Origin of the sequence: Kitasatospora sp. DSM 101779, from assembly GCF_025655475.1 — a bacterium.
Classification (GTDB): domain Bacteria; phylum Actinomycetota; class Actinomycetes; order Streptomycetales; family Streptomycetaceae; genus Kitasatospora.
Genome location: NZ_JAHTIK010000001.1, coordinates 7,300,315 through 7,413,379, shown reverse-complemented (window position 1 = coordinate 7,413,379; position 113,065 = coordinate 7,300,315). Strand labels below are relative to the sequence as shown.

The 113,065-nt window shown below is 74.2% G+C and carries 103 protein-coding genes and 4 pseudogenes (1 of these 107 cut by a window edge); 43 read left to right on the top strand and 64 right to left on the bottom strand.

The genetic code is table 11. The annotated features are described in order from the left end of the window. The 11 genes from acsA to KSNIM_RS33590 all read right to left on the bottom strand — a co-directional run. Positions 1–973: the 5' portion of an acetate--CoA ligase gene (gene acsA / locus KSNIM_RS33640; protein ID WP_263106942.1), read on the bottom strand. The gene continues 806 nt to the left of window position 1, outside the view; only the first 973 of its 1,779 coding nucleotides appear in the window; the start codon lies at positions 971–973; the stop codon falls past the left edge of the window. A 139-nt stretch (positions 974–1,112) separates the two neighbouring features. Then, entirely contained in the window at positions 1,113–2,327 is a 1,215-nt protein-coding gene (locus tag KSNIM_RS33635) for a PP2C family protein-serine/threonine phosphatase (protein WP_263106941.1), read from the bottom strand. Continuing rightward, positions 2,324–2,797, bottom strand: coding sequence for a universal stress protein (locus KSNIM_RS33630; protein ID WP_263106940.1), 474 nt, complete (start codon positions 2,795–2,797; stop codon positions 2,324–2,326). Before KSNIM_RS33630 ends, KSNIM_RS33635 begins: the two co-directional genes overlap by 4 nt. 273 nt (positions 2,798–3,070) lie before the next feature. Then, positions 3,071–4,330, bottom strand: coding sequence for a DnaJ C-terminal domain-containing protein (locus tag KSNIM_RS33625; protein ID WP_263106939.1), 1,260 nt, complete (start codon positions 4,328–4,330; stop codon positions 3,071–3,073). A gap of 101 nt (positions 4,331–4,431) precedes the next feature. Continuing rightward, positions 4,432–6,966, bottom strand: coding sequence for a cation-translocating P-type ATPase (locus KSNIM_RS33620; RefSeq protein ID WP_263106938.1), 2,535 nt, complete (start codon positions 6,964–6,966; stop codon positions 4,432–4,434). 876 nt (positions 6,967–7,842) lie between these two features. Then, complete coding sequence (locus tag KSNIM_RS33615; protein ID WP_263106937.1) at positions 7,843–8,340, bottom strand: Hsp20/alpha crystallin family protein; 498 nt, start codon at positions 8,338–8,340, stop codon at positions 7,843–7,845. Positions 8,341–8,401: 61 nt separating this feature from the next. Next, a complete protein-coding gene (locus KSNIM_RS33610; protein WP_263106936.1) occupies positions 8,402–10,570 on the bottom strand; it encodes an MMPL family transporter in 2,169 nt (722 codons plus the stop codon). 106 nt (positions 10,571–10,676) lie between these two features. After that, positions 10,677–11,066 carry a DUF302 domain-containing protein gene (locus KSNIM_RS33605; RefSeq protein ID WP_263106934.1) on the bottom strand — a complete coding sequence of 130 codons (390 nt, stop codon included), beginning with the start codon at positions 11,064–11,066 and terminating at the stop codon, positions 10,677–10,679. A gap of 25 nt (positions 11,067–11,091) precedes the next feature. After that, complete coding sequence (locus tag KSNIM_RS33600) at positions 11,092–11,406, bottom strand: rhodanese-like domain-containing protein (RefSeq protein ID WP_263106933.1); 315 nt, start codon at positions 11,404–11,406, stop codon at positions 11,092–11,094. 146 nt (positions 11,407–11,552) lie between these two features. Next, positions 11,553–11,819: a metal-sensitive transcriptional regulator gene (locus KSNIM_RS33595; RefSeq protein ID WP_263106932.1), complete on the bottom strand. Its 267-nt coding sequence runs from the start codon at positions 11,817–11,819 to the stop codon at positions 11,553–11,555. 33 nt (positions 11,820–11,852) lie between these two features. Further along, positions 11,853–12,191, bottom strand: coding sequence for a hypothetical protein (locus tag KSNIM_RS33590; RefSeq protein ID WP_263106931.1), 339 nt, complete (start codon positions 12,189–12,191; stop codon positions 11,853–11,855). A gap of 729 nt (positions 12,192–12,920) precedes the next feature. Here KSNIM_RS33590 and KSNIM_RS33585 point away from each other — a divergent pair. Continuing rightward, positions 12,921–13,451, top strand: coding sequence for a DUF4383 domain-containing protein (locus KSNIM_RS33585; RefSeq protein WP_263106930.1), 531 nt, complete (start codon positions 12,921–12,923; stop codon positions 13,449–13,451). Between the two features lie 165 nt (positions 13,452–13,616). On the opposite strand, the gene KSNIM_RS33580 is transcribed toward KSNIM_RS33585, so the two are convergent. Next, complete coding sequence (locus KSNIM_RS33580) at positions 13,617–14,951, bottom strand: nucleotide disphospho-sugar-binding domain-containing protein (protein WP_263106928.1); 1,335 nt, start codon at positions 14,949–14,951, stop codon at positions 13,617–13,619. Between the two features lie 431 nt (positions 14,952–15,382). On the opposite strand from KSNIM_RS33580, the gene KSNIM_RS33575 reads away from it, so the two are divergent. Beyond that, complete coding sequence (locus KSNIM_RS33575) at positions 15,383–17,137, top strand: glycosyltransferase (protein ID WP_263106927.1); 1,755 nt, start codon at positions 15,383–15,385, stop codon at positions 17,135–17,137. Positions 17,138–17,321: 184 nt separating this feature from the next. Then, positions 17,322–17,561: a hypothetical protein gene (locus KSNIM_RS33570; RefSeq protein WP_263106926.1), complete on the top strand. Its 240-nt coding sequence runs from the start codon at positions 17,322–17,324 to the stop codon at positions 17,559–17,561. Between the two features lie 575 nt (positions 17,562–18,136). Here KSNIM_RS33570 and KSNIM_RS33565 read toward each other — a convergent pair. The 6 genes from KSNIM_RS33565 to KSNIM_RS33540 form a co-directional block, all read right to left on the bottom strand. Then, positions 18,137–18,811 carry a CBS domain-containing protein gene (locus KSNIM_RS33565; protein WP_263106925.1) on the bottom strand — a complete coding sequence of 225 codons (675 nt, stop codon included), beginning with the start codon at positions 18,809–18,811 and terminating at the stop codon, positions 18,137–18,139. A 63-nt stretch (positions 18,812–18,874) separates the two neighbouring features. Then, complete coding sequence (locus KSNIM_RS33560) at positions 18,875–19,321, bottom strand: universal stress protein (RefSeq protein ID WP_263106924.1); 447 nt, start codon at positions 19,319–19,321, stop codon at positions 18,875–18,877. Between the two features lie 132 nt (positions 19,322–19,453). Next, on the bottom strand, positions 19,454–20,173 hold the full coding sequence (gene pflA, locus KSNIM_RS33555) for a pyruvate formate-lyase-activating protein (protein WP_263108222.1): 720 nt from the start codon (positions 20,171–20,173) through the stop codon (positions 19,454–19,456). Positions 20,174–20,299: 126 nt separating this feature from the next. After that, positions 20,300–22,567: a formate C-acetyltransferase gene (pflB, locus tag KSNIM_RS33550; RefSeq protein WP_263106923.1), complete on the bottom strand. Its 2,268-nt coding sequence runs from the start codon at positions 22,565–22,567 to the stop codon at positions 20,300–20,302. 97 nt (positions 22,568–22,664) lie between these two features. Continuing rightward, positions 22,665–25,301, bottom strand: coding sequence for a bifunctional acetaldehyde-CoA/alcohol dehydrogenase (adhE, locus tag KSNIM_RS33545; RefSeq protein ID WP_263106922.1), 2,637 nt, complete (start codon positions 25,299–25,301; stop codon positions 22,665–22,667). Positions 25,302–25,572: 271 nt separating this feature from the next. Continuing rightward, positions 25,573–26,373: a universal stress protein gene (locus tag KSNIM_RS33540; protein ID WP_263106921.1), complete on the bottom strand. Its 801-nt coding sequence runs from the start codon at positions 26,371–26,373 to the stop codon at positions 25,573–25,575. Between the two features lie 269 nt (positions 26,374–26,642). On the opposite strand from KSNIM_RS33540, the gene KSNIM_RS33535 reads away from it, so the two are divergent. The 4 genes from KSNIM_RS33535 to KSNIM_RS33520 all read left to right on the top strand — a co-directional run bounded on the left by KSNIM_RS33535 (position 26,643) and on the right by KSNIM_RS33520 (position 30,446). Further along, entirely contained in the window at positions 26,643–28,232 is a 1,590-nt protein-coding gene (locus tag KSNIM_RS33535) for an oleate hydratase (protein ID WP_263106920.1), read from the top strand. A 411-nt stretch (positions 28,233–28,643) separates the two neighbouring features. Next, a complete protein-coding gene (locus KSNIM_RS33530; protein WP_263106918.1) occupies positions 28,644–29,078 on the top strand; it encodes a MarR family winged helix-turn-helix transcriptional regulator in 435 nt (144 codons plus the stop codon). After that, positions 29,075–29,506, top strand: a complete 432-nt coding sequence (locus tag KSNIM_RS33525; protein WP_263106916.1) for a hypothetical protein — start codon at positions 29,075–29,077, stop codon at positions 29,504–29,506. Before KSNIM_RS33530 ends, KSNIM_RS33525 begins: the two co-directional genes overlap by 4 nt. A gap of 241 nt (positions 29,507–29,747) precedes the next feature. Further along, positions 29,748–30,446, top strand: coding sequence for a response regulator (locus tag KSNIM_RS33520; protein WP_263106915.1), 699 nt, complete (start codon positions 29,748–29,750; stop codon positions 30,444–30,446). Positions 30,447–30,734: 288 nt separating this feature from the next. On the opposite strand, the gene KSNIM_RS33515 is transcribed toward KSNIM_RS33520, so the two are convergent. From KSNIM_RS33515 to KSNIM_RS33485, 7 genes are all read right to left on the bottom strand, one after another. Next, complete coding sequence (locus KSNIM_RS33515; RefSeq protein ID WP_263106914.1) at positions 30,735–32,450, bottom strand: GAF domain-containing protein; 1,716 nt, start codon at positions 32,448–32,450, stop codon at positions 30,735–30,737. A 316-nt stretch (positions 32,451–32,766) separates the two neighbouring features. Continuing rightward, entirely contained in the window at positions 32,767–33,465 is a 699-nt protein-coding gene (locus KSNIM_RS33510; protein ID WP_317634086.1) for a nucleotidyltransferase, read from the bottom strand. A 58-nt stretch (positions 33,466–33,523) separates the two neighbouring features. After that, complete coding sequence (locus KSNIM_RS33505) at positions 33,524–33,973, bottom strand: hypothetical protein (RefSeq protein ID WP_263106913.1); 450 nt, start codon at positions 33,971–33,973, stop codon at positions 33,524–33,526. 110 nt (positions 33,974–34,083) lie between these two features. Continuing rightward, positions 34,084–34,269 carry a hypothetical protein gene (locus KSNIM_RS33500; protein ID WP_263106912.1) on the bottom strand — a complete coding sequence of 62 codons (186 nt, stop codon included), beginning with the start codon at positions 34,267–34,269 and terminating at the stop codon, positions 34,084–34,086. A 161-nt stretch (positions 34,270–34,430) separates the two neighbouring features. Next, positions 34,431–35,399, bottom strand: coding sequence for an endonuclease/exonuclease/phosphatase family protein (locus KSNIM_RS33495; protein WP_263106911.1), 969 nt, complete (start codon positions 35,397–35,399; stop codon positions 34,431–34,433). A 40-nt stretch (positions 35,400–35,439) separates the two neighbouring features. Continuing rightward, positions 35,440–36,690 carry a hypothetical protein gene (locus KSNIM_RS33490; RefSeq protein ID WP_263106909.1) on the bottom strand — a complete coding sequence of 417 codons (1,251 nt, stop codon included), beginning with the start codon at positions 36,688–36,690 and terminating at the stop codon, positions 35,440–35,442. 910 nt (positions 36,691–37,600) lie between these two features. Further along, on the bottom strand, positions 37,601–37,906 hold the full coding sequence (locus tag KSNIM_RS33485; protein WP_263106908.1) for a DUF3040 domain-containing protein: 306 nt from the start codon (positions 37,904–37,906) through the stop codon (positions 37,601–37,603). Positions 37,907–38,097: 191 nt separating this feature from the next. On the opposite strand from KSNIM_RS33485, the gene KSNIM_RS33480 reads away from it, so the two are divergent. Continuing rightward, positions 38,098–38,823 (top strand): class I SAM-dependent methyltransferase, encoded by a 726-nt coding sequence (locus tag KSNIM_RS33480; protein ID WP_263106907.1) that lies wholly within the window; start codon positions 38,098–38,100, stop codon positions 38,821–38,823. A 202-nt stretch (positions 38,824–39,025) separates the two neighbouring features. Here KSNIM_RS33480 and KSNIM_RS33475 read toward each other — a convergent pair whose 3' ends face one another. After that, positions 39,026–40,819, bottom strand: a complete 1,794-nt coding sequence (locus tag KSNIM_RS33475; RefSeq protein ID WP_263106906.1) for a protein kinase domain-containing protein — start codon at positions 40,817–40,819, stop codon at positions 39,026–39,028. 187 nt (positions 40,820–41,006) lie between these two features. Here KSNIM_RS33475 and KSNIM_RS33470 point away from each other — a divergent pair, with 187 nt between their 5' ends. The 6 genes from KSNIM_RS33470 to KSNIM_RS33445 all read left to right on the top strand — a co-directional run bounded on the left by KSNIM_RS33470 (position 41,007) and on the right by KSNIM_RS33445 (position 50,238). Then, positions 41,007–45,254: a hypothetical protein gene (locus tag KSNIM_RS33470; protein ID WP_263106905.1), complete on the top strand. Its 4,248-nt coding sequence runs from the start codon at positions 41,007–41,009 to the stop codon at positions 45,252–45,254. 133 nt (positions 45,255–45,387) lie between these two features. Continuing rightward, the gene (locus tag KSNIM_RS33465; protein WP_263106904.1) at positions 45,388–45,810 is read left to right on the top strand and encodes a J domain-containing protein; all 423 of its coding nucleotides are present in this window, start codon (positions 45,388–45,390) and stop codon (positions 45,808–45,810) included. A 5-nt stretch (positions 45,811–45,815) separates the two neighbouring features. Then, positions 45,816–46,580: a nucleotide exchange factor GrpE gene (locus KSNIM_RS33460; RefSeq protein ID WP_263106903.1), complete on the top strand. Its 765-nt coding sequence runs from the start codon at positions 45,816–45,818 to the stop codon at positions 46,578–46,580. 27 nt (positions 46,581–46,607) lie between these two features. Next, complete coding sequence (locus tag KSNIM_RS33455) at positions 46,608–49,151, top strand: Hsp70 family protein (protein WP_263106902.1); 2,544 nt, start codon at positions 46,608–46,610, stop codon at positions 49,149–49,151. Next, positions 49,148–49,432: a hypothetical protein gene (locus KSNIM_RS33450; RefSeq protein WP_263106901.1), complete on the top strand. Its 285-nt coding sequence runs from the start codon at positions 49,148–49,150 to the stop codon at positions 49,430–49,432. The genes KSNIM_RS33455 and KSNIM_RS33450 overlap by 4 nt, the downstream gene beginning before the upstream one ends. 308 nt (positions 49,433–49,740) lie before the next feature. After that, positions 49,741–50,238, top strand: a complete 498-nt coding sequence (locus tag KSNIM_RS33445) for an isochorismatase family protein (RefSeq protein ID WP_411543902.1) — start codon at positions 49,741–49,743, stop codon at positions 50,236–50,238. A gap of 18 nt (positions 50,239–50,256) precedes the next feature. On the opposite strand, the gene KSNIM_RS33440 is transcribed toward KSNIM_RS33445, so the two are convergent. Both KSNIM_RS33440 and KSNIM_RS33435 read right to left on the bottom strand, forming a co-directional pair. Then, the gene (locus tag KSNIM_RS33440; RefSeq protein WP_263106899.1) at positions 50,257–51,000 is read right to left on the bottom strand and encodes a DUF6215 domain-containing protein; all 744 of its coding nucleotides are present in this window, start codon (positions 50,998–51,000) and stop codon (positions 50,257–50,259) included. A 223-nt stretch (positions 51,001–51,223) separates the two neighbouring features. Next, a complete protein-coding gene (locus KSNIM_RS33435; protein WP_263106898.1) occupies positions 51,224–51,805 on the bottom strand; it encodes a hypothetical protein in 582 nt (193 codons plus the stop codon). A 236-nt stretch (positions 51,806–52,041) separates the two neighbouring features. On the opposite strand from KSNIM_RS33435, the pseudogene KSNIM_RS33425 reads away from it, so the two are divergent. Further along, positions 52,042–52,244 (top strand): annotated as a pseudogene (locus KSNIM_RS33425) (cytochrome P450); the annotation flags it as partial. 60 nt (positions 52,245–52,304) lie between these two features. Here KSNIM_RS33425 and KSNIM_RS33420 read toward each other — a convergent pair. The 7 genes from KSNIM_RS33420 to KSNIM_RS33390 form a co-directional block, all read right to left on the bottom strand. Continuing rightward, a complete protein-coding gene (locus tag KSNIM_RS33420; protein WP_263108221.1) occupies positions 52,305–54,005 on the bottom strand; it encodes a putative Ig domain-containing protein in 1,701 nt (566 codons plus the stop codon). Positions 54,006–54,253: 248 nt separating this feature from the next. Then, positions 54,254–54,523, bottom strand: a complete 270-nt coding sequence (locus KSNIM_RS33415; protein ID WP_263106897.1) for a hypothetical protein — start codon at positions 54,521–54,523, stop codon at positions 54,254–54,256. A gap of 139 nt (positions 54,524–54,662) precedes the next feature. Continuing rightward, positions 54,663–55,121 (bottom strand): SRPBCC family protein, encoded by a 459-nt coding sequence (locus KSNIM_RS33410; protein ID WP_263106895.1) that lies wholly within the window; start codon positions 55,119–55,121, stop codon positions 54,663–54,665. A gap of 130 nt (positions 55,122–55,251) precedes the next feature. Then, entirely contained in the window at positions 55,252–56,085 is an 834-nt protein-coding gene (locus tag KSNIM_RS33405; RefSeq protein ID WP_263106894.1) for an SDR family NAD(P)-dependent oxidoreductase, read from the bottom strand. Between the two features lie 296 nt (positions 56,086–56,381). Continuing rightward, the gene (locus KSNIM_RS33400) at positions 56,382–57,218 is read right to left on the bottom strand and encodes an enoyl-CoA hydratase/isomerase family protein (RefSeq protein WP_263106893.1); all 837 of its coding nucleotides are present in this window, start codon (positions 57,216–57,218) and stop codon (positions 56,382–56,384) included. 49 nt (positions 57,219–57,267) lie between these two features. Beyond that, a complete protein-coding gene (locus tag KSNIM_RS33395; protein WP_263106892.1) occupies positions 57,268–58,197 on the bottom strand; it encodes an MBL fold metallo-hydrolase in 930 nt (309 codons plus the stop codon). Between the two features lie 55 nt (positions 58,198–58,252). Further along, positions 58,253–59,095: an alpha/beta fold hydrolase gene (locus tag KSNIM_RS33390; protein ID WP_263106891.1), complete on the bottom strand. Its 843-nt coding sequence runs from the start codon at positions 59,093–59,095 to the stop codon at positions 58,253–58,255. A 260-nt stretch (positions 59,096–59,355) separates the two neighbouring features. Here KSNIM_RS33390 and KSNIM_RS33385 point away from each other — a divergent pair. The 8 genes and pseudogenes from KSNIM_RS33385 to KSNIM_RS33350 form a co-directional block, all read left to right on the top strand. Beyond that, a pseudogene (locus KSNIM_RS33385) lies at positions 59,356–59,886 on the top strand (TetR/AcrR family transcriptional regulator); the annotation flags it as partial. Positions 59,887–60,265: 379 nt separating this feature from the next. Further along, the gene (locus KSNIM_RS33380) at positions 60,266–60,790 is read left to right on the top strand and encodes a PadR family transcriptional regulator (RefSeq protein ID WP_263106890.1); all 525 of its coding nucleotides are present in this window, start codon (positions 60,266–60,268) and stop codon (positions 60,788–60,790) included. Next, the gene (locus KSNIM_RS33375) at positions 60,787–61,476 is read left to right on the top strand and encodes an ABC transporter ATP-binding protein (RefSeq protein WP_263106889.1); all 690 of its coding nucleotides are present in this window, start codon (positions 60,787–60,789) and stop codon (positions 61,474–61,476) included. Before KSNIM_RS33380 ends, KSNIM_RS33375 begins: the two co-directional genes overlap by 4 nt. Beyond that, a complete protein-coding gene (locus KSNIM_RS33370; protein ID WP_263106888.1) occupies positions 61,473–63,710 on the top strand; it encodes an FtsX-like permease family protein in 2,238 nt (745 codons plus the stop codon). The genes KSNIM_RS33375 and KSNIM_RS33370 overlap by 4 nt, the downstream gene beginning before the upstream one ends. 331 nt (positions 63,711–64,041) lie before the next feature. Then, positions 64,042–64,827: an HAD family acid phosphatase gene (locus KSNIM_RS33365; protein WP_263106886.1), complete on the top strand. Its 786-nt coding sequence runs from the start codon at positions 64,042–64,044 to the stop codon at positions 64,825–64,827. 272 nt (positions 64,828–65,099) lie between these two features. Next, the gene (locus KSNIM_RS33360; protein ID WP_263106885.1) at positions 65,100–66,599 is read left to right on the top strand and encodes a multicopper oxidase family protein; all 1,500 of its coding nucleotides are present in this window, start codon (positions 65,100–65,102) and stop codon (positions 66,597–66,599) included. A gap of 202 nt (positions 66,600–66,801) precedes the next feature. Continuing rightward, a complete protein-coding gene (locus KSNIM_RS33355; protein WP_263106884.1) occupies positions 66,802–67,959 on the top strand; it encodes a DUF3068 domain-containing protein in 1,158 nt (385 codons plus the stop codon). 64 nt (positions 67,960–68,023) lie between these two features. Next, positions 68,024–68,710 (top strand): alpha/beta fold hydrolase, encoded by a 687-nt coding sequence (locus KSNIM_RS33350; RefSeq protein ID WP_263106883.1) that lies wholly within the window; start codon positions 68,024–68,026, stop codon positions 68,708–68,710. Positions 68,711–68,832: 122 nt separating this feature from the next. Here KSNIM_RS33350 and KSNIM_RS33345 read toward each other — a convergent pair whose 3' ends face one another. Next, positions 68,833–69,669 carry a helix-turn-helix transcriptional regulator gene (locus KSNIM_RS33345; RefSeq protein ID WP_263106882.1) on the bottom strand — a complete coding sequence of 279 codons (837 nt, stop codon included), beginning with the start codon at positions 69,667–69,669 and terminating at the stop codon, positions 68,833–68,835. Positions 69,670–69,807: 138 nt separating this feature from the next. On the opposite strand from KSNIM_RS33345, the gene KSNIM_RS33340 reads away from it, so the two are divergent. Next, on the top strand, positions 69,808–70,590 hold the full coding sequence (locus tag KSNIM_RS33340; protein WP_263106881.1) for an NAD(P)H-dependent oxidoreductase: 783 nt from the start codon (positions 69,808–69,810) through the stop codon (positions 70,588–70,590). Positions 70,591–70,793: 203 nt separating this feature from the next. Further along, a complete protein-coding gene (locus KSNIM_RS33335) occupies positions 70,794–71,210 on the top strand; it encodes a hypothetical protein (RefSeq protein ID WP_263106880.1) in 417 nt (138 codons plus the stop codon). A 55-nt stretch (positions 71,211–71,265) separates the two neighbouring features. Here KSNIM_RS33335 and KSNIM_RS33330 read toward each other — a convergent pair whose 3' ends face one another. Further along, positions 71,266–71,682 (bottom strand): TIGR03618 family F420-dependent PPOX class oxidoreductase, encoded by a 417-nt coding sequence (locus KSNIM_RS33330; protein ID WP_263106879.1) that lies wholly within the window; start codon positions 71,680–71,682, stop codon positions 71,266–71,268. 269 nt (positions 71,683–71,951) lie between these two features. On the opposite strand from KSNIM_RS33330, the gene KSNIM_RS33325 reads away from it, so the two are divergent. Together KSNIM_RS33325 and KSNIM_RS33320 are read left to right on the top strand one after the other, a co-directional pair. Continuing rightward, entirely contained in the window at positions 71,952–73,199 is a 1,248-nt protein-coding gene (locus KSNIM_RS33325; protein WP_263106878.1) for a glycosyltransferase, read from the top strand. 71 nt (positions 73,200–73,270) lie between these two features. Then, positions 73,271–73,561 carry a hypothetical protein gene (locus KSNIM_RS33320; RefSeq protein WP_263106876.1) on the top strand — a complete coding sequence of 97 codons (291 nt, stop codon included), beginning with the start codon at positions 73,271–73,273 and terminating at the stop codon, positions 73,559–73,561. Positions 73,562–73,625: 64 nt separating this feature from the next. On the opposite strand, the gene KSNIM_RS33315 is transcribed toward KSNIM_RS33320, so the two are convergent. The 3 genes from KSNIM_RS33315 to KSNIM_RS33305 all read right to left on the bottom strand — a co-directional run bounded on the left by KSNIM_RS33315 (position 73,626) and on the right by KSNIM_RS33305 (position 79,112). Then, positions 73,626–76,799: a TIM-barrel domain-containing protein gene (locus KSNIM_RS33315; RefSeq protein ID WP_263106875.1), complete on the bottom strand. Its 3,174-nt coding sequence runs from the start codon at positions 76,797–76,799 to the stop codon at positions 73,626–73,628. Between the two features lie 315 nt (positions 76,800–77,114). After that, entirely contained in the window at positions 77,115–78,269 is a 1,155-nt protein-coding gene (locus tag KSNIM_RS33310; RefSeq protein WP_263108220.1) for a cytochrome P450 family protein, read from the bottom strand. 198 nt (positions 78,270–78,467) lie between these two features. Then, a complete protein-coding gene (locus tag KSNIM_RS33305) occupies positions 78,468–79,112 on the bottom strand; it encodes a dihydrofolate reductase family protein (RefSeq protein ID WP_263106874.1) in 645 nt (214 codons plus the stop codon). Positions 79,113–79,286: 174 nt separating this feature from the next. Here KSNIM_RS33305 and KSNIM_RS33300 point away from each other — a divergent pair, with 174 nt between their 5' ends. Beyond that, on the top strand, positions 79,287–79,562 hold the full coding sequence (locus KSNIM_RS33300) for a hypothetical protein (RefSeq protein ID WP_263106873.1): 276 nt from the start codon (positions 79,287–79,289) through the stop codon (positions 79,560–79,562). Positions 79,563–79,627: 65 nt separating this feature from the next. Beyond that, a complete protein-coding gene (locus KSNIM_RS33295; protein ID WP_263106872.1) occupies positions 79,628–80,095 on the top strand; it encodes a hypothetical protein in 468 nt (155 codons plus the stop codon). Positions 80,096–80,105: 10 nt separating this feature from the next. On the opposite strand, the gene KSNIM_RS33290 is transcribed toward KSNIM_RS33295, so the two are convergent. The 4 genes from KSNIM_RS33290 to KSNIM_RS33275 all read right to left on the bottom strand — a co-directional run bounded on the left by KSNIM_RS33290 (position 80,106) and on the right by KSNIM_RS33275 (position 83,482). Beyond that, positions 80,106–81,023: an arginase family protein gene (locus KSNIM_RS33290; RefSeq protein ID WP_263106871.1), complete on the bottom strand. Its 918-nt coding sequence runs from the start codon at positions 81,021–81,023 to the stop codon at positions 80,106–80,108. 111 nt (positions 81,024–81,134) lie between these two features. Then, positions 81,135–81,398, bottom strand: coding sequence for a hypothetical protein (locus tag KSNIM_RS33285; protein WP_263106870.1), 264 nt, complete (start codon positions 81,396–81,398; stop codon positions 81,135–81,137). A 19-nt stretch (positions 81,399–81,417) separates the two neighbouring features. Then, positions 81,418–81,975 carry a HutD family protein gene (locus KSNIM_RS33280; protein WP_263106869.1) on the bottom strand — a complete coding sequence of 186 codons (558 nt, stop codon included), beginning with the start codon at positions 81,973–81,975 and terminating at the stop codon, positions 81,418–81,420. Positions 81,976–82,867: 892 nt separating this feature from the next. Next, positions 82,868–83,482 carry a hypothetical protein gene (locus KSNIM_RS33275; RefSeq protein WP_263106868.1) on the bottom strand — a complete coding sequence of 205 codons (615 nt, stop codon included), beginning with the start codon at positions 83,480–83,482 and terminating at the stop codon, positions 82,868–82,870. Between the two features lie 94 nt (positions 83,483–83,576). Here KSNIM_RS33275 and KSNIM_RS33270 point away from each other — a divergent pair, with 94 nt between their 5' ends. Continuing rightward, positions 83,577–83,834: a hypothetical protein gene (locus KSNIM_RS33270; RefSeq protein ID WP_263106867.1), complete on the top strand. Its 258-nt coding sequence runs from the start codon at positions 83,577–83,579 to the stop codon at positions 83,832–83,834. A gap of 6 nt (positions 83,835–83,840) precedes the next feature. Here KSNIM_RS33270 and KSNIM_RS33265 read toward each other — a convergent pair whose 3' ends face one another. From KSNIM_RS33265 to KSNIM_RS33250, 5 genes and pseudogenes are all read right to left on the bottom strand, one after another. Next, the gene (locus tag KSNIM_RS33265; protein WP_263106866.1) at positions 83,841–84,551 is read right to left on the bottom strand and encodes an RICIN domain-containing protein; all 711 of its coding nucleotides are present in this window, start codon (positions 84,549–84,551) and stop codon (positions 83,841–83,843) included. A 221-nt stretch (positions 84,552–84,772) separates the two neighbouring features. Further along, positions 84,773–84,880: an STAS/SEC14 domain-containing protein gene (locus KSNIM_RS33260; protein ID WP_263106865.1), complete on the bottom strand. Its 108-nt coding sequence runs from the start codon at positions 84,878–84,880 to the stop codon at positions 84,773–84,775. Then, positions 84,877–85,008: pseudogene (locus tag KSNIM_RS39515) on the bottom strand (STAS/SEC14 domain-containing protein); the annotation flags it as partial. The pseudogene KSNIM_RS39515 and the gene KSNIM_RS33260, both read right to left, overlap by 4 nt. A 333-nt stretch (positions 85,009–85,341) precedes the next feature. Next, on the bottom strand, positions 85,342–85,917 hold the full coding sequence (locus KSNIM_RS33255; protein WP_263106864.1) for a GNAT family N-acetyltransferase: 576 nt from the start codon (positions 85,915–85,917) through the stop codon (positions 85,342–85,344). 54 nt (positions 85,918–85,971) lie between these two features. Further along, complete coding sequence (locus KSNIM_RS33250) at positions 85,972–86,388, bottom strand: hypothetical protein (protein WP_263106863.1); 417 nt, start codon at positions 86,386–86,388, stop codon at positions 85,972–85,974. Between the two features lie 267 nt (positions 86,389–86,655). Between KSNIM_RS33250 and KSNIM_RS33245 the strand changes: the two genes are divergently transcribed. The 4 genes from KSNIM_RS33245 to KSNIM_RS33230 all read left to right on the top strand — a co-directional run bounded on the left by KSNIM_RS33245 (position 86,656) and on the right by KSNIM_RS33230 (position 90,114). Next, the gene (locus tag KSNIM_RS33245) at positions 86,656–88,083 is read left to right on the top strand and encodes an NAD(P)/FAD-dependent oxidoreductase (protein WP_263106862.1); all 1,428 of its coding nucleotides are present in this window, start codon (positions 86,656–86,658) and stop codon (positions 88,081–88,083) included. Positions 88,084–88,134: 51 nt separating this feature from the next. Further along, positions 88,135–88,953: a maleylpyruvate isomerase family mycothiol-dependent enzyme gene (locus tag KSNIM_RS33240; protein WP_263106861.1), complete on the top strand. Its 819-nt coding sequence runs from the start codon at positions 88,135–88,137 to the stop codon at positions 88,951–88,953. 95 nt (positions 88,954–89,048) lie between these two features. Beyond that, positions 89,049–89,315, top strand: a complete 267-nt coding sequence (locus KSNIM_RS33235) for a hypothetical protein (RefSeq protein WP_263106859.1) — start codon at positions 89,049–89,051, stop codon at positions 89,313–89,315. Positions 89,316–89,433: 118 nt separating this feature from the next. Then, positions 89,434–90,114 carry a lysophospholipid acyltransferase family protein gene (locus KSNIM_RS33230; protein WP_263106858.1) on the top strand — a complete coding sequence of 227 codons (681 nt, stop codon included), beginning with the start codon at positions 89,434–89,436 and terminating at the stop codon, positions 90,112–90,114. Here the strand turns inward: KSNIM_RS33230 and KSNIM_RS33225 are convergent. The 3 genes from KSNIM_RS33225 to KSNIM_RS33215 form a co-directional block, all read right to left on the bottom strand. Beyond that, the gene (locus KSNIM_RS33225) at positions 90,101–90,514 is read right to left on the bottom strand and encodes a hypothetical protein (RefSeq protein WP_263106857.1); all 414 of its coding nucleotides are present in this window, start codon (positions 90,512–90,514) and stop codon (positions 90,101–90,103) included. The two genes, KSNIM_RS33230 and KSNIM_RS33225, sit on opposite strands and share 14 nt — an antisense overlap. Before the next feature lie 72 nt (positions 90,515–90,586). After that, positions 90,587–91,129: a GNAT family N-acetyltransferase gene (locus tag KSNIM_RS33220; protein ID WP_411543901.1), complete on the bottom strand. Its 543-nt coding sequence runs from the start codon at positions 91,127–91,129 to the stop codon at positions 90,587–90,589. A gap of 65 nt (positions 91,130–91,194) precedes the next feature. Then, positions 91,195–91,899, bottom strand: coding sequence for a TetR/AcrR family transcriptional regulator (locus tag KSNIM_RS33215; protein WP_263106855.1), 705 nt, complete (start codon positions 91,897–91,899; stop codon positions 91,195–91,197). A 118-nt stretch (positions 91,900–92,017) separates the two neighbouring features. Here KSNIM_RS33215 and KSNIM_RS33210 point away from each other — a divergent pair, with 118 nt between their 5' ends. Then, on the top strand, positions 92,018–93,238 hold the full coding sequence (locus KSNIM_RS33210) for a saccharopine dehydrogenase family protein (RefSeq protein ID WP_263106854.1): 1,221 nt from the start codon (positions 92,018–92,020) through the stop codon (positions 93,236–93,238). Positions 93,239–93,284: 46 nt separating this feature from the next. Here the strand turns inward: KSNIM_RS33210 and KSNIM_RS33205 are convergent, their stop codons facing one another. The 4 genes from KSNIM_RS33205 to KSNIM_RS33190 form a co-directional block, all read right to left on the bottom strand. Continuing rightward, the gene (locus KSNIM_RS33205) at positions 93,285–95,297 is read right to left on the bottom strand and encodes an ATP-binding cassette domain-containing protein (RefSeq protein WP_263106853.1); all 2,013 of its coding nucleotides are present in this window, start codon (positions 95,295–95,297) and stop codon (positions 93,285–93,287) included. A gap of 458 nt (positions 95,298–95,755) precedes the next feature. Further along, positions 95,756–96,187: a hypothetical protein gene (locus KSNIM_RS33200; RefSeq protein ID WP_263106852.1), complete on the bottom strand. Its 432-nt coding sequence runs from the start codon at positions 96,185–96,187 to the stop codon at positions 95,756–95,758. Then, a complete protein-coding gene (locus KSNIM_RS33195) occupies positions 96,184–96,306 on the bottom strand; it encodes a hypothetical protein (RefSeq protein ID WP_263106851.1) in 123 nt (40 codons plus the stop codon). Before KSNIM_RS33195 ends, KSNIM_RS33200 begins: the two co-directional genes overlap by 4 nt. 134 nt (positions 96,307–96,440) lie before the next feature. Next, on the bottom strand, positions 96,441–96,965 hold the full coding sequence (locus tag KSNIM_RS33190; RefSeq protein ID WP_263106850.1) for a MarR family winged helix-turn-helix transcriptional regulator: 525 nt from the start codon (positions 96,963–96,965) through the stop codon (positions 96,441–96,443). A gap of 39 nt (positions 96,966–97,004) precedes the next feature. Between KSNIM_RS33190 and KSNIM_RS33185 the strand changes: the two genes are divergently transcribed. Beyond that, on the top strand, positions 97,005–97,973 hold the full coding sequence (locus KSNIM_RS33185) for a DMT family transporter (RefSeq protein WP_263106849.1): 969 nt from the start codon (positions 97,005–97,007) through the stop codon (positions 97,971–97,973). On the opposite strand, the gene KSNIM_RS33180 is transcribed toward KSNIM_RS33185, so the two are convergent. The 4 genes and pseudogenes from KSNIM_RS33180 to KSNIM_RS33165 all read right to left on the bottom strand — a co-directional run. Then, positions 97,870–98,475, bottom strand: coding sequence for a hypothetical protein (locus KSNIM_RS33180; RefSeq protein WP_263106848.1), 606 nt, complete (start codon positions 98,473–98,475; stop codon positions 97,870–97,872). The two genes, KSNIM_RS33185 and KSNIM_RS33180, sit on opposite strands and share 104 nt — an antisense overlap. 117 nt (positions 98,476–98,592) lie before the next feature. Continuing rightward, complete coding sequence (locus tag KSNIM_RS33175; RefSeq protein WP_263106847.1) at positions 98,593–99,810, bottom strand: cation:proton antiporter; 1,218 nt, start codon at positions 99,808–99,810, stop codon at positions 98,593–98,595. Between the two features lie 124 nt (positions 99,811–99,934). Further along, complete coding sequence (locus tag KSNIM_RS33170; RefSeq protein WP_263106846.1) at positions 99,935–100,300, bottom strand: hypothetical protein; 366 nt, start codon at positions 100,298–100,300, stop codon at positions 99,935–99,937. Between the two features lie 190 nt (positions 100,301–100,490). Further along, a pseudogene (locus KSNIM_RS33165) lies at positions 100,491–102,425 on the bottom strand (glycoside hydrolase family 3 protein); the annotation flags it as partial. A 285-nt stretch (positions 102,426–102,710) separates the two neighbouring features. On the opposite strand from KSNIM_RS33165, the gene KSNIM_RS33160 reads away from it, so the two are divergent. Beyond that, positions 102,711–103,391: a TetR family transcriptional regulator gene (locus KSNIM_RS33160; RefSeq protein WP_411543816.1), complete on the top strand. Its 681-nt coding sequence runs from the start codon at positions 102,711–102,713 to the stop codon at positions 103,389–103,391. Between the two features lie 135 nt (positions 103,392–103,526). Here KSNIM_RS33160 and KSNIM_RS33155 read toward each other — a convergent pair whose 3' ends face one another. After that, the gene (locus KSNIM_RS33155) at positions 103,527–104,642 is read right to left on the bottom strand and encodes an ROK family protein (protein WP_263106845.1); all 1,116 of its coding nucleotides are present in this window, start codon (positions 104,640–104,642) and stop codon (positions 103,527–103,529) included. Positions 104,643–104,779: 137 nt separating this feature from the next. Here KSNIM_RS33155 and KSNIM_RS33150 point away from each other — a divergent pair, with 137 nt between their 5' ends. Beyond that, positions 104,780–105,874, top strand: coding sequence for a Gfo/Idh/MocA family oxidoreductase (locus KSNIM_RS33150; RefSeq protein WP_263106844.1), 1,095 nt, complete (start codon positions 104,780–104,782; stop codon positions 105,872–105,874). Further along, a complete protein-coding gene (locus KSNIM_RS33145) occupies positions 105,871–106,386 on the top strand; it encodes a heme-degrading domain-containing protein (protein WP_263106843.1) in 516 nt (171 codons plus the stop codon). Before KSNIM_RS33150 ends, KSNIM_RS33145 begins: the two co-directional genes overlap by 4 nt. Positions 106,387–106,427: 41 nt before the next feature. Here the strand turns inward: KSNIM_RS33145 and KSNIM_RS33140 are convergent, their stop codons facing one another. The 3 genes from KSNIM_RS33140 to KSNIM_RS33130 form a co-directional block, all read right to left on the bottom strand. After that, positions 106,428–106,985 (bottom strand): TetR/AcrR family transcriptional regulator, encoded by a 558-nt coding sequence (locus KSNIM_RS33140; protein WP_263106842.1) that lies wholly within the window; start codon positions 106,983–106,985, stop codon positions 106,428–106,430. A gap of 25 nt (positions 106,986–107,010) precedes the next feature. Then, on the bottom strand, positions 107,011–107,970 hold the full coding sequence (locus tag KSNIM_RS33135; protein ID WP_263106841.1) for an MBL fold metallo-hydrolase: 960 nt from the start codon (positions 107,968–107,970) through the stop codon (positions 107,011–107,013). A 126-nt stretch (positions 107,971–108,096) separates the two neighbouring features. Further along, complete coding sequence (locus tag KSNIM_RS33130; RefSeq protein WP_263106840.1) at positions 108,097–108,807, bottom strand: TetR/AcrR family transcriptional regulator; 711 nt, start codon at positions 108,805–108,807, stop codon at positions 108,097–108,099. Between the two features lie 187 nt (positions 108,808–108,994). Between KSNIM_RS33130 and KSNIM_RS33125 the strand changes: the two genes are divergently transcribed. The 4 genes from KSNIM_RS33125 to KSNIM_RS33110 form a co-directional block, all read left to right on the top strand. Continuing rightward, positions 108,995–110,461, top strand: coding sequence for an MFS transporter (locus tag KSNIM_RS33125; protein WP_263106839.1), 1,467 nt, complete (start codon positions 108,995–108,997; stop codon positions 110,459–110,461). 192 nt (positions 110,462–110,653) lie between these two features. Further along, positions 110,654–111,205, top strand: a complete 552-nt coding sequence (locus KSNIM_RS33120; protein WP_263106838.1) for a YceI family protein — start codon at positions 110,654–110,656, stop codon at positions 111,203–111,205. Between the two features lie 70 nt (positions 111,206–111,275). After that, complete coding sequence (locus KSNIM_RS33115) at positions 111,276–112,787, top strand: CYTH and CHAD domain-containing protein (RefSeq protein ID WP_263106837.1); 1,512 nt, start codon at positions 111,276–111,278, stop codon at positions 112,785–112,787. A gap of 67 nt (positions 112,788–112,854) precedes the next feature. Continuing rightward, the coding region (locus KSNIM_RS33110) for a hypothetical protein (protein ID WP_263106836.1) at positions 112,855–113,065 on the top strand (211 nt) is incomplete at its 3' end.

Below are 113,065 nucleotides of genomic sequence, written 5' to 3'. Positions count from 1 at the left end.
GCAGTTCGGGCGGGGCTCCGCGGGGCGAGACCCGCATCAGCATCCGGATGGCCGTGGGCGCGGTGTACCAGACGTTCACCCGTTCCCGGGCGAGGATGCCGTACCAGCGCCGGGCCTCGTACTCCCCGGCGTCGACGACTGCGGTGACCCCGTGGGTGAGCGGGGCGATGATCCCGTAGGACATGCCGGTGACCCACCCCGGGTCGGCCGTGCACCAGAACACGTCGTCCGGGCGGAGGTCGAGGGCGATCGCGGCCGTGGCGTGGTGGGCGACCATCGCCTCGTGGACGTGGACCGCGCCCTTGGGGGTGCCGGTGGTGCCACTGGTGAAGTGCAGCAGCGCCATGTCCTGCGGGTCGGTGTCCGGGATCGTGAAGTCGTCGGACGCGCCGGCCGTCAGCATGTCGAACGGAAGCGTCCCGGGGGAGGCCCCGGAGGCCGGACCGACGATCAGGACGTGTTCGAGGCCGGGCAGGTGCTCGCGGCGCCCGGCCACCTTGCGTCGGTAGAGGCCCTCGGTGGTGACCAGCACCCGCACGTCACCCAGCCGTAGCCGCTCCTCGACCGGAACCGGTCCGAAGGCGGGGAAGAGCGGGCAGAACACCGAGGTGTTCTTCAGCGTGCCGAGAACCGACACGTACAGCTCGGGACAGCGGTGCACCAGCGAGGCCACCCGGTCGCCGGGACGGACGCCGAGGGCCTGCAGACCGCCGGCGAAACGGTTGCTGAGCCGGGCGAGTTCACCGTAGGTGATCTCGGTGACGGTGCCGTCGGCGGCGATGCAGCGGAGGGCGGCCTTGTCCCCCAGGCCGCCGGCCACGTGGCGGTCGACGGCCTCGTACGCGATGTTCAGTCCGCGCCCGCCGGGCAGACCGTCGAGCCGTTCCCGGGCACGCTCCCAGTGGTCCGCTCGTACCTCCCGACTGCCGGCAGCGGCGATGTCCGAAGCCCGTTGCGGGCCGTCCAGGTGCACGTCCGCTCCTCCCGGCCGAAGCCCTCCCGCATTCGGTCCGGACGGCGGTTCCGCACACTGTCCGGACCTGCACCTCCATCCTGCGATGAACGGGAGGCCGTCGCGCGACGGAGCGCGGCATCCGCAGGTGCCGGCCGGATCACAGCCGGACGACCACGAGCACCGTGTCGTCGGTGGCGCCGCCGGGCGGCAGCAGATCCACCAGCACACTGTCCGCCAGGGCCTCGGGCGGGTCGGACGCTCCGGCCGACAGGGCGTGCGCGAGGCGGTCGAGGCCGATGTCGATGTCCTCGCGGCGCCGCTCGACCAGGCCGTCGGTGTAGAGGACGAGGGTGTCGCCCTCCTCGAAGGCGACGGTGGCCTGGGGGCGCGAGACGTGTTCCAGTCGCGCGCCGAGCGGGGGGTCGGTGGCCCGGTCGAGGAAGTCGAAGGAGCCGTCGGAGCGCACCAGCACCGGCGGCGGGTGGCCGGCGCAGCTGTAGGTGATCGTTCCGACGGCGTGGTCGATGAAGGCGGTCGCGGCCGTCGTGTTCTCCGCGCCGTCGACGGAGCGCGAGTACAGGCCGAGCACCTCCAGGGACTGGGCCGGGCCCTCCGTGACCCGTGAGGCGGCGCTGAGGGCACTGCGGAGCTGGCCCATGACGCCCGCCGCGGCGAGCCCGTGCCCGACGACGTCGCCGACGGCGACCGCCGTGCGGTGCCGGGGCAGGGCGACGAGGTCGTACCAGTCGCCGCACACGTTGAGCGTGCCGACCGCGGGCCGGTACCGGACCGCCGCACGGACCTGGTCGAGCGGTGCGGGGGCCGGCAGCATGGCCGCCTGCAGCGCGAGGGCGACCTCGCGCTCGCGGGCGTGGGCCTCGCGCAGGCGCTCGTTCAGCTCCTGGAGTTCGCGGGCCCTGGTGTAGAGCTCGGCCTCCAGGACGCGGGCACGGTTGCCTTCGGGCAGGCCGTGCGCCTTGATGAGCTCCGTGATCTCCTCGACCCGGTGCACCAGGAGCTCCACCCTGCCGTCGGGCCCGAGCACGGGCGCGTTGACGGGGCTCCAGTAGCGCTCCTGCCACTCACCGGGCCGATCGAGGCTCTCGACGTCGTACCGCTGGAGCGCCATGCTGTCGCGCTCGCCCGTCTCCAGGACCCGGTGGAGGGAGGCCGCCAGGTTGCGGGCCCCGGTGGCCTCCGGGTCGTTCGGGTTGTCGGGGAACACGTCGAACAGGTACCGGCCGACGAGCTGATCGCGCCGCCGCCCCGACAACTGCAGGAACTCGTCGTTGGCGTCCGCGTAGACCAGGTCCGGGGTGAGCAGGGCGACCATGCCCGGCAGAGCCCGGAAGACCGACCCGTAGTCGATCATCGCTCCTTCACGGCCTCTTCGTTCCGGGCCGCGCGGACAACGACCACCGGGCAGCGGCCGTGGTGGACGCAGTGCTGGCCGACCGACCCCAGCAGTGCCTCGGTGAAACCGCCGTGGCCGCGGTTGCCGACGACCAGGACGTCGGCCTCCTCGGAGGCGTCCAGCAGGGCGGCGGCGGGGTGGCCCTGCACGACCAGCTGCCGGATCGGCGCGTCGCCGTCGGGTGTGCCGCCGGTCACCGCGGTGACGGCCCCGGCGAGGCAGCGGCGGGCGTTGTCCTCGAAGTCGAAGCCTTCCAGAATCGGTGCCGGCCACCCGTAGCTCGCGGGGTACTCCCAGGCGATCACCGCGTCCACCGTGCCGCCGACCAGGGCGGCGTGCCGGACGGCCCAGCGCAGGGCCTCCTCCGACGCCGGCGAGCCGTCCACGCCGACCACGATCCGCGGCACCCGGCCGGTTCCTCCGTCCACTGCGCACCTCCGAGGACGCCTCGTGCTGGCGGCCGCTGTCCGCGAGCCGCATCCGGTTGCCGTTCGGGCTCTGCCGACGGCGGAGCGGTCCGGCGCGCACCGGTCCCGGCCGCGCCACCACCGCCCGTGTGCCGGTCCGACGGTGCAGGCCGACTTCCACGCTACGCACACCGGCGGGTCGGCTCCGCGCCGAAGGCTCCGCCGTCCGGCCCACGCGGCCCGGCAGCACCACCCGCGCGGGCGGTCGGGGCGGCGGGCGGGTTCGAGAATCCGTCACGCCTCGCGTCGTGCGGCTCCTCCCCGCCTCCACCACCGCGACCACCGGTGCTGCCCGCGGCCGGCCGGGTCCGTGCCGGGCGACTCGGGCTCCTCCGTACCGGTGTCCGCCGGCGGAGGCCCGCCGCGGGTGGCCGGCGGGTGCGGGGCGTGCAGGGCGGCCAGGCTGCGGTAGAGCGCCCGCTCCTCCTCGGCGGGGTGCTCCGGGACACGGACGGTCACCGCCACCCGGAGGCTGCCGCGGCCCCGGCCGTCGGGGCGGGGCAGGCCGAGGCCGGGAACGTCGAGCACCGCCCCGGGCTGGGTACCGGCGGGCACGGTCAGGGGGACGGGGCCGTCCGGCCCGGGGACGGTCGTCGTCAGCCCGAGCACGGCCCGGTGCACGGGGATCTCCAGCCCGTGCCACAGGTCCGCACCCTGGCGGGTGAAGCGCGGATCGGCGGCCGTTCGCACGGTGACGTACACGTCCCCCGGCCGCCCCCGCGGGTCCGGCGACGGCATGCCCCGGCCGGGCAGCCGGAAAACCGTTCCCTCCGCGGTGCCGGCCGGGACCCGGAAGCTGACCGGGTCGCTCACGGCCGCCCTGCCGGAACCGGCGCAGGTGTTGCACGGGTCCCGGACCACGGTGCCCCGCCCACCGCAGGTCCGACAGGTCGTCACCTGCTGCACGACGGTGCTGCCGCGGCGGCGCTCGCCGACCTGCCGCCCGCTGCCGCGGCAGCGGGGGCACGTCTGCCGGGTACCGTGTGCGGCGCCCGTCCCGCCGCAGTCGGGGCAGGCGGCGGGACGGCGGACGGTCACCGTCTCGGTGGAGCCGGTCATCACGGCCGAGAGCGGCACGGTCAGGTCGAGTTCGACGTCCGCCCCGCGTGCGGGGGTGCGCCCGGCACCGCCGTCGAACGAGGTCGCGAACGGATCGTCGAACGGGCGGCCGAAGATGCCGCCGCCCCGGCCGAACACGGTCCCGCCGGAGCCGCCGAACAGGTCGCCGAGGTCCAGCCCCGCCAGCAGGTCCTCGACGGACACCGCCGCCGGCCGGGCGCCCCGCTCGTCGTACTCGGCCCGCCGCTCCGGGTCCGACAGCACGCCGTAGGCCTCCGCGACCTCCTTGAACCGGTCCTGCGCGCCGGGCTCGGTGCTGAGGTCGGGGTGGTACCGGCGGGCCAGCTCCCGGAAGGCCCGCTTCAGCGTCTGCGAGTCCGCGTCGCGGGGCACGCCGAGGACGTCGTAGTAGTCCCTGCCACCACTCGTCGCCATGGCTCCAGCCTCGCTCCCCCGGCGGGCCGCCGTGAGGGCCGACCGGCCCATCCCGTCCGGCGGACGGACCTCCCTGCGGGCGCGGGTGGCCGGGCGCCCGGCTACCCGCGCCGCGCGGCGGGATCGAACCGGGCGGCGGCGAACGCCACCAGGCCCGCGGCGACGGCCGCGCCGGCACCGGCCCATGACACGGGCGCCGTCCCCAGCACGTTCTGAAGGGCCGGCAGGTACAGCGCTGCCAGGCCGAGCACCGCGGAGGCGGCGACGGCCACCGGCAGGAAGGGATTGGCCCGGGTGAACAGCCGCTCGCGCAGGCCGAGGACGACGCCGAGCTGTGCGGCGAGCAGGGTCAGGAACAGGACGCTCTGCCAGGGCCCGCCGCGGTCCTCCGACCACGTGCCGGCGGCGAGGGCGAGGGCCGTCAGCAGGATTCCGAGCCGCAGCACGCCCTGCCACAGCCCCGCACCCAGGACGTGCTCGTGCGGGGGCCTCGGGGGCCGGCTCATGGTCCGCGCCGCGGCCGGCTCGGCGCCCACCGCCACGCCGGTCAGGCCGTGGGTCAGCAGGTTGATCCAGAGGATCTGGCCGGCCCGCAGCGGCAGCGCCAGTCCCACCGCGGGGCCGAGCAGCATGACGAGGATCTCGGCCGCACCGCCCGACATCGCGTACAGCAGGAAGCGGCGGATGTTGGCGTAGACCCGCCGGCCCTCCTCGATCGCGGGGACGACCGTGGCGAGTTCGTCGTCCGCCAGCACCAGGTCGGCGGCCTGCCGTGCGACCTCGCTGCCGCGGCGGCCCATGGCGACACCGATGTCCGCCTGTTGCAGGGCGGGGCCGTCGTTGACGCCGTCGCCGGTCATCGCCGTGACGGCACCGTGGTCGCGCCAGGCGTCGACGATGTCGAGCTTCTGCTGGGGGTCGGTGCGCGCGAAGACGCGGACCGAGGTGAGGTCGGGGTGGACGCCGGCGGCCAGGTCGGCGCCGGTGACGACGTCGACCGCACCGCCCGGGTCGGGGGAGGTCAGTCCGACGCGGACGGCGAGTGCCCGCGCGGTGGCCGGATGGTCTCCGGTGACGAGCACGGGGGTGATACCGGCCCGGCGGCAGGCCCGGATCGTGGCGGCGGCAGCCGGCTTGGGCGGGTCGCTGAGCGCGGCGAGTCCCAGCAGGTGCAGGCCCGTCTCGGTGGCGGACGCCGTACCCTCACGCGTGTCGGCGGCCACGGCGAGCACCCGGTAGCCGTCGGCGGCCAGTCGGGCGGCGGCCTCTCGGGCCTCGTCGATGCGGTCCGGGCCGTCCACGAGGACGTCGGGGCGCAGGACGGCCTCCGGTGCGCCCTTCAGGTAGACCTCCACCCGGCCGTCCCTCGCCCGGTGGACGGTGCTCATCCGTTTGCGGACGCTGTCGAACGGGAGTTCGTCGATCCTGGGGCGCTCCACGGCGAGAGCCGCGGGGTCGAGGCCGGCCTTGGCCGCCGCAGCCAGCAGGGCGGCCTCGGTCGGGTCGCCGAGGGCGGTCCACTCGTCGGCACCGGCGGCCGGTGCCTGCAGGGACGCGTCATTGCACAGTGCGGCGGCTCGCAGCAGCGCGACGGCCCGCTCGTGGCTCCGGGTGCCGGTTGCCCGGAGCTCGCCCGTGGGCCCGTAGCCGGTCCCGCTGATCGTCGCGTCCCACCCCGGGCCGCACAACCGCTCAACCACCATGCGGCCCTCCGTCAGGGTGCCGGTCTTGTCCGTCGCGAGGACGGTGACCGAGCCGAGGGTCTCCACGGCGGGGAGCCTGCGGACGACGGCGTGCCGCGCGGCCATCCGGCGCGCGCCGATGGCCAGGGCGAGGGTGACGACGGCCGGCAGCGACTCGGGGACGGCGGCGACCGCCAGGCTGATCGCCGTGACGGCCATCGTCTCCAGGCCCTGACCGCGCGCCAGGCCCACCGCGAACACCACGGAGCAGAGGACCAGGGTCACGACGGCGAGCACCCGGCCCAGCCCGGCCAGCCGGCGCTGCAGCGGGGTGCGCTGCGGACGCGGATGCAGTGAGGCGGCGATCCGGCCCAGCGTGCTGTCCGCACCGGTGGCGGTGACGGTGGCGATGGCCCGGCCGCGGACCACCACCGTGCCGGCGCTGAGGGCGGAGTCGTGTGCGGTGTCCTTGTCCACCGGCACGGACTCGCCGGTCAGGACGGACTCGTCCACCAGCAGTGCGGACGCCTCCGCCACGGCGGCGTCCGCGGGGACGACGTCACCCTCCCCCAGCAGGACGACGTCCCCCGGCACGATCCCGGTCGCGGCGACCTCGCACTCGACGCCGTCCCGGACCACGCGCGTTCTCGGCGTGCAGAGCGCCGACAGGGCGGCGACCGCGCGGTCGGCGCGTACCTCCTGGGCCACGCCGACCGCCGTGTTGACGACCACGACCAGCCCGATCACCACCGAATCCGCATGATCGCCCGTGGCCAGCGTCAGCGACGCCGCGGCCAGCAGGACCAGGATGAGCGGATCGCGCAGTTGCGCGGCGATCCGGAACCACAGCGGGGTGCCGGCCGAGGGCGCCACCTCGTTCGGGCCGTGCCGGGCCAGCAGCGCGTCGGCCTGGCTCCGGGTCAGGCCGCGGCGATGTTCGACGGCCGCTGTCACTGGCTTACCTCCCGCCCGGTCGCATCGGCGCGCCGGCGGCCGCGGACAGGCCCGGCACGTCCGCGCGGCACCCGGCGCGACCGGCCGCGGCCGCGGCTGTCCGCCGTGGTGCGGGCTGCCAGGAGGGATTCCACCGGCCCGCACCCGGTCGGCGGTTCCCATCGTGATATCGGCGGCCGCCACCCGACAGGGCCGGGCGGCCCTGTCTCGACGGCAACCGCCCCCGCCCCCGTGCTGTCCCCGACCACCACCGGCTTCCACGCGGGCAGCCGCCGGCCCCGCGCCGCAACCGACGTCGGGCATGCGGAGCGGCCCGGAGACCAAGTCCCCCGGCTCGCCGCGGGCGTCCGGGGCGGCCCGCCCGCCGCCGGGTCACGGTCCCGTGCCGCCCGGTCGCGGTCCCGGCACCACCACCGCGATCCGCAGGACCTCGGGTGCGGCAGGTCGCGGCCGACGTCACCGGTGGAACCCTCTCTGCGGACCTCCGTTCGCCGCTCGGTGCCCTACGTCTTCGGGGTGAGGATGAGCAACCGGTCCAGGAGGAGTGACGAGAGGGCGGGACAAGTGAGCGTCTCGGGTTGCCTGCAGGCGCGGGCCACCGCGCGGAGCGTGCCCGTGTCGACGGGTCGGTCGGTGCCGTACTGCGAGCAGAAGTTGGCCCCGGCGGACGGCAGTGCGGTCACCTGCGGCCCGCCAGGGCCGCAGTCGCCGGCGCGGCCGGAGTGGTGGACGAGACGGCTCAGCCCTACAGGCCGACGGGTGTCCGCGCGATGCACTCGACCCGGACCACCACCCCGACGTGCGCATGCAGGTGCAGAGCCGTGCACCGCGCGTCGGTGCCTGACTCTGCACCGAGATCCGCACAGCGGTACCGGTTCAGCCGCCCTTGGCGATCTCGATCTTGCGGGGGTGCCGTTCGACCTGCCCCATCGGAGCCTTCACCGTCAGGATCCCGCTGTCGTACCTTGCGGTGATCTCCTCCTCATCGGCACCCTCCGGCAGCCGCACACTGCGGGTGAAGGACCCGTACCGGAACTCGGTACGCTGCTTGTCCCGCTTCTCCTCCCGGCGCTCCGCGTGGACGGTGAGCACGCCGCCCTCCACCGTGATCTCGACATCCTTGTCGGGGTCGATCCCGGGCAGTTCCGCCCTGATCACGTACGCGCCGTCCTCCTCGCACTCCTCCACGCGGATCACATGCGGGTCCATGCCCGTCCGCATCTCCATCGGGAAGTCCTCGAACCACTCCGAGAACGCCGGCCACCACGACGGCCGCCGGTGCAACAGTTCACCCGCCATCACCATCACCTCGCTCAGACGGCCCTGCTCCACCCCCACGTCCATCGTGGGCTCGAACGGAACCACCGCCGGCATGACGGAACCGCCGGCGGCGGGAGCGCTGGACCGCGTCCCCGCCACCGGCGGTCGGTGAGGGTCAGCCGTGGGAGAAGGTCACCTTCGGCAGGATGCGGTCGAGCCAGGCCGGGGTGTGCCAGGCGGCGCGGCCGGTCAGCCGGAGGACGACCGGGAGGAGGACGAGGCGGACGAGGGCGGCGTCGAGCAGGACGGCGACGCCCAGGACGATGCCCATCTCCTTGGGCGGCAGCGGACCGGAGATCGCGAAGGTGAAGAACACCGCGACCATGACGCCGGCCGCGGCGAAGATCACCCGTCCGGAGTGGGCGAGCGCGCCGACCATGGCCTCGCGCGGGTCCCCGCTCCGCTCGTAGTGCTCCTTGGCGGAGGCGAGCAGGAAGACGGTGTAGTCCATCGCGATCGCGAAGATCATCGCGAAGAAGAACACCGGCGCCCAGCCGTCCAGGAAGCCCTGTGGCTTGAAGCCGAGCAGCCCGGAGCCGTGGCCGTCCTGGAACACCAGCCGGGCGACGCCGAACGCGGCCCCGGTGGACAGCAGGCTGGCTGCGGTGCCGAGGGCGGAGATCAGTGGCGCGCGCAGGGCGACGAGCAGCAGCAGGAATCCCAGGCCCATCACCACCCCGATGACCAGCGGGGTCTTCTGGGTGAGCAGGTGCTGCAGGTCGAGGTTCTCGACCGCCGCGCCGCCGACCAGGGTGTCCTGGGGCAGGTCGGCCCGCAGGGTGTGGACGGTGGAGGCGAGCTGCGGGCTGGACGGGTCGACGGTGGGGACGGCCTGGATCATCGACCAGCCGGAGCCGTCGCCGGCGCTCTGCGGGGGCATCACCCCGGCGATGCCGGGCGTGTGGGCGACCTGCGCGCCGACCGCAGCGGCCTGGCCGCCGGGGGTGACGATCTGCAGGGTGCCCGGGGCGCCGGGGCCGAAGGCGTGCTGGACGGCGGTGTAGCCGGCGCGGGCGCTGGCGTCGCCCGGGACGACGGTGATGGAGGGCATCGCGGTGCGCAGCCCGATCACGGGTGCGGCGAGGGCGATCAGCGCGGCCAGCGCCAGGGCGCCGTACCGCAGCGGGTGCCTCCACAGCCGCTCGCCCCAGGCGGCGAAGCGCGGGGAGCGGTGTTCGCCGGACTTCACCCAGGGCAGGGCCAGGGCGTCGACGCGGTGGCCGAGCCTCCCGAGGACGGCGGGCAGCAGGGTGAGGGTGGCGGCGAGGACGAACAGGACGGCCAGCATGATGCCGCCCGCCATCGAGCGGAACGCCGGGGACGGCACCAGCATCACGGCGGAGAGACTGACCAGGACGGTCGCCCCGGACAGCAGGACCGCCTTGCCTGCGGTGTCCATGGTCTCCGCCACCGCCCCGGTGCTGCTGAGCGACCTGCCCATGCGGGCGCTGCGGAAGCGGACGACCAGGAAGAGCGCGTAGTCGATGCCGAGCGCGAGGGCGAACATCATGGCGAAGTTCATGGCCCAGATGGAGACCGGGAACAGGTGGCTGATCAGGACGAGGGAGCCGGCGGAGGCGGCGAGTCCGGCCATGGTGAGCAGCAGCGGCAGTCCGGCGGCGACCAGGGAGCCGAAGGCGAGAACCAGGATGGCCAGGGTGACCGGCCAGGACATGATCTCGGACTTCATCATGGCGTCGTGGTTGGCCTTGTTGAAGTCGCTCCACAGCACGGAGGCGCCGGTGGCGTGGACGCTGATGCCGTCGGTGGACAGGGCGTTGAGCGGGCCCTTGAGGTCGTCGGCGGCACGGACCATCTCGTCGGGGGAGGCGTTGGCGCCGGCGAGCAGGATCGCGGTGCGGCCGTCCTTGCTGATGGTGGCGCCGGGCTGGGGCGGGACGACGGCGGAGATCCGCGGGTCGGCGGCGGCGATCTCGCCCGCCTTGGTGACGACCTGCTGGACGGCCGGGTCGGTGACCGGCCGGTCGGCGGCGACCACGATCTGCAGCGCGGTGGAGGCATTGCCGGCGAAGTGCTGTTCGGCGACCTGACGGACCTTCACGGATTCGGAGCCGTCGGCCTGCCAGCCGGCGCCGGACAGCGCCGAGGTCACCCGGGGTGCGAACGCGCCGAGGACGAGCACGACCAGCAGCCATCCGGCCAGGACGGCCTTGAAGTGCCGGACCGACCAGGCTCCGAGTCGGCCGAGCAGGCCTGGGGGGCCGGGCGGTTCCGCAGGAGGCGCGGTGGACGGCCGGGCGGGGGCGGTGTCCGGGTGATTCACGTACTGCTCCGTTCCTGGGGCTGCCCGACGGGACCGCAAAATACGGGTGGGGGTATATGGAAGGCCCGAGAAAAGGGCCCGCACAGGGCGGGCCCGGAGGCGCCGGTCAGCGGGCGAGGGCGTCCAGTGCCGCGCGCAGGCGGACGGTCGCCTCATCGGCCACCGACTCCAGAGCAGGCCGCTCGGTCACCCGGACCATCAGTCGGGGGTCCATCACCTCGACCACGGTGTGCCCGTCGGTCGCGCGCACCACGACGTTGCACGGCAGCAGCAGCCCGATGCGGCGGTCGGCCCGGAGGGCACGATGGGCGAGCGCCGGGTTGCAGGCTCCGAGGATCAGGTAGTCCTCCATCTCCTCCCCGAGCTTGGCCTCCATCGTGGCGCGGACGTCGATCTCGGTGAGGACGCCGAAGCCCTGCTCGGCGAGTGCGTCGCGCACCCGCTCGACGGCGGAGGCGAAAGGCAGGTCGAGGGTGACGGGAATCCCGTAGTCCATGCTGAGCTCCGTTCCTGAGGGAAGGTCACGCGGTTCCGGCGGCCAGGTCACGGCCGGAGAGCGACCAGCCTGCGACGCCGCCCTGCACGGAGGCCGCGTCGAAGCCGGCCCGAACGAGCAGTTCGGCCCCGACCCGACTCCGATTGCCGGAAGCGCAGATCACCATGAGGGCACGATCGCGAGGCAGCCCGGCGAGGCCGCCCGCGAGCATGCCCAACGGGATCCAACGGGCCCCCCGCACATGGCCTGCGGCGAATTCGAACGCCTCGCGCACGTCGAGCACCAACGCGCCCTCCGCCCGCGCGACGGCGAACGTCTCGATGTCGACTTCCTGAACCATGGCCCACCTTCCAATACCCTGGGGGGTATATACGAAAATACACAACACCCTCCGCGAGGAGTGCATTCCACCGCCTGCACATCAGCCGTGCCGCGCCGGCGCGCGACCGGCGGGCGAGCGCCGCTGTCGGGCCAGGGCGAGGGCTGTCAGGCCAGGGCGAGGAAGAGCCTTTCGAGCTCGACCTCACTCATCGGCGGCGCATCACCGTCCGCGACGGCCATGCACTGGCGCATGCCGCTGGCCACGATCTTGAAACCGGCCCGGTCGAGGGCGCGGGACACGGCCGCCAACTGGGTCACGATGTCCTTGCAGTCCCGCCCCGCCTCGATCATCGCGATGACGCCGCCGAGCTGACCCTGAGCCCGGCGAAGGCGGTTCAGCACCGCTCCGACCGTGTCGTCGCCCACCTGCATGTGCACACCTCCCGAAGTCACTCTTCCACCAGCTTACCCCCTGGGGTATATCGGACGGCGGTCCGGCACCCGGGTCCCGGCACGCCCGCGAGAGCCGGACGGCGCGACCTCGATCGCGCCCCGCTCACTCGCCGATGATGCCGCGCTCTCGGCGCGATCCGCCTGATCGAGCAGACGCCGGGCGAGTTCCCGCGCCTCGGCCGGGGTGAGTCCGGCCCAGATCCGCGACGTGCCGTCCCGTTCCGGCCCGACGTCGAGAGTGACGCGGCTGATCCGGTCGGAGAGCCCGTCAACCACCAGTCTTCCTACGCCGATCCGCCGTCCGCACGCGGTGACGAGCGGCTCTGCTGTCTGAACGACCTCGTTCGCCATGGCTCCCACAACCTTCCTCCACTGCGCACCGGGATATCCAGGAGAGCGGTCGGGGAGCGGCCGGCATTCCCTCCTGAACGGGGCCCGGCTCCGTACGGGACTGCGTCCTCTGCACGCTCGCGGCCCGGCCGTCGCGGTCCTCGTCCTCACCGGCGCCTACCTGATGGACAGCCTCCGCGGGCGCTCCCCACCGCGTGGAGCACCGTGGTCGCCAACGCCTTCTCCCATGCGGGACTCGCCCTGCTCACCCGCCTGCTCGCGGGATACCTGCGACGGCCGGCGGACGCCGCCGAGCAGGCCCGGCGGGCCGCGGCAGACTCCGCGACCGAGGCCGCCCGGCTCGCGGAGGTCGACCGCCAGCGGACACTGCTGCCCGAGCAGAGAGGACACCACGGACGGGACTCTTCCGATCGTCCCGGGCACGGATGGATCGTCCAGATCCACATCACAGGGCCAGGGCCCTCGCCGTCCTCGAGCAACTGCGCACCGCGGACCCCGCACTGCACTCCGTCTGAACCTCCGTGCCCCGCCCGAGGTGCGCCGCCCGGGCCACTCCCGGCTCCGGCCGCGGGGGCCGCCCGGGCCGGCCCGGCCGGTGGGCCCGGGTCTCGGACCCGGCCGCCGACCCGCTCCGGGCATCGATGCGGGAACGGTGCGACAGGGGCAGGCGGGCGTCCCCGGACAGGGTGGACCCAACGGTCCCCCTCGAACACCGACTGGAGTGTGGTCATGGACCTCCGCGACGAACTTCCCGTCGACCACCGGCTCGCCCAGGTCTACCGGATCGGCGCCGGCCTCTGCGGGGCTGCGCTGCTCGCCTTCGGCTGCCTGGGCCTCGCCGACGGTCTCGACCTCTTCAGCACCCAAGGCCGGAGCATCGCCGGACTGTCCAGCAACGGCCTGCTGAGCCTCGTCTCGATCGTCACGGCGGTCGTCCTGATCCTCGGCGCGGCCGTCGGCGGCAACACCGCCTCGACGATCAACATAACGGTCGGCGCCCTGTTCGTGCTCAGCGGATTCGCCAACCTGGCACTGCTGGACTCGGACGCCAACATCCTGGCCTTCCGCATGCCCAACGTGCTCTTCAGCTTCGTGATGGGACTGGTCGTCGCCACCTTCGGCATGTACGGCCGGGTCAGCGGCAAACTGCCGCTGGACAACCCCTACTACCGGCACCGCCACCCCGGGGCGGCCCACCCGGCCCGCCCCGCTGCCCTGACCGCCGCGCCCAGGAACGGAATCAGCGGCCCGACGGCCTGAGACGGACCGGCGGCCCGGGCTCCGTGTGCGGGGCCCGGGCCTTGACCGGCTGCGGTGTGCGGCACCCGGCAGACGGACGGCTCTCGCCAGTGCCGGTGGATGCTGCGATCGCCCGCCGCGGTTCACCGGTCGGCGGTGGTGACCCGCTGCCCGGACCGTCCCGGGTCAGCGCATGAGGCGGAGCAGTTGCCCGGCCGCCCAGTCGGGTCCGCGGCGGAGGACTGCCGCGCGTACGGCGTCGTTGGCGCTCCGGTCGCGGGTGAGGAGACGTTCGACGGCGCGGCCTGCGGTGTCCGCGGTCAGGGCGTTCGGGTCGAGGCTGAGGCCGACGTCTGCACGTTCGAGGTCGTGGGCGATGGCGAACTGGTCGCTGGAGAACGGGAGCGCGAGGACGGGCACGCCTGCGGCAAGGCATTCGGTGAACGAGTTGTTGCCGGCGTGGTGGACCATCGCGGACGCCCGTGTCAGCAGGGCCTGCTGCGGGATCCGGTCTGCGACGTGGAACCGTTCGGCCGGTGCACCGGATGCGGCCAGTGCCGAGGAGACCTCGCCCACCCTGTCGCCCGCCGCGACGACCAGGCCGGCGGAGGTGTGGCGCAGCACCCCGTCCGCGACGGTTGCCAGGACGTCGTGACGGGCCGACAGGAAGGTGCCGAGGGCCAGGAGGACGAGCGGTCGGCCGCCGGCGGTGAGGCCGTCGGCGACACCGGTCCACGGCTCGGCCAGGGGCGCCGGCGGCTGGGTGCAGTGTCCGCACCGCAGGGCGGCGGCCCCGGTCGAGGGAGCCGGCAGCCAGGGGAGTTCGGGGTAGTTGTGCACGACGGCGCGCGGGGAGCTGAGGGCGAAGGCACGGTCGGGCCGGGGCCGGTGCGGGGCGTTGCGGTCGATGACCCGGTGGAAGGCGGCGGTGAAGGCTCGGTCGTTGTCCGCGGCGGCGCGGGTCAGCCTCACCAGGGCCTCGGCGGTGGGGCGGACGGTGTCCGGCCACGCGTAGGGCACGCCGAAGTAGGCGTCCGGCCCGGCCGGGATGTAGCTGGGGTGCCCGGGACAGAACGAGGCGTACGGCAGCCCGAGGCAGTGCAGGGCCAGGGTCGCCGGGTAGGCGAGTTGGTCGACGAGGTACCAGTCGGGCTGCAGCCGCCGGTGCAGGGCGCGGATGTCCGCGAGCACCCGGTCCGGCTCTGCGAGGAGGTCGGCCCTACGGTGGGCTGCCTGGGTGAGCAGGGTCTCCACCGCTCCCCGGGAGGTGGCGGTCAGGAACTCCCGCAGCCGTGCCGCCTCGGCCGGGTCCTGGCGGGTCCGTTCGGCGACACCGTGGTTGGCGTTGCGGGCCACGGCGAGTTCGGTGAAGCCGATGCCGGCCCCGGCGGCGAGCGGGGCGAAGGCGGCGGTGGACGCCAGGTCGACGCGGGCACCGGCGTCCCGCAGCGCGGCGCCCAGTGCTGCCAGCGGTGCCGCGTGCGAGGCGAACGGCGGGCTGATGACGACGACATGCACCACGTGTCCCTCCTCGGTCACCGCCGGGTGCCTCCGATGATGCCAGGCCGCGGTGGCGGGACACGGCCAATCCGATGCGCGGAGCGCGCCGAACCGGTCCCTGGCTCGCCCCCATCCACGAGAGGCACGGGTGCATGCGACAGCGAACCGATTTTCTGCGGTCTTCCGGCACCGGCGTGCGGACGCCGGGCCGGGACGACCGGCTGCAGGCGTGGCGTCACCACTTCTGGGCGGGGGGACCGCCGCCCGGTGCCGTCCGGGATCTGCTGGACGCGCTGGCTGCGGCCGAATACGGCCGAGCCGCTCGGTCGGGCGGAGATCCGACGGGCCCGGCGGCCGCCGACCTGGCGGCGGCCGCCGCACGGAAGTCGGCGAGGCGGCCCGGCGGGGCGGCCCTGCCGCTCCCCCCGTCCGCGGCCCGCCACGGGACGGACGTGCGGACGGCCCTCGCCGAGGCATGGGCGGCGCACCCCCGGGCTGACGCCCGGGCGGCGACCTCGGAGTTGCGGACGCGTCTGCTCGCACGGCCGCCGTACGAGGAGGCGGCCTTCCTCCTCGACCTGGCGGACGCGCACGGGCTGCAGCCCCTGCGGGCCGGGGAGGTCGCCCGGTGGACGGCCGGTGACCGGCCGGTTCGGCATGCCGCGCTGCGCTACCTGTCGGGCGTTCCGCACGGCAGGGCCCTCCTCGACGCCGTCCCGCCCCGTACCGGGGACGTCTACGAGAACCTGCTGTGGGCGGCGGCCTGGTACCGGCAGGACCCTTCGGCCCCGCAGGCCGCCGCGTTCCGCGACGCGGTCCGCCGGCTTCCGGCCGCTCCCCCGGGCGGCCCTGTGGTGGCCCAGTCGATGCTGCTCGGCAGTCTGGGCGAGCCGGGTGTGGGGATGAGCGGCGGGATGAGCGTCCTGCTCTCGGCTCTGGGTGATGCGCTCACGGCCACCGGCCGCATCGCGCGGGTACTGACCCTGGTCACCGCCGACCGGGCCGAGCTGCGCGACCGGGCCTCCGGTCTGGTGTCGTCCCTGGGCGCCGAACACTGGCAGGTCGGGATCCCGGTGGACGGTGACGGGCCTCCCGACCCGGCCGCCATGGCGGAGCACCGGTCCGCGGTCTCGTGGTGGGCGGCGCGCCTGCTCGCACTGCCGGGCGCGACGCCGCGGATCGTTCACGTGCGATTCGCGGACGACGGGTCGCTGGCCGTGGCCGACGCGGCCCGCCGCTGCGGCGCCCGTCTGGCGTTCACGGTGACCCCCGATCCGCACCGCACGATGGCCGAACGCCACGCCGGGCTACCACTGCACGCGGAGACCGGGGCGGCCCGGGCGCTCCGCGCCGACCTCCACCGCGTCTTCGTCGCGGACCGGCTGGTCGCCCGCGCCGGTCTTCTCGTGGCCATCCCCTCACGGCCCGGCACCGGCGACCTCGACACGCACTTCCCGCAGCTCTCCCGCCTCACGGAGGCCCGCCGCATCGAAGTCCCGGAGGGGATCCCGCCTTTCGTCCCCCGGCCCGGCGAGGCCGGGCTCGCGGATGCGATGACCGCCCGGCTGTTCGGCGGCGGCGGACGGCCGGACGGACTCGACCCGGAGGACCGGGACCTGCGGCTGCTGCTGTGCGTGGGGCGCCTGCACCCCGTCAAACAGCAGGACCGGCTCGTCGAGGCGTGGCTGGACACCGGACTGTACCGGTCGACGACGCTCCTGCTCGTCGGCGGATCACCGGGCCGTGCCACGGCCGTGGAGGCCGGTGTGCGCGACGCCATCGCCGAGCTCCTCGCCGGGCAGCCCCTCGGCCGGCGGCGGATCGCGCTCTGGCCCGCCCTGCCCAATCGGCAGGTGCGCATCCTGGAGCGGGCGCTCGCGGACAGGCGGGCCGGCTCGGCCGTGTACGTGTGCCCGAGCGCCAAGGAGGAGTTCGGCCTCGCGGTACTGGAGGCCATGGACGCCGGGCTCGCCGCGGCGGGGCCGGAACGCGGCGGGGTGTCGCACTACATCAGGGCCGGGGTCAACGGCTTCCTCCTGGACACCGGCTCGGGTACGGCCCTGGGGGCCGGGCTGCTGGCGGTGTGCGCCACGCCGCGGTCGGAACTGGACGCCCTGGCCGCGCGCGCCCGGCGGACCGTTCGCCGCGGCTACTCCGTCGAGGCCATGGCGGAGTCGCTGGCCCTGGCCTACACGGCGGTTCCCTGACGCCCGGTCGGCGTGCCACTGCCGCGGCCCGCCGCGCCGGGACGTCGTACCGCACGTCCGGGGCCCACGGGACCGCCGGGCCGGGAGGTGCGCCGCCACGACTCGGTGCAGGACCGCTGCGAGTGCGGGCCGGCGGGCGAACCGCCGATGGTGGGGGCAAGAACCTCGCGACAAGGAGCAGATCATGTCTGTCGTTCGGAAGCTTCACGAGGCCGGCCTGACGAGCGAGCACGCCTACACGGCCGCGTTCGCGTCGATCGGTCTGTCGCTGCTCAGCTGGGGCATCTCGATGAAGGCGGAACAGGCCGGTGTCGAACGGGCCGACCGCTGGGGCATCTTCGTCGGCGAGTGGGCGCCGACGTTCTTCGCCCTGGGCCTCGCCCTGGCGAACCACGAGAAGCCTGCGGCCGATGACTTCAGGTAGGCCTGCCGGGCAGCCACGCCGCCCGCCACCGCCCGGGCACGCCCCGCCCCACAGGCGCCCGCCCGGAACGGTGCGCCCGCCCGCATCGTCGGGCGCTGTGGGTTCGGCGGTGACCGGCGGTCTCGGACCGGCGCACCACCCGCCCCTCGGCGGACACGGGACGGCGGACGGCCCGCCTTCGGCTCCCGTGGCACGGCGCCGGACTGCCGGCGTCGAGGCTCACTCGTCGGCACGGAAGGCGCGTGGCGGATCCCGACGGCGGCGCGGCCGTCCGGGCGACCGTGGGTGGGCGGTGTTCGCCCTGTCGTGGCACTCCGTCGTGGCCCCGCATCCGCGGGGCCGAGCCGCGGTGCCCACGTGCTGACCGGAACCTGTGCCGTGCGGTTTCGCCGGACGCACCGTCAGTTCGGGGCTTGCGGGGTCTCGCCGAGCGCGTGCCGTTCCGTGCCTTCGCGGCAGGCCGTTCGGCCACCGGGTCGGCTTCCGGCCCGGCGACTCGGTCGGCGACCGGTCGGATGCCGGAGGCCGTGAGCCGTTCACCGACGGGCGGTCATCACCTCGTGCCGCGGGGCGGGTCAGCGGGTTTGGTCGAGGACAGCCGTTCCCGCCCGCCTGTGGTCGAGGCGACCGGTCACGCCGACGACGCCGTCCACGCTCCGGCACAACCGCTCCACCACGGGGACCTGGCCCGGGTGGTCGACGGTGCCGGCCAGGGTGACGAACCCGTCGTGCACCCGGACGTCGAGGGTGTCCGGGTCGATGTCCAGGGTGCTGCGCAGGACGTCGCGCCGGATCTCCTCCCGGATCGCGCGGTCCTGGCGGAGGAAGACCCGCAGCAGGTCGCTGCGGCTGACGATGCCGACGAGCCGTCCCGCCTCGTCGACGACCGGCAGCCGCTTCAGCCGCTTGCCCTGCATCAGCCGGGCGGCCTCGACGACGGTCCACTCGGGCCGGGCGCACACCACCGGCGAGGTCATCAGGCCCGCGGCGGTGGTCGCCCGGCTGCGGGTGCGTTCCCGGGACTCCAGCCTCGGGGTGAGCATCAGGCCGGAGGGGTCCTCCTGTGCGGCTTCGTTGAGCAGCAGGTCGGCCTCGGAGACCAGGCCGACCGGCCGGTCCTCCTGGTCGAGCACGGGCACGGAGGTGATGTCGTGCTCGGCCAGCAGCCGGACGATGTCCTTGAAGCCGGTCTCGGGCCGCACGTGGACGACGGCGGAGGTCATCAGCTCGCCTACGAGGCGGTGGCGCATGGGGGTCTTCCCTTCTGGTTCCGGCGGCCCGGTACGGCCGCCGCGTCGGTACGGTCGGGACGATCAGTTCTCGCGGTGGCGGACCACGACGACCGGGCAGGGCGCATGCTGGACGCAGTGCTGGCTCACCGATCCCAGCAGCGCGCCGGTGAAGCCGCCGCGCCCCCGGCTGCCGACCACCAGGAGGTCGGCACCGCGCGCGGCGTCCAGCAGAACCGGCGCGGCGCCGCCCTCCACGACCCGGGCTCCGATCCAGACGGGGCGGTCCGGGTCGCTCACCTCGGCGATGGCCACGTCGAGGATCTTGCGCGCAATGCCGGCGGCGAACCCTTCGGCGTCGGCGGCTCCGGTCCACCCGGGGGACACGGAATCCTGCCAGGCGATCACTGCCTCGACGACGGCGCCGACCGCGTGGGCCTGGCCGACGGCCCAGCGCAGTGCGTCGACCGAGGACGGCGATCCGTCGACCCCGGCCACGATCCTGCGCCGCGTCGCATCCTGCTCGGTCACGGTGGTGTTCCTCTCTCTTCCGGTGGTTGTCTCCACTCTCCGCCGACCTGGCCAGGCGGGCGAAGAGCCGGAGGGGCCCGGGCCGGCAGGACCTTCAGCCCGATTCACCGCGGGCCCCTTCCCGCGGGTGGCTCAGACGGCGTGCAGGCCGTGGGCGGCGAAGACCGCGCGGGCGGCCGCCGTCCGGTCGGCGGTGGGCACGGGCGTGTCGGCGAGCGTGAACTCGAGGCCGAGCGCGCGCCACTTCTCCGCGCCGAGGCGGTGGAACGGCAGCACGTCGACCCGCGAGACGTTGCCCAGCGAGGCGGCGAACGCCGCGACGCCCTCGACGTTCTCCGGGCCGTCGGTCAGCCCGGGGACGAGGACGAACCGCACCCACACCTCCTTGCCGAGCTCGGCCAGACGGCGGGCGAAGGCCAGGGTCGGGCTCAGCTCGCGGGCGGTCAGCCGGCGGTAGAGCGACCGGTCCCACGACTTGATGTCCAGCAGGACGAGGTCGGTGTCGGCGAGCAGCGCGTCGGTGGCCCGGGAGCCGAGGTAGCCGGAGGTGTCCAGTGCGGTGTGCAGGCCGAGTTCGTGTTTGAACCGGTGCAGGAGCTCCCCGGTGAAGACCGGCTGCAGCAGCGGCTCGCCGCCGCTGACGGTGGCGCCGCCGCCGGAGACCCGGATGAACTCGACGTACTTGCCGGCCTCCCGGACGATCTCGTCCGCCAGGACGCGCCGGCCGTCGCGCAGGTACCGGGTGTCGGGGTTGTGGCAGTACTGGCAGCGCAGCGGGCATCCGGCGAGGAAGGCGACGAACCGGGTGCCGGGCCCGTCGACACCGGTGGACAGGTCCCAGGAGTGCAGCATCCCGCCCGGCTCGCGGCGGGTCACGGCGGCGGACGGTGTGGCGGCGGACCCGGGTCGATACGGGGTCTCTGCGGGAACGGGGGTTTCGGACAAGAAGGGCTCCCGGGGAAATGCGGCGGATCGCTGCTACAGCGAGCCGTGGAAGGTGCGGCTGACCACGTCCAGCTGCTGCTCGCGGGTCAGCCGGACGAAGTTGACCGCGTAGCCGCTGACCCGGATGGTCAGCTGCGGGTACTTCTCCGGGTGTGCCATCGCATCCAGCAGGGTGTCGCGGTCCAGCACGTTGACGTTCATGTGGAAGCCGCCGCAGGCCGTGTAGCCGTCCAGCACGCCGACCAGGTTGCGCACCCGCTCCTGCTCGGTGCGGCCGAGCGCGTCGGGGGTGACGGTGTTGGTCAGCGAGATGCCGTCCTCGGCCTGCCCGTACGGCAGTTTGGCCACCGACAGGGCGCTGGCGACGTACCCATGGCGGTCCCGCCCGTTCATCGGGTTGGCACCCGGGGAGAAGGGCTCGCCGGCCCGTCGGCCGTCCGGGGTGGCCCCGGTCTTCCTGCCGTACACCACGTTGGAGGTGATCGTCAGCACCGACTGGGTGTGCTCCGCCTTCCGGTACGTGGGGTGCTTGCGCACCTTGCGCATGAACTCCTCGACCAGCCACACCGCGATGGAGTCCGCCCGGTCGTCGTTGTTGCCGTACGCCGGGTACTCGCCGTCGACGACGTAGTCCACCGCGAGCCCCGTCCCGTCGCGGACCGGCCGCACGGTCGCGTACTTGATGGCGGAGAGCGAGTCCGCGGCGACCGCGAGGCCGGCGATGCCGCAGGCCATGGTGCGCCGCACGGCCCGGTCGTGCAGGGCCATCTCGAGGCGCTCGTAGGCGTACTTGTCGTGCATGTAGTGGATGACGTCGAGCGCGTGCACGTACGTCTCGGCGAGCCACTCCATCTGTTCGTCGAAGCGGGCCAGCACCTCCTCGTGGTCGAGGACGTCGGAGGTGACGGCCGCCGTCTCCGGGCCGACCTGGGCTCCGGACCGCTCGTCCCGCCCTCCGTTGATCGCGTAGAGGAGGGTCTTGGCGAGGTTCACCCGGGCGCCGAAGAACTGCATCTGCCTGCCGACCGCCATCGCCGAGACGCAGCAGGCGATCGCGGTGTCGTCGCCGAAGCGCGGCCGCACCAGGGCGTCCGACTCGTACTGCACGCTGGAGGTGTCGACCGACACCTTGGCGCAGAACTCCTTGAAGCCCCGGGGCAGTTCGGTCGACCAGAGGACGGTCATGTTCGGCTCCGGCGCGGGGCCCAGGTTGTACAGGGTCTGCAGGTACCGGAAGGAGGTCCGGGTCACCAGCGGCCGGCCGTCCTCGCCGATGCCGCCGATCGACTCGGTGACCCAGGTCGGGTCGCCGGAGAACAGCTCGTCGTACTCGGGGGTGCGCAGGAAGCGGACGATCCGCAGCTTGACGACGAAGTCGTCGACCAGTTCCTGGGCCTGCACCTCGGTGAGGAGGCCGGCCGTGAGGTCGCGCTCCAGGTAGACGTCGAGGAAGGTGGAGGTCCGGCCGAGCGACATCGCGGCGCCGTTCTGCTCCTTCACCGCCGCGAGGTAGGCGAAGTACAGCCACTGGACGGCCTCGCGGGCGGTGGTGGCCGGGCCGGAGACGTCGAAGCCGTAGGACGCCGCCATCTGCTTGAGCTCGCCCAGCGCCCTGATCTGCTCGGCGAGTTCCTCGCGCTCCCGGATGGTCTCCTCGAGTTCGGCGGCGTCGCGGGGCGCCGCGTCGAGCCCTGCCTTCTCGGCCCGCTTGGCCTCGATCAGCCGGTCCACTCCGTACAGCGCGACCCGGCGGTAGTCGCCGATGATCCGGCCGCGGCCGTAGGCGTCCGGCAGGCCGGTGATGACGCCGGCCTTGCGGGCGGCCAGGATCTCGGGGGTGTACGCGTCGAAGACGCCGTCGTTGTGGGTCTTGCGGTGGACGGTGAAGACCTTCTCCAGCTCCGGCGACACCGGGTAGCCGTAGGTGCGCAGGGCACCCGCCACCATCCGCCAGCCGCCGTACGGCATGATGGCCCGCTTCAGCGGGGCGTCGGTCTGCAGGCCGACGATCAACTCCCGCTCCCGGTCGATGTATCCGGGCGCGTGCGCGGTGATCCCGGCCGGGACGTCGTACGCGACGTCGTACACGCCCTTGGCCCGCTCCTCCGGGAAGCGGTCGGTGATCTGCCTCCACACCGCCAGGGTCCGCTCCGTCGGGCCGGCCAGGAAGGCGGCGTCGCCCTCGTAGGGGGTGTAGTTGTGCTGGATGAAGTCGCGGACGTCGATCGCGTCACGCCACAGGCCGCCCCGGAAGCCGTCCCAGGCTCCGCGGGTGGTGGGCTCCGTCTGCCGGACAGTCATGGTCGCCGCTCCCGTCGTGATGTCGTCAGAACCATCGTGGTGTCCCTCCGGGGGCCCGGCCCGGGCCCGTCGGGCACCGGTGCCGGGCCGTCGGTCCTCAGTCGCGGGTGCCGTAGTAGGCCCGGGTCATCAGCTGCTGCATGTCGGCGAGCATCGGCAGCCGGGGGTTGGCCGGGGCGCACTGGTCCTCGTAGGCGTTCATCGCCTGTCGTGGCAGCGCCGCCAGGAACGCCGCCTCGTCCACGCCCGCCTCCTTGAAGGACCCCGGGATGCCGACCCGGTCGCGCAGGTCCTCGACCGCGGCGGCGAGCGACTCCACGCCCTGCTCGGGGGTGGCGGCGGGCAGGCCGAGCGCCTTCGCGACGGCCTGGTAGCGCTCCGGTGCCGTGTAGTTGCGGTACTTGGGCCAGCTGGTCACCTTGCCGGGCGCCGCGCCGTTGTACCGGATGACGTGCGGCAGGAGCAGGGCGTTGGTCCGCCCGTGGGCGATGTGGAAGGTCGCGCCCAGGGTGTGCGCCATGGCGTGCACGACGCCGAGGAAGGCGGAGCCGAAGGCCATGCCGGCGATGGTGCCGGCGTTGTGCATCTTCTCCCGCGCCACCGGGTCGTTCCGTCCGTCGGCGACCGCCCGCTCCAGGTGGTCGAAGATCAGCCGGATGCCCTGCAGGGCCAGGCCGTCGGTGAAGTCGTTGGCGTAGACCGACACATAGGTCTCGATGCAGTGGGTGAGGGCGTCGAAGCCGGAGTCCGCGGTGACGTCCTTCGGCAGCCGGGTGGTCAGCGCCGGGTCGACGATGGCGACGCTCGGGGTGAGCGCGTAGTCCGCCAGCGGGTACTTCTGGCCGGTGGCGGTGTCGGTGATCACGGCGAAGGGGGTGACCTCCGACCCGGTGCCCGAGGTGGTCGGGATGCAGACCAGCTTCGCCTTCTCCCCCAGGTCCGGGAAGGTGAAGGCGCGCTTGCGGATGTCGAAGAACTTCTCCTTCAGGTCGGCGAACTCGACCTCCGGGTGCTCGTACATCAGCCACATCACCTTGGCGGCGTCCATCGGCGACCCGCCGCCGAGCGCGACGATGGTGTCGGGCCGGAACTCCCGCATCAGCTCGGCGCCCCTGCGGACGGTGTCGATGCTGGGGTTGGGCTCGACGAAGTCGACCACCCGCACCTCGACCGGCTCGCGGCGGCGGTCCAGCACGCCGCGGATCCGCTCCAGGTGGCCGATCTCGACCATCGTCCGGTCGGTGACGACGACGATCCGGCGGGCGTTCGGCATGCTCGCCAGGTACGTGATCGAGTTGCGCTCGAAGTAGATCTTCGGCGGGACCTTGAACCACTGCATGTTGGTGTTCCGCCGGCCGATCCGCTTGATGTTGACGAGGTTCGGCGCCGACACGTTGCCGGACACCGAGTTGTGCCCGTAGCTGCCGCAGCCGAGCGTCAGCGAGGGGGTGAAGGCGTTGTAGACGTCGCCGATGCCGCCCTGGGAGCTGGGCGCGTTCCAGATGATCCGGCAGGCCTTCACCGCGTGCCCGAACTCCTCGACGAAGGCCTCGTCCTCGGTGTGCACCGCCGCCGAGTGCCCGAGCCCGTTGAACTCCACCATGGCGGCGGCGAGTTCGACGCCCTCGCGGCGCGATCCCGCGGTCAGCACCGCCAGCACGGGGCACAGCTTCTCCCGGGTCAGCGGCTCGGACGGCCCCACCCGCTCGACGTCCACCAGGATCACCGAGGTGTCCACCGGAACCTCGAAGCCCGCCGCCTCGGCGATCTGCGCCGCCGAGCGGCCCACCACCTCGGGGTTCAGCCGGTCCCCGGCGCAGGAGGTGCCGTCCGCGGAGCCGAACAGGTGGCGCTCCAGCAGGGTCTTCTCCTCGGCGCTCGCGTGGTGCGCCTTCAGTGTGCGGAACTCGGCGAGTGCGGCGTCGCGGATCTCCGCGTCGAGGACGACGGCCTGCTCCGAGGCGCAGATCATGCCGTTGTCGAAGGTCTTGGACAGGACGATGTCGTTGACCGCCCGCTTCAGGTCGGCGCTCTTCTCCACGTAGGCGGGGACATTGCCCGCGCCGACGCCGAGCGCCGGCTTGCCGCACGAGTAGGCGGCGCGGACCATCGCGTTGCCGCCGGTGGCCAGGACGGTGGCGACGTCCGGGTGGTTCATCAGCGCGTGGGTGGCCGCCATCGACGGCTCCTCGATCCACTGGATGCAGTGCTCGGGCGCCCCGGCCGCCACCGCCGCGTCGCGCACGATCCGCGCGGCCTCCGCGGAGCAGCGCTGAGCGGCGGGGTGGAAGGCGAAGACGATCGGGTTGCGGGTCTTCAGGGCCAGCAGACCCTTGAAGATCGTGGTCGAGGTGGGGTTGGTCACCGGGGTGACGCCGGCGACGACGCCGACCGGTTCGGCGATCTCCACGATGCCGTCGATGTCGTCTCGGCGCACCACCCCGACCGTCCTGGTCCGGGCCATCACGTGGGTGACGTTCTCGCAGGCGAAGACGTTCTTGACCGCCTTGTCCTCGAACAGCCCGCGCCCGGTCTCCTCCACGGCCAGCATCGCGAGCCCGGTGTGCTGGGCCAGGGCGGCCAGGGACGCCTTCTTGACGATGTGGTCGATCTGCTCCTGGGTGAAGTCCGCGTACTCCTGGAGGGCCGTCAGGGCGCCTGCCACGAGCGCGTCGACGGCCGGCGCGGTGTCGCCCGGAGCGGGCGGCTGCACGGGGTGCGGGCGGCGGGTCATGGCTGACCACCTTTCAGTGGGATCGTCCGGGGCTCGTCCGGGAGGCGCCGGCCGGCGGGGCCCGCCGGCTCTCGACCGGTAGCTTCCTCCGCGCGGTACGGACCGCGGATGCGCCGATGGGGGCCGGGCCTGCGGGCCGAAGGTCCCTTCTCCGCGACCGGCCCGAGGGCCGTTGGTCCGCCACTGCGCCGCCGGCCGGAGCCGGCTCGGGGCCGTCCAAGGCGGTCCGGCCCTGACGCGGCAATGGTCGTTCGTGGCCGCATGGTTCCGCTCACGGCCCCGGCACGACGGCCACGGGGCAGGCGGCGTGGTGCAGTACGGCATGGACGACCGGGCCGAGCGGGACGGCAGCCCCGACGGGCCGGCGCCCCAGCACCAGCAGCCGCGCCTTGGCGGACACGTCCACCAGCACCCCGGCCGGCCCGCCGCGTTCGACGTCCTCCAGCACCTCGACCTCCGGACGGGCCGCCTTCCACGGCTCCAGGGCGGCGGCCAGCAGGCCGGCTTCACCGCCGGGGCCGACCGGCCGTGCGGCTCCGGCGTGGACGGCCCGCAACGGCAGGCCGTACCGGTGGGCGGCCGCGAAGGCGAAGCCCAGTGCGGCCTCCGCGGGTCGGCGCGCGTCCACGCCGACCGCCACGAACTCGCGCGGATGCGCACCGGGAGCCTCCACCGGGAGGACCACCGTGGGGCAGCCCGTCCGGGTGACGAGCTGCAGGGCGGTCGAACCGACCCGCAGGTCCGGGAAGCCGCCGCTGCCCCGCGCCCCGAGCACCAGGAGGTCCGCGTCCTCGCCCGCCGCGAGGAGCGCCGGGGCGGCGGTGTCGTGGGCCTGCTCGGTGCGCATCCGCAAGCCCGGGTGACGCATCGCCAGGACGTGCTCCACCTCGTGCAGCAGGTCGCCGCCCGGTCGGGCGGCCCCGGTGCCGGCAGGGAGCAGGTGGGGCATCAGCGGGAGGGCGTGCAGGACGCGCAGGGGCCGGTCGCGCAGCAGCGCCTCGCGCGCGGCCCAGTCGGCGGCCGCCAGTCCGGCCTCGGATCCGTCGACGCCGACGGTGACGGGAAGGTCCACGGTGATCGTCTCCTCTCGGCCCCCCTGTGTTCCGGGGCGGGCCTGCCGGGCCCGGGGGCGGCCCCGGTGAGCGGGCGGCCCACGCGCCCATCATCACCCTGTGCCACCGTTCGGTCACAGGGCCGACCGGGCCGGACTTCCTGCACCCGGGCGGGACCTGCGGCCCCGCGGGAGGGACTTCAGGTCCCTGCCGGGGCGACCCGGAAGCCACCAGGCTGGGCGGCGTCTGCCGACGGGGCAGGCGCACCCCACGACGACCGGGACGAGGCATGATCGACAGCGGACGCACCACCAAGGCGTATCTGGTCGGCGGCGGGATGGCCGCCCTGGCAGCCGCGGCCTTCCTGATCCGGGACGGCGGCGTCCCCGGTGAGAACATCCACATCCTCGAGCAACTGCCCCTCGCCGGCGGCTCGCTCGACGGGCGGCGCGCTCCGGACGGGGCGTACGTGACCCGCGGCGGGCGGATGCTGGAGGACGAGGCGTACACCTGCCTGTGGAACCTCCTGGACTCGATCCCGACCCTGGACGACCCGAACGTCTCCGTCCGCCAGGAGGTCGCCGAGTTCAACCGGGCGGTGCCGACGGAGGCCAGGGCGAGACTGATCGACCGCGAGCACCGGATCGTCGACGCGTCCCGGCTCGGCCTCGACGCCCGCGACCGGCTGGAGCTGGCCCGGCTGCTGGTCACACCCGAGTCGGCGATCGGCGCCCGGCGGATCGACGACTACTTCTCCGCACACTTCTTCGACACCAACTTCTGGGCGATGTGGCGAACCACCTTCGCCTTCCAGAACTGGCACAGCGCGATCGAGCTCAAGCGCTACTTCCTGCGCTTCCTCCAGGAGTTCCCGCGCATCCACACCCTGGCGGGCGTCCGCCGCACCCGCTTCAACCAGTACGACTCCGTCGTCCGGCCGCTGCTGAGATGGCTGCTGGACCGCGGTGTGCGGATCGAGCAGGGCGTGACCGTCACCGACGTGGACTTCACCGAGCACGACGGCATCCGCCGGGTCCGGCGTCTCCACCTGCGGCGGGCGGGCGGCCCGGAGACCGTCGAACTCGACGATGCGGACCTGGCGTTCATCACGCTCGGTTCGATGACCGCCGACGCCTCGTACGGCGGCGACGACACCGTCCCCGAGCTCGTCCGCGACAAGCGCGACGGCAGTTGGACGCTGTGGGAGACGCTGGCCCTGAAGGCACCCGACTTCGGCCGGCCGGCGGTCTTCAACGGCAGTATCGCCGAGGCCGCCTGGGAGTCCTTCACCCTCACCATGCGCGGTCCCGCCCTGCTCAAGCGGATCGAGGAGTTCAGCGGCAACGCACCGGGCACCGGCGCGCTGATGACCTTCAAGGACTCGCCGTGGCTGATGTCGATCGTGGTCCCCCGCCAGCCGCACTTCGACGGCCAGCCCGAGGGCGTGTTCACCCTGTGGGGGTACGGCCTGTTCATGGACGCTCCGGGTGACTTCACCGGTAAACCGATGGCCGGGTGCACCGGGCGGGAGGTCCTCACCGAACTCCTCGGCCAGCTGGGCTTCGACGACATCGCGGAGGAGGTGGCCGCCACCACCGCCGTCACCACGGTGATGATGCCCTACATCACCAGCCAGTTCGCCCGCCGCTCGGCGCACGACCGGCCGCGGGTGATCCCGCACGGGGCACGGAACTTCGCTTTCCTCGGCCAGTACGTCGAGATCCCGCAGGACGTCGTGTTCACCGTGGAGTACTCGGTCCGCGGTGCCATGCACGCCGTCCACCAATTGCTCGGACTCGACCTGCCCGTGCCGCCGGTGCACCATGCCCTGGCCGACCCGGCGACCGTCCTCGCATCCCTGCGAACCGCGCTCGGCTGATCCATGCCGCCGCACCGTCGGCCGCACCGCGGGGCGCGGCCGACGGCGGGAGCCGCCGCGGGCGTCAGGCGCGGTACCGGTCGTGGTCGAGCGGCCGGAGCCGGTGAGGACGGCCGCGCCCAGGAGCGCGGCCAGGGACGCCAGGCGCATGTGGTGGTGTGCGACGAGTTGTCCCCCGTGTTCACCGCTGCCCCGCTGTCCGTCATGGCTGGTACTTGCCCAGTCTCCGTGATTCGCGGCGAGGGTTCCAGAGCCGAGATCACGACGGAGGGACGGCCGGGGCGGGCGGGCCGCGGATCGGGGCGGTGCAGCCGGCGCGCACCACCGGACACGCCGCACCGCCGGTGCGACCGGCAGGCGGGCTCGTACCGACCTTGCGACAGATAGTCCGATTCCGTAATATCCGAATCCGTGAAGTCCGAATCCGTTCCATCCGGGCGTTCGGCGCTGCTGGCCCTGCAGCGCGCGACCCACGCCACCCTGCAACTGATCGCTGCCGAACTCGTCGATCTGGACCTGACCGCCTCCGAGATCAACGCCCTGGCGAACCTCGCCGACGGCCGGGGCAGGACCGTGTCCCAGCTGGGCGCCGCCGTCGGCACTCGCCCCACGACGCTGACCGGCGTGCTCGACCGGCTGGAGCGGCGCGGTCACATCACCCGCGGCACACGGGCCGGCGACCGCCGCTCGGTCCTCATCGAGCTCACCGAGTCCGGGCAGGCGGCGGCCGCCCTGATCCGGCAGACGCTGGCCGATCTCGAAAGCCGCGCCCTGGGCGGGCTGCCGGCCCAGTCGATCGCCGGTTTCCATGCCGTGCTGGATGCGTTGACCGAGGAGGGGTCGTGACCGGCACCGCACCGGGCAGGGGTGAGGAGACCTCCCCGTTCACGCAGTTGATGGAGGAGGTGATGGCCACCGCCGACCGGTTCGGGCACCGCCAGCACGTCCACCTGACCTGGCTGGCCGTCCGGCGTCACGGAACCGCCGCAGCGGTGGACCTGATCGGCGACGGGATCCGGCGCACCGCCCGCTACGCGGGTGTCCCCCAGAAGTACAACGCCACCGTCAGCCGGGCCTGGGTCGAACTGGTGGGTCACCACGCCGGCGGGTCGGACACCGCGGACTTCGACGCCTTCGCCGACGAGCACCCCGCGCTGCTCGACAAGAAGTTGCTGACGCGCTTCTACCGGCCCTCGACACTGGCGAGCGCCCCCGCCAGGACCGGCTGGGTCGAACCCGACCTCGCACCCTTCCCCCGCCACACCGACGGCTGACACGGAACCGATCGACCACCACGGCGCCGGTGCGGGAGAAGACCGCCCGGCCGGCGGAGCGCCCGGCGACAGCGGGGGCCGGACCGTCGAATCCGGACGTGCCGTCACCGGGGCGCATAATGGGGTCCGTTGCCGGGACTCCGAGGCCGTCCGGTCCTGGGTGTCCTGCGGGAGCCCCGGCGCACGGCCGACAGTCCGACCCGCTGCCCCCGGCGGCGGGTCCGAGAGTTACGGAGAAGCGATGGCGGGCAGCACGGAGTCCAAGGCCGGCACCCCGATCACGGTGTTCCTCCTCGACGACCACGAGGTCGTCCGGCGCGGCGTGCACGACCTGCTGGACTCCGAGCCCGACCTCACGGTCATCGGCGAGGCCGCCACCGTCGAGCAGGCCCTGGCCCGCGTGCCGGCGCTGCGCCCCGACGTCGCGGTGCTGGACATGCGGCTGCCCGACGGCGACGGCGTGACCGTCTGCCGCGAACTGCGCTCGAACATGCCGGACCTGGCGTGCCTCATCCTGACCTCCTTCGACGACGAGGAGGCGCTGCTCGACGCCATCATGGCCGGCGCCTCCGGCTACGTCCTCAAGCAGATCACCGGCACCGACCTGGTCTCCGCCGTCCGCACGGTCGCCTCCGGCCAGTCCATGCTCGACCCGGGCGCCACCACCCGCCTGATGGCACGGCTGCGCGGCGACACCGCCCCGCCGGCCTCCGACCTGCCCGCGCTCACGGACCGGGAGCGGGAGATCCTCGCGCTGATCGGCGAGGGCCTCACCAACCGCCAGATCGGCCAGCGCCTCTACCTGGCGGAGAAGACCGTGAAGAACCACATCTCCCGGCTGCTGGCCAAGCTCGGCGTCGAGCGCCGCGTCCAGGCCGCCGTCATCGCCACCCAGGCCCTGGCCGCCCACGACCGGGCGGCCGGCCGAACCGCCCGCTGACGCCCGGGCCCCGCGCGCCGGGCCGCCCGGCCGTCCGACAGCGTCACCGCCCTCGGCAGGGCCGCGGCGACCAGCGGAGGTGACCGGGCGAGGTGACCGGGCGAGGTGACCGGCCGAGGTGACCGGCCGAGGAACCGTGGGCGGGGCGCACCCGTGGCCCGCCGACCGGGTCACCGCCCGCATCCACGCGGAACCGGTGACCGGGCACCGCCCCGCCGCCGTGCCGTCCCGCCGCTGTGACGCGTCACCGGCCGGCGCTTGCGCCCTCGGAGCGCCGGGCCGGCGTGCTCAGCGCGCCAGCGGGGCCGACCAGACGAGCCGGGTCCCGCCGTCGGCCGGACTCGACAGTTCGAGCAGTCCGCCGAGTCCCTCCGCGCGTTCGGCCATGTTCCGCAGTCCGCTGCGCCGCCCCTGCTCGGGGATGCCGACGCCGTCGTCCAGCACGGCGAGCACCACCTGGGTGCCGGTGGCCCGGAGCGAGACCTCCACGCGGCCGGCGCGGGCGTGCCGCGCGGCGTTGCTGAGGGCCTCGGCCAGCACCGCCACCACGTGGTCCGCGACCTCCCCCGGGACGTCGGTGTCGAGCAGTCCCTCCATGCTCAGCCGGGGCGCGAACCCGAGGGTGGCCTGTGCCTCCTCGACCGCCCGGACCACCCTGGCGCGCAGCCCCCGCCCGGCCTCGTCCTCGCGGGCGCGCAGGCCGAAGATGGTCGAGCGGATGATCTTGATGGTCTCGTCCAGGTCCCCGACCGCTCGGAGCACCCGGTCGGACGCCCCGGAGTGGTCGATGAACCGGGCGGCGCTCTGCAGCGTCATGCCGGTGGCGAACAGACGCTGGATGGCCAGGTCGTGCAGGTCCCGGGCGATCCGGTCGCGGTCCTCCAGCATCGCCAGCTGCTCGGCGTCGCGGCGCCGCTCCCCCAGCTCCAGTGCCAGCGCGGCCTGGTCGGCGAAGCCCAGCAGCGGGCCGATCTCCCGTTCGGTGAAGGGCGGCTGACCGGGCCGACGGGCGAGCAGCAGCACGCCCTCGCTCTCGCTGCTGCCGGCCCGACCGAGCGGAACCGCCACCGCTGCGCCGAGTCCGTCGAAGCGCCGCGGTCCGGCGGACAGTCGCGGGTCGTCGGCGAGGTCGAGCGTGGTCACCGGCTCCGCCCTCGCGACGGCCTCGCCCGAGAGCGTGCCCTCCGCCGGGACGACCAGGCCCAGCCGCGCGGCCGCGTCGCCGCCCAGTGCCAGCTCGACCCGCAGCGAGCCGGTGCCGGCCACCGGCACCGAGACGTCCGCCAGCTCGGCCCCGGTGATCTCCCGCGCGCGCTGCGCGATCAGCCCGACCACCTCGGACCTGGAGCTGCCGGAGAGCAGCGTCCGGGTGATCTCCGCGCTCGCGCTCAGCCAGCGCTGCTGGCGCTGGGCCTCCTCGTACAGCCGGGCGTTGTCGATCGCCACCCCCGCCGCCACGGCGAGGGTCGCGATCACCGACTCGTCGTCGGCGTCGAACTCCTCCCCGCCGCGCTTGTCCGTGAGGTAGAGGTTGCCGAACACCTCGTCGCGCACCCGCACCGGCACACCGAGGAAGGTCCGCATCACCGGGTGGTGCACCGGACAGCCGAAGGACGCCGGGTGCTCCGACAGGTCACCGAGACGCAGCGGCTCGGGGCGGCGGATCAGCTCGCCGAGGATGCCCTTGCCGGTCGGGTAGGGGCCGATCCGCGCGATCTCCTCGTCCGACAGGCCCACCGTGAGGAACTGCGACAGCGTCCTGCCGTCCGGGCCGATCACGCCGAGCGCCGCGTACCGGGCGTCCACCAGCACCGCGGCGGCCTCCACGATCCGGCGCAGCACCTGGGTGAGGTCCAGCTCCCGGCCCACCGAGAGCACGGCCTCCAGCAGGCTGTGCACGCGGTCCCGGGTGCCGCGGGCGGCGTCGATCCGGGCCTGCAGTTCCTCCAGCAGCTCGTCCAGCCGCAGCTGCGGAATCCTCGACCGCACCTCGTCCCCGCCCACGCGAGCCTCCTCGTCCCTGGTTGTCAGCCGGTCGATTCTGGCAGATCACCGGCGTGACATGGCCGGGTCGACACCGTGGCGGCCCGGGGCTGCGGGCCGCGTTCCCCCGTCCCCGCACGGTCGGCGTCGGCGCCAGTGCCGTTCGGCCCCGGCGTCCGGGACCTCCGGTCCTGGGCGGGACGGCTCCGCCGCCCGCTCCCCCGGGGACTCGCCGAGCCCTGCCGAACGTCGGGCGGCCCGCCGCCGGCGGCGCCGGGGTGTCAGGGCCGGCGGGCCGCCGGCACCCGGTCGACGGCCGGGCCGGGGAAGGCGCGTGTCAGGTCGGCCCGGCCGTCGGCCCACCGCGGCGGGGCGGGAGCCAGCCGGCCGTAACGGCGCCGCCCGAGTCGTGCACCACGTCGGCGGGGGCGGCGAGTCCGGCCAGGACGTCGAGCGCCTCGGACTTGGTGATCAGGCGCCCGCTGCCGAGCGCCGTCGCCGCCCGTGTCAGCCTGAGCATGCCGAGGTCGACCCAGATGTCCTGACGCCACCGCTCCGGGTGGTCGAGCGCGGGCCGCCAGCAGGTCCGCAGGTCCTCGGCGACGAACCCGGCGAGCTGCCGGTCGGTGACACGGGGTACGAGGCGGTCCGGCGGGGGGCCGTACAGGACCGTCCCGAACCGGTGCAGTTCGCAGCGGGTCACCGCGGTGACCGGTCGGTGCATCAACTCCTCGCGGGCCCACGTGAGGTGCCGCACCGTGAGGTCGTCCCACTCGTCGGCGGCGACGTGGCTGCAGTGCAGCCTGGACGCCAGCGGGAGGCCCGTCGCCAGGGCTTCGTGGACCCGGACGAGCTGCTCCTCCTGGGCCGGCGCGCAGCGGTGCTCCGCCACGGCGGTCAGGTCGAGGTCACTGCGGCCCGGCCGGCAGTCGCCTGCGGGCAGCGAGCCGTGGGCCCACACGGCCACCGGGGACGGCATCGGCCGGAGGAGGCCGACGAAACGGTCGAGGAGCCGGCGGGTCGCGTCGTCCGCCACGGCGGCATCCTCCCCCGTGGCGGTCCGTGCGATGCGAGGTTCCCCGGGGGGCTCCGGTTCACTCCAGGTCGAGGTCCGCCATGCCCTGCAGCACCGACCCGCTCGCCCGCGCCGCATCCAGCCGGTCCGCGAACTCCTGCGCCCGCCGGTCGGGCGCGACATCCGCGAGGCCGCTCGGCGGCCACGTGCCGGGCGCCACCACCGTCACCAGTACGCTGCCGGCCTCGGCCGCGGCCGACAGCCACGCCTCCGGTGCCTCCATCGTGGGCGCGGGCTCCCACGCCTCACGGCCGCCGATCAGCACCAGCCGCACGAACCGGCCGCCGCGGACCTGCACCGTCCCCGTGGAGACCGGCGCCCCGCCCGCGGCCAGGAAGCCGCTCTCCCAGGCGTCGGTCGCCAGTCCTCCCCAGTGACCGTCGTCGACCTCCACGACGATCTCCGCCTCCAGGCCGCCGTCGTCCGTCTCCCGTACGACCAGCGCCCACAGCACCGGCCCCTCACCCATGGCACCCGTCACCCCCGGAACAACGAGCCGGTCCCGCCGAACGCACCACGCCCCGGTCCGGGCACCGCAGCCGGACCGTCCCACCCGGTCACGGCCTGCGGCGCCCGGTGTCAGGTGTCCGGGTGCGCCTCGGTCTTCAGCGACCAGGAGCCGCCCGTGCAGCCGGCCGGCAGCGGCGGGAACCGGTGCCCCTTCACGTCGGTGCTCCAGTGGTGGCCGGCCCCGCAGTCGCATGCGTAGATGCCGCTCACCGGGACGATCTCACCGGGGTGCCACGACGTCTTCTCCTCGTCCATGACCCCGGTCTACGCCTCCACCGCGGCCGCCGCGAGCCCGACCCGCCGCGCGGCACGTGCGCTCGCGGAACGCACGGGATACCGGCGGCGGCGGCCGGGTCCGGTGGCGGACTGCTGCGGGTGGATTTCCTGCGGGGCGGGGGTCCTGCGGGGCGGGGCTCCTACAGGTCGAACTTCGCGACGACGGGGGAGTGGTCGGACGGCTGGTCGTGCGACGCGGTCGGCCGGGCCTCCGCCACGCTCGGCAGTTTCTCGTTGCCGGTCGAGACCTCCTGGAACTTGGCGAGGAGCGCGTGGCTGATCATGATGTGGTCGATCAGCTCGTGCTGGCCCTCGAAGATCCGGGAGAAGCCGCCCTGTTCGAGGATCCGCGGGGCGAGGTTCCACAGCCGCGCGGCGTCGCCCTGGTCGGGGTGGTCGAAGCCGCCGGTGCCGATCTGGGAGCCGGGCGGGCCGTAGAGGATCTGGGTGGTGGCGGCCTTCCAGTCGTCGTTGAAGTCGCCCAGCACGATCACGTCCCGGTTCTTGCCGTCGCCCTGGAGCAGGTCGTCGGCGAGGGCGCGCATGGTGACGGCCTCGGCGCCGCGGCGGAACAGGGCGTACGCGGCGAACCGGGCACGCAGTCCTTCGTCGTGGGTGCTGTGCTGGTTGCCGGGGAAGGTCAGCAGCTTCGACTTCAGGTGGCAGACGGCGACGTGCACGCTCTGCCCGGGGGTGGGTTCGATGCGGACGGCGAGGCCGCCGCGGCCCATCTCGCTGATGGGGGCGCCGACGTCCTCGACCTGCACCGGAGCAAGGTGGGAGGGGAAGGCGACGCGTTGCTGGACGTCCAGCAGCGGGCTGCGGCTGATGAAGCCGACCCGGATGCCGCGCTGGTCCGGGTGGTCGGACACCGCGGTGTGCCAGGTGCCGGGCAGCTTCGCCACGAGGTCGTCCAGGGCCTCCTGGCTGCCGACCTCCTGGACGCCGAGCAGATCGGGCGCGAGCTCGGAGACGACGCCGGCCAGGGCTTCGACCTTGGCCTCGTAGGCCGCCTGGTCCTTCGCGGCGCACTTGTTCGGGTCGGGCGGGCTGCCGGCCGGCAGGGGCCGGCAGAAGTTCTCGACGTTCCAGGTTCCTATGGTGATCACGACTGTCTCCTTCGCGGTCGGCCGGGCTGCGGGCAGCCCGTCAGTTGCCGACCTGGAATTCGTACTTGTCGGCGAGCTTCCGCATGGACTCGAGGTCCGGGTGTCCGTCGGCTTCGGCTCCGGCGAAGCCGCAGAGCTCCTGCCACTCCGCGTAGGCCCGCAGCGTCAGGGTGCCCCAGGAGCCGTCGGCCCACCGGGCGTCGAGCAGTCCTTCGCCCACCAGCGCGTTCTCGACCAGGAGCACCTGCTCCCAGCTGTACGAGCGGTGACCGGTCGGCGCCAGGACGTCCGCGGCGATCGCGTTCTCCAGCTGGCCGAGGTACACCCAGGGCCTGGGGTCCCGGCCGTCCGGGTCGGACGCGGCCGGCGGGAGGTCGGTGTACGAGGCCGAGGCCAGCCCGCCCCAGCGGGGGTCGGCGGAGAGCCGTCCCTCCGGGAACGGCGGGCAGCCGTACCCGTACACCCGTACCTCGCGGCGGCGGATCGGCCCGCGCTTGTAGACGCCGTCGCCGTTGCTCGCCCCGGTGAGGTTGGTGTTGCCCCCGATCGTCCAGATGTGCTCGTGGTCGAACCGGTGGACCCGCTCGATGTGGGAACCGCCGGGGCCCCACCGCTCGCCGGCCGCGCCGTAGAAGACCTCGGCGCCGATCATCGGGAACTCCGACCACCAGCCCTTCCGCCGGTAGTACTTCACCCCGTCCGGGCAGAAGGCGGACAGCAGGCAGTACTCCTCCAGGCCCGCACGCCAGGTGCCCCAGGACTGGAAGACGTAGCACCACTCCTGGTTCTGCCATCCCGCCGGCACCTTGCCGGCGTCGATGAGCTCCTGGGCGTACTTGTTGTGGTTGTGCGGGCCCTCCTTGTACCCCGCCTCGCCCAGCAGCAGGTCCAGGCACCTGCGCAGGCGGGAGGTGGCCGGGCGCGCCACGGCGGAGTTGCCGTTCGGCAGGAAGTCCCGGTAGCGGCCGCTGGTGTACGTCGACCACGGTGACCAGCCGTGGGCCTGCGTCTGGATCGCGCGTGCCACCTTGGCGTTGTAGGTGGGCCCGCGCAGCGACGTCTCCACCCGCAGGTTGTCGGGGAACCCGAACTGCTGCGGGTGGCGGAGCGACCTGATCTGGAACAGGCCGATGCTGGGCCCCCAGGTGGCATCGGCCAGGCTCTCGTCGCCGACCGCCTCCGGCCGACCGGTCGACTCGGCCATCGCCACCGCGGCGGCGACGTCGACCTCACCCTCCTCGAATCCCACCTCGCGTGACAGATGGCGCAGTTCGTCGTACGTCAGAGCCATTCGGAACACTTCTTCCGGCTGAACACCCCGGAAGGCTGGATGCGTCGACGGCCGTGACCGTGACTCGGACCGCGGCGCGCCGTCATCGGGGCGTGCTGTCCGCCGTGGCCGGCCCGGGGCAGTCGGACCGGCGGCAGGGCGCCCTCGGCGCTGCGCGCAGGGAGGAGCGCGCCTGGTGTGTCCGCGCCTCCATTCTCCTCCGCACACCGGGCCGCACAACTGCGATCACGCACTGTGACGTTCAACCCGCCCATCACCCCACTCCCATGACATTCCGTCACGACTTGGCGCGGCCGAGGGCGTGGCCCGTCAGAAAGGCCCCCCATGAGCTGCGGCCGCCTCCTTCGTCGCGTGGCGCGGTGCCGGCGTCGGTCACCGCAGGGGGGGCGGACCCGGTCGAGGTGCCGCTGTCCGTTCCGGCCGCGTGGCGGGGTGGACGCGGCGGCCCCTCGGGCAGCCCCGGCGCCCGGGAGCGCACCGCCGACGCGGGCGGGTCGATGGCGTCGTGAGGGGCCTACCCGGCCTGCTGTCGCACCTGTCGCAGCACCGTCCCGCCCCTGGTGGAACCGCCTGCGTCATGCCGCGGCCGGGTCTGCAGGCGTACCGTCGCAAGTCGGAGCCGGTACCGGGCGGGTGCGCCGCGCGGCCCGTCCGCCTGCCTCGAGGCGGAGGGAGCGGGCCATGCCCGGACAGTCCCTGCGGGTTTCCGGCGTCGGCGCGGGGGCCGCAGGTCCGTGTTCGCGACCGGCGACCCGGAGCTGGCCCGGGAGTACCTCGGCGCGGCTGAACCGGCCAGGCCGCCGGCATCGGACGGCCGGCGGCACGCCGCAACGACGAGCCGGAGGTCGGGCCCTCGGCCCATCGACCCGTGAGGGGCGTCACCCCGAGGGCCCGCGCCGGCCGCCGGTGATCAGCGGAGACGTCCGGACCAGTTCAGGACGGCGATCCGGGCCACCAGGATCCCGGCCGCGATCCAGGTACTCCCCCACACGGCGGCCCCGGCGAGCACCCCGGTCGACGTGGCGGTGGCCCATCCGGCGACCACCGCCGCCGCCCCGACGACGGCGAGCACGGCCAGCAGCACGGCGAGCATCCGCGGACTCCCCCACCAGCGGGGGCCGACACGGTGCCGGACCAGCCTCCGGGCCAGCCGCCGGTCGCGGGCGAGGTCGTCCTCGGCTTCGGCAAGAAGACGCAGTTCACGCTGAGTGAGCATGGACGCCTCCCGAATCGGCTCGACACCACATGTTCGGTACACGTCCCGTACCCGATGGCCGGCATTCAATGCAGAAGCGGTGGGCCGAACCGGCTCGTCGGCCGCTGCCCCGACAGCCGCCGCGGACCTGGTGCGCGACAGCGGACGGCACGAGCCCGCCGGCCGCACCACGCCCCCGTACATTCGGTCACATGGCTGACGAGATCTTCGGACACCCTCGACTGGCAGCGATCTACGACGCCCTCGATCCGGATCGGACCGACCTCGACACCTACCTCGGCCTCGCCCGGCAGGTCGCCGCGGAGCGGGTGCTGGACATCGGCTGCGGCACCGGCGTGTTCGCGCTCCTGCTGGCCGGTCTCGGGGTCGAGGTGGTGGGCATCGATCCCGCCCGGGCCTCCGTCGACGTGGCGAGGGCGAAGCCGGGCAGTGAGCGGGTGCAGTGGATCTGCGGTGACGCGACGGCCCTTCCACCCCTGCAGGTGGACCTGGTCACCATGACAGCGAACGTCGCCCAGGCGATCGTCGCCCCGGACGCCTGGCAGCAGACCTTGGCCGGAGCTCGCGAGGCCCTGCGGCCCGGCGGGTACCTGGTGTTCGAGACCAGGGACCCGGCCGCACGCGCCTGGGAGTCGTGGAACCGCGCAGCCTCGCGCAGTACCACCGACATCCCGGGTGTCGGCACGGTCGAGAGCTGGGTCGACCTGGTCGAGGTGGCCCCGCCTCTCGTGACCGTCCGCTGGAACCACGTGTTCGCCGTGGACGGACACCACCTCACCTCCGATTCGACCCTGCGGTTCCGGGAACGTCACGAGGTCGAGGCCGACCTGACGGCGCTGGGCTTCGGGCTGCGGGAGGTACGGGACGCACCCGACCGTCCGGGCAAGGAGTTCGTCTTCGTCGCTCGACGCCTGTGACCTCCACCCGTGCACTGCATTGAGCCCGGCCGCCACGGACGCCCGTGGTGCGGGCAGTCGCTCGCCGAGACCGGTCCACCGAATGGCGGCTGCGACCGTCCGGCGCGTCCCGGCGTCGCCGCCGCGCTTTCGAGGTCCGCTCGCCGTAGGGATCCGGCCACCCACCACTGGTGCGCCGAGCACGGGAGCGTCCCCGAGGCGCTCAGGTGTCCAGCCGGACGGGCTGCCAGCGGTAGGCGGCGTCCTCCTGCCAGCACTGCAGTTCGTCCTCCACGACCGCCGCAAGGCACAGCCGCCAGTCGTCGCCGACCGACAGCGCGACCCGGGTGGCCGGCCGCAGCGTGGGCCGCCACCAGCGGGGCCGACGCGCCCCGCCGGACGCGGGCAGGCGCAGCCGGACACCGCCGGTGCCGGCCAGCGCGATCGTCGGGCCGCCGCGGTGGCCGGCCATCGCCACGCCGAGGGCGGGCTCGGACTCGCCGATCTCGACCGGTGCCGCGCCGCCGCCGAGCGGGTAGAGGCGGGCCGTGCCGTCCGGGCCGAGGATGACGGCCTGCGGTCCGGCCGAGGAGCGGGCCAGCGCGGCGCCGCGGGCCCGGGCCGGTGCGGCGATCCGCTCGGGCCGGCTGTCGGAGCCCACCTGCCAGCAGAGCACCCGGTCCTGGTGCTCCACCAGGACGGACCATGTCCCGACGCGCTCCTCGGTGGCCGCGAGGACCCGGTCGGCCGGGCAGCCGGGCAGCTCCTGCCCGGTGACGGTGACCCCCGGTGACCAGCGGAAGGACTGCAGGACGCCGGCCCGGGCCGTCCAGACGACCAGCTCTCCGGAGGCGTTGACGGCACCGGCCGCACCGGCGACGCCGCGCGCCACCTCCCACCAGCCGGAGCGGTTGCCCACCCAGAGCGCGCCCGCGCCGTCCTCCGCGAAGACGGCGAGTTCCGCCGCCCGGCCTGCCCGGCCGGCCACGATCTCCCGCGCCGTCGGCGGGCCCTGGTTGGTTCGGGTGGCCGGGAGCTCCGGCGGCGAGAGCCCGGGGCCGGTGTAGCCGACGCCGTCCGAACCGCCGGAGACCACCAGTGGCCGGCCCGCGGTGTCGGGCAGCACGGCCAGGCAGGAGGTGCGCGGCAGCGGCCGGTGCGCGCGCAGGAGTTCGCGTCCGCGGGCGGCCCAGGGGCCGAGCGGTGCGGGGCGGCGGTCGGGGTCGTGGTGCAGCGGTTCGGCGGCCCATTCGGCCAGCTCCGCGCTGAAGCCGGCCGCCAGCAGTTCGCGGCGGGCCTGCTCGGCGGCCGTCCGCTGGTCCAGCCGGCCGTACTCGGGCAGCAGCAGGCTGCGGGCGAGCGTGCCCACGGCGAACAGGTCCTTGGCGGTGGCCGGGAAGCCGCCGACCTGTTCGGCCTCCGGCGGGACGTGCCCGGGAGTGAAGACCGCCACCGTCAGCGTCCGGTCCAGCGGTGCGAGGAAGGTCAGGTCGATCAGCTTGACCCGGCCCTCCGGCTCCACCAGCACGTTGGCGGGCGAGATGTCGCGGTGCACCCAGCGCTTGCGGTGGAGTTCGTCGACGATCCGGCAGAGCCGGACCAGCACGTCGGCCACGGCCGGCAAGCCGTCCCGGTTGGCCCGCGCCCACCGGTGCAGCGGCACGCCCTCGACCCACGGCGAGATCTGGTACCCCATCACCCCGTCACCGGGCGGGCTGCCCGGCCGGTGCGGCGAGGGGCCGAGCAGGAAGCTCGGCACCACCAGGTCGGTGACGGCGAGGCGGTGGGCGTTGTGCGAGACGTCGTCCCAGCGGCCGAGCCAGCGGCGCACCTCGGACGGGTCCCGCTCCAGCATGATCTTCGCGGCGACGAGCTCCTTGAGCCCGCTGCGGCCGGTGCGCACCGCGCGCCAGACCTCGGCCTCACCGCCGCGGTGGTGGAACTCCAGCAGTTCGTACTGCTCGGGATCGAACTCCGGCCCGAACCGCAGCCCCGGCACCCAGCGTGACTCTGACACTCCGCCCCCCGCCTGACCGGTCGGCCCTGCCCTCCCGGCCCCCACGATAGTGCTTTTTCCTGCCCGGATACCCCGGAGGCGGCCTATTCTGATCTCGCCCGAACACCGGTTGACAGTACGTCAAGGTGGCGGGCTCCATGCCAGGTTGTTCATGGATCCGACCGAACGGACCGCAGGGGGAGACTGCATGGCGCTGTTCGCGCTGCTGCTGATCGCGGTGGCACTCGCCGGCCTGGGAGGCTTCGTCCTCGTCCGCCGCAGACGTGCCCTCGACACGGCCTCGGCGGCCAAGGCACTGGCCGCGGCGGCCGCCCGGCTCGCCGCCGGGCAGTCGGAGCAGGCCCGGCGCCGGTACGCCCGGCTCGCCGAGCGGCTCGCCCTGGCACCGCCGCACCTGCGGCCCCTGCGCGGCAGCGCCCTGGCCGGCCTGGCCCAGGCCACCGACGCGCTCGGCGACCGGCCGGCCGCCCTCGGTCTGTGCCGCGAGGCCTTCCCGCTGGTCGGCGTGCCGGACACGCAGATCCCCCGCTGGGGCCTGCGGGGGCTCGCGGAGGCGGAGATCGGGGCGGGCCGGCCGGACCTCGCTCCCGTCCTCGCCTTCCTGCGCACCGTCGACCGGGCCCCGGAGCCCGGCGAGGAGGCGGAGTCCGCCGCGCGCGTCCTCGACTGGTTGCAGCGCCGCTGCCGGGACGCCTCCACCGCCGACCGCGACGGCGCCACCGCCGCCGCCCTGAAAGCGCTCCCCGGACGGGACTGGCCGGTGCTGGCCAGGTCGGCGTTCCTGCGCGACAGCGGCCGGCCGGGCGAGGCCGAGGCCGTCCTGCTCGCCGCCGCGCCCGGTGGCAGCGGCGAACTCTGGTTCCGCCACGGCGCCCACCTGCACGCCTCCGGACGCAATGACGAGGCCGTCGAGGCCTTCGGCCGCGCCGTCCAGCGCGGCACCGGCGAGCCCTCGCCGTGGGCCCGCGGGGCGTCGCTGCGCGCCGAGGCCCTGCTCTTCCGCGGCCTGGCCCGGCAGTTCCTCGGCGACCACCCCGGCGCCGGCGCGGACTTCGCGGAGGCCGCCGTGGCAGCTCCCTCGGACCCGCGGACCCACTACGCGCTGGGGCGACTCGCCCTGCTGCTCGACCGGGACGACGAGGCACACGGCCACTTCACCGCGGCCCTTGCCGCGCAGCCCGGCCACACCCCGTCCCGGCTCGGCCTCGCCCTGCTCCACGAACGGGCCGGCCGTCCCGCCGAGGCCGCCGCCGACTACCGGACGGCCCTGGAGGCGTACCCGCACTGGCAGCCCGCCAAGGTCCGGCTCGGCGCCGCACTGCTCGCCGCCGGCCGTACCGAGGAGGCCGCGCCGCTGCTCCGGGCGGAGGCCGAGGCCGGCCACCCCTGGAGTCCGGCCGCCGCCTTCCACCACGGCCTGGCGCTGGCCCGCAGTGGCGACCCGCAGGGCGCGGTGGACCGCTGGGAGCCGCTGCGCAGCCCCGGCCTCCCGGCCCTGCCGAGCCTGTTGGCCGCACAGCGCGACCTGCTCGCCCGCCGTCTGCTGGACACCGACCCCGGTACGGCCCGCGCCCTGTGGCAGCAGGCCGTCCTCGACACCCCGGAGGAGCCGGGCCTGCGCCGCTCGCTGCGCGAGGCCGCCCTCCGCGAGGCCGCCCACCTGCTGCTCACCCGCCGCGACGACCCGCAGGCACTGGACGCCGTTGCCAATGCCCTCGCCCTGTCGGGCTCCCCCGCCGCCGGCCGGGACGGCCCCGCCGCCTCCGCCCGGGAGGGCCGGCTGCGGTCCGCACTGGCCCTCGCCCGGGGCTCCGCGACCGGGCCGGACGCACTGCCCGCCGACGCGGACGCCCCGCGGGACCTCTACCACCGCGCCACGGTCGGCCTGCTGACCGGCCGTCCGGTCCGCACGGTCGCCCTGCTCGCGCCGGTCGAGCCCGACCCCGCGGGCGACCCGGCCCTCGCCCTGCTGCGGGCGCTGCTCGCCGAACGGGCCGGCAACCGGACCGGTGCCCTCGACTGGTACCGGCGCCACCTCGGGAACCCGGCCGGTCCGGCACCGGCCCCGACCGACGGCGCACGGTGCGCGGCCGCCGACGGCACCCCCTGCGACCGGAACGCCGCCGCAGCGTGCGGCAGCTGCGGCCGGGAGGGCTGCGCCACGCACCTGTACCGGCCGGCCGGCGACGGCTCGCCGCGCTGCAGCCGCTGCGCCGAGCGGGCCCTGCTCGCCCTGCTGGACTGTGCCCTGCAGGCGGGCCTGCCGCAGGAGGCCGAGCGGACGCTGACGACCTGGGCCGCCGCCCTGGGCGACAGCCCGGCCGGCGTCGCGGTGCGGGCGGCCCTGTGCCTGTTGCAGGCCGACGACGACGACCTCGACGCCGCGCTCGCCACGCTCCCCGCCGCCGCGCACCGGGCCCGCAGCACGGTGCTGGTCCGGCGCGCCGCTCGCGCCGTCCGGGCAGGGCGGTTCGGGGACGCGGCCGGCGACCTCCGGGAGGCCGTCCGGCTGACCCCCGGGCACGCGCTCGCGGCCGAGGCCCTCGCGGTGCTCGCCGAGCACGAGGCGGCCCGGCACGCCGCCGAGGGCCGGTACCAGGAGGCCTGGGACTGCTACCACGCACTGCTGCTCAAGGACCCGTCGCACCCGCGGCTGCTGCACGCGCTCGGCCTGGTGAGCTACCGCCTCGCGACCGCCGTCCCTGCCCAGGGCTCACCCGCCCAGGACGCACCGGCGCAGCGCACACCCACCCCCGGCATTCCGGCGCAGCGCGCCCCCCGGGAGGCGGCGGAGGCGGACCCCGCGGCCCCGGACCGGGCCGAGCTGTGGCACTGGGTCATCGGCTGTCTCGTCCCCTCCCTGCACGTGCCCGACGTGTGGGACGCCGCCGCCCACGTCACCGGCCGGCAGGCCGAACCGCCGCGGGTGGCCGCCGCCCGTGCCGCCCTCACCGACCGGCTCCGCACCGACCTGCGGACGCTCGACCAGGCCGACGGCCGGAGCGGCGACGAGGTCGACGCCTGGACGGTCCGGCTCGGGATGGAGGTCCGCTGCGCCGAGGCCTTCGCCGAGGACGAGGTCGTGATCGGCCGCCCCGACGGCACCAGCCACCGGCTCGTCGTCGGCCCGGCCCTCGAACGGCTGCTGCGGACCTCCCCGCCCAGCGGCGAACTCTCGTCCTGGCAGGGCGCGTTCGAGTACGCGGTACTCCCCTGGCGCAAGCCCGGGCCGTACGGGGTGCACCCGCTGACGCACGCCCTCGGCCTGTTCGACGAACTCGGGCCGCAGCGCTACCTGCTGCTCCAGGGCCGGCACGCCGCGGCGGTCTCCGCCCTGGAGGTCCCGGACGGCACGGAGACGGACGAAGCCCGGCAGCAGCTGCTGCGCGAGGCCCTCACCAGCCAGGCCGCCGAACACCACCGCCACCAGGAATGGCGTCAGGCCCTGGAGTGCCTGACCCGGGCCCGGACCCTGCCCGGCCCCGGACTCACCACGGAACTCGCCGCGCTCGGCGCCGACGCGGGCCTGCGCGCCGCCCGCGCCCTGCTCAAGGAGCACGACGACGACCAGGCCGGCGCGGCCGAACTGCTGGAGCAGGCGCTCGCGCTGTCCCCCGGCCACCGCGAGGTCCGGGAGAACCTCGGTGCCGCATACGCCCAGCACGCCCGCAAGGTCAACAACGAGACCAAGGACTACCGGCTGGCACTGGTCCTGCTGCGCAAGGCGCTCGCGCTGGCCCCGGACGACCCGACGGCCCGCCACTTCCTGGAGGCCGCGCTGCGCAACCGGGCCACCGAGGTCAGCGTCCTCGGCCCCGACGGCGACCTGGTCGAGGCCACCGAGCTGTGGCGGGAGCTCACCGAGCTCGGCGACGAGCCCGACGATTGGTCGGGCCTGGTGTACGTGCTCCAGCTCCGCTCGCTCACCGCCGCCCTCGACGACCGGCGCACCGAGGCGGTCGAGCGGATGGCGGAGGCCCTGGCGGCCGACGCGGACTTCGACGGCGACCCGGACGCCGAGGCCCCGCGCCGGGTCTCGGTGGTGCTGGCCAACCACGTGCTGGAGAAGTACCAGGACAGGCCCTTCGACGAGCGTGCCTCGCTGCTGCGGCGCGCCCAGACGTACGACGACTCCGCGGAGATGCGGGCGGTGCTCGTCAACGTGTGGCGCAGCGAGGCCGCTACGGACTTCGAGGCCGACCGCTTCGCCGATGCCGCGCTGCTGCTGGAACAGGCCCTGCAGATGGCGGGCCCGGCGGACGCCAAGGCCAACATCCGCAAGGAGCTGGGCGTCGTCTACGGCGCCCACGCCGTGCGCAACGCCAACGCCCGCCGGTTCAGGGAGGCCCGGACGCTGATCGGCAAGGCCGTCGCGCGCGATCCCGACGACTCCGGCCTGCGCAGCCTCAAGTACCGGATCGACCGCCTGCGCTGACGGTTCCGGTCGCCCCGGACCACCACCACCCGCCCGAGTCGAGACGACCGCCGACGATGGTCCGAACCGTCCCGAAGCCGCCCCGAAGCCGTCCCTGCAGCCGTCTGCAGCCGGAGGAGGAGAGACCGCCGCCATGCCCCTGCACGAACCGTCACCGTACGAGGTCCTGGGCCTCCCGCCCACCGCAGGCGTGCGCGAGATCAACCTCGCCGTGGGCCCGGCGATGCGCCAGGGCCGCCACAGCCGCCAGCAGATCCAGGACGCCGCGGCGCTGCTGCGCAACCCCGACCGCCGCCTGGAGCTGGACATCCAGCAGCTGCTGCCGCCCGAACCGGTCGACGGGGTGGCCGAGTTGCTCGGCCCGGTGCTGGAGGAGCCGCTGCTGGTCGTGGAACGGCCGCCCCTGACGCCCGCCGACCTGCTGGTCGTCCGCCGCGAGGAGCTCGCCGCCGACTTCGCGGAGCCCGCCCCCGCCTCCACCGCCGCCGAACCGCCCGTACCCGCGCAGTTCGCCGCCGACCTGTCGGTGCTGCCGCCGATCGAGATCCCGGAGTGAACGCCATGACGACCCAGGAACCCGGCACACCGGTGCCGACCGCCGCGCCGCTGGAGGTGCCGAAGCGGGCCCTCGACGTCGACCTGGCGCAGGCGTTCAGCCAGTTGCTCTTCCGGGCGTCGCTGCTGCAGCGGCTGCGGGACGACGAGGCGCGCGCCGCCCGGGCCGCGCAGCGCGACCTGCTGGGCCTGCTGGTCGACGTGGACGACGCCCTGGCGGCGCTGAGCCTGGACCCCGAGCTGGTGCGGCTCGGCCGCAGCTCCGGCATCGAGGCCACCCGGCGCCGGCTGCTCGGCAAGCTGGCCAAGGCCGGGGTGCGTCCGATGCGGCTGGAGGGGATGGCCGCAGACCCGGGCCTGTCCGAGATCGTCGGCACCGAGGCCCGTACGGGGCTGGAGCCGGAGACGGTCGTCCAGAGCGTGGTCACCGGCTTCTTCTGGAACGACGAAGTGCTGCGCCGGGCGCAGGTGGTGGTCGCCACGGCTCCCCCGCCGCCGTCCGCGGAGCAGCCCGGGCCCGTCGAAGGCGTCGCAGGCACCGGAGGCGCCGGAAGCGACGGAAGCGCCACGACCGGGGCGCCCGTCGAGAACCGTGCGAGCTCCGGGAGCTCCAGGAGCTCCGGGACCGCGGAGAGCTCCCCGGCCGCCGAGAGCACCGACGGGGCGGCGGCCGGGCCGGCCCGGACCACGGGCACGGGCAGGGCCGGGGCGGGGGCCAGGGGCCGGAAGAACTGGTCGAGGTCCTCGCGGGCCAAGCGACGCAAGCGCTAGACACACAGGGGACAAGAGGGGAACGACATGTACCGCACTCTCGGTATCGACCTGGGCACCACCAACTCGGTGGTGGCCCAACTGCGCCGGGGCGAACCGGAGATCGTCTTCAACATGCAGGGTCAGGAGGGCACGCCCTCGGTGGTCGGCCGCGGCCGCAAGGGCGAGCTGCTGGTCGGGTCGAACGCCCGGAGCCGGCTCGCCCTCGACGGCGAGAACGTGATCCGGTCGGTCAAGCGGTTCATGGGCCGCAAGTTCCGTGACCCGCAGGTGCAGGCGGCGCTCGGCGAGCTCGACTACAAGGTGACGGCGGGCACCGACGGCGACGTGAACGTCTGGTTCGACGGCCGCTCGTACACGCCGATCGAGATCTCGGCGATGATCCTGCACCGGCTGAAGGAGGACGCCGAGGAGCGCCTCGGCGAGCCGCTGCACCGGGCCGTCATCACGGTGCCGGCGTACTTCAGCGAACGCCAGGTCGCGGCGACCCGCGAGGCCGGCCGGATGGCGGGTCTGCACGTGTTGCGGGTGATCAACGAGCCGACCGCCGCCGCCCTCGCCTACGGGATGACGATCGAGGCCGGCGACGAGGGGCGCACCGTCCTGGTCTACGACCTGGGCGGCGGCACCTTCGACATCTCGATCCTGCTGCTGGTGCCCGGCTCGGTGTCGGTGCTCGGCATCGAGGGCGACAACCTGCTCGGCGGCGACGACTTCGACCGTGCCATCACGACGGCACTGCTGGAGGACATCCGGGAGGAGTTCGGCTCGGACTACCAGCCGGACCGGCGGGACCGGCCGCGGATCGCGTCGGCCGCCGAGGTGGCCAAGATCGAACTGTCCAACCAGCAGACGTCCGACGTCGTCCTGGCGGGCCTCGGGACGGGCCAGCTGGACCTGGAGACGGTGTTCGAGCGGCCCCGGTTCGAGGAGCTGATCGAGGCCCGGATCGAGCGGACCATCGAGCTGACCCACAAGGCGATCATGCAGGCCAACCTGACCGTCGGTGACATCGACGAGGTGCTGCTGGTCGGCGGCTCGACGTCGATCCCGTTGGTGGCACGGCGGTTGGGCGAGGTCTTCGGACCGAAGCGGATCCGGCGCGGCGTCAACCCGATGCAGTGCGTGGCGCTGGGCGCGGCGGTGCAGTCGGCCCTGGTGGCCGAGGTGGAGTGCCCGGAGTGCCGGACGCCCGCCGAGCTGTCCGCGGACTCGTGCGCACAGTGCTCGACCTCGCTGCTGGGCGGCGCCCGGGTGACCTGCACCGGGTGTCACCTGCCGGTGGACGTCGCGGCCGAGGCCTGCCCCAAGTGCGGGCAGCAGTTGGAGGCCGAGGCCGCCGCTCCCGTCGCGGAGGCCGTCTCCCAGACCCGCGACTGCACGCGCTGCGGCAGCCCGGCGGCGGCCGGGGCCACCGCCTGCAGCCTCTGCGGGGAGCCGCTCGCCGGGGGCGGCGCGGCCGAGGCGGCGGCCAAGGCCGCACAGGACATCGGCCTGCGCTGCGGCGGCTGCAGCGCGGTGAACCCGCCCGGCACCGAGGTCTGCCCGTCGTGCGGCCAGCTGATGCAGGTGACCAATCCCTTCGACATCACGCCGAAGGACCTCGGCATCGAACTCAACGACGGCCGGCTGGCGGTGATCATGCCGAAGGGCTCCAACTACCCCACGAGCGCCCCGGTCAGCCGGGAGTTCGTCGTCTCCGGCGGCGGGCAGCAGCGCCTCGAGGTCGCCGTGTACGAGGGCGAGCTGCCGATCGCCCAGCAGAACGAGCTGATGGGCCACGTCACCCTGCGGCTGCCCGCCGGGCTGGGCGGCCGGATCCCGGTCGAGGTGTCGTTCGGCCTCGACAACGACCGCACGATCACCCTGTCGGTGCGGATCCAGGGCGGCGAGGAGCGGACGGTCAAGTTCGGCCGGAGCCAGCTCGACCCGGAGCGCAAGGTCCAGGTCGAGGAGCAGCAGCGGCAGATCGAGAGCTTCACCGACCGCTGGGCGAACGAGCTGACCGAGGCCGAACTTCGCGAGACGCAGCGGCTGATGGACACCCTCGACGACATGGCCGGCGGCCGGACGGGCGGCGAGTCGGTGGACGCGGCGCTGGAGCGGGCGCAGTTCCTGCTGAACGCCCAGCGCTGGGTGCGCAGCACCGAGGCGTACCTGAGCCTGTTCATCCTGTACTGCGAGAAGCACCTGGACGGGGGCGACCTGGGCCGGCTGCGGGCGGTGGCGGCCGAACTGCGGCTGCGGCGCGAGGCCGCGGACTGGGAGGGCGCGATGGCGGCGGCCGCCGCCGCGGACGAACTGTGCGACTCGCTGGGCCACACCTTCCGGATGCTGACGATGTGCAACATCTACGTCAGCCAGAACATGGTCTCGCCGGCGCTGGGCCAGCGGATCCTGGCGGAGCTCCGCGGGCTGGACTCCGCCGTGGAGTCGGCCAACATGGAGGCGGCGAACCGCCACAACTCGGCACTGCTCGGCCTGTACGCGCAGGCGCAGCGTGAGATGGGCAACGACAGCCTGCCGGAGCAGGTCGGGCCGGTCCGCCCGGAGGAGGTCGATCCCCGATGACGGCCGTGCCGCCGATCGAGGTGCCGTGCCCGCAGTGCGCGGTGCCCGCGGACGCGGAGAGCCTGCGCTGCCCGTCCTGCCGGGAGGACCTCGCGGCGCTGGTCCGGCTGCGGTACGCGGGCCGGATCGACTACAACGAGGCGCTGGAGCGCGTCCGCGCCGGGGAGGACGCGGCCGCCCTGGTGCTGCTGCAGCGAGCGGTGGCGCAGGAACCCGGCCTGCGCCCGGCCCTGGACCTCCTCGCCGAGGTCACCGCCCGGGTCGGCACCGCGGGCGGCTGAGCGTAGCCGGACGGACGCCGGGGCCCCGCACCGACCGACGGTGCGGGGCCCCGCGGACCGGACTCCCGTGTGCATCTGCTCGGCCGGGGCGGTGTCGGCAGACCCTGACCTCCTGGTTGAAGCCGCCCGCGTCCACCCGCGTGCGTGCCCGGGTCGACCAGTGCCGCCGAGACGTCGATGCGGCCCGTCGCCCGGACCCGGTACGTCCACCGGTGTCCGTGCTCCCGTGGACGCGCCGTCATCTTTCCTCAGCCGCCGGGCTGGTCGCGCCGGATCCGCAGGGTGGCAGCCTCGGGTCCTGGCCTACGATCGTCCCCGTGACCTCCGCGCTGATCCTCATCGACCTGATGCCACGCATCGTCGCCCTGCCCCTCGCCCCGCACTCCGGGGAGGAGGTGCTGACGCGCTGCCGCCGTCTGGCCGAGGTGTTCAGGGCGAGCGGTCGCCCGGTGGTGCTGGTTCGGGTGGAGAGGCCGAACACCGCCGAGCAGCCGCCGGGCAGCGGCTTCGTCGACGGGCTGGTCCGGCCCGGCGATGTCGAGGTCGTCAAGCGCACCGTCGGCGCGTTCCACGACACCGACCTGCACGACCGGTTGCGCGATCTGGGCGTGGACACGCTGGTGCTTGCCGGCCTGGTCACCTCGATGGGCGTCGAGTCCACCGCACGGGCCGCGAGCGATCACGGCTACCAGGTGGAGTTCGTCGCCGACGCGATGTCAGGCTTCGCCGCCGACGAGCACGAGTTCGCGGTGGAGAGGATCTTCCCCCGGTTCGGTGAGGTGCGTGACACGGCGGCCTACATCTGAATCAGCGGCCGTCGGCGATCAGTGACCACTCGTCCGGTCCTGGGTGGCGGGCAGCCAGCCCCGGACGGTGGGGAGGACCTGCTCGGCGATCCGGAGCAGCGCGTCCGGGTCCGGGGCCTCGTCGTCCTGACGCCAGATGGAGAACTCGACGGTGTCGGCGTCCTCGTCCGGGCCGATGGCGACCGCGAGGTTCCGGGCGGTGCCGCCCGCCCCGGTGCTGGCCTTCCCGCCCTTGAAGATCAGGGCGATGGTGGTGCTGCGGTAGACCGCCGCGGGGTGGCCGAGCACCGTTCTCGGCTGGGCGAGCAGGCTCCGCAGGCCGGTGATGTCCCGCACCGACAGGTCGTGGTTGTGGGTGATGCGCACGTTGACCGGCCCGATCTGCACCTGGGCCGACGCGTCGAACTCCTTCGTCCCGTCACTGTGGACGATCGGTCCGCCGCCGGACTGCGCGATCGAGACGTGCTCCCCCGGTGTGCCCAGCAGGGTCGGCAGGTCGGGACGGTTGAGCGCCGCGCACAGGGCCGGGTACTCCGGCGAGTCGGTGTCCGTGGCCGGATTGCACGCGGCAGGCTTGCCGGCGTCGGCCGAGGAAGCGGAGAACATGCCCGCTCCCCACACCGCGGCGAGCACGATCCCGACCAGCACGACCGCCGCGGCGGCCTGGACGTCGGCACCCCGCCAGCCCCGACCGCCCGGAGCCTGCGGCCCGGCCTCCCCCACCCCGGATGCCTCCGGACGCGCTGCCGTGCCGGACTCCATGCGTTCCCCCTCCTGCGGACCGAGCCCGACCTCGTGATCACCGGACGGGCTGCGTCACCCTACTCGTTCCACCGTCGGCGACGCGGCGATTATTCGACCGGAGCCCACTCCCCACCCCTCCGACAAGGGCGGGCCCAGCGACCACCTATGAATTTCCGTCACATCCCCCCTGCGATCCGACCCACAGGCCGGTCAACGAACGGCCCGGTAGCCCCACGACGGCCTAGTACCACGCCGCGCTCACGGCTCCCAGGCCCGCCGCTGCCGCCTGCGCGTAGAAGGCGCGGGCATCCGCGTCACCGTCCGCGAGGTCCTTGCGGAAGCACGACAGGGCCGGGTCGGTTCCGTTCCCGGATGCGGCGGCCAGCGCGGCACCGCCGGCCTCCCACAGCTCCTCGAAGGTGTGCGCGGCGAGGAACTCCGCCGCCCGCCGCACGTCGCCCGGCTCCATGAGGGTCATCACCGGGTCGCCGAACGGCAGTACCGGCTGCCCGCCGCCCATCGGCAGGCCGGCCGCGTCACCGGCCGCCAGGTGCGACGCGGTCCGGTACAGCTCGTCGAGCTGGATGAAGCTCTTCGAGATGGTGAACCTGATGTCCGACGCATGATCCTGGTACGCATGCCACCGCTCCGTCATGAACGCGGACAGGTGCTCCGCGCCCTTCTCCGACTCTGCGGCGGAAACGGCCTGGACCTGCAGATCGTAGCCCATCGCGCGGACCTCCTCGTGCGCTGCGCGGCGGTCGCCCGCCGTGATCTTCATACCGCAGGTTAGTCCCAGGCTCGGACACTGCCGATGCGGCACGGGCGCGCACTCCGAGCCGGAGGGGTGGCGGGGGGGTGGGGCGCGCGAACAATCTATGGACCGAACGATTGGAGTGTGGCCGATGGCTTCGCAGCGTTCCCCCACCGAGGCCGAGAAGTCGGCCGAGGCCCGGCTCGGCGGGATCGCGCTGCGGCGCGAGCAGATGGCCGTCGTGGCGAACATCTACCGCGCCGCCGCCGGGGAGCGGCACGGCGTCGAAGGCGGCGAGCCGGTCGGCGACCTCGTCCCGCGTCACCTTCGGCACGGGCAGCCCCACCTGCGCCTGGGCAACCTGCTCGCACCCACCGAGATCCGCATCATGTTCGAGGAGCTGATCCCGCGCCTGTCCTCCATCCGCCACGCCGGCGACGTGCCCCGCGTACGCTCCGACCTCGTCCACGGCATCAAGAAGCTCCCCGTGGAGGTCATCCTGGCCTGAGCCTCCGCGCACCCGCGCAGGTGCCGGTTGCCCGCCGAGGGGCGGGCAACCGGCCGGTGCTCAGGAGACGTTGAGGGTGATGTCGTCGAGGACGAAGGAGGTCTGCTTGGTGTAGTCCTCGGCGCCGGTGAACTTGAGGGTGACGCTCTGGCCGGCGTAGGCGGCGAGGTCGAAGGTCCGCCGCTGGTAGCCGGTGGCGGCGTTGAGGTTGGAGTAGGTGGCCAGGGTGGTGCCGTCGGCGGTGACCGTGAGCTTGTCGTAGGCGGTGGTCGTCGAGGACGCGCTGTCGATGTGCAGCCAGAAGCCGAAGGTGTAGCTGGTGCAGCCGGTCGGCAGGGTCACCGTCTGGGCGAGGGTGTCGGTGGTGGTGGTGCCGTAGCCGTCCAGCCAGGCGTCGTAGCTGCCGGAGTGCGGCGGCTCACTGGAGCTGCTGTTGATGGTGGAGGCGCCGCCGCTGTTGGTCTCCGTCCAGGACGAGGTGGAGCCGGCCTCGAAGCCCGGATTGGCGATCAGCTGGGCGGCCGTGCAGCCGGAGCCGCCCGGGGAGTTGACCGTCCAGGTGAAGGTCACCGAGGAGGACGGTCCGGTGGAGTCGGTCGCGGTGGCGGTCACGGTAACCGTGCCGGTGCCGGTCGGCGTGCCGCTGATCAGGCCGGTGGCGGAGTTGATGCTCAGGCCGGCGGGCAGGCCGGTGGCGGTGTAGCCCAGGGTGCCGCCGGCGGTGTCGGCGGCGGAGAGCTGGAGGCTGGTCGCGGTGCCGACGGTGGCGGTGCGGGCACCCGGGTCGGCGAGGGTCACGGTGCCGGTGCTGCTGCCGCTGCCCCGGGCGAGCCAGGCGGTGGCGTTGAGCGCGAGCGCGGCGTCGGTGCCGGCGGGGTCGTTCCAGCCGTCGTACAGGGTGTTGCCGGACTGGCCGGTGCCGTCGTCGATCGGCGAGCTGTCACCCCAGATCGCGACCCGGCCGCTGCCGAAGGTGCTGGTGACGAAGAAGGCGCCGGTGTTGCCGCTGTAGCCGCTGCGGTAGACCAGGCCCTTGACCGCCGGGTTGTCGGCGGGCTTGAGGGTGAAGGTGGTGCCGTTGCGGATGATGGACCCGGTCACCCTGCCGAAGGCGCCGTTCAGCACCGGGTCGGTGGTGTCGGCGACCGCGCGCGGGTTCTCGTTGGCGATGTTCAGCAGGTCGACGGAGAAGCCGAACGGGTCGGTGCTGTCGACGCTGTTGGCGGTCATCAGGTCGTTGATGATCGCGGGCGAGTCCCAGCCGTCGTTGTTGCGGTCGCTGACGGTGTGGTCGGAGATCAGGAACAGACCGCCGCCGTTCTGCACGAACCTCATCACGGCGGTCTTCTCGGCGTCGCCGAGCCGGACGTTGGGCTCCGGCAGCACGAACTCGTCGAAGTTCGCGAGGTCGAGCGCACCCCCGGTGCCGTACGTGATGGTGGACCCGGAGGGAAGGGTCTTCAGGCTGTACCGGCCGGTCTTCTGCAGGGCCACGCCCCAGGCGGAGGCGGCGCCGGTCCACGAGGCTTCGTTGGTGGGGTCGGCGTTCTGACCGAGCGGGTCGGGCTGGCTGGTGGAGATGATCCAGTCGGCGTTGCCCGCGGTCTCGGCCTTGCTGTTGTCGAACAGGATCCGCTTCGGGGTGCTCGCCGCGGCCGCTACTGCGGTCCCTGCCGCTTCGGCCCGCTGCGGTACGGCGCTCGCACCGGCGAGGACCACCAGCGCGGCGGCGGCGAGAGCCAACGGGCAGGTGGCGTTCATGGATCTGATCACGTGTCAGCACTCCTCGTGCCAGGGGATAACAGAGGGTGCGCGCTACGCGCGTAGGCGCGACCATACGGTGCCATGGCCGGGTGAGCGGAGCCTTAACGGAACACGTCGTCTCACTTCATTCCGGTGATCCTGGAAGGGCGGCGGCCGTGACGCGACGTCGGGCGGCCGAACCCGCCCGGACGCGGGCCCCTGACCGTCCGCCGGGAACGCGCCCGGCGACGGCCGGGCGCCCGAGGTCAGCGTCCGGCGAGCTCCTCCAACCGCTGGACGAGACGTTCGAGGGGTGCGGTGGCATCGAGTTCGGCGGTCGCGGTGGCACGCAGCAGCGGCCCGAGGGTGGCCGGATGGTGGAGAACGGCGTCACGTTCCTCGGGCCGCTTGCCGGAGGGGTTGTCGGTCCTGGCCGCGATCCGGGCCGGCGGCACCTCGGCCGGCGCGCTCAGCAGCACAATGTGGTCGAACAGTCCGCAGAACCGGCCCTGGTCGGTCGTGCAGCCGGCCGCCAAGCGCTGCCCTCGTTGCGGCCGGCGAGCAGGTCGGCGAGCAGGTCGGCGATGGCCTGCTCGCGCCGGATCCGGTCCGAGATGCCCGGCGTCGTGCGCCCGGCAAGATCCGAAAGACCGGGCCTGGGGGATTTCGGGCGGGTCACGGGCCTCCGTGGGCCTGGTGCCGGGCCTCGATGGCCTTGCCGGTGTTGGCGAAGGCCTTCGAGAGGTGGCGCTTGCCGACGGTGCCGACGACCGCGCCGAGCACGCGTCCCTTGAAGTTCTTGCCCTCGCGGATCACGACGGCGTCCACCTCGGTCGTCCCGTCGGCCTTCGGAGTGAACGTGTACGTGTGGCTCGATCTGCCGCCCCACACGTTGGAGTCGGTGGTCGTCATGACGACGCGGTGGGGATCGGACCAGTCGTAGTGCAGCCGTTCCCAGATTCCCGCCGAGCCCTCGGTGACGTCGGCCTCGTGCGGCCCCCGGTCGTGCACCTCGAGGTACTTGTCGGCACTGTTGCCGAAGAGCTCCGAGCGGCCCGGCCCGAAGTCGGTGAGCCCGGCGACGAACTCCTCGGGTGTGGCGGCGATCGTCTGATGCAGGTGAATCGTGGACATGAGCGCTCCTTGGTCGTGAGCAGGCCCGTTCCGAGCGTCCCTCCCCGCCGTCTCCCCTGCAACGGTTCGGCGTACGCCGGGGGTCGCACGGCACGACGGCGCCCGTCCCGCACCCGGGCCGCGGATCGGATCACAGGGAGTCGACGAGCCCGCCGTCGATGACGAAGTCGGCGCCCGTGATGTTCGCCGCGCGGGGACCGGCGAGGAACAGCACGAGGTCCGCGACCTCCGACGGGCGGGTGAAGCGGCCGGTCACCGACTGGGCCGCGGCGGCACGGGCCACCTCACCGGGGTCCACGCCACGCGACTGCCCCACCGTGGCGGCGACGCCGCCGGTGCCCTGCCACAGCGCCGTCTCCACCGGGCCGGGACCGACCGTGTTCACCCGCACACCGTGAGGCCCGACCTCCTTGGACAGGGCCTTGCAGAAGTTCGTCAGCGCGGCCTTGGCGGCGCCGTAGTCGATGACCAGCGGGTCCGGCAGGCGGGCGTTGACCGAGGAGACGGTGACGATCCGTCCCGCGCCGGAGGCGATCAGGTGCGGCAGCGCGGCCCGGGTGGCGCGGACGGCGGCCATGAGGTTGACGGTCAGGGCCCACTCCCAGTCCTCGTCCGTCACGCTCGCGAAGCCGTCCACCCGCGGGCGCACCGCCCCGACGTTGTTCACCAGCACGTCGACACCTCCGTGGAGCGCAGCGGCCTCGGCGACCAGCGCGGCCGGACCGCCCGGCGTCGCCAGGTCGACCTCCACGACGGCGAGGTCCGCGCTCCGCTCCAGATGCGCGTCGAGCGCCTCGGTGCGCCGCCGCGATCCCGCCACGACGCGGCAGCCCGCCGCCAGGAACGCCTCGGTGATCGCCAGCCCTATGCCGCGCCCGGCACCGGTGACCACCACGGTCTGTCCGGCCAGGCCCGCGTCGCCACCCCCGGCTCCGGCTCGTGACGCCGCCTCCGGGGTCCTCACCGGGTCTCCCCGGCCCTCTGCCGCGGCCGGCCGACCGGCAGCGGGCCACGTCCGTCGGTCCCGGCGCCGCAGGCCTTCGCGGGCGGGTGGCAGCCGAGGCAGGCGGGCTCGGGGAGCGGCCTGCCCGGAGTGGAAACGGTCCCGGGCACGACGGGGATCGAAGTGGTCACGGCTGACGCCTCTCTGCAGGGACGCGCACGGGCTGCCTCACCCGGCAGATCCATCAGACCGGAACCACCGCGGCCTCGCACCAGGGAACACCCTCGCGCCAGGGCCCCGGCCCCCGGGCCGGCGGCTCACCGATCGAAGTCCGCCACGGCCTTGCCCAGGTCGCGTTCGACCTCACCGGGTGTCTGGAGGCCGCGGCCTGTGAGGTGGTCGAGTCGCTCGCGGGTTTCGGGCCGGGCGATCAGGCCCTGGAACGTCGCGGCGTCGGAGCGCACGTTGGCGCGGTCCGGGAGCGAAAGCTCGTTGACGGCCCGCTTGGCGGCCCTGACCCCCTCGGGCGGGAAGCCGGCGATCCGCTTGGCCAGGCGCTCGACGAAGCCGTCCAGTTCGGCGTCGGGCAGGGCACGGTTGATCCAGCCGTAGCGCTCGGCGAGGTCCGCGTCGAAGTCCTCGGCGCCGACGATGGCCTCCATCGCGCGGGTCCGTCCGAGCCGCCTGGTCAGGTGCTGGATTCCGCCCGCGCCGGGCAGCGCACCCGTACCGGTCTCGAACTGGCCGAAGACCGCGTTCTCGCGCGCGGCGAAGATCATGTCGCAGGCCAGGGCGAGTTCGTCGCCGCCGCCACGGGCCCGGCCGCGCACCTTGGCGATGGTGATCACCGGGACGTGCGCGAGCTCGTGCAGGAGCATGCCGAGCGAGGCGTCGACGGGACCGACGGCCCGCGCGGCTTCTGCGGTGTACTCCGGAACCGCCGTGAGGTCCACGTGCGCCGAGAAGTAGTCGGGCGAGGCGCTGTCGATGACGACGACACGCACGTCACCGGCGTCGTCGTACAGCGTGCCGAGGAGGGAGACCAGGTCGCGGACGAGGTCGACACCGATCAGATTGAGGGGGCCGGCGTCGAGGGTGGCGAACAGGACGCCGCCTTCCTGTCGGGTCCGGATCGAGGAATGCGCGACGCTCATGACGACTCCGGGGGTCGGGGAACGGTCGATGCGGCGGCTCCGGATCGGCCTACAGCCAGGCTGCGAGGAGGTTCTGTACGGGGTCGCCGCCCTCACGTGCGAGGTAGAGAGCACGGGAGCTGACCCAGAGAACGGTCCGGCCGAGGTGGTCCGGGTAGCGCCGGAGCATGGCGTGGAAGAACTCGGCGGGGGTGTCGTGCGCGGCCAGGGCGGCCTCGGCGTCGTCGAGGTACCGGCGGGTCTCGGCGATGAGCCGCTCGGCATCGTCGTCGAGGTCCTTGTTCTGGTGACTCGCCACGATCCGGCGCGGTGCCAGCGCGGCGACGGTGTCGATGGCCTTGCGCCAGGGCCCGAAGTTGCCGTCTGCCGAGTCGGCGAGGTACATGTGCACGCGGTTGTAGATCGCGTCGCCGGCCACCACCAGCTCGAGGTCCGGCACGTGCAGCACGGTGGAGTCGTCGCTGTCCGCGTGCCCCACGTCGACGATGTCGAGGGCGTGTCCTTCGAGGGTGAGGCGGTTGCCGGGCACCGTGACTGCCGTGACGGGGGACGGGGGGATCTGGTCCGGCCAGATCGCGTCCCACAGCACCGGCCGGGCCTGCACGTTGTGGTGCATCTGTGCGACGGTGCCCGCGGAGGCGACCACCCCGGCGCCGAAGCGCTCGGCGAGCATCCCGGCGGTGAACCAGTGGTCGCCGTGTCCGTGGGTGGCGACGATGTGCGTCAGCCGCTTCCCGCTCGCCTCGACCCAGTCCGCGACCTGCTCCGCCTGCTCCCGGGTCAGCGGCGGGTCGACGAGCACGGCGTCGTGAAGGCCGTGGATCAGGGTGACCGCGCTGGGCTGGAAGGAACGGGGCTGTCCGTCGGGCAGCGGCCCCGGACCGTTCATCGGCAGCGGGTCCGCGACGAACACGTCGTGGCCGATGTCGACGTCCGTGTGGGTTCCGGTGTCGGTATTGGAGTTGGAGTCGGTGGACATGACGTCTCCCGTCAGTGGGTCAATGCCGTGGCGCGGTTGATGTCATCGCCAGTTTTCACCGGCGGTCGAGGAACTGCGCGACGTCGCTCGCGAACCGTTCGTGGTGCTGGAAGAGGAAGCCGTGGGCCGCATCCGGGTAGATCGTGATCTTCGCGCCGGGGATGAGACCGGCCAGCAGGTGGGAGTAGCGCGGGAGGATCATCGGGTCGCCGTCGCCGTTGGCGACGAACACGGGTGCCTGGATCGCCGTGACCCGCGCCAGGAGCGGGAAGTCGGGTACGCCCCACGCGGTGATCGCGTCGTACTGCGCCTGGCGGGTCTGCCAGGTGGTGGGCGTGTCCAGCTCGGTCCGGGAGAACATCCGCCCCATGGCCCTCTCACCGGCCGCCCGGCTCTCGGGCGAGTGGGTGTAGAAGACGTCGAGCACCTTCGCGGGAACGACTTCCGGTTCACCCACCGCGTCGATCACCCACGTCTCCCATCCGTGCATACCGGGCGCGCCCTGCGGCGCCGCCGAGGCGAGTACCAGGCGCCGGACCAGCGCGGGCCGGATCAGTGCGATCTCCTGGGCCACGAAGGAGCCCAGGGAGAAGCCGAGGACGTCGGCCCGCGCGAGGCCGAGGGCGTCGATGAAGGCGATCGCGTCCCGTGCCATCTGCGCGACCGTGCTGGGCGTGGCGCCACTGGAGCCGCCGACACCGGTGTTGTCGAAGGCGATGACGCGTCGGCCCCGGGCGAGGGCGTCGACCAGCGCCGGATCCCAGTTGTCGAGGTTGCCCCGGAAGTGCTGGAGCAGCACCAGAGGTACCCCGCCGTCACCGACCTCGCGGTACGCGTACCGAATGCCGTTGGCGGCGGACACGGTCGTGATGGGCGCCAGCGCGTAGGACCGGATCACGGGAGCGCCTCCCTTCGGGGTGGGCCTCGCAGGAGCAGCGATCGGCGCCCGGCGGTCCGCGCTCGGCCGGGCAGCAGGCTGGTGGCCACGGAACGCCGCCAGGTATAGCGATCGCTTTACCCGACGTCGACGCCACGCTCCCGCACGGCCGATGTAAAGCGATCCCTGTACTTGGTGGCATGGGGACACCTGCACCGACCACCGGGGCGGCCCGCGGCGGGCGCGGCGCGCGTGAGCGCATCCTGTAGGCCGCAGAGGAACTCTTCTACACCCGCGGCATCCACGCCACCGGCGTGGCAGCGCTCATCGAAACGGCGCACGTGTCGCCCCGGACCTTCTACGTGCACTTCCCGACGAAGAACGCGCTGGTGGAGGAGTACCGCCGCCGGTTCGAATCGGAGCGGCCGATCGCCGCCGAAGCGGAGCTGGAGCGCGGCGACCTGCCCGCGGCCCAGCGGTTGCTGGCGATCTTCGTCCCCGCCGAGGGGGACTGGCCGGTGCTCTTCCGCGGCTGCCAGTTCCACAACGCCGCCGTCGAGGGCGCCGGCGAGCTCCCGGCGGTCGCCGACCTCGCGCAGCGCCACAAGCAGGCCTTCCGCGACCACCTGGTGGCCACCGCCGCCGAGGCCGGAGCAGTCGCCCCCGAGAGCCTCGGCCGGCAGATCGCCGTGCTCTTCGAGGGTGCCAACGCCCTGGCGGCCTCCTGCAACGACACGCAGGTGTTCACGGATGCCCGGCGAGCCGCCGAGACCCTGCTGAACGCGGCCCTGGACAACCCACCCACAGTGTGAGGAGCTGCGCCCCGCACGGCTGGGCGCGTACCGTGCTCCGCCTCCGACGTCCCGGATCCCGAGGACGTTCGTCACCGGGTCGCCGTCCGCGGCGGCCGGCGGCCCCACCAGGTCCCGCGCGATGCCGCCCAGCCCTGCCAGGGCATGCGCGGCACCAGCCAGCGCCACGCCGGTGACACCGGTGGTCAGCCACCCTGCTCGGCCGATCCCGTCCATCATGCTCACTACCCCCTCGGCCTCGCCCGAACGGCCCACCCGCCGTCCGGCCACCTGCGGACGCCGTCGTCGCCCGCAGCGACTACTACCGGCCGCACGCGCCCGGGGCGGAAGTCCTCTCCGTGTATACACTCGATGTATACTCCTGATGTATGGTCAGCTCATGAGTGTTCCCCTGACCCTTCTCGGGCTGCTGGAGCGTGAGCCCAGCCATGGATACGACCTCAAACGGGACTACGACAGCCTGTTCGGGCGGGACAAGCCGCTGCCGTACGGGCAGGTCTACGCGACGCTGAGCCGGCTCGCGCGGGACGGCAAGGTGGTGGCCGGCGAGGCCGAGCCGGGCGACGGGCCCGAGCGCAAGCGGTACGTCATCACCGAGGCCGGCGTGACGGAGTTCGAGACCTGGCTCGCCCAACCCGTCGCGCCCGAACCCACCCTGCAGACGGTGCTGTTCACCAAGGTCGTGCTGGCCCTGATGCTCGGCCGGGACGCCGGGCAGTACCTCGACGCACAGCGCGCGGCGCACATGCAGCGGATGCGCGAACTCACCGAACTCCGCCGCACCGGCGCCCTGCTGGACGCCCTGCTGGCCGACCACGGGCTGTTCCGGCTGGAGGCCGATCTGCGCTGGATCGACCTCACCACGGCCCGGCTGGACGCCATCGCCGAGGCGGTGCGGCCATGACGGACCCCCTGATCGAGGCCCGCGGCGTCACCCTCGCCTTCGGCGAGACCCCGGCTCTGCGCGGGGCGGACGTCACGGTCGGCGCGGGCGAGATCCTCGCCGTGATGGGGCCGAGCGGCTCCGGCAAGTCCACACTGCTGCACTGCCTGGCCGGCATCCTCACCCCGGACTCCGGGGAGATCCTCTACGAGGGCAGGAGGATCGACCGCCTCGGTGAGGCCGACCGCAGCGCCCTGCGCCGCGACAGCTTCGGCTTCGTCTTCCAGTTCGGCCAGCTCGTCCCGGAGTTGACCGCCGAGGAGAACGTCGCGCTGCCGCTGCTGCTCGGCGGAACCCGCCGGGCGGCCGCGCTGGCCGAGGCCCGGCCGTGGTTCGCCCGGCTCGGACTGGACGGCCTGGAGCGGCGCCGGTCCGGCGAGTTGTCGGGCGGCCAGGCCCAGCGGGTGGCACTGGCCCGCGGCCTGGTGAGCCGACCCCGGGTGCTGTTCGCGGACGAGCCGACGGGTGCGCTGGACTCGCTGACCGGCGAGCAGGTGATGGAGCTGATGGTCGGCGCCGCACGCGAACAGGGCACCACCGTGGTCCTGGTGACGCACGAACCGCGGGTCGCCGCGTACGCCCACCGGGAGGCGATCGTCCGGGACGGCCGGGTGACCTCGCTGTCGGTGGATCGGATCGCGTCGTGATCGCGCTGGCGCTGCGGCTCTCGGTGAGCGGCGGGCGGGAGGCGCTGGCCCGGCTGCTGTCGATCGCGGCGGCGGTGGCGGTCGGCGTGTCGCTGCTGCTGTCGACGCTGGCCGGGATCAACGCGGTGGACGCCTCCAACGAACGGCAGCTGTGGTGGAACACCGGTGCGGCGGCCCGGACGGCGAGCGCCCCGGTCGACCCGCTGTGGTGGCGGGCGCACGACGACCACTACGACGGCAAGCCGATCTTCGAGGTGGACGTTGCCGCGACCGGTCCGACCTCCCCGGTGCCGCCGGGGATGTCCGCGCTGCCTGCGCCCGGGGAGTACTACGCCTCGCCCGCCCTGGCGAGGCTCGTCGCGGACGTCCCGGCGGCGGAGCTCGGCGACCGCTTCCCCGGCAGGCCCGCCGGGGTGCTGGGCGACGCGGCGCTGCCCTCGCCGGACTCGCTGATCGCGGTGGTGGGCCGCCCGGCGGAGCAGATCCGGACCGCCCCGGGCGCCCGGCAGGTGACCACGATCGCGGACGCGCTGCCGCCGAAGTGCGACAACGACTGCCCGGGCATGGGGGTGCGCGGCGATGCGATGACGCTGATCCTCTCCGTGGTGGCCGGTGCGCTGATCTTCCCGGTGCTGGTGTTCATCGGGACGGCGACGAGGCTGTCGGCGGCCCGGCGCGAGCAGCGGTTCGCGTCGATGCGGCTGGTGGGTGCCACTCCGGGCCAGGTGGCCCTGATCTCGGCGGTGGAGTCGACGCTGGCGGCGGTGGCGGGCACGGCGGCCGGCTTCGGACTGTTCGCACTGCTCAGACCGCTGGTGGCACAGGTGCCGTTCACCGGGGACCGGTACTTCACCGCGGATCTGACACTGCACGCGGCGCAGATGCTCGCGGTGGCACTGGGCGTGCCGGTCGCGGCGGCGGTGTCGGCGCGGCTGGCGCTGCGCCGGGTGTCGGTGTCGCCGCTGGGGGTCAGCCGACGGGTGACCCCGCGACCGCCGCGGGGGTGGCGGCTGGTGCCGCTGGCGGCGGGGATCGGCGAGCTCGCGTGGTTCGTTGACCGGCGGCCGCAGACGACCGACGGTCAGACCTGGGCCTACCTGTCCGGGTTCGTGCTGGTGATGCTGGGCCTGGTGGTGGCCGGGCCGTGGCTGACGATGGCCGCGGCACGGCTGGTGGCCCGGCGCACCTCGCGTCCTGCCTCGCTGATCGCGGTGCGGCGGCTGGCGGACGATCCGAAGGCCGGCTTCCGGTCGGTGAGCGGCCTGGTGCTGGCGCTCTTCGTGACCAGCGCGACGGTCGGGATCATCGGCACGATCAACGCCAACCGCGGTGTGCTGAGCGGCGATCCGCTGACGCGGGCGGCGGTGCAGCACGGTGCGCTGCTGGAGGATCCGCCGATGGCGGACCGGGTGCCGGAGGCGGTGCTCGCCCGGCTGAAGGCGGTGCCGGGGTACCGCGGCGCGGTGGTGGTACACGCCAACCCGGCCCGGGTCGCGGCCGATCCGGCCTCTCCGGAGGATCCGCGGCCGTGGGCGCCGGGCCTGGTGCTCTGCTCCGAGCTGGCGGGCACCCCGGTGGTGGGCGGCTGTACGCCCGGCGCGGAGGTCGCGGCCGTGCCGATGTTCCAGTTCCTCGACCTCCAGGCGGCGTCCACCCGGCAGTGGCCGGCCGCCCCCGTGTCGACGGCGCAACTGGCCGCGCTGCCCGTGCAGATGGTGTACGTGACGACCGACGGCTCGACGGCGGCGACGGAACGGGTGCGGACGGTGCTCGACCGGGCCTTCCCGGACCACGCGTCGCGGATGGTGAAGGACTGGGGCAGCGACCAGCAGCGGCAGTTGGCCGGGTTCCGGCAGCTGGCGAACGTGGTCATCCTCACCACCCTGCCGATCGCAGGCTGCAGTCTCGCGGTGAGCGTGGTCGCCGGACTGTCCGAGCGCAGGCGGCCGTTCGCGCTGCTGCGGCTCGGCGGGGCCCCGTTGGGCCTGCTGCGGACGGTGGTTGCGCTCGAGAGTGCGCTGCCGCTGCTGGTGGTCGCGGTGGTGGCGACGGCGACGGGCCTGCTGTCGGCGCACCTGTTCCTGACCTCGCAGATGCACTACGCCCTGGTGTCCCCGGGCGCCGTCTACTACGCGCTGGTCGCGGTGGGGCTGGCGGCCTCGCTCGGGATCATCGCGTCGACGCTGCCGCTGCTGCGGCGGATCACCGGCCCGGAGGCGGCCCGCAACAGCTGACGCCCCGACCGCCCCGGCCCTCCCCCGCCGCGTCCCGGCCGGCGGGGTCGGGCCTGGACGGTCACGGGCGTCACCGGGTCCGTCGTCAGGCCCTCTTCCAACGGTCTGCCTGCGCGGTCTGCGAGTTGACGGAGCGGAGGCACGAGGGCGGCGACGCGAGGGGCCCACGGGCGGTGGCGCAGCGCCCGTTCGCATCGCGCGTAGACATTGCGCGTAGAGTTTGCTTGACCTGCCTGGTTACCCGCCCGTACGTTCATCCCCGCATCGTGCGCGCCGGGCCGGTGGAACGACTCGCGTTCGCCCCTCCCGGCGGTAGAAAGGGCAGAACCACATGGTCAGGAAGACCCTCGGGAACCGCTCGAAGACCCTCGCCACCCTCGCCGTCGGCGTGGTCGTCGGCGGTGCGGTCGCGGGCGGCGGATTCGCGGTCGCCGACACCAAGGCTCCGCGGAGCGACCGTCAGATCACCAACATGACCGACGAGGTCAACGACATCAAGGCGTACTACGGCGACACCGTCGACGCGCAGGGCGAGCACTGGGCGTCGCCGACCAGCAACTACGCCAAGCAGGTCGCCGGGATAGAGAAGGACGCCAAGCAGTACCTGCAGGGCCACGCCCGCCACGACAAGGGCAAGAAGAAGGCGATCGTGCTCGACGTCGACGACACCTCGCTGTCGACGTACAACTACGAGCTGGAGACGACCTTCGTCTACACCCCGGCGAGCAACGCCCAGTACATCGCCACCAAGACCATGCCGGCCGTCTTCGGCATGAACACCCTGGCGAAGTGGGCCGAGCAGCAGGGCTACACCGTCTTCTTCGTCACCGGCCGGCCGGAGGCCCAGCGCTCGTACACCGCGGCCAACCTGGCCGCCGTGGGCTTCCCGACCGCGGACGCCTCGCACCTGTACCTGAAGAACAAGGAGAACCCGCCGGCGTACCTGGCCTGCGGCAAGACCTGCACCACCATCGAGTACAAGTCGGGCACCCGGGCGCACATCGAGAGCCTCGGCTACCAGATCGTGGCCAACTTCGGCGACCAGTACAGCGACCTGTCCGGCGGTCACTCCGGCAAGACGTACAAGATCCCGAACCCGATGTACTACCTTCCCTGATCCCCGGTCAGGACACCGGGCGCCGCGGTCGGAACCTCGGCCGCGGCGCCCGGCGCCCGTCCCGGCCCCCGTCCGGCCGCCCGTCTCCGCCGCACCCTCGTACGAACGAGTGGTCCCGCGCGAAAGCTGCGGCCACGGCCCTGGTGGACCGCGTCCCACGGCGTCCCGGGGTGTTAGCTTCGAACTCCTCGTCGGATCCGACCGACGTCTGACGACGGCGCGAGGACGGTGCGTCCGTCGAACGGGTTCCCTGTCCGATCGGTGGTGGCCAGATGGGTGTGTGGTCGCGGCGTGCCGTGCTGGCCGGCCTCGTCTCGTCGCCGGTGCTGACGGCCGGCTGCTTCGCCGGCACCGCCGGCAAGGCGGACCCCGACGACGGAACGGCAAGCGTGCCGCCGTCCGAGGGGCCCGGGCCCGCCGGCTACCGGCGGCTTCCGATCCCGCCACTCGCGGAGTCCCGCACGGAGAACGGCGTGCGGTGGTTCACCCTGGAGGCCCGGCCCGGCAGCGCCGCCATCGTGCCCGGTACGTCCACCCCGACGTGGGGCTACTCGCAGGACCTTCTCGGTCCGACCCTGCGCGCCCGCACCGGCGAGACGGTGGGCGTCCGGGTCCGCAACCGCCTGCCCGAGACCACCTCGGTCCACTGGCACGGCATGCATCTGCCAGCACGCTTCGACGGCGGCCCCCACCAGCCGATCGCCCCGGACGCCGGCTGGGAACCCTCCTGGGTGATCGCCCAGCCCGCGGCGACCCTCTGGTACCACCCGCACCCCCACGGCTCGACCCAGGTGCACACCTATCGCGGCCTGGCCGGGCTGTTCCTCGTCGACGACGACACCGGCGCCGGCGCGGGTCTGCCGCACGAGTACGGCATCGACGACCTGCCGCTGATCGTGCAGGACAAGACGCTCAACCCCGACGGCACCCTGGACGAACACGACGACGCCGGGACGGGCCTGCTCGGTCCCACGGTGACGGCGAACGGGATCGCGGGAGCGTATGCCCCGGTCGCCACCGACCGGGTGCGCCTGCGCATCCTCAACGGCTCGACGATGCGGGTGTACAACCTCGGTCTGGACGACGACGGCGAGTTCGAGATGGTGGCCTCCGACGGCGGGCTGCTCGCGGCCCCCGTCCGGCTCCGCCGCCTCGCCCTGACGCCCGGGGAGCGGGCGGAGATCGTCGTCCGCATGCAGGCCGGCCGGCCGCGCACGCTGCGGTCCTTCCCCACCCCGGTGCCCGCCAGGAGGGGCCGCGGACCGTCCGCCGGCGCCGCCCAGAGCGAGGAGTTCGAGATCCTTCGCCTGGACCCGCGCCCCCGGCTCCGCACCGGCGCGGCGACACCCGCGTCGCTGGCCGTCATTCCCCCGCCGGTGACGGCCGCCGCGGTGGCGCGGACCTTCGAACTCGACGGCAACACGATCAACGGCCTGTCGATGGACATGGACCGGATCGACCTCACCGCCACCGTCGGCGTCCCGGAGGTCTGGACGGTGACGAACACCCACAACCGGGTGCACAACTTCCACGTGCACGACAGCCACTTCCAGGTCCTCGACGTCAACGGCGGCCCTCCCCCGCCGGAACTGGCCGGCTGGAAGGACACGGTCGCCGTGCCGCCGTCCGGCTCGGTGCGCCTCGCCGTGGTTTTCCGCGACTACGCCGATCCGCAGAACCCGTACATGTACCACTGCCATCTGATGCGCCACGAGGACGACGGGATGATGGGCCAGTTCCTGGTCGTCGGGCCGGAACAGCGGAGCGGTTGACCGCCCGATCGGTCGATCGCAGACGACTCCGCCCGAGGCCCGGCCCGGGCGCGCGCCGCGGGACAAGTGCCAGGTCTGCGGCCCGGACCGCGCCCGCACCGGGAACGACGGGCCGGTGCCCCGCTGTGGCGCGGGTGCCCGGCCCGCCCGACACTGGGCCGGACAGGAGCGGTACGGATCGATGACAGCGGGAGAGCGGATCATGCGGACGAACACGGTGCTCCGCGGCGTCGGCCTCGTGATCGGCCTGGTCCTGATCGCCGCCGCCTTCCTCCTCGCCTTCTTCGTCACGCCCACCTACGTGGCCCGGTTGCCCGACGACACCGACGTCACGCGCTCCTACACCGGCACCTTCAAGACCCTGCTCGACGCCCAGGAAGTGGCGAAGGGCAACCTGCTGTCGGCCGTCAAACGGGACGTCCCGATGGCCGTCGAACGGACCGTCAAGGTGCTGGACACCTCGGACGACACCGCCCTGGTCAGCGACAGCCGGACGACCACCGCGGCGGGCCGCGCGGTCGAGAAGACCACCTGGCAGTACGCCGTGGACCGCAAGACCCTCGAACCGGCCACCGATCACCCGTCCGACTGGACGGTGGTCGACGCCGAAGGCCTGACGGTGAGCTGGCCGATCGGCGCGAAGAAGCAAACGTACACCGGATGGCGGCCGGAGACCCGGACCACGACCCCGCTGACGTACGCGCGCACCGAGAGCAGATCCGGCGTCAGCACCTACGTGTACCTGGCCAGACTGCCCGCCACCCGGATCACCGACACCCAGGTGCTCGCCGGGCTCCCGGCGGCCGTCCCGAAGAGCACCCTGGCACTGGTGGCCCAGGTCGGGACCCTCTCGGCGGAGGCGAAGCAGAAGCTGGCCGTGCTGCTGCCGACGCTGCCCGATCCGGTTCCGCTGAGCTACACGCTCCAGAGCGCCGACACGTTCTGGATCGAGCCCGAGACCGGCATCGTGGTCGACACCCAGCGCTCGCAGCAACGCACGGCCGGGGTCGTCGCCCCGAGCGACGGCGCCTTCCTTCCGCTGCTGCCGGTCTCCGACGTCTCCTACCGGCAGACGCCCGACTCCGTGAACGCCGCCGCGGACGACGCCAAGGACGGCCGCAACGCCATCTCGCTCGTCGGCACCATCCTGCCCGTCGTGCTGGGCGTGGTCGGCGCGGTGCTGGTGGCCGTGTCCCTCCTCGTCCGGCGCCGGGGCACCCGTGGCGGCGCAGCGCCGGCAGCACCGACCGGACCGACCGGACCAGCCGCACCGAGCGCACCCGGTGGTCCTGGCGCGCCCGCCGGTCCTGACGCGCCGACCGGACCGGCCCCGCCGACCGGGCCGGGTGCGGACGCGTGACGCGACGAACCGGCCGTCCGGCGCACTACGGCGCCACGGCTTGACCCCCCTGAAGGAGGAACACATGGCCAGCAGGGCCAGCATCGTCTTCGCCCACGGACTCTGGGCCGACGGGTCGTGCTTCAACAAGCTCGTCCCCGCGCTCCAGGCCGAAGGCCACGAGGTGTCCGCCTCGCAGCACGGCCTCGACTCACTCGAGGGCGACGTCGCATGCGTCACCCGCTCCATCAACCACGTGCCCGGCCCGGTCGTGCTCGTCGGCCACTCCTACGGCGGCACCCTGATCACCAAGGCCGGCACCCACGGCCGTGTGGGCGCCCTGGTCTACATCGCCGCCCTCGCCCCCGACGAGGACGAGACCTCGCAGGACCAGCAGGACAAGTTCGCCCGCACGCCCGTCTTCGAGCACATCGACGTCGCCGACGGCCGCATCTGGCTCCTCGAGTCGGGCGTCGGCGACTTCTGCGGCGATCTGCCGGCGGCCGAGCAGAAGCTCGTCCTCGCGACGGGCGCCGTGCCCGTCCCCGACCTGTTCACCCAGCAGGTTCCCGGCACCGCCTGGCGCACGAAGCCGAGTTGGTACATCGTCGCGAACAACGACCGCACCGTGAACCCGGACCTGGAGCGGGCCGCCGCGGAACGCATGGGTGCCAAGACCTACGCCGTCGACAGCAGCCACGTGCCCATGCTCTCGCACCCCGACCTCGTCCTCGACGTCATCCGCGACGCCGCCAAGTCCCTTGAGGGGTAGAGCCGTCACCGAAGCGGCCGTGGGGCTCCGCCGCTGGGGCTTGCTTTCAAAGGCGCACGGGAGGTCGGTCAGGGGCGCGTGGGGGCACCTGTGAGGCATCCGTATGCCTTGGAAGGCACGCCCTAGGCGTGCACTGCGGGATGCGCGTCCCCGCTGTCCGCGTCCATGCCCGCGAGCAGGCGCAGCCCGTCCTCGGCGGGGCTGCCGGGGGCCGCGGACAGCACCAGGAGCTCCATGCCCGATTCGTCCGGTAGCGCGAAGTTCTCCTGGTGCAGGTCCAGTCGTCCGACCAGCGGGTGCATGTACGCCTTGCGGCCGTGCGTGCGTGCGCGCACGTCCGCGCGGGCCCACAGGCGGCGGAATCGCTCGCTGCCCATGGCGAGCTCGCCGACGAGCGAGGCCAGGCGGGCGTCGTCGGGGTACTTGCCGGCGGCCAGGCGCAGGTGCCCGACCACGTCGTGGGTGCAGTTCTCCCAGTCCGCGTAGAGGCCGCGTTCGGCCTCCTCGAGGAAGATGTGGCGGGCGATGTTGAGGCCCGGCATCGGCCGGCCGAAGAGCAGCCCGGCGAGCCGGTTCCCGGCGAGCACGTCCAGGCGGTGGTTCATGATCAGCGCCGGTGCGTCGGCGACCAGGCCGAGGACGCGCAGCAGCTCCGGCCGGACCCGCCCGCCCGGTGCCTTCGCGCGGCGGCAGCGCTGCCGGGCGAGCCGGTCGAGGTGCCCGCGTTCGGTCTCGTCGAGGCCGAGGACGCGGGCGAGCGCGTCGAGGACCTGATCGGAGGGTTGGGTCGCGCGGCCCTGCTCCAGGCGCACGTAGTAGTCGACGCTGACCCCGGACAGGTGCGCGACCTCTTCGCGGCGCAGTCCCTGGACCCGCCGGCGGCTGTCGGAGGGGATGCCGGCGGTGGCCGGGTCGACCCGTGACCGCCGGGTCCGCAGGAAGCCCGCAAGATCGTCCATGCCCCCAGTATGGCCGCGGCGGCGCCCGCGAGGGTGGCCCTGCGATTACCAGGAAGTCCTGTCCGACGGAAGTGGCGTCCCTGAACGCCCGGCGCCGCAACGCGCAGGATCTGGGGCATCCGATCCGAAGGAGCCCCCATGAAGACGCTCATCGTCTACGCCCACCCCGAGCCCGAGTCGCTCAACGGCTCGCTGAAGGACCTGGCGGTGTCCACGCTGGAGAACGCCGGGCACGAGGTGCGGGTGAGCGACCTGTACGCGATGAACTGGAAGGCGGTCGTGGACGCCTCGGACTACGGCCCCCACGCCTCGAACCCGCTGAAGGTCGCCCTGGATTCGGGCCGCGCCTTCGACGCCGGGGCGCTCACCCCGGACGTCCTCGCCGAGCAGGAGAAGCTGCTGTGGGCCGACACGATCGTCTTCCAGTTCCCGCTGTGGTGGTACACCATGCCCGCGATCCTCAAGGGCTGGGTGGACCGGGTGTTCACCTATCGCTTCGCGTACGGCGTCGGTGAACACAGCGACACCCGGTACGGCGAGCGCTTCGGCGAAGGAACCCTCGCGGGCAGGAGGGCCCTGCTGTCCGTGACCGCCGGCGGTCCGGAGTCGCACTACGCCGCTCGCGGGATCAACGGCCCCATCGACGACCTGCTGTTCCCGATCCACCACGGCATCCTCTACTACCCGGGCATCGAGGTGCTGCCGCCGTTCGTGCTGTACGGCACCGACCGGATGGGCGAGGAGGACTACGCAGACGTCGCCAAGGCCTGGCAGCAGCGCCTGCTCACCCTGGAGTCGACCGAGCCGATCGCGTTCCGGCAGCAGAACCACGGTGACTACGAGATCCCCTCACTGCACCTGAAGGAGGGACTGGAGCCCGCGGGTCGCACGGGCTTCGGGCTGCACGTGCGCGGCCACTGACGGACTCGCCCGGATCCGGGCGTCGGCGCGCGCCGCACAGGCGGCCGGTGGTCCCCGGGAGCGATCGCGCGAGGGGTACCGGGGACCACCGACCCGGCCGCCGCGCATTCCGGGCTGCCCACTGCACTGCCCCGGGCGGTCTGGCCGAACTCCTGACGGCGGCGGGGAGGACGGAGGAATCGCTGGCCGTCGCCGAAGAGGCCGTGGCCACCGCCCGACCGGCCGCGGCGGCCGATCCGGTCGCGGCCGAGCACGTCCTCGCGCCGATGCTGAAGGATTTGGCCCTGCGCCTCGCCGGGTGTCCCGGGCGATCGGACGAGGGAAGGGCGGCCGCGGACGAGGCGGTGGAGTTGTTCCGCCGGGTGGAGCCGAGGGACCCGGGGACCTTCGAGCAGTACGTGGCGCTGCACCTCGCGGTGTCGCTCTGGCTGGCAGCGGGTTACCGCGAGGAGGACCACACCGACGGCGCCCTGGGGCTGCTCTCCGAGTCGGAGGCGATCTTCTCGCGACTCGGCACGCGGCACTCCGGCGCGTTCGCCGCACAGCTCGACGCGATCGGTGCGGCCAGCGCCGAGCTGCTCCGCCTCTCCACCAATCCGAAGGTTTCCAACGGCAGTTGAGTGGCGCGCACACGGCCGAGGGGGCCGGCCGTACCCATGACGCCGGCCCGGTCGGTCAGCGGAAACGGCCGGTGACCTTGCCCCAGCCGTGCCAGCGGTCGACCTCGATCAGGGCGGTGACCCGGCCGCGGTCGCGCACGGGGTAGTCGCGGCCCATGTACTGCCGGGAGAGCCGGTCGATGTCGGCGAGGTCCCGGTCCTCGTACATGTCGGCGACCCGGCCGACCAGGGTGACGTGGTTGTACCAGGAGTGCTCGTCGAGCACGGTGAGGCTGACCCGGGGGTCGGCCCGCAGGTGGTGCAGGCGGGTGCGGCCCTCGTCCATGTTGACCAGGGCGCGGCCGTTCTCCTCCCAGAGGTACCAGGTGGCGGTGGAGACGGGCTGGCCGTCCGGGCGGACGGTGGCGATGACGGCGGGGTTCGCCCTGCGCAACAGCGCGACGGCCTTCTCGGGCAGCGGTGGCCTGGGCATGAGGTCCTCCTCGTCCGCACCGGGCCCCTCCCGGGCCGCGGGGCCTCTCCGGTCCCTCCGCAGCCTAGGCCGCACCCGGTCGGTGGCCGTGGCGCAATGCCGTGCGGGGTCGCCACCGGAATGACGGATCGTCAAACCGAGGTGCGGCAGAAGTGGACGATGTACCGGAATCCGCGTGTGTTCGACATGGGGGATGCGTGTGGAGTCCGATGGCCGAAAGGGCGCGCCGCGAGCCCGCCGCAACGGGTTCCGGCGTGATACTGGTGGTCATGCGTGTCGCGCTCATGACGGCGGGTTCGCGGGGCGACGTCGCCCCGTTCAGCGGGCTCGGGTCCGGGCTGGCCCGGGCCGGCCACCAGGTCACCCTCGTCACGCACGCACGGTTCGCGCCGCTCGCACAGGCTGCCGGCATCGGCTTCCACCCGCTGCCGGTGGACCCGCGCGAGGCCCTGGAGTCCGCCGCCGGGCAGGGCCTGCACCGCAGTTCCAGCGGCGTCGGCAAACTGGTGAGGCTGGTCGCGATGGCGCGGTCGCTGGTCGCGCGGATGGCGGACGAGCTGCTGGTCGCGGCGGACGGGCAGGACGTCCTGCTGCTGTCGGCCGCGCTGGCACCGCTGGGGCACGCCGTCGCGGAGGGGACGGCCCTGCCCAGCATCGGCCTCCACCTGCAACCGCTCGCCGCGACGGCCGAGTTCGCGCCGCCGGTGATCGGCGCGCGGTCCTGGGGCGCGGGCCCCAACCGGTTGGCCGGGCACGCCGTGAACGCGGCCGTGGACAGCATCTTCACCGAGGCCGTCCGCCGCACTCGTGCCCGCCTCGGGCTCCCCCGCCGCAGCCTGCGCTCCGCCCGCCGGGCCCGCGAGCGGGCCGACTGGCCGGTCTTCCACGGCTTCAGCGAGCTGGTGGTGCCGCGTCCCCGCGACTGGCGCCCGGGCCTTCGGGTGGCCGGTTACTGGTGGCCCGGCGACCCGCCCGAGGCCGAACTCCCGCCGGAACTCCGCGACTTCCTGGACTCCGGCGACCCGCCGGTCTTCGTCGGCCTGGGCAGCGCGGCGGTGCCCGATCCCGAACGGGTCTCCCGCACGGTCGTGGCGGCGCTGCGCGCGGCCGGGCTGCGCGGCGTCGTCCAGCGCGGCTGGAGCGAGCTGCACGCCGAGGGCCCGGACGTGATCACCGTCGGTGAGGTCCCGCACAGTCTGCTCTTCCCCCGGACGGCCGCGGTCGTGCACCACGCCGGGGCCGGCACCACGGCGGCGGGCCTGCGGGCCGGTGTACCGGCCGTCCCCGTGCCGATCCAGTTCGACGCCGCGTTCTGGGCCGGCCGTCTCACCGGACTCGGGGTGGCACCCGCGGCCGTCCCGCTGCGCCGCCTGACGCCCGGCGCCCTCGCCGCGGCCCTGCGTGCGGCCACCGCCGACCCGGAGCACGCCCGCAGGGCCCGGGCGCTGGCCGTCCGCCTGCGCGAGGAGGACGGCGTCGCCCCGGTGCTCGCCGCCGTCGACCGCCTCGCGGGCTGAGCGGGCCGGTCCGTGGGCGCCGTCCGCGGCCCGTCGACGGCGTGTCAGTTCCGGGTGCGATCGTGTGCCGCATGAACGACACCACTCCGCGTGGCGGAACACCGCCGACCGTCTTGCTCGACCAGGCCCCGTCGGGGCCGTGGTCGTTCCTGCCCGTACCACCGCCGCTGACCGGCCGGGCGCTGCTCGCCGCACTGCGCGAGGCCGAGCGGACGGCGCACGGCGAGCTCCGCGAGCTGTGGGGCTTCGCCGCGATGAACGCCGAGGCCGCGATGAACGCCGTGCCCGGGATGCGCCCGACCTCCGGCGAACTGTGGGCCGCCGCCCAGGAGTACGCGCAGATCGCCGCGAGCACTCGATGAGCCTGCGCCTCGGGGCCGCGGGAGCCCCGGGGGCGTGCCGCCCGGGGCTCCCGCGGCCGGCCGGTCAGGGGGTGGTGGCCCAGCGCTGTGCGGCGCTGCCGGTGCAGGCGGCGAGCAGCAGCTTGGTGCCGTTCGCAGTGCCGGAGTTCTCCGGCGCGAGGCACTTCCCGCCGCTGACCAGGGCGAGTTGCGGTCCCTGCTGCCAGCGCTGCCCGGCGGAGCCGTTGCAGGGCTGGACGGCGACGGTGCCGGCCGTCCCGTCGAGGCAGACCCCGGAGAGCCCGGTGAGCGTCCCGTCGGCGTGCAGGGTCCAGCGCTGGTTGCCGCCGCCGTGGCAGGTGTAGAGGGCGGGCCGGGTGCCCGGGGCGGTCGCCGAGCCGGGCAGGTCGACGCAGCTGCCGGAGGCGCCGTTGACCAGGGTGCTGTCGGTCGGCGGCGGCAGGGCGCGTCCGGTCGCACCGATCTCGGCGGCGCTGGACCACGGGCCGCGGTTGCCGGCCTCGGTCAGGGCCCGCAGCCGCAGGTAGCGGCCGTTCTTGGCGGCGAAGGAGATCCGCTGCTGCGCCGCGCTGTCCGGGAAGCTCCCGGTCGCGACGGGGCTGCCCCAGTCGGCGGTGGTGTCGGAGACGTACACCTCGTAGCTGCCGATCCGGCCGTTGACGCCGCCGTCCTGCCGCGGCAGGTAGCTCAGGCCGTCGACGGCGTAGCGGGCGCCGAGGTCGATCTGCAGCTCGTGCGGCAGCGGCGCGGCCGTGCCGGACCACTTGCTGTGCCAGAGGGTGGCGCTGTTGCCGTCGATGGCGTTCGCGGCGGCGCCGTTCTCCGCCGCGGTCTCCTGGCTGTCGGCGTGGGCGATCGTCCAGCCGTTGGTGGGGATCGGGGTGGCGCCGGGGACCGCGGTGCCCGTGGGCAGGGTGAGGCCGGCGGCCGTCACGGTGAAGGCTGCGGAGCGGGAGCCGGTCTTGACCAGGAGCACGCCGGATCGGTCCGCCGGGTCGAAGTACCAGCCGCTGGCGGCACCGTCGTAGGCGCTGCGGCTGGCCAGTGCGGGCAGCGCGGTGCCGCCGGCGGTGACGCTGCTCGGCGCGGCGGCGGCGTGCACGGTGAACTCGTAGTCGCGGGAGGCGGGTTTGCCGGTGTAGCTGCCGGTGGCCGCGCCGACGGCGATGGTGACGTCACCGGTGCCGGACTGCGGCGCGGTGACGTCCACCCGCTGCCGGGAGTACGCCCCGGACTGGTAGGCGCGGGTGGTGCCGTCGTCCTCGTACAGGCTGAAGGTGGAACTGCCACGCGGGTAGAGGTCGTAGGTCAGCCGGGAGACGGGCTTCTCGCCCGCGTAGTTCATCTGCGGCCACATCGGCACGACGGCACCGGACTTGACGAAGAGCGGCAGGGTGTCGAGCGGCGCGCTGTAGCCGTTGAGCCAGCCGGGTCCGGTGTACGCCTTGCCCGTCCAGTAGTCCGTCCAGGTGCCGGCGGGCAGGTAGATCCCGTCGCGGACGGCGGTGTCGGAGACGACCGGGGCGACGAGGAAGGAGTCGCCGGCCATGAACTGGCCGCTGGTCGCGTTGCCGCGTGCCACCGGGTCGTCCGGGTACTCGAGCACCATCGCCCTGGTCGAGGGGACGCCGGTGTCGGTGGCGTTGCGGCTCATCGTGTACAGGTAGGGGGTGAGCCGCATCTTCAGCTGCAGGTACTTGCGGTTGATCGACAGGTACGGTTCGGCGAAGCGCCAGGGCTGCTTGTCCTGGTAGCCGGCGGACGGGTTGGTCGCGCCCCACCCGGACATCGTCATGAAGGCCGGGGTGAAGGCCTTCCACTGCAGGTCGCGGACGTAGGTCTTGGGGCTGCCGCCGAAGATGCCGTCGACGTCGCCGGAGGCGTAGTTCAGGCCGGACAGGCCGGCTCCGGCGATCGCCGGGACGTGCCAGCGCATGGCGTCCCAGGTGCCGCTGGTGTCGCCCGTCCACACGACGGCGTTGCGCTGGGTCCCGGCCCAGCCGTCGACCGTCCAGACGAAGCGGCGTGCGTCGGAGTTGTCCTCGATCCCGGCGACGGCCTGCTGCACGCCGGTGAACGCGGTCTTGTATCCGCCGCCGATCCAGGCGACGTCCGTCTTCACCGCCCGCGAGCCGGCGGTGCCGACCTCCCAGTCGATGTTCGACAGGCCGGTGGAGGTCCACAGTCCGGTGTGCACGCCCTTGGCGGCGAGGCCGGAGACGGTGCCCGGCAGGTCGGTGTAGCCGCAGCCGTAGCCGTCGTTGGGCAGGAACCACCCGGAGGGCATGTCGGCGGCACGGGCGTCGACGGCGTGGCCGACCGCGTCGGGCGTGGTCTGGTGGCGCAGCCGGTCGTGGTCGCCCTGGTAGGCGGGGTTGGCGGCGTTGAAGCAGTCGGCGTTGCCGAGTTCGAGGCCCCAGACCGGGGCGAGGAAGGGCTTGCCGGTGACGTCGGTGTAGCCGTCGAGCACGCCCTTGAGCGAGTCGCCGGCGAAGTACCAGGCGTCGAAGCGCTTCTCGTCGTGCGCGAGGGTGGTCGGCGAGCCGAAGCCGTAGGAGCCGGGGGCCCAGGTGTTGCGCATCACGCCGTAGCCGTTGGTGGACATGTAGAACGGCGCGGGGCTGGCGTTGCTGTTCTCCGTCCAGGAGTTGCTGACGGAGACGGGCACGGTCCTGTCGCGCAGCGCCCAGTCGCCGAGGTGCAGTCCGGTGCCGTAGAACTGCTCGTCGGCGCCGCGGGTGAGGTACTGGGTGGTCCGGTTGGCGGTCCAACTGGTCGGCTGGGACTCGGCCCAGAGCAGGGTGGTGTTGTCGGCCCGGTAGAGGGCGAAGGTGAGCGGGGACTTGTTGATCCGCAGTGAGACGGCCGGGGTGGCGATCCGCCAGTAGGCGCCGGCGTCGGTCTGGGTGGCGTCGACGGCGCCGAAGTCGGTGGTGACCGCGAGGTCGCGGCCGGCCGGGTCGTCGGCGAAGGTGCCGTCCGGGGAGATCCAGATACGCAGGATGTCGGCCCGGGCGAGGACGATCCGGGCGGCGGCGCCGCCGGAGGCGGTCACGGTGAAGGTGGTGCCGGAGCGGGTGATCCCGGTGGCGTCGCCGGGCGTTGCGGCGCCGGCCGGTTGGGCCGGGCCGAGGACGGCGGCGAGGGCGGCGACGAGCAGCAGGGCCAGCGAGAGCGCGGTGCGCCTGGTACCGGGACGTCCCGGTCGCGGTCGGACGGTGGGCGGAGCGGATCGCACGAGGGTGCCTCCTCGGAGGTCTGCAGGGTCCGGGGACCCGACACGGCGGCACGGCATGCTCAACTCGGCTGCGGGCAGGGGGAGTCGGGCCCCCGGCGGTCGGTGCCGTCGGGGCGCTTCACATCAGAGCAGAGCAGCTGATGTGACGTCAATTGCTCGAACCAGCCGATGTTCGCGCAGAATTGCGCATCGGCACGCGATCTGTGCGCACGCAGGGCGCCGGGGCCGCCACCGGACGGGCCGGACCTCGGACAACGGCCGGGGCCGGCGCGGATGATCCGCGCCGGCCCCGGCCACCGGTGTCCTTCCGCCCGATCAGAACCGGACGGGCAGCTCCAGCAGCCCGCGGGCCCGCAGCGACGGCCGGTGGCGCAGCTCCGAGTCCGGTACGTCCAGGGCCAGTTCGGGGAACCGGCGGAGCAGCGCGGTCAGTGCGACCGAGGTCTCCAGGCGGGCGAGCGGGGCGCCCAGGCAGTAGTGGATGCCGTGGCCGAGGGCGAGGTGCCCGGTCTCCCGCCGGTGCACGTCGAGCCGGTCCGGCTCCGCGAACTGCTCCGGGTCGCGGTTGGCCGAGGCGAGGGCGCACAGCACCGTCTCCCCCGCCGGGACGGTGACGCCGCCGATGACGACGTCCTCCCGCGGGAAGCGGCGGATCGCCAGCGGCGCCGGTCCGTCGTACCGGGCGAACTCCTCGACGGCGGCCGGGACGAGGCTCTCGTCGGCGCGCAGCGCGGCCAGTTGGTCGGGGTGGCGCAGCAGCGCGAGGACGGCGTTCCCGATCAGGTGGACGGTGTTCTCGTACCCGGCGAAGAGGATCAGGAAGGCGAGGGAGGTGAGTTCGTCCTCGCTGAGCCGGTCCTCCGCGTCGCGGACCGCGATCAGGTCAGAGAGCAGGTCGTCGCCGGGCTCGGCGCGCTTGCGGTCGATCAGCGTGCTGAGGAAGCCGAGCAGGGCGGCGACGGCGGCCCGGGCGTCCTGCGGACGGGCCGGGTCGGGAGTGACCAGGCTGTCCGTCCAGGCGCGGAAGTCGTGGCGGGCGTCGGCGGGCACGCCGAGCAGGTCGCAGATCACGGTGATCGGCAGCGGTGCGGCGTAGGCGGTGATCAGGTCGGCCCGGCCGTACGGGGCCATCGCGTCGAGCAGGGCGTCGGCGACCTGCTCGATCGGTGCGCGCAGGGCGGCGATCCGCCGCGGGGTGAAGGCCTGCGCGACGAGCCGCCGGATCCTGGTGTGGTCCGGCGGGTCCATGTTGAGCAGGTTGGCGTCCAGTGCGGCCGGCAGGGCGAAGCCGCGGTAGTTGCCGGGCGCGGCGTGCTGCTTGTCCAGGGCGAGCCGGGGGTCGGCGAGCGCCTGCCGGACATCCGTGTACCGGGTGACCAGCCAGACCGGCAGCCCGTCCGGCCCGGTGATCCGGTGCACGGGACCGGCCGCACGCAGGCGGGCGTAGCCGGCGTACGGGTCGGCGATCAGCGCGGCTGCCGGGTCGGCGGAGGGAGCGGGGTGCGGGTCGGCGGAGGGAGCGAGGTCTGCTGAGGTCACCCGGCCAGCCTAGAGCGTGTCTTCAATGGCGCACGGCCGACCTGTAGGGGCGCGTGGGGCCCCTGTAACCGACGACCGAGCACCTATGACTCGTGGAGCCCGTGTCCCGCGCCGATCGATGACACCCTGTCAGGCACGGTTGAACGTCACATGGGTGACCCCGCTGGGGCTCGCCACCGTCTCGATGCGGAAGCGCTCCTCCATCCCTTCGAGGCCGTCCCAGAGCCGCTCGCCGCGGCCGAGCAGGATCGGCACCACGACCACGTGCAGGTGGTCGACCAGGTCCTCGGCGAGGAACGCCCGCACGGTGCTCGGCCCGCCGCCGAGCCGGACGTCCAGGCCGCCCGCGGCCTCCTTGGCCTGCCGCAGCACGTCCTGCGGCGACCCGTCGACGAAGTGGAAGGTGGTGCCGCCCTTCATCTCCACCGCGGGGCGGGGGTGGTGCGTCATCACGAAGACCGGCGTGTGGAACGGCGGCTCCTCCCCCCACCAGCCGTTCCAGTCGTGGTCCTCCCAGGGGCCGCGCTGCGGACCGAACTTGTTCCGTCCCATGATCTCCGCGCCGATTCCGTCGGCCCAGGTCGCGGCCATGGCGTCGTCCACGCCGAAGTCGCCGCCGTCCTTGCCCTGCATGGACCGGAAGGCCCTGGTGTTGAAGAACCAGCCGTGCAGCCGGTGGCCGGCGTGGCCGAACGGCGCGTCGAGGGTCTGCCCCTCGCCGGTACCGAAGCCGTCGAGCGACACCGAGAAGTTGTGGACCCGTACCAGCGACACGCGAGGACCTCCGGCGATCGGCACTCCTGCGCGGCCCGGCCGCGCCCGTTCCGACCGAATCTATCCCCGGGGTACGACAGATCCGCGGAGCACCGGACGGCGGGGCGCGGCGCGGGCCGCCCGGGAGGCGCGGGCCGGGATGCGGCACTGCGCCGAACGGGGCAAGGTCGAGGCATGACCGATGTCGTCGTACTCCTCGAACTGGAACCCTCCACGGAGGTCCTGGACAGCGGCGAGGTCGACGTCGGCGCGCGCATCCGCTGGGTCCATGCCGCCCCCGCCGACCCGCAGGACCCGGAGCGGGCCGCCGCCACCACCTTCTGCGGCCTCCCCACCGGCGACCTCGAACCCGAGCCCTACCGTCCCGCCACCCCCGGCGACACCTGGTACCCGCCGTTCCAGACCACCCGCCACTGCCTCGACTGCGACACCGTCCTCACCGCCCGCTGAACCCCGCCGCCCGGCCGGTAGGCTCGGCGCCCGTACCAGCGGGCGGGCGGAGCGGGGGCAGTGCGGTGATCCGAGCAGGACGGACCGTCCTCGACGCCCGCACGACGGCCCGGCTCATCGGCCTGGCCGTGGGCAGCCGCACTCCTGCCACCGCGCGACTGCGCGGCCTGCGACCGGTCGGTGACCCGCGCACCCGGCCGCGGCTCTTCGACGAGATCCAGGTCCGCGCCGCGGCCGCGGGCGACCCCGTCCCGGCCGTCACCGGGCCGGACCACCCCGACGACCTGCTCGACCACCACGAGGCCGCCGCCCTGCCGGGCGCCCACCGCCCGCTGCTCCCGCACGACGAGCTGTGGTGCGGCGTGGCCGGCTGCGCGTTCCCGCACTTCGCCCTGGCCGCCGCAGAGGCACCCCACCCGGCGGTCGCGCTGTGGCGCCGCTCCACCCTGCTCACCCCGCCGCGGCCGCGCACCGCCGAAGCGGGCCCACCGCCGGACCCCGCCGGGGACAACGGCCTCTGGCTCTACCGGTGACGCGGTCCGCCTACACCGTGTCCGGTTCGACGGCGAGCGCGCGGACCAGCCCGCCGGTCAGGGTCCGCACCAGGCTGCCGTCCGGGTCGCGGAGGGGGTTGATCTCCGTCACGACCACGGCGGCGAGCTGCGGGGCGCGGGCGAACTCGGCGAGACAGTCGAGTGCGACGGCCAGCGGCAGTCCCTGGTTGAAGTGCGGGAAGTCCGCGAGCGGGAGCTCGGTCGAGTCGATCACGTCGACGTCGAAGTGCAGCAGCACCTGCGAGTGGCGGGCGGCGAGGTCGAGGCGGGCCGCGCGGGCGGTGGCGACCGGGTCGTTCCCGGGGCCGGTCAGCTCGGTGCACGGGTGGGTCCGCAGACCGTAGCGGGCGAGCCGGTCCTGTTCGGCGCGGTTCACCTCGACGGGGTCGTGGCCGAAGGCGGTGACGGCGTCGGCGGTGAGCAGTGGGGTCCGCGGTCCGATGCTGGCCAGCTCGGGGGCGCCCTCGCCGAGCAGATGGGCGAGGACCATGGTGTCGAGGATGCCGGAGACGGTCGTCCCGGGCACCGACAGGTCGACGTCGCCGTCGAAGTAGAGCAGTCCGGTGTCGGGGCGGCGTGCGACCAGGGCGGCGGTGACGCCGAGGGTGATGGTGCAGTCGCCGCCGATCACCAGCGGCAGTGCCCCCTCGGCGAGCAGGGCGCCGAGCCGGTCGGCGACGGACCGGGCGACGTCGGCGACCAGCGCGAGGTTCTGCCGGTCGCGGTGGTCCGGGTCGGTGCGGAAGGGCACCGCCGGCAGGTCGCCGTGGTCGCGGACGGCCAGCCCGGCGCCGCGCAGCCCGTCGACCAGCCCGGCCGCCCGCACGGCCGCGGGCGCCTGCTCCTGGCCGGGCCCGTGCGTGCCGGCGCAGGACGGCACTCCCAGCAGGGCGATCTCGCGCGGCATGGAACGGCCCCTCTCCGGTTCGGCGGCCGGGACGGGAGCCCGGCCGGCCCTCCGCCGAGCGTAGGCGCGGGCGGGCGGGCCCGACCGCCTCCCACGCCCGGTCCGGGCCGGTCAGTCGTCCGTGCAGAGCAGCATGCCGCGGTGGACCTCGTCCGCGGCCACGCCGGTCAGCAGCAGGGCGACGGTTTCGCCCCGGGACTCGTCCTCGGCGAAGCACGGGCGGAACCGCTCGACGCCCGCGACCGTGACCGGCAGCCGCCCGGCCGGCCCGGACAGCCATGCCCGGTCGCCGACGGCCGTCCCGGCGGCGAGCCGGCCGGTGACGCCGAGCCCGCGGCCCGACAGGGCGATCACGTCCTCGATCCCCATCCGCATGTCCGCCCCCTCCGGCCGGCTACTGGCGGACCGTCACCACGGCGGTGGCGCCGTCGACCTGGAGCAGGTCGCCGCCTCCGTGCAGCAGCACCGCGTCGAAGCGGTCGAGGTCGAGACCGGCGGAGGCCAGCGCGGCGGTACCGGCGAGGCAGACGATCAGCAGGGTGCCGCCTTCCGGTGCCCGGACGGGGCGCGGGGCGTCCGCGATCTCGACCTGGGCGGTCGCACGGCCGCGCCGGGTCATCACGTTGAAGTCGACCACCGGGCCGCCCTCCAGCCGGCAGTCGGTGGCGGCGTCCCCGGGGAAGGCGAAGGGCCGGAACGGCTCGGTGAGCGACTGCACGGCACCGGCCACGGTCAGCGTCATTCCGGCGCCCTCGACCAGGGTGATCACCCGGTCGGTGTCCGCGAAGACGGAGAACGGCCCGCCCTGGGCGACGTCCGCCAGGCTGACCCGCCAGTCGAAGTCGGTCATCCCCGAGCCGGCCGGCCCGGCCGCGACCTCGCGGGTCACGCCGCCGCCGTTCAGCCACGGCACCGCCGCCCGGTCCGCCGCCCGCAGTACCTCCACCGTCATGCCCTTCGCCCCGTCCCGCTCGCCGGTCCGCCTCGCGGTGATTCTTCCATGCGGCCCCGGGCCGCAGACGCCCTCCGACCGGTGTCGACCGGGACGGTCACCGGGGGATCCGACGCGACGTCAACCCGTCCCGCCGCCGGCCGCCGGCCGATCACCGGGAGCGGCGCCCCACGGCGATCGCACATCGGCCGGCTGCGCGCACGCCGAACACGGGGAGAGATGAGTCACAGACGTTCGGTCGGAAATCATGACAAGCTGGGTGGAAGTGATACCGCTCTACCGAGGACATCACCCATGCATCACGGAGCCCACCCCGCTCCCGCTCCTGCCCCCCGTGCCGACGTCGCCCTCGCTCGAGGCTGTACGGAATGCCGTGGATGGGGCAGCGTCATCACCGATTCCGGCCGGCACGAGCTCTGCCCGGCCTGCCAGCGCACCGCGGAGGACGCCCTGCCGGGCGACGAGGACCCCTCCGCACCTGCCCGCGCCCTGCTCCGGCCGGCCACGCAGGCCCTCTGACCGCCCGCGGCCCGGGCGGCCCCGCCCGACGGGGCCCGGCCGGTACCAGCCGCTCCCGCGGTCCCCAGGGGACCTCGCCTTCGCCGGACCGGACACCGTCGCCGCCCTGCCCCGCGAACTCGCGGCGCACCTGGTCGACGGGTACCTGCCGGTCCGCATGCACAACCTCGCGCACCGGCCGGTACTGCTGCAGCGGCATGACGAACCGGACCTGCCGCGCGAGGCGGCCGCCGGCCGCCACCTGCCACGGCCCCGGCCGGGACGGCATGGCGGCAGACCTCCGCCGCTTGGCCGACGCCCTCGACGGCACCGCGGACTGCGCCGCGCCCGTGTCCGGCACGCCCTTAGGCACCGGCATCGGCGGCGTCCGGTCTCAGCCCGGCACGAACATGCACCCGAGTAGGCCCGCGCCCGCGTCCGCGGCGGCCTGCCACAGCGGGCCGATGCCGCCGAGCAGGGCAACCGCCTCCTCCGGCCGGCCGCCGCCGTAGTCCGACAGCCATTCCGCGGTACGCCGCTCGACCGCCGGACGCTCGCCGTCCGGCAGGTCCAGCGAGGCCAGCACCTCCGGCAGTGCCTCCCGCACCTGCCCGGAGTCGAGGAAGAAGTCCCCGAACCAGCCGGGCAGCCGTCCGAACCGGTCGGGGCCCAGCCCGTGCGCCAGGGCCGCCGCGGGAAATCCCTTCCGGCAGGTCACCGTCAGCACCAGCGGCCGCCATGCGGCAGGCACCCGGTCGAGAGCCGCGTACAGCTCCTCGACGTGGGCGTCCAGCGGACAGGCGCCGGACAGGACGTCGAAGGCCGCCGTCGCCGCCCGGTCCGTGGACTCCGCGCCGACGGCCTCCGGTGCGGCACACCAGTGCTGCCACAGCTCCCGGGTGTGCGGGTCGTTGCGCTGTGCCTCGACCACCGGCCCGACCACCGCGGCCAGCTCGGCCACGACCTCGTCCGGCACGGGCGCGAGCACCCACACGCCGATGAATCCCATCGCTCCCCTCCGTCCCGGGCCCGATTCTGCCCGCGTCCCGTGGTTCGCCCCGGGTGGGGGTGCCGAGCGGGCGGGCGGGGAGAACAGTGGAGGTATGAGCATCGTCGTTCTGCACGAGCCGGTGGCCGACAGTGCGGTGCTCCTGCCCGGCGGGGCGGGTGGCACCACCATGCACGCGGCACCCACCGACGTCCCGTTGACCAGGACCTTCTGCGGGCAGGAGGCCGAGGGCATGAGCCAGGTGGACATGGAGGCCGTGGGCGCGGGGGCCTGGGACCCGGCGGCGGAGTCCGCGCGGGTCTGCCCGGCGTGCAACCGGGCCGTGACCGTGGGGCACTGGGACGTCTGCTGACGGGTCTCAGGCGGTCAGCCCGTCGGCCGTCCACCAGGCCCGCGGGGTGTCGCAGCTGCCGACCACCGGTGCCGCGGCGCGGCCGCGGTCGGTCAGGCAGCCGCCGCCGTCGGCACGGATCGTGAAGCGGGCGCGCGAGGGCTGCGGCTCCAGGTGCAGCGGGTCGGGGTCGCCGACCCGGACGAAGGACCAGACCTGGGCCGGGTCGTCGGCGAGGCCGCGCGCCCGGTCCGACCGGAGGTGCACGGTACCGTCCGGTTCGGCGGTGAGCAGCAGGGGGCCCTCCGCGTCGTCGCCCGTCAGCAGCGACTGGATCAGCAGCCGACCGTCCGCGGCCGGGCGGACCAGCCACTCCTGCGCGTCGGCGGGCGCAAGGGGCGCGGTGCGGACCCCGATGCCGTCCGCGGCCCGCGAGTCCCGCGCCGCGCCGGGGTCGTCGGCCTGCAGCCGCAGCCCGCTGCGGTGGGCGGTGAGCACGCCGAGTCCGCGGTCGGGCAGCGGCACACCGGCGGCGCGGTCCGCCCGCAGCGGCGGCGCGGCCTCGACCGAACGGTGCCCCGGGTCCTCCCACCGGACGGCGACCGGTGCGCTGTCGTTCGACGGACCGGCCGCGGAGGCGGCGGTGGGGCCGGCGAGCGGGCCGCCGAGCAGCACCCCCGGAACGAGCGCCAGGGCGGCGGTGGCCTTGGCGGCACTGAGGGCAGGTCGGTAGGACAAGGTGGGGAACCCCCGTGACGGTGGTGCGGCCGGCCCGGCTGCCACGGACGGTCTCGCACCGGCCCCGGGTGCCGCGGACGGCCCTGGTCGGGACGGGACCGGTGACACCGGCCCCTCGCTCCGTCGGGGTTTCTCGTGCCCGGCGGCCTGTCCCGCCCCCACCAACGAGCGGCCGCCGGCAAGGTCACGCCGACCGGGTCCTCCCCGGGCCGGTGGCCGGGTCAGTCGCCGCCCCGCACCCAGGCGACGGCGTCCTCCCGCTGCGCGAGCGGGAAGGTCTTCGTCCTGCCGGGCGTCATCCGGCCGAAGAGCACGGTCAGGTGGGTCATCCACCGATGTCGGTGACCAGTGCGATGCGCTTCCACTCCCGCAGGTGCTCGACGCCCATCGTGAGGTCCTGCCGCAGGGCGCCGCCGGTCATCCCGTGGAACTCGGGGACGACGATGACGAAGCGGACCTCACCGCCCTCGGCCGCCTAGGTCAGCGCGGGCAGCAGCACGTCCCGGTGGTCCTCGGCCGACAACGTGCCGCCGGTCTCGAAACCGGTCACGCCCGCGGGCAGCTCCTCGCGCCTCTTGATCACAGCGCCTCCCGGAGTCGCGCACGGCGCGCCCCGGCCGGGGCCGCCGCCGCCCACGCCAGGGCAGGTCTTCTCAGGAGGGTCGGGTGGTTGATCCAGGGGCACGCGGGGGCACCTACGGCTGCTCGATCGCCTTCGATGGCACGCCGCAGGTCCGCGCCCCGGCCCGGGCACCTCCTCGGCCGTTGGCTGCGGCCGGATCGGAGGACGTCAGGCGTGGGCGCCGGGCCAGGGGCCGGGGGTGGCGACGGCGCGCCTCTCGGCGGTCTCGGTGGTGGCGATCCGGAAGCCCGCGGCCCGATAGGTCCGCAGGGCGGCGGGCCCGTCCAGCGAGCAGGTGTTCACGGTGACCGTGCCGGTGGGCGGCAGGGCGGGGTGCCGGTCGGCGAGGTCCCAGGCGCGGGCCAGCCCGAAGCCCAGCAGGTGGCGGCCGAGGCCGCGGCCGATGAACTGCGGCAGCAGGCCGAAGTAGGCGACCTCGACGCGGCCGTCCCCGCGCGGCTCCAGCTGCACGTATCCGGCCGGGGTGCCCGCCACGTACGCGACCCAGGTCTCCACGCCCTCGCCGTCCAGCCACTCCTGCCACTGGCGGTGGCTCCAGGGCAGCCGGTCCGTCCAGGTCCACGGGCCGCCGACGGCGGTGTAGAGGAAGCGGGCGAACTCCGGCCCGGCCTCCTCGGCCCGGAGGATCTGCAGCGGGAGGCTCTCCGGTGCGGGGGCCTCCACCAGGTCGGCGCGGGAGGTCTGCTCCAGGTACCAGGTGGTGACGGTGATCGTCTCGCTCATGCCGCCCAGGCTCTCACGCCGTCCCAACCGGCCCGAACGGGGGCGGGGGGCCGCTCAGCGGGTCTCGCGCCGCTCCCGCATCTCGGCCTCGGCGATGTGGTCCCGGCCGGGCGCCAGAGCCTCGCGGACCTGCCGCTCCGCCTCGACGAAGGCCCGGTAGTACCCGTCGTTGTAGGTCTCGACGACCTGGTACGTCCACATGCCCGGCAGTACGTCCCGGCCCTGCACCTCGCGGACCACCAGGTCGGCCCACTCGCCGTGCCCGGCGTCCCGCAGGGCGTGCGCGGCGAGCGCGACGATCCGGTCCGCCCCGCCGGTCAGCTGGTGGAAGTCGTAGAGCCGGCCCCTGGCCCGTTCGGTCATCTCCAGCGCCTCGGAGAGGAGGCCGAGGGCCTCGACCGTCGCGTCGTCCATGCCGTCGGGCCGGTGGTGCCGCCGGTCCGGCGGCTGCTGCTGCGCGTCGTCGCTCATGGTCGTCCCTCCGGCGGGCCGGCGGTGGTGCCCCGCTCCCTCCAGCTTCCCCGCGCGGGCGGGCGGCCCGCCACCGCCGCACGGACCCCGGTCCGGAACGGGCGTGTTCCGGGCGCCGGAGGCGTTCGGGCGGTCGGGGGCGTTCGGGCGGTCGGGGGCGTCAATCCGTCGTCAATCGGTCGTCAATCGGCACCGGGCAGAGTGGTTCGGTCGGGGACGGCCGGCTCGGTCGAGGGCAGCCGCTCCGGCCCGGGACAGGGGGACGCCATGCAGGACGGGGACGGGACTGGACGGGACCACGCGGTCGTCGCGGGGGCGGGGATCGGCGGGCTGCTGGCCGCGCGGGTGCTGAGCGAGAGCTTCGCCCGGGTCACGGTCGTCGACCGGGACGCGCTGCCCGAGGGCGGCGGGCCGCGGCGCGGGGTGCCGCAGAGCCACCACGCGCACGGCATGCTGTCGAAGGGCTTCGAGGTCCTGCAGGACCTCTTCCCCGGGCTGCGCGAGGACCTGGTGGCGCGGGGCGCGCTCGTCCGGGATGTGCAGGCCGACGTGAACTGGTTCAACGACGGGCGGCGGCTGCTCCGGGCACCGTCCGGGATCCCCTGCCTGATGGTGAGCCGCCCCGAGCTTGAGCGCTACCTCCGCTCCCGGGTGGCGGCGCTGCCGGGCGTGGAGATCCAGCAGCGGACGGAGGTCCTCGAACCGGTCGCCGGCCCGGCGGGCGGCCGGGTCACCGGCGTGCGGCTGCTGCGGGTCAACTCGGAGCCGGAGGTGCTCGCCGCGGACCTGGTGGTGGACGCCACCGGCCGCAGCAACCGCGGCGCCACCTGGCTGCGGGCGCTCGGCTACGCGCCGGCGCCGGAGGAGCGGGTGGACTCCGGCCTGGTGTACGTCTCCCGGGAGTACCGGCGCCGCCCCGGCGACGCGGACGCGGACGCGTTCGTCGTCGGCGCCTCCGCGGACGCGCCGCGCGGCGGCGTGGCGCTCAGCGGCGAGGGCGACCGCTGGCTGGTCACGCTCTTCGGCATGAACGGCGACGTCCCACCGGTCGACCCGGACGGCTACCACCGCTTCGCGCAGCGCCTGCCCGTGCCCGACCTGCACCGGCTGCTGGAGCGCCTGGAGCCGCTCAGCGCCCCGCGGCTGATGCGCAGCCCCGTCTCGATCCGCCGCCGCTACGAGCGTCTGGAGCGCTTCCCGCAGGGATACCTCGTCCTCGCCGACGCACTCTGCCAGTTCAACCCGACCTACGGGCAGGGCATGACGGTGGCGGCCTGCGAGGCGGCGGCGCTGCGGGAGTGCCTGGCCGAGGCGTCCGGGGAGCCGCTGGCCCGGCGGTTCTTCCGGCGGGCCGCCTCGATCACCGACGTGGCCTGGGACATGTCGGTCGGCGGCGACCTGCGCTTCCCGTTCGTGGACGGCCGCCGCTCGCCGCGGGTCCGGCTGCTGAACCGGTACGTCGCACGGATCCACCGGGCGGCCGAGTCCGACGCCGGGGTGGGCCGGGCCTTCCTCGCCGTCGCCAACCTGGCGGAGCCGCCGCAGCGGCTGCTGGCACCCGCGGTGCTCGCCCGCGTAGTCCGGCCCGCGCGACCGGTCCGGCCCGCCCGGTCTGCGCGGTCCGAGCGACCGGGCACCGCTCGGCCCGCCGGGGCCGGGCAGGTCACGGAGCAGCAGGAACGCGCAGCCTCCTGATCGTGTCGCGGGTCTGGACAGCGGTGCGGGAGTCGGTCACTCTTCACCACCATGACCCTCCCGCTCCCCCAGCACTCCCCCGGCGCCGCGCGCACCCGGCTCTTCGACGCGATCACCGCGGTCGGTGACGAGGCGGTGGCCCTGCTCGCCGACCGCGACGGCGGCACCCCGATACCCGGTGCCGAGTGGACGGTGGCCGAGGCCGCGGCCCATCTCGCGATGGCCAACGAGCTGATGGCCGCACTGGCCGCCGGTGCGGAACGGTCGTACGGGGACGGCACCCCCGGGTCGCTGGCGGCGGCGAACGCGGCCTCACTGGCCGAGCGGCCGGAGCGGGACCTCGGCGTGCTCGGCGCGGAAATCGCCGCACAGGCGCGGGAGTTCACCACTGCGGCCGGCCCGCGCGCGGGAGGCGACCCGGTGGTGACCCCGCTCGGTCCGATGGACCTGGACACCCTCGGCGCCTATCTGCTGACCCACATGCTGGGTCACCTCTACGACATCGCCGTCGCGTTCGGGCGGCCGCACCCGATCGACCGCCACCGGGTCGAGCTGACGATGCCGTTCCTGCGGACGGCCATGCCGCGGGTGGTCGATCCCCGCTCGGCCGCCGGCCACAACGCCTGCTACCGGCTGCGGGTCCGTGGCGGGGACGGGTTCGCGGTGACCTTCACGGACGGAGCCGCCGTGGTGAGCGATCAGCCCCCGCGCCACCCCGACTGCACGATCATGACCGAGCCGGTGGCGTTTCTCCTCATCGCCCTCGGCCGCTACACCGCCACCACCGCCCTCGCCCGCGGCAAGGTGCTCGCCTGGGGTCGCAAGCCGTGGCTGGCCCCGGCCTTTCCCGGTCTGTTCGCCGCGCCCTGAGCGGACCAGCGGACCGGCCCCTCGCGCCCGGGGCCCGGCGGTGTGGGAGGATCCGCTCCCCGGCAAGGGCCGGGCGACGACGAGGAGATGGTCCGGTGAGTACGTTCCGGGTGGCGTGCACGGTGGCGGTGTGGCTGGTGGTGTTCGTCCAGGCGGTACCGGCGCTGGTGCGAGACCGCGCGCCGCGCTGGTTCGGCCACCGGGTGGCCTCCCCGCGGCTGTGGGCGGTCGGCACGGTGGTGACGGCCGTCGGCTGCACGCTCGGCCTGCTGACACCGGTGTGGTGGCCCGGACCGCTCGCGGTCCTCCTCGGGCTGGGCATCACCGAGTGGGGCAGCCGGGTCGGCCGCGGCAGGGCTTGAACCGGACGCCGCTGCGGGCCGCACCCGTACGGGCTTGAGTACCACTACTCAGGCGGCCTGCGGCGCGGCTCCGCGAGGATGGCGGTACCACCCCGCCGAAGGCAACGAAGGAACACCCATGCTCAGCCGGATCGCCAGCACGCTGGTGCCCGTCCTCGGCCGTCTGTCCGTCAGTTCCGAGACCGCGGGGCCGGTCTCCGCGGGCAGCATCGTCGCGGCCAACCACAGCTCGCTCGCTGACCCGGGGGTGGTGCTGGCCGCCCTGCACCGGCTGGGCACCGAGCCGGTGGTGATGGCCACGGCCGGGCTGTGGCGCGTCCCGCTGCTCGGCGGGGTGCTGCGCGGCGGCGGCCACATCCCCGTCCACCGCGGGACGGCGCGGGCCGCCACCGCCCTGGACCTCGCGGCCGAGGCGCTGGCGGACGGCCGCGTCGTCCTGATCTACGGCGAGGGCGGCCTGCCGAGACGCCGCGACCCGCGCGACACCGAGCCCGGGACGTTCCGCACCGGCCTCGCCCGCCTCGCCGCGGCGAGCGGCGCCCCGGTCGTGCCGCTCGGCCAGTGCGGTGCCCGCCGGCTGAGCTCGGGCAGCACGGCCAAACAGCTCGCCGGATTCGCCACCGCCCCACTGCGCCGCCCCGCCCTGCACGTCCACCTCGGTACCCCGCTCCACCTGACCGGCGACATCAGCGAGGCGACCGCCGCCGCCCACCGGGCCGTCACCGCGGCCTGGCGCACCGCCGAACAGCGGCTGCACGGCGACGCGGAGCGCCCGGCGGGCCGCCTCAGTCGCCGGTGACGCCCCAGAAGCAGAGTCCCACCGGGTTGCCGTCCTCGTCGTAGACGACCGTGCAGCAGCCGGAACCGCGGTCGAACGGCGGGAACCACTCGCGGCTGCGGTGCTCGACGGCCCGCTCGACGGTCTCCCGCGTGGGCCGGGCCGTCCCGAACAGCTCGACGACTTCGGGGCCTTCGACGACCCGGACCTCACCCTCGTCCTCCGTGTCGGGTTCTTCGCAGCGGACGACGCGGTGGACGTCGAGCACCGAATGCGCCGGCTCCTCCTCCAGCCAACCGCTCGCCGTCAGAGCGGCCGGCGTGTCGACGCCGCCCTCCCGGTAGTACCCGGCATCACACGCGAAGACCGCCTCGCGGAGACCGTCCAGCGCCGCCTGCTCGCTCTCCTGCCAAGGCGTCATGTACAACCACCCACTCGCTCCCATGCGGGCGAACGTACCGCCGGCCGGTGACAGTCGACTCGTGGCGCAGCGTCACCACACGTCGCCCTCGCGCCAGTCGGCGACCAGTTCGCCGGACACGTCGACCGGAACGGCGAGCGGCAGGACGTAGATGCCGTCGTCCTCCTCGGGGGTGCGCCGGATGCCGTCCGGGGTGAGGGCGTACGTGCGGCCACGCCAGGGCTGCCAGCCGTGGGCGGTGTAGAACGGGACGGCACTGTCGGTGCTGCCGAGCGCCGCCAGGTCGTAGGCGCCGCGTGCGATCCGCACGAGCTCGGCCAGCATCGCGGAGCCGATCCCACCCCGCTGCCGGTCGGCGCGGACGGCGACGCCCTCCACGTAGCCGGTGCGCAGCGCCCGCCCGCCGTGCAGCAGACGGCGCTGCACGATGGCGGCATGACCGACGAGCTCGGCGCCGTCCCACACCAGCGTGTGCAGGCCGCCGAGGCAGTGCTCCCAGTCCTCGTCCGTCATGTCCGGCGCGAAGACCTCGTCGAGCAGTCGCCGGGCGGCCGAGCGGGTGCTGGTGTCCAGATCGGCCGTGTGGACGACGTGCACGGGGAGCATGGCCGCCATCCTGGCACGCCGCCGCGGCTCCGTCCGGTCGGACACCGGCATGTCCGTTCTCAGATGACGCGGCGTCACCTGCACGCGGCGAGTTGGCGTTCGGCGCTGTCGAGGAGCATGTCCAGGGCGACCGGGTAGGCGCTGTCGGTCATACGCGCGGCGAGGAGGCCGGCGGTGGCGGCGATGTGGGGGTGGGTGTCGGCGGGGAGGCGGGCGTAGGTGGACTCCCACATCCGTTCGTCGGCCGTGCGGGCCTCGGCGGGCAGGGCCAGGGAGGCGGCGTCCAGGGCGGCGAAGGCGAGTGCCTGGTCGATGAAGGCGTGGTAGACGCGGACGGCCGCCGGGTCGGGGAAGCCGGCGGTGCGCAGGATGCCGAGGACGGTCTCGTCGGCGGCGATCTCCCGGTCCCGGCCGGTGACCCGGCTGGCGGTGAGGGCGGCGGCCTGCGGGTGGTCGAGGTAGGAGCGGTGGATGCGCAGGCCGAGTTCGCGCAGGTCGTCCTGCCAGCGGCCGGTGGCGCGCCAGCCCTCCAGGGCCCTGCCGATCAGTTCGTCGCCGATGGCGAGGGTCAGGTCGTCCATGCCGCGGAAGTAGCGGTAGAGGGCGCTCGGGTCGCAGCCGAGTGCGAGGCCCAGGCGGCGGGCGGTGAGGCCGCTGCCGCCATGCTCGCGCAGCATCCGCAGGGCGGTCTGCACGATGAGCTGCTCGGAGAGGACGGCGCCCAGCTTGGTGGGGCGCCGCCGTCGGCGCTGCGACTCGGGCACGACCTGCTTCGGCACTGCACTGCTCCCCTCGGACGGCTGCACCGGATCTTATGCCAACGCCATTGACCTTGCACGGCCACCGGGAGTTTCCTTCCGACAGGCGGGAACCCGCCGGGGAAGGAAGAGTTCTGCCATGCGAGTACTGCTTGTGGGAGCCGGCGGCGTCGGCACGGCCGTCACCCGGATCGCGGCCCGCCGCCCGTTCTTCGACCACATGGTCGTCGCCGACTACGACCCCGCCCGGGCCGAGGCCGCCGTCGCCGCGCTCGGCGGGGCCGGCGGCAGGTTCAGCGCCCGGCAGGTGGACGCCTCCGACGAGACCGCCGTCCGGGCCCTGCTGGCCGAGCACGACTGCGACGTGCTGCTCAACGCCACCGACCCGCGCTTCGTGATGCCGCTGTTCGAGGCCGCCCTCGCGGCCGGTGCGCACTATGTCGACATGGCGATGTCGCTCTCGCACCCGCACCCCGAGCGGCCGTACGAGCTGTGCGGGGTGAAGCTCGGCGACGCCCAGTTCGAGCGCGCCGAGCAGTGGGAGAAGGCCGGCCGGCTGGCCCTGGTCGGCATGGGCGTGGAACCCGGGCTCTCCGACGTCTTCGCCCGCCACGCCGCCGACGAGCTCTTCGACGAGATCGAGGAGATCGGCATCCGCGACGGTGCCAACCTCACCGTCGAGGGGTACGACTTTGCCCCGTCCTTCAGCATCTGGACGACCATCGAGGAGTGTCTCAACCCGCCGGTGGTGTACGAGGCCGACCGCGGCTGGTTCACCACCGCCCCGTTCAGCGAGCCCGAGGTGTTCGACTTCCCGGAGGGCATCGGCCCGGTCGAGTGCGTCAACGTCGAGCACGAGGAGGTGCTGCTGGTGCCGCGCTGGGTCGACGCCAAGCGGGTCACCTTCAAGTACGGCCTCGGCGACGACTTCATCGACAAGCTGAAGACGCTGCACGCGCTCGGCCTGGACAGCACCGAGCCGGTGGCCGTGGCCAGCGACCTGGGCCCGGCGAAGGTCTCCCCGCGCGACGTGGTCGCCGCCGTCCTGCCCAACCCCGCCGACCTCGGCGAGCGGATGCACGGCAAGACCTGCGCCGGCACCTGGGTCAAGGGCACCAAGGACGGCCGCCCGCGCGAGGTGTACCTGTACCACGTGGTCGACAACCAGTGGTCGATGCGCGAGTACGGCTCGCAGGCCGTGGTCTGGCAGACGGCGATCAACCCGGTCGTCGCCCTGGAGCTGATCGCCACCGGCGCCTGGTCCGGCTCCGGCGTGCTCGGCCCCGAGGCACTGCCCGCGCAGCCCTTCCTCGACCTGCTCACCGAGTACGGCTCGCCGTGGGGCCTGCGCGAGGGCTGACCCCACGCCGGCGCCACCGCCGCGCGGCTCCGCTCAGCGGCCCCGCTCAGCCGACCGGATCGGCGGCGGGCCGCTGGCCGGGAACGGTCCGGTCCCGCTGCAGGTCCAGGAGCTCGCGGAACAGCCCGCCCGGCTGCTCCGCGAGCTCCGCCCAGGTGCCGGTCTGCACCACCCGGCCCCGGTCCATCACCACCACCCGGTCGGCGACCCTCGCGTTGGCGATGTTGTGGGTGACCAGCAGCGTGATCCGCTCCGGCGCGTACTCGCGCAGGGCGTGCAGGATGCGGTGCTCGGCGCGCGGGTCGAGGTCGGAGGTCGGCTCGTCCAGGATCAGCAGGCCCGGGTTGAGTGCCGTCCGGTAGAGGGCGCGGGCGACGGCGGCACGCTGCCAGCCACCGCCGGACAGCTCCGCGCCGCCGAGCCAGCCCTGGGCGAGCAGGGTGCCCCAGCCCGAGCGGAGACGGGTGACCACCTCGTCGAAGCCCGTCCTGCGGGCGGCCCGCCGCACCTCCGCCATCCGGTCACCCCCGCCGTGGCCGAGGTGGATGTTCTCGGCGGCCCGCAGCGGCCAGCGGGCGAACTCCTGCGGCACCCGGGCCACCCTGGTCCACATCCCCTCGGCGTCCAGCTGCTCGACCGGCACGCCGTCCCAGGCGATCCGGCCGGACTGCGGCAGGTAGAGCCCGGCGAGCAACTTGAGCAGGGTGGACTTGCCGCTGCCGTTCTGCCCGATGACTGCCACCACCTCGCCGCGCCGCAACGTCATGCTGACCCGGTCCAGCGCAGGTTCCCGCTGGTCGCCCGGGTAGGTGTAGGAGACGTCCTCGACCTCCACCACGGCAGGGGCCCCGGGCACCACGTCGCCGCGCCGGATCCGGTGGCCGCCCGCCTCGTCGAGGAAGGTGAAGAAGTCGTCCAGGTACAGGCCCGTGCGGTAGAGGCGGGCACCGTTGCCGACCATGCCCTGGACGCCGGTCGAGGCGGTGCGCAGCGCGAACGCGGCACCGCCCGCGGCGGCGAGGCCGATCCGGCCGGAGGCGACCAGGTACAGCAGCGCGCCCCAGATCAGTGCGCTGCCCGCGCCGCTGCCGACGGCGGCCACCAGGGACACCCGGGCCGCCTGCCGGGCGGCCCGGTCGGTGGCGGCCGCGATACGCCCCTCGACCTCCCGGTAGGTCGCCATCATGAACGGGGTGACCTGGTCGGAGCGGACCTGGTCGGCCCGCAGCTTGTCGATCAGGAACCAGCGGTAGATCCGCAGCGCCTGCCGCTCCTCGTTGGTGGTGACGGCGGCCAGGTAGTGGATCCGGGCGGTGCGGACGGCGGCCACACCGCTCGGCACGGAGCCGAGCAGCAGGAAGGGCACCAGCCACGGGTGCAGGGTCGCCAGCACGCCTGCCGCCGAGACCAGGGACACCGTGGAGGCGATCAGGTCCTGGGCGTTGGAGAGCAGGTCCGGAGTGGTGGCCGCGCCGCGGTCCGCCGACTCCCACTGCTCGTTGTAGGCGGGCTCGTCGTAGGCCTTCAGCTCGGCGGCGCAGCCGGCCGCGATCAGTGCGAGGTCCGCCTCCCGGTTGACCCGCGGCGACACCCGGGCGGCGAGCGCGGCGACCGCGATGCCGAGCACCGCGTGCAGGCCGGCGGATACCGCGAGCAGTGTCAACGAGGGTGCGGCGTCCAGCAGATGGGCGTCGACCGGGCCTGGGACGAGCAGCGCGTCCAGGGTGCGGGTGGTGGCGAACAGCGCGAGTGCGCCGAACAGGCCGGAGAGCAGCTGGCAGACCAGCAGTCCGGCCGTGGCCGCACGGTCGGCGGCCCAGGCCAGCGCCATGGCACGGCGCACGAGTTGGGGCATCCGGCGGAGCATCGCCATGGTGGACATGGTGGTCCCTGCGGTGATCCGCTGGTCGCCGGGGAAGCGGGCACGGATCTGCTCGTCGCGCGGGTGGTCCTCCTCCGTCGGAGGGGCGGAGGGGACGGACGGCGCGGATGGGACGGGCGGGACGGGCGGGACGGGCGGGACGGGTCGGTCGTCGGGGGTCACGTTCGGCTCGGACATGCTGCTCCTCGGGTCGGCGGTCGGGCTGCCGGTCTGGCGCTGCCGTGCGATGCGGGTGTGAAGAGTGCGGTGCGGGTCCGGTGCGGGGGTACGCGGGCGGGCAGGTGCCGGTCGGGGCACGCTGTGAGGGAGTGCGGGTGGCGGGCCGGCCGGGGACCGGTGCGGGCACGATCCTTCCAGGGGGCCGACGGCGCGCTCGGCGTGTCCTGCCGCGGCTCACTCGATCCGGGTAAATCCGTGTCGTGCTCGGCGAGTTGGTGGCATCGGACAGCGAGAAGGGTACGTGTCGCGGGCGTCGTCGGGCGCGCGCCTTTCGACCGGAGCGGAGCCGGAGGGCCCGGCGGGAACGGAGACGGCCTGACGGGAACGGAGACGGCCCGACGGGAACGGAGACGGCCCGACGGGAACGCGGGGCGTCCTCGCCGGGCCCAGCTCGCGGGTCACTGAGGCTTGCGGGGTTACGGGGCCACAGCCGTCCGGATGCCGCTGATCGAGGTGACGGCTCCGGAGGGGCCGAAGATCAACTCGACCACCGGGGGCACGTCACGCCGGTCGAAGCCGCCGTGCGCGTCGGCGTTCGCGAACTCCGCACGGTCGACGGTGATCCGGTCGCCGCTCGGGAGGTAGCAGGAGAACGGCGCGTCCTCGGTGAGCGCCACCGACTCCGCCCGCTCCGCCCTCGGGTCACCGGCGGCGGCGAACGGCCGGCCGTCGGCCGGGAGTTCGCGCACGCAGCCGTCGGGGTGCCCCGCATGAGGCGGGCAGAACACGGCCGGCCGGTAGTGCACGGTGTGCCCGCCCGCGGCGCCGGTGATGGAGTCGAGCACGGCGAGCACCGGCGGGTGCGCGGGCGTCGCGGCCGTCGCGGGCGCGGAGGCGGACGCGCTCACCGGGGTACCGGCGGCGGCGCGGCGGCCGCGCCGTTGCCGGACGGGGTGCAGGCGGTGGCGCAGAGGGCGAGGAGGAGGGCGGCACCGGTACCGGCGGGGCGGCGGCCGGGCGGGGACATCGGGGGCGGGGATCCCTTCGGGCGGGGGCCGGGCGGTAAGGCGGGGGGTGGGCGCGGACGCACGGCCGCCCCCCGCAGCGACGATCGTTCCAGAGCCGGTCCGCACCGCCTGACGCGTCCCGGCCACCGCCGGATCAGGCACCGCTCCCGGGCTGCGGGGTCTCCAGCCGGGCGAGCCAGGAGGTGAGCAGCACCTCGAGGGCGGCCGCCTCGACCGGGGAGAGCTCCTCGACGAGGCGGCGTTCGTTGCGCATGTGATCGGTGAAGGCGCGGTCGATCAGGTCGCGGCCGGCGGGGGTGAGGGCGACCACCCGGCCGCGACCGTCGTCGTCGCTGCGGCGGCGGGTGACCAGCCCGGCCCGCTCCAGGCGGTCGACCCGCTTGGTCATGGCGCCGGTGGTGACCATGGTGTGCGCGGCGAGTTCGCCGGGGGCCCGTTCGAACGGGGCCCCGGCGCGGCGCAGCGCCGCCAGGACGTCGAACTCGCCCTCGCCCAGGCCGTAGCGGCGGTACACCACGGACAGCTCCTCGGTGAGGAGGGCGGCGAGACGGTGCAGGCGGCCGATGACGCCCTGGGGTGCGACGTCGAGGTCGGGCCGCTCGCGGGCCCAGGCGGCCTGGATGCGGGCGACGTGGTCGAGCGGCTGCGGCTGGTCCATGGGTCGATCATATCTTCCCGGGAAGATATGATGTCTTCCATGGAAGGCAATCTGCGGTGGATCCTCGTCACGGCGGTGGCCCCGGTGGCCTGGGGCGTCAACTACTACGTCACCCAGCGGTTCCTGCCGCCGGACCATCCGCTGTTCGGGGCCGCGGTGCGGGCGCTGCCCGCCGGGCTGCTGCTGCTCGCACTGGGCCGGGAGCTGCCGCGCGGGGTGTGGTGGTGGCGCTCGGCCGTGCTCGGGCTGCTCAACACCAGCGCCTTCTTCGTGCTGGTCTACTCGGCGTCCCAGCTGCTGGCGACCAGTGTGGCGTCCACGGTGATGGCGCTCGCTCCCCTGGCGATGATGCTGGCCGGGTGGGCCCTGCTGGGCGAGCGTCCCCGCCCTGCGCACCTGGTCGGGGCGGGGATCGGCCTCGGCGGGGTATGCCTGATGCTGCTCGGCGGTGCGGGCGGGGTGAGCCTGCCGGGCGTGGCCGCCTCGGCGGCAGCGATGCTGGTCTCCTCGCTGGGCTTCGTGCTCGGCAAGCGGTGGGGTGCCGGCGCGGGCCTGCTGGCCTCCACGGCCTGGCAGTTGGTCGCCGGCGGGCTGTTCCTGCTACCGGTCGCCGCCGCGGTGGAGGGGCCGCCACCGGCGCTCGGCGCGTCCGAGCTGGCGGCTTTCGGCTACACCGCCGTGGTGGCCACCGCCGTCGCCTTCGCCGCGTGGTTCGCCGGCCTGCGGCACCTGCCGGCCGGCACGGTGGGGCTGGTCGGTCTGCTCAATCCGGTCACCGGTGTGCTGCTCGGCACCCTGCTCGCCGGGGATTCCCTGACGCTGCGGCAGCTCGCCGGCACGGCGCTGATCCTGACCGGCATCCTGCTGGGCCGCCCGGCGGGCACCGGGCGGCGACGCCCGGCCGTCATTCCTCCCAGGACCCGTACTCGTCCTCCAGCGCCTCCAGCAGGTTGTCCCAGAGCGAAGAGTCGTCCGGCCCCTGACCCAACGCCACCAGCCGGGACGTGAACTCGGTGCGGGCGGCGTCCGCCTCCTCTCCGGTGAGGCGTGCCTCCCAGCGGGCGAGCAGGCCGAGGGCCCCGACCGGTTCGGGCAGCGTGCCGGCCGCGTGGCCGCCGTACCCGCGGGCGTGGTCCCAGCCCTCGGGGTCGTAGATCTCGACGACGCCGGTGTCCCCGCGCACCATGCGGTGCTTCAGGCCGTAGGTGCCGATGCCGTACGCGGGGCAGACGGGCGGCGAGTCGTCGTCGGGCGTGCGGTCGCCGTAGAGCTCGTCCGGGTCCTCCGCCCACATGCCCTTCTGCGGGAGGCCCGCGGAGCCCCAGTCCACCAAGGAGAGCCGGACGGCCGGCACCCCGACCGCGGTCAGGAAGTCCCGCACTCCGGCGTTCCCCAGTTCCTCCGGCAGTTCGGCCCCGGTCGGCCGGCAGACCGTGTTCGGGCCGAAGCAGGACTCCAGCCAGGCGGTCGTGGGCTGCCGCGCGGCGGCCACCGCCTCGGGCTCGTTCACGGACACTCCCCGTTCGTTCGGCGAGGCCGCCCTTCGACCGCACCGCGCCGACACCTCCTCGTCCCTCACCCCGTCGGCTCCGCCCACGGCGCGCTCGGGCCACCGCGGGACGTGGCCTCACCCGGCGCCGTCCGGGCCGGTGCGGCGGACGTAGTGGGCGGCGAGCGGGCCGTAGGTGAGGCCGTGCAGGACGAGGCTCATGAGCACGGTCATGGTCATCAACTGGCCGACCAGGTCGGCGGCGTGCGGGTCGACGGGGGCGAGGCCGTTGAAGGCGAGCAGGCCGTACACGATGGTGGCCATGCCGCGGGGGCCGAGCCAGGCGAGCATCAGGCGGTCGGCCCGGCCGAGGCCGCTGCCGATCAGGCCGAGCAGGACGGGGAGGACACGGACGACGGTCAGCGACAGGGCGGCGTAGGCGACCACCCGGCCGTCGAAGTCGCCGGTGAACGCCTGGGTGACGAGTTCACCGAAGACGAACCAGAGGGCGAGCGAGAGCAGCGCGCCGACGTCCTCGACCAGGTGCAGCGCCTTGGGAGGCAGGGCGCGCACGTCGGGGGCGAAGAACAGCCCGGCGACGAAGGCCGCGATGAAGCCGCTGCCGTCGAGCAGGATGCCCAGCCCGTAGGCGGCGAGCGGCAGGGCGAGGATGCCCAGCCGGACGGCGGAGGGCCTCGTCCAGCCGGCCCGCCAGGCGTGGCGCAGCAGCACGCCGCCGGGCCGGCCGACCAGGGCACCCGCGACGACGGCCCAGAGCACGGCGTCGAGGGCGTGGCCGAGCGGGTCCCCGGAGGGCTTCGGGGCGTCGCCGTAGGCCTCGGCTCCGGCCAGGCAGAACAGGAAGACGGGCGCGAGGATGCCGTCGTTGAGACCGGTCTCGACGGTGAGGACACCACGCAGCCAGGACGGCAGCCTGCTGTCCTTGATCAGTTCGGCGGCGGGCGCCAGGTCGACGGCGACGGTCACCACGGCGAACAGCGCCACCAGCCACCAGCGGCCGGACGGGAAGAGCAGTCCGCCGACCAGCACTCCGGCGAGGAGGGTCAGGGGCAGGGCCACCAGCAACAGTCGGGCGAGCAGGCGGCGGTGCGCGCGGACGACGCCCTTCGGCACTGCGGTGGCGTCGGTGAACAGCAGCACCGCGAGGATGATCTCGACGGCGCGTTCGGCGTCGGAGGTGGTCATGCTGACGGTGACCAGCGGGTGCGGGCCGACGGTCAGCAGCACGCCGGCCGCGGTCATCGCGACGGGGGCGGTGATGCTCCAGCGGGCGAGCCGTCCGGCCACCAGGGCCCACGCGAAGAGCGTCCCCATGCTGACGACCAGCGCGATCACGCGCGCACCTGTCTTCCCCCGGTGCGCGACCGGACGGCGGCGGAGTGCTCCCGATCGTATGCGCGGGAGATCCGCGGGCCGCTCCCGGAGGCACTCCCCCGCGTGTCCCGGCGCCCGCCGTGGGTCAGGATCCGGCGAGCCGCAGGGCGTGCTCGGCCTCCTCGGGGCCCGGCGTGCCGGGGCCTTCGGCGAGCAGCCGCCAGCGGGTGCGGACGCCGTCGGGCCCGGTGAGGCCGCCGCGGCCGAGTGCCGTAGTGATCCGTGCCCGCACCTCGGCCTCGGCGTCGGGCTCGGCCGCGAAGAGGATGCGCAGCCGGTACCCGTCGGGGCCGTCCGCGGGTTCGTGCGCGGTGTGGTGCGGGGCGAGCGGGCAGGGCGGCCGGTGCTCCCAGCCGCCGCACAGCTCGACGGTGACGGCGGCTCCGGGGGCGCGCGGGTCGCCGCCGGGTTCGAGGGCGACGACCGCCTCGTGGACGAAGGCTCGGTACACGACTCCAGTCTGCACGGCGGTGTCCGCGCCGGTGGTCCGCGGTTGCGGTCCACCCCGGTGGTGGCGCGTCCGACGCGGAGGGCCCTTCCTGCGCCGGGAGGGCCCTCCGCGGGTCCCCGCCGCCGCTGGGTCGGCAGCGGCGGCGGGTGGCGTGGTGCCGGGACCGCGACAGCGGCCGGCGCGGGTGCGGTCAGCGGCGGGTGGTGAGGCCGAAGCCGTACGGGAAGAGCGGGTCGTAGTGCGGGTCGCCGACGTTGATCGGCTCCTGGGCCTCGCTGCGCGGCCAGCTGACCGGCAGCCTGCCGGTGAAGCCCCGCTTGCCGAACAGGACGTCGGCGACGCCGCCGCCCTCGCTGCCGGGCAGCCAGGACATCACGAAGGCGTCGGCCTTCGGCAGTTCGCCGGTGATGATCTGCGGACGGCCGGCCACGTCGAGGACGACACAGGTGGGGACGGCGGCGCAGACGCGGTCGACGTTCGCCCGGTCGGTGTCGGAGAGGTTCAGGGTGTGGCCGTTGCCGACGTCGCCCATGCCCTCGGCGTACGGGGTCTCGCCGACGACCACGAGGCCGACGTCGTAGCCGCCTGCGGGTGCGGAGGCGTCGCGGCTGTAGGCCGCGTCCGGCGCGTACTGGCGGATGCCCTGGAGGATCGTGGTGCCCGGGATGGTGCTGCCGCTCTGCCCCTGCCAGGTGACGGTCCATCCGCCGGCCTGGTTGCCCATGTCGTCGGCGTTGGCGCCGGCGACGTAGATCTTCTGGTGGGCCTTCAGCGGCAGCGCCCGGTCGGCGTTCTTGAGCAGCACCTGGGACTCGGCGACGGCCCGGCGGGCGACCGCGCGATGCGTGTCCGAGCCGATGGAGGCGGCGTTGGAGCGGTCGGTGTAGGGGTGTTCGAAGAGGCCGAGTTCGAACTTGGCGCGCAGGATGCGGCGGACCGCGTCGTCGATCCGGGAGAGCGGGACGCGGCCGGCCTGCACCTCGGCGAGCAGGGCCTGTTCGAACTTCCCGGCGCTGTACGGCACCATGAACATGTCGAGGCCGGCGTTGACGGCGGTGCGCACCTGGGTCGGGTAGTCGCCCGGGATCTGGTTGATGGCGTCCCAGTCGCTGATCAGGAAGCCGTCGAAGCCGATCTTCTGCTTGAGGACGTCGGTGAGCAGTTCCTTGTTGGCGCTCATCTTGACCGGGTTGCCGACGCCGTCCTCCGTCCAGTCGACGCTGGAGTAGGAGGGCATGATGCTGCCGACGTCGTGCTTGCGGACGGCGCTGACGTACGGGGCGAGGTCGACCGTCCGGAAGTGCTCGCGGTCGGTGATCGTGACGCCCTGGTCGAGCTTGTAGCTGCCGCTGGTGGAGCTGCCGTAGGCGGTGTCGCCGTCGCCGGCGTAGTGCTTGACGGTGGCCAGCACCTGGTCGGGGCGGGCGAGGTCCTTGCGGCTGTCGCCCTGGAAGCCGTCGACGGCGGTCTCCATCCGGGAGACCAGGTCCGGATCCTCGCCGTAGCTCTCGTAGGTGCGGCCCCACCGGTCGTCGCGGGCCACGCAGACGCACGGGGCGAACACCCACTGCGGGCCGGTGGCCCGGGTCTCGGTGGCGGTGATGTGGGCGGCCTGCTGGACGAGGCCGGGGTCGCGGGTCGCGCCCATCGCGATGTTGTGGGGGAAGACGGTCGCGCCGACGAGGTTGTTGTGGCCGTGCACGGAGTCGACGCCGTACAGCAGCGGGATGTGCAGGCGGGTCGCGAGGGCACGCTGCTGGTAGCCGTTGACCATGTCGGCCCAGGCGGCGGGGGTGTTCGGGATGGGCGTGGAACCGCCGCCGGAGAGCAGCGAGCCGAGCTTCAGGTCGGTGATCTGCGCCCGGTCGCCGTCGACGGCGTTGCGCTCGGCCTGGGTCATCTGGCCGATCTTCTCGTCCAGGGTCATCCGCGCGAGGAGGTCCTTGACTCGTTGCTGCACGGGCAGCCCGGCGTCGAGGTACGGCAGCGGGCGTCCGCCGACGGCCGGCTCGGCGGCCTGCGCCGCGCCGAGCGGCACGGTGCCCGCTGCCAGGGCGGAGGCGGCGAGCAGGGCGCCGGCGAGCAGGGCACGGCGGCGCGGGGGGCGGGTGGTGCCGTGACGGGTGGGTTCCACGTGTCTCTCCGTATCGCGGTGGATGGGCGGACACGCGCACACAGGCGCGTCCGGCGGCGGCAGGGGCCGCGCCGGGTGGTGCACTGCTGAGGGCAGCTGACATGCAATCAGACCTACCGACCGCTAGGTAAGTCTTCTGCCTCACTTTTTTCAAAGCTTGACGGATCGTCGGCGACCGGCGGTGCCCACCGAGCCGCACACCCATCTACACGCCCGCCCGCGCAACGGCCCGTAACCTGCCCACGGGCGCGGGCCCGAGGCTCGTACACTCACCCGGTGACCCTCGACCGCGCCGCCGACCACACCTCCCACCCCACCGTGGCACGCTCTGCCCACCGCACCTCGGGCGGCGCCCGCTCCCCGCGGGCCGGCGGTGCGCGACGCCGCGAGGAGATCCTCGCGATCGCCGTGGAGACCTTCGCCACCCGCGGCTACCACCACGCCTCGCTCGCCGAGATCGCCGAACGGGCGGGCCTCACCCAGCCCGGCCTGCTGCACCACTTCCGCTCCAAGACCGCCCTGCTCAGCGGCGTGCTGGAGCTGCGGGACGACTCCGAGATGGCCCAGCTCGGGACGGAGCGGCCGCGCGGCCTCGCCCTCCTCGACCACCTGGTGGAGACGGTGCGGCGCAACGCCGAACGGGAGGGCATCGTCCGGCTGTACGCGGTGCTCTCCGCGGAGAGCGTCACCGAGGGCCACCCCGCGCAGGACTTCTTCCGCAGCCGCTACACGGGCCTGCGGGCGATGGTGGCGGAGGCGCTCGTGGAGGCCTGCGAACTCGGCGAGACCCGGGCGGACCTGGACGTCGAGTCGGTGGCCAACGCGATCATCGCGGTGATGGACGGCCTCCAGCTGCAGTGGCTGCTGGCCCCGGAGGCGGTGGACATGGCCGCCACCACCCGCCGGACGATCGACGCGCTCCTCGTCGGTCTGCGCACCGGCGACCGACCCCGCTGAGCCGTTCCCGGGCGGCGGCCGTGGTGCCGGCTGGTCCCGGAGCAGCAGAGGCCGGTGGGTGGCGAGCGGTGGCGCACGAGAGGAGATGTCTCCGCTGTCCGGTCGAGACGCGCCCGCCGCGCCGCGGCCGCCGTCTCAGGTCCGGCGGCCGAAGAGCGGGCCGAGGACGAGTTCGGCGGCGCCGGCGGCGACCGCCAGGTGACCGGCGGCGCTGAGGGTGACCGGGACGGGCTGCCACTCGGGGTCGGGGATGCGGGCCTTGAGCTGGGCGGTGACGCCGTCGAGGTAGGTGTCGGGGGCGGCCAGCACGGCGCGCCCGCCGAGCACCACCCGGTCGATGTCGAGCAGCCGGACGAGGTTGGCGACGCCCACGCCGATCAGTCGGGCGGCGGCCGCGTGGTCGCCGCGTTCCAGGGCCGCGAGGCAGAGCACCTCCAGGCAGCCGTGGTTGCCGCAGGCGCACGGCGGCCCGTCGACCTGCACGGTCTGGTGGCCGAACTCGCCGGCGTTGGTGCGGGTGCCGCGGTGCAGGGCGCCGTCGAGGAGCAGGCCTGCGCCGAGTCCGGCGGCGAGGTGGACGTAGGCGAGGCCGCCGCCCGGCCGCGGGGTGGCAGGGGCCTCGCCGAGGGCAGCGGTGTTGGTGTCCTTGTCGACGACGACGGGCAGTCCGTCGAGACGGGCGGCGAGTTCGTCGCGCAGCGGGTAGTGGTGCCAGTCGGACGAGCCGCGCGGGCCGGCGGGAGTGAACCAGTGCAGGACGCCCGCGGCGTGGTCGAGCGGGCCGCGGCAGCCGATGCCGGCGCCCAGTAGCCGGGCCCCGGCCGGCAGGGCCTCGGTGGCGCGGCGGATCTCGTCGGCGACCAGGCCGACGGCGTCGCCGGGGGCGATTCCCTCCTCCACCGGCCCGGTGTGCCGGTGGAGGTGGCGGCCGGTCAGGTCGACGAGCAGGACGGTGAGTTCGTCGCGTTCGAGGTGGACGCCGACGGCGCAGGCGGCTTCGGCGCGCAGTCGCAGCAGGGTGCGGGGCTTGCCGCCGGTGGAGGCGCTCTGGCCGGCCTCCTCGATCATGCCCTCGGCGAGCAGCCGGCCGGTGATCTTGCCGATGGCCTGCGGGGTGAGGCCGGTCCGGTCGGCGAGTCCGACCCGGCTGCCGCCCTCGGGGGCGGCTCGGAGCAGGCCGAGCACGAGTGCCGCGTTGTGGTCGCGCAGTCCGGCCAGGTTGGTGCCGGTCGGGCCGGGGTGCGAGGTCATGGGGCCATTGTGCCCGGACTGCTCGTGGCCGGACGGCGCCTGGACCACGCCTGGACCACGCCCGGACCGCGACCGGACCACGACCGGATCTCGCGCCCGGGCTTGCACTTAGGAAACGCTGTTGTTTAACTGGCGGTATGACCACCGCGAGCACTCCGCATCCCGAGCACCCCGCCCTCCGCGTCGGCCTGGTCGGCTACGGCCTGGCCGGCGCCGCCTTCCACGCCCCGCTCATCGCCACCACCCCGGGCCTGCGGCTGGATGCCGTGGTCACCGCCAGCCCGGAGCGGCGCGAGCAGCTGCGCCGCGAGCACCCGCAGGCCCGCGCCGTCGAGACCGCCGAGCAGCTGCTCGCCGACCCCTCCGCGCTGGACCTGGTGGTCGTCGCCTCCCCCAACCGCAGCCACGTGCCGCTCGCGCGCGCCGCCCTGGAGGCCGGCCTGCCCGTGGTGGTGGACAAGCCGCTCGCCGCCACCGCGGCCGAGGCCGCCGAACTCGCCGACCTCGCCGAGACCCGCGGCCTGCTGCTGACGGTCTTCCAGAACCGCCGCTGGGACGCCGACTTCCGCACCGTCCGGCAGCTGGTCGCCGACGGCTCGCTCGGCACCGTGCACCGGTACGAGTCCCGCTTCGAGCGCTGGCGTCCGGAGCTCAAGGAGGGCTGGCGCGAGTCCGCCGACCCGGCCGACGCCGGCGGCATCCTCTACGACCTCGGCAGCCACCTCGTCGACCAGGCGCTCACCCTCTTCGGCCCCGCGACGCACGTCCACGCCGAGGTGGACGCCCGCCGCGCCGGCGCCGCCGCGGACGACGACGCCTTCGTCGCCCTCACCCACGCCTCGGGTGTCCGCTCCCACCTGTGGATGAGCGCCCTGGCCGGCCAGCTCGGCCCCCGCCTGCGCGTCCTCGGCGACCGCGCCGCGTACACGGTGCACGGGATGGACCCGCAGGAGGACGCACTCCGTGCCGGGCAGCTCCCCGGCCCAGGCTGGGGCGAGGTCGCCGAGGCCGACCGCGGCCTGCTCGGCACGGTCGACGGCGCAGCGCGGCACCCCTCGCTCCCCGGCGACTACCCCGCCTTCTACGCCGGTGTCGTCCGCGCGCTGCGCGAGGGCGCGGACGCACCGGTCGACCCGCGCGACGCCGTCGCCGCCCTCGCCGTCCTGGAGGCCGCCCGCCGCTCCGCCGCCGAGGGCCGTACCGTCGCACTGACCGAGGAGAACGCCCGATGAGCAGCCCGAAGACGGGCCCCGTGACGCCGGAGGAGATCGCCGCCCTGATCCACCGGATCGAGGACGAGGAGCGCCGGCTGCGGCTGCCCGGTTTCGACAACGAGGACGCCTGGCGCCTCGGCAGCCTGCTCGTCGGGCTCGCCCGGGCCGAGAAGGCGCCGGTCGTGGTCGACATCCGGCGCAACGGCCAGCAGCTCTTCCACTTCGCGCTGCCCGGCAGCTCGGCCGACAACGACGCCTGGATCCTGCGCAAGACCCGCACGGTGGACCGCTACGGCTGCTCCTCCTACCTGGTCGGCCTGCGCTTCGCGGCGAAGGGCGAGACCTTCGAGGAGAAGTCCCGGCTCGACCCGGACGCCTACGCCGCGCACGGCGGAGCCTTTCCGATCACCGTGGAGGGCGTCGGCGTGGTCGGCACGGTCGCCGTCTCCGGCCTCCCCCAGGCCGAGGACCACCGCCTGGTGGTCACCGCCCTGGAGCAGCACCTCGCCGCGGCCCGCCGCACCGCCTGATCCCCGCCGCGCCCCCGGACCGCGCCCGGGGGCGGGGCGCCTCAGCACGCCAGCGCGTCCCGGACGAGCCGGTGCGCGTAGGCGACGTCCAGACCGGCGGGGCGGAAGAGCACGCGGTACACCAGCGGCGCCACCAGCCGGTCGAGCACCGTCTCGGCGTCCGGCACCGCCTCGCCGCGGCCGGCCGCCCGGTCCAGCACCGTCCGGATCTGCTCCGCGGCGTACTCGGAGCAGCGGCCGGCGTTGCCGCCCCCCGGGTCCCCGAGCAGCGCGTCGCGGAGGTACGAGCGGCCCACCGGCGCGGCCGTCTCCTCGAGGAACTGCTCGGCCCAGGCCCGTAGGTCCGCAGCCAGCGAGCCGTGGTCCTCGGGCGGCGCGTCCGGGCGCAGCTGCTCGACCGCGGCGTCGGAGAGCAGCGCCCGCAGGTCGCCCCAGCGGCGGTAGATCGTCGACGGGGTGACTCCGGCCCGGGCCGCTACGAGCGGCACGGTGAGCGCCGACCGGCCGACCTCCGCCTCCAGCTCCTGCAGCGCGGCCCGGACGGCCTGCTGCACCCGGGCGCTCCGGCCGCCGGGCCGTGTCGCCGGTCCGCCGCTCACGGCGCCGTCCCGCCGCTGTGCCGTCTCACGGCGCGGGCTCCGGTTCGGTGCGAGGGACCGCCGGGCGGGGCGCGGCGCCCGGGACGGGCCGGAGGCGGTACGCCGCGCCGTCGCTGCGCACCAGGCCCGCGGTCGGCGGCGGGAAGTGGCTGCCGAGCAGCAGGGTGTCGGTGTCGGCGAGGTCGGCGAGGAGCTTGCGGCGGGTCGCGCCGGCGAGCGCCGGGTCGATGTCGACGTGGCTGTGGATGTCGGGTGCGGCGAGCTGGACGGGGTGGTGGATGCAGTCGCCGGTGATCAGCGCCGTGGCGCCGCCGCTCGCCAGCCGGACGGCCACCTGGCCGGGGGTGTGGCCGGGCATCGGGACGAGCACCACGCCGGGCGCGATCTCCCGGCCCCCGGCGGGCACGTCGACCGGGTCGAGGAGCCCGTGCTCGGCGACCGGGTGAACGGAGTCGCGGAACATCTGACGGCGGGGCTCCTCCAGCTCCGCGGACGCCCAGTACTCCCATTCCGTGCGGCTGGTGAGGTACCGGGCGTTGCGGAAGGTGGGGACCCAAGCGTCCCCGTCCGTGCGGGTGTTCCAGCCGACGTGGTCGGTGTGCAGGTGGGTGAGGACGACGAGGTCCACCGACTCGGGCGGGAAGCCGGCGCGCTCCAGGCGGTCGAGGTAGTCGGTGGCCAGCCGGTGCCAGGCGGGGTTGGCGCGGTCCTTGCCGTTGCCGATGCCGGTGTCGACGAGGATCCGCAGCCCGCCCGCCGCCACGGCGAAGGTGTGGCTGGCCAGGCGCAGGACGCGGTCGGTGTCGGCGAAGTCGGGCTGCAGCCAGGGGGCGGCGGAGACCACCTCGGGCGTGGCGCCGGGCAGCAGCCAGGGGCCGGTCTGCGGCGGCAGTTCGACCTCGTCGATGCGGTGGACGAGGAGGTCGCCCACCGCCCAGGCTGGCGCCGGGGCCGGCTCGGTGCGGGCGGGGTGGGTCGAGGACATGGCCGTCCCTCCGGGTGCGGTCGGCGCCGGGGCCCCGCAGGCGTGGCGGACCCCCGAGCGCCACTAAAGCTCAATCTTTGCGTTAAGCGTACCCGTCGGGAGGGACGGCCTTCGATCGGGGCGTCGCTACCGCTCGATGTACGACTCCAGGCCGCGGAGGAAGACCTCGATCTTGAACTCGAAGCGCTCGTCGCCGCCACCGTGGACCATCGTCTCCGCCATGTCCTTGAGCAGCGGGAAGCGCTCCTCGGGGAGCCGGGCGAGGTAGTCGCGCACGCCGTCGAAGTAGGCGTCGACGTCCACGCCTGCGGCGATCTTCGCGGTGTAGAGCGAGGCCTCGTAGGCGTCCGAGTCGATCAGCTGGCCGAGGCCGTCCAGCGCGAAGGCGGCGACCTGCCGGGGGATGCCGGCGGAGAGCAGCAGGCCGACGACGAACTCGGCGACCTTGAGCTTGTTGGGGCCGAGCTGGATGCCGCCGAGCGAGACCACCGTGATGTCGCGGTGCGCGGTGTAGACCCGCTGGGCCTCCCGGCAGACCTCCTTGATCTGCTCCTTCCACCGCTCGGGCTCGGGCCGGTCGGGCAGCCGGATCTCGCCGGAGATGCGCTCCAGCATGAGCTCCATCAGCTCGTCCTTGCCGGACACGTGGGCGTAGAGCGAGGCGGGGCCGGTGCCGAGCTCCTGCGCGACCCGGCGCATCGTCAGGCCTTCGAGCCCGTCGCGGTCGAGGACCCGGATGCCGGCCTCGACGACGGCCTCGGGCGTGAGCGGCTGACGGGTGTCGGCCCTGCGCGCCTTGTGCCACGGGATCGGGGGCATCTCCGAGGTCACGCGCACCTCTTCCACCTCGGGCGGACGCCCGGTCCGCGTGACGGACGGACGTCCGTGATCGACGAACGTTGACGAACATCGTAACCGAGGGCGAACAGCGTTCGAAGCCACGAATATCGTTTGACAGAACGCCGATCGACTCCGTAGAACAGTGTTCGTTCGATAGAAACGCTGTTCCCCGTCTGGAGACGTCATGACCGACACCCCCACCCCCTACCGATGGCGGTGGGCCGCGCTGTTCGTGATCCTCGCGGCCGAGGTCATGGACCTCCTCGACTCGCTGGTCACCAACATCGCCGCGCCCTCGATCCGCGCCGACATCGGCGGCGGCGAGAGCACCATCCAGTGGATGGGCGCCGCCTACACCCTGGCCATGGCCATCGGCCTGATCACCGGCGGACGCCTCGGCGACATCTTCGGCCGCCGCCGGATGTTCCTGATCGGCGCCGTCGGCTTCACCCTCGGGTCGATCGGCTGCGGCCTCGCCCAGGGGCCCGACCAGCTGATCGCCGCCCGGGTCTTCCAGGGCCTGCTGGGCGCCGTGATGCTGCCGCAGGGCCTCGGCATGCTCAAGGAGATGTTCTCCGAGAAGGAGCAGGCCTCCGCGTTCGGCATGTTCGGCCCGGTCATGGGCCTGTCCACGGTCGGCGGCCCGATCCTGGCCGGCTGGCTCGTCGACGCCGACCTGTTCGGCACCGGCTGGCGCATGATCTTCCTCATCAACATCCCGCTCGGCCTCTTCGCGATCGCCGGCGGCCTGGGCTTCCTGCCCGAGTGGAAGAGCGCCCGCGCCGTCCGCCTCGACCTGTTCGGCGCCCTGCTCGCCGCGGCCGGCTCGGCCCTGATGATCTTCCCGCTGGTGCAGGGCCGCGAGCACGACTGGCCGCTCTGGGCCTTCGCCCTGATCGCCGCCTCCGTCGCGGTCTTCGGCTTCTTCGGCTGGTACGAGAGCCGGCGCAGCCGCACCGGCGGCGACCCGCTGGTCGAGCCCAGCCTGTTCGCCAAGCGCGGCTTCAGCGGCGGCATGGTCCTCGGCCTGCTGTTCTTCTCCGCGATGACCGGCTTCTGGCTGACCTTCAGCCTCTACACCCAGATCGGCCTGCACTACTCGCCGTTCAAGGCGGGCCTGGCGGGCATCCCGTCCTCGCTCGGCATGGTGGTCGCCTTCATCGCCTCGCAGGCCCTGCAGCGCTTCGGCCGCAAGGTCATGCACGGCGGCCTGGTCGTCATGGCGCTCGGTGTCGGCGGCATCATGCTCACCCTGCACCTGGCCGGCGCCGAGGTCACCCCGTGGCAGCTGGCCCCGGCCCTGACGGTCACCGGCCTCGGCATGGGCTTCGTGATGGCGCCGTTCTTCGACACCGTGCTGGCCTCGGTCGAGCCGCACGAGACCGGTTCCGCCTCCGGCACGCTCACCTCGGTGCAGCAGTTCGGCGCGGCGCTGGGCACCGCCATCCTCGGCACCGTCTTCTTCGAGCAGGTGAAGGGCGGCGACTTCGTGCACGCCGAGCAGGTCACCCTCGGCGTCGAGCTGGCCATGACGGCCGTCGTCTTCGTGGCGATCTTCCTGCTGCCGAAGCACGCCCGTCCGCAGGGCGGCGAGGAGGCGCAGGACGGCGGCGCCGAGGCCGACGAGCCGGCCGCCGCGGTGCACGCCTGATCCGCCCCCTCCGAACGGCTGCGGCCGCCCGCCCCGCGCGGGCGGCCGCAGCCGTTCGCGCATCCGGCCGTTCGCGCGTCCGAGCGTTCTCCCCCGAGGCGTGTCCCGGCGGGCAGACCGGGCAGGAGTCCAGTGGCGGGGGAACATCCGCCCGGCCGTCCGCCGCCGGGCCCGTCCGAGGAGGAGTTCGTCATGACCACCGCGCTGCCCCGGCTCACCGGGGAGTACGTGCTCGATCCCGCCCACAGCCGCATCGGCTTCGTGGCCCGCCACGCGATGGTGACGAAGGTCCGCGGCTCGTTCGACGAGTTCGAGGGCACCGCCCACCTGGACAGCGAGGACCCCGGCAGCTCCCACGGCCGCGTCACCGTCCGGGCCGACAGCATCGACACCGGCAACCAGCAGCGCGACCAGCACCTGCGGACCAACGACTTCCTCGACGCGCCGAACCACCCCGAGATCACCTTCGTCTCGACCACCGTCGAGCAGGTCGGCACCAACCGCTACCAGGTCACCGGCGACCTCACCATCAAGGCCACCACCCGGCCCGTCACGCTCGACTTCGAGTACACCGGCAACGCCGTCGATCCGTACGGCAACCTCCGGGTCGGCCTGGAGGGCTCGGTGACGATCAGCCGCAAGGACTTCGGCGTGAACTGGAACGCGGCGCTGGAGGGCGGCGGCGTGCTGGTCTCCGACCGGGTCGTCCTGGAGATCGACGTCTCGGCGATCAAGCAGAACTGAACCGCGGACCACCCGAAAACGCCGGCCGCTGCCCCGCTTGGAGCGGCCCCCGAAGGGACAGACGCTCGGTATGACCACCGTGCACGAGGAGAACGAGCGCAAGTACGACGGCGCCCTCGACCGCCAGCTGACCGCCGACGGGCTGTCGCAGGTGTCCGGGGTCGTCCCCGGCGGGACGGAGAAGCTGAACGCCGTCTACTACGACACCCCCGACCTGCGCCTGCTGCGCAGCGGGATCACCCTGCGCCGGCGCAGCGGTGGTGGCGACGCCGGCTGGCACCTGAAGACGCCCGGCTCGAACGGCATCCGCGTCGAGACCCGGCTGCCGCTGGCCGCCGGGCACAAGCGGCCGCCCAAGGAGCTCGTCCGGCTGGTCCGTGGCGCGGCCCGCGGCGAGCGGCTCGCGCCGGTGGCCCGGCTGAGGACGGACCGGACGGTCACCCTGCTGGTCGACGCCGACCACCGGACCCTCGCCGAGATGGTCCGCGACCGGGTGTCGGCCAAGGCGCCCTCCATGGGCACCGGCCCCGGCTCCGAACGCACGGAGTGGACGGAGACGGAGGTCGAGCTGGCCGACGGCGACCCCGGGCTGCTGGACGAGGTCGAGGAGCGGCTGCGCGCGCGGGGGCTGCGCAGATCCGCAGCGAGTTCGAAGCTCGGCCGGGTGCTCGGCGCCCGGCTGGAAGCACCGGCCGACCGGGCCGAGCCGCCGAAGGGATCCGTCGCCGCGGCCCTCACCGGGTACCTGCGCGAGCAGGTGGCCGCCGTCCACGCCCTCGACCCGGCCGTCCGCCTCGACCGGCCGGACTCGGTGCACCGGCTGCGGGTCACCGTACGCCGCATCCGCAGCGCGCTCGCCGCCCACCGCAAGCTGCTGGACCGTGCCGTCACCGACCCGCTGGACAAGGAGCTCCGCCGGTTCGGCAAGGTGCTCGGCCGGGCCAGGGATGCCGAGGTGCTCGGTGAACGCCTCGCCGGACAGGCCTCCGGGCTGCCCGCGGCCGGCCGGCCCGCCGAGGTGTCCGCCCGGATCTCGGCCCGGTACGCCCGCCGCTACCGCCGCGCGCACCGGACGGCGCTGCAGGCCATGGACGGCGGCCGCTACTTCGCCCTGCTGAACGCCCTCGATGAGCTCGCCGCCCGCCCGCCGCTGCGCAAGCGGGCCCGGCGCGGCACCTCCGAGGCCCGCAAGGTCCTGGAGCGGCAGCGCCGGCGGGCCGTCCGCCGGCTCGGCACCGCACTCGGCCTGCCGCCCGGCTCCGAACGCGATCGGGCCCTGCACCGCGCGCGCAAGGCGGCCAAACGGGCCCGCTACGCGGCGGAGTGCGCCGCACCGGCCGCCGGACGCCCCGCCGAGCGGCTGCGCAAGCGGATGAAGGGCATCCAGCGGCCGCTCGGCGCCCACCAGGACGGCGTGGTCGCCGAGCCGGCGATCCGCGACGCCGCGGCCGAGGCCCGGCGCCACGGCGAGGACACCTTCGGCTACGGCCTGCTGTACGCGGCGCAGCGGTCCGACGAGGAGCAGCAGGTCGCCGCGGCTGCGAAGGCGCGGAAGAAGGCCCGGAAGAAGGTGAAGGGCTGACATGCGACCGCATCCGTGTCCCGCGGGGCTGCGCACCGCCCGCCGCCCCCGCGGTTAGCGTGCTGCCATGGCCGACCGAGAGCAGTCGCCGGCGCCGTACGACCCGCCGGTCCGCGATGCCGTGACGAACTACTTCACCGACCGGGTGACCGAGGCGGAGGTGGTGCTCGCCCGCGCGCTGCGCGAGGTCCAGGCGCTGCGGGAGCGCCGGGCCGCCTGCCGCGACGGTGCCCGGCTGACCGACGAGGAGGCCCGGCGGGTCGCCGAGGCCGCCGAAC

What these genes read in the sequence shown, in the direction of transcription:
- KSNIM_RS33635 (WP_263106941.1), bottom strand. Translation starts at nt 2,327, where the DNA reads ATGATCGACTACGGGTCGGTCTTCCGGGCTCTGCCGGGCATGGTCGCC.
- KSNIM_RS33625 (WP_263106939.1), bottom strand. Translation starts at nt 4,330, where the DNA reads ATGGCGACGAGTGGTGGCAGGGACTACTACGACGTCCTCGGCGTGCCC.
- KSNIM_RS33615 (WP_263106937.1), bottom strand. Translation starts at nt 8,340, where the DNA reads ATGCCGGCGGTGGTTCCGTTCGAGCCCACGATGGACGTGGGGGTGGAG.
- KSNIM_RS33605 (WP_263106934.1), bottom strand. Translation starts at nt 11,066, where the DNA reads ATGGACTACGGGATTCCCGTCACCCTCGACCTGCCTTTCGCCTCCGCC.
- KSNIM_RS33600 (WP_263106933.1), bottom strand. Translation starts at nt 11,406, where the DNA reads ATGGTTCAGGAAGTCGACATCGAGACGTTCGCCGTCGCGCGGGCGGAG.
- KSNIM_RS33595 (WP_263106932.1), bottom strand. Translation starts at nt 11,819, where the DNA reads ATGCAGGTGGGCGACGACACGGTCGGAGCGGTGCTGAACCGCCTTCGC.
- KSNIM_RS33590 (WP_263106931.1), bottom strand. Translation starts at nt 12,191, where the DNA reads ATGGCGAACGAGGTCGTTCAGACAGCAGAGCCGCTCGTCACCGCGTGC.
- KSNIM_RS33585 (WP_263106930.1), top strand. Translation starts at nt 12,921, where the DNA reads ATGGACCTCCGCGACGAACTTCCCGTCGACCACCGGCTCGCCCAGGTC.
- KSNIM_RS33570 (WP_263106926.1), top strand. Translation starts at nt 17,322, where the DNA reads ATGTCTGTCGTTCGGAAGCTTCACGAGGCCGGCCTGACGAGCGAGCAC.
- KSNIM_RS33565 (WP_263106925.1), bottom strand. Translation starts at nt 18,811, where the DNA reads ATGCGCCACCGCCTCGTAGGCGAGCTGATGACCTCCGCCGTCGTCCAC.
- pflA (WP_263108222.1), bottom strand. Translation starts at nt 20,173, where the DNA reads ATGCTGCACTCCTGGGACCTGTCCACCGGTGTCGACGGGCCCGGCACC.
- pflB (WP_263106923.1), bottom strand. Translation starts at nt 22,567, where the DNA reads ATGACTGTCCGGCAGACGGAGCCCACCACCCGCGGAGCCTGGGACGGC.
- adhE (WP_263106922.1), bottom strand. Translation starts at nt 25,301, where the DNA reads ATGACCCGCCGCCCGCACCCCGTGCAGCCGCCCGCTCCGGGCGACACC.
- KSNIM_RS33535 (WP_263106920.1), top strand. Translation starts at nt 26,643, where the DNA reads ATGATCGACAGCGGACGCACCACCAAGGCGTATCTGGTCGGCGGCGGG.
- KSNIM_RS33520 (WP_263106915.1), top strand. Translation starts at nt 29,748, where the DNA reads ATGGCGGGCAGCACGGAGTCCAAGGCCGGCACCCCGATCACGGTGTTC.
- KSNIM_RS33505 (WP_263106913.1), bottom strand. Translation starts at nt 33,973, where the DNA reads ATGGGTGAGGGGCCGGTGCTGTGGGCGCTGGTCGTACGGGAGACGGAC.
- KSNIM_RS33500 (WP_263106912.1), bottom strand. Translation starts at nt 34,269, where the DNA reads ATGGACGAGGAGAAGACGTCGTGGCACCCCGGTGAGATCGTCCCGGTG.
- KSNIM_RS33490 (WP_263106909.1), bottom strand. Translation starts at nt 36,690, where the DNA reads ATGGCTCTGACGTACGACGAACTGCGCCATCTGTCACGCGAGGTGGGA.
- KSNIM_RS33485 (WP_263106908.1), bottom strand. Translation starts at nt 37,906, where the DNA reads ATGCTCACTCAGCGTGAACTGCGTCTTCTTGCCGAAGCCGAGGACGAC.
- KSNIM_RS33480 (WP_263106907.1), top strand. Translation starts at nt 38,098, where the DNA reads ATGGCTGACGAGATCTTCGGACACCCTCGACTGGCAGCGATCTACGAC.
- KSNIM_RS33470 (WP_263106905.1), top strand. Translation starts at nt 41,007, where the DNA reads ATGGCGCTGTTCGCGCTGCTGCTGATCGCGGTGGCACTCGCCGGCCTG.
- KSNIM_RS33465 (WP_263106904.1), top strand. Translation starts at nt 45,388, where the DNA reads ATGCCCCTGCACGAACCGTCACCGTACGAGGTCCTGGGCCTCCCGCCC.
- KSNIM_RS33460 (WP_263106903.1), top strand. Translation starts at nt 45,816, where the DNA reads ATGACGACCCAGGAACCCGGCACACCGGTGCCGACCGCCGCGCCGCTG.
- KSNIM_RS33455 (WP_263106902.1), top strand. Translation starts at nt 46,608, where the DNA reads ATGTACCGCACTCTCGGTATCGACCTGGGCACCACCAACTCGGTGGTG.
- KSNIM_RS33450 (WP_263106901.1), top strand. Translation starts at nt 49,148, where the DNA reads ATGACGGCCGTGCCGCCGATCGAGGTGCCGTGCCCGCAGTGCGCGGTG.
- KSNIM_RS33440 (WP_263106899.1), bottom strand. Translation starts at nt 51,000, where the DNA reads ATGGAGTCCGGCACGGCAGCGCGTCCGGAGGCATCCGGGGTGGGGGAG.
- KSNIM_RS33420 (WP_263108221.1), bottom strand. Translation starts at nt 54,005, where the DNA reads ATGAACGCCACCTGCCCGTTGGCTCTCGCCGCCGCCGCGCTGGTGGTC.
- KSNIM_RS33410 (WP_263106895.1), bottom strand. Translation starts at nt 55,121, where the DNA reads ATGTCCACGATTCACCTGCATCAGACGATCGCCGCCACACCCGAGGAG.
- KSNIM_RS33400 (WP_263106893.1), bottom strand. Translation starts at nt 57,218, where the DNA reads ATGAGCGTCGCGCATTCCTCGATCCGGACCCGACAGGAAGGCGGCGTC.
- KSNIM_RS33395 (WP_263106892.1), bottom strand. Translation starts at nt 58,197, where the DNA reads ATGTCCACCGACTCCAACTCCAATACCGACACCGGAACCCACACGGAC.
- KSNIM_RS33380 (WP_263106890.1), top strand. Translation starts at nt 60,266, where the DNA reads ATGAGTGTTCCCCTGACCCTTCTCGGGCTGCTGGAGCGTGAGCCCAGC.
- KSNIM_RS33375 (WP_263106889.1), top strand. Translation starts at nt 60,787, where the DNA reads ATGACGGACCCCCTGATCGAGGCCCGCGGCGTCACCCTCGCCTTCGGC.
- KSNIM_RS33365 (WP_263106886.1), top strand. Translation starts at nt 64,042, where the DNA reads ATGGTCAGGAAGACCCTCGGGAACCGCTCGAAGACCCTCGCCACCCTC.
- KSNIM_RS33360 (WP_263106885.1), top strand. Translation starts at nt 65,100, where the DNA reads ATGGGTGTGTGGTCGCGGCGTGCCGTGCTGGCCGGCCTCGTCTCGTCG.
- KSNIM_RS33355 (WP_263106884.1), top strand. Translation starts at nt 66,802, where the DNA reads ATGCGGACGAACACGGTGCTCCGCGGCGTCGGCCTCGTGATCGGCCTG.
- KSNIM_RS33350 (WP_263106883.1), top strand. Translation starts at nt 68,024, where the DNA reads ATGGCCAGCAGGGCCAGCATCGTCTTCGCCCACGGACTCTGGGCCGAC.
- KSNIM_RS33345 (WP_263106882.1), bottom strand. Translation starts at nt 69,669, where the DNA reads ATGGACGATCTTGCGGGCTTCCTGCGGACCCGGCGGTCACGGGTCGAC.
- KSNIM_RS33340 (WP_263106881.1), top strand. Translation starts at nt 69,808, where the DNA reads ATGAAGACGCTCATCGTCTACGCCCACCCCGAGCCCGAGTCGCTCAAC.
- KSNIM_RS33330 (WP_263106879.1), bottom strand. Translation starts at nt 71,682, where the DNA reads ATGCCCAGGCCACCGCTGCCCGAGAAGGCCGTCGCGCTGTTGCGCAGG.
- KSNIM_RS33325 (WP_263106878.1), top strand. Translation starts at nt 71,952, where the DNA reads ATGCGTGTCGCGCTCATGACGGCGGGTTCGCGGGGCGACGTCGCCCCG.
- KSNIM_RS33320 (WP_263106876.1), top strand. Translation starts at nt 73,271, where the DNA reads ATGAACGACACCACTCCGCGTGGCGGAACACCGCCGACCGTCTTGCTC.
- KSNIM_RS33300 (WP_263106873.1), top strand. Translation starts at nt 79,287, where the DNA reads ATGACCGATGTCGTCGTACTCCTCGAACTGGAACCCTCCACGGAGGTC.
- KSNIM_RS33290 (WP_263106871.1), bottom strand. Translation starts at nt 81,023, where the DNA reads ATGCCGCGCGAGATCGCCCTGCTGGGAGTGCCGTCCTGCGCCGGCACG.
- KSNIM_RS33285 (WP_263106870.1), bottom strand. Translation starts at nt 81,398, where the DNA reads ATGCGGATGGGGATCGAGGACGTGATCGCCCTGTCGGGCCGCGGGCTC.
- KSNIM_RS33280 (WP_263106869.1), bottom strand. Translation starts at nt 81,975, where the DNA reads ATGACGGTGGAGGTACTGCGGGCGGCGGACCGGGCGGCGGTGCCGTGG.
- KSNIM_RS33275 (WP_263106868.1), bottom strand. Translation starts at nt 83,482, where the DNA reads ATGGGATTCATCGGCGTGTGGGTGCTCGCGCCCGTGCCGGACGAGGTC.
- KSNIM_RS33270 (WP_263106867.1), top strand. Translation starts at nt 83,577, where the DNA reads ATGAGCATCGTCGTTCTGCACGAGCCGGTGGCCGACAGTGCGGTGCTC.
- KSNIM_RS33260 (WP_263106865.1), bottom strand. Translation starts at nt 84,880, where the DNA reads ATGACCCACCTGACCGTGCTCTTCGGCCGGATGACGCCCGGCAGGACG.
- KSNIM_RS33255 (WP_263106864.1), bottom strand. Translation starts at nt 85,917, where the DNA reads ATGAGCGAGACGATCACCGTCACCACCTGGTACCTGGAGCAGACCTCC.
- KSNIM_RS33250 (WP_263106863.1), bottom strand. Translation starts at nt 86,388, where the DNA reads ATGAGCGACGACGCGCAGCAGCAGCCGCCGGACCGGCGGCACCACCGG.
- KSNIM_RS33245 (WP_263106862.1), top strand. Translation starts at nt 86,656, where the DNA reads ATGCAGGACGGGGACGGGACTGGACGGGACCACGCGGTCGTCGCGGGG.
- KSNIM_RS33240 (WP_263106861.1), top strand. Translation starts at nt 88,135, where the DNA reads ATGACCCTCCCGCTCCCCCAGCACTCCCCCGGCGCCGCGCGCACCCGG.
- KSNIM_RS33230 (WP_263106858.1), top strand. Translation starts at nt 89,434, where the DNA reads ATGCTCAGCCGGATCGCCAGCACGCTGGTGCCCGTCCTCGGCCGTCTG.
- KSNIM_RS33225 (WP_263106857.1), bottom strand. Translation starts at nt 90,514, where the DNA reads ATGACGCCTTGGCAGGAGAGCGAGCAGGCGGCGCTGGACGGTCTCCGC.
- KSNIM_RS33220 (WP_411543901.1), bottom strand. Translation starts at nt 91,129, where the DNA reads ATGGCGGCCATGCTCCCCGTGCACGTCGTCCACACGGCCGATCTGGAC.
- KSNIM_RS33210 (WP_263106854.1), top strand. Translation starts at nt 92,018, where the DNA reads ATGCGAGTACTGCTTGTGGGAGCCGGCGGCGTCGGCACGGCCGTCACC.
- KSNIM_RS33205 (WP_263106853.1), bottom strand. Translation starts at nt 95,297, where the DNA reads ATGTCCGAGCCGAACGTGACCCCCGACGACCGACCCGTCCCGCCCGTC.
- KSNIM_RS33195 (WP_263106851.1), bottom strand. Translation starts at nt 96,306, where the DNA reads ATGTCCCCGCCCGGCCGCCGCCCCGCCGGTACCGGTGCCGCCCTCCTC.
- KSNIM_RS33190 (WP_263106850.1), bottom strand. Translation starts at nt 96,965, where the DNA reads ATGGACCAGCCGCAGCCGCTCGACCACGTCGCCCGCATCCAGGCCGCC.
- KSNIM_RS33185 (WP_263106849.1), top strand. Translation starts at nt 97,005, where the DNA reads ATGGAAGGCAATCTGCGGTGGATCCTCGTCACGGCGGTGGCCCCGGTG.
- KSNIM_RS33155 (WP_263106845.1), bottom strand. Translation starts at nt 104,642, where the DNA reads ATGACCTCGCACCCCGGCCCGACCGGCACCAACCTGGCCGGACTGCGC.
- KSNIM_RS33150 (WP_263106844.1), top strand. Translation starts at nt 104,780, where the DNA reads ATGACCACCGCGAGCACTCCGCATCCCGAGCACCCCGCCCTCCGCGTC.
- KSNIM_RS33145 (WP_263106843.1), top strand. Translation starts at nt 105,871, where the DNA reads ATGAGCAGCCCGAAGACGGGCCCCGTGACGCCGGAGGAGATCGCCGCC.
- KSNIM_RS33135 (WP_263106841.1), bottom strand. Translation starts at nt 107,970, where the DNA reads ATGTCCTCGACCCACCCCGCCCGCACCGAGCCGGCCCCGGCGCCAGCC.
- KSNIM_RS33125 (WP_263106839.1), top strand. Translation starts at nt 108,995, where the DNA reads ATGACCGACACCCCCACCCCCTACCGATGGCGGTGGGCCGCGCTGTTC.
- KSNIM_RS33120 (WP_263106838.1), top strand. Translation starts at nt 110,654, where the DNA reads ATGACCACCGCGCTGCCCCGGCTCACCGGGGAGTACGTGCTCGATCCC.
- KSNIM_RS33115 (WP_263106837.1), top strand. Translation starts at nt 111,276, where the DNA reads ATGACCACCGTGCACGAGGAGAACGAGCGCAAGTACGACGGCGCCCTC.